Annotated in this window: 96 protein-coding genes, 1 tRNA gene and 2 pseudogenes; 41 read left to right on the forward strand and 58 right to left on the reverse strand. The window is 65.4% G+C overall.

Features of this window, described 5'->3' with window-relative positions; all coding sequences use genetic code 11:
• A pseudogene (locus DFP89_RS12945) lies at positions 1 to 91 on the forward strand (IS5/IS1182 family transposase); the annotation flags it as partial.
• Between the two features lie 281 nt (positions 92 to 372).
• Here DFP89_RS12945 and DFP89_RS12950 read toward each other — a convergent pair.
• From DFP89_RS12950 to DFP89_RS12980, 7 genes are all read right to left on the reverse strand, one after another.
• On the reverse strand, positions 373 to 1,518 hold the full coding sequence (locus DFP89_RS12950; RefSeq protein WP_114349818.1) for an iron-containing alcohol dehydrogenase: 1,146 nt from the start codon (positions 1,516 to 1,518) through the stop codon (positions 373 to 375).
• A complete protein-coding gene (locus tag DFP89_RS12955) occupies positions 1,515 to 2,903 on the reverse strand; it encodes an aldehyde dehydrogenase family protein (RefSeq protein ID WP_114349819.1) in 1,389 nt (462 codons plus the stop codon). The genes DFP89_RS12950 and DFP89_RS12955 overlap by 4 nt, the downstream gene beginning before the upstream one ends.
• A gap of 38 nt (positions 2,904 to 2,941) precedes the next feature.
• The gene (locus tag DFP89_RS12960) at positions 2,942 to 4,303 is read right to left on the reverse strand and encodes a glutamine synthetase family protein (protein ID WP_114349820.1); all 1,362 of its coding nucleotides are present in this window, start codon (positions 4,301 to 4,303) and stop codon (positions 2,942 to 2,944) included.
• Between the two features lie 64 nt (positions 4,304 to 4,367).
• Positions 4,368 to 5,405, reverse strand: coding sequence for a TRAP transporter substrate-binding protein (locus tag DFP89_RS12965; protein ID WP_114349821.1), 1,038 nt, complete (start codon positions 5,403 to 5,405; stop codon positions 4,368 to 4,370).
• Positions 5,406 to 5,427: 22 nt separating this feature from the next.
• Positions 5,428 to 6,753 carry a TRAP transporter large permease gene (locus tag DFP89_RS12970; RefSeq protein WP_114349822.1) on the reverse strand — a complete coding sequence of 442 codons (1,326 nt, stop codon included), beginning with the start codon at positions 6,751 to 6,753 and terminating at the stop codon, positions 5,428 to 5,430.
• Positions 6,750 to 7,286, reverse strand: coding sequence for a TRAP transporter small permease subunit (locus DFP89_RS12975; RefSeq protein ID WP_114349903.1), 537 nt, complete (start codon positions 7,284 to 7,286; stop codon positions 6,750 to 6,752). The genes DFP89_RS12970 and DFP89_RS12975 overlap by 4 nt, the downstream gene beginning before the upstream one ends.
• Positions 7,286 to 8,029 (reverse strand): N-formylglutamate amidohydrolase, encoded by a 744-nt coding sequence (locus DFP89_RS12980; protein ID WP_114349823.1) that lies wholly within the window; start codon positions 8,027 to 8,029, stop codon positions 7,286 to 7,288. Before DFP89_RS12980 ends, DFP89_RS12975 begins: the two co-directional genes overlap by 1 nt.
• Before the next feature lie 161 nt (positions 8,030 to 8,190).
• Between DFP89_RS12980 and DFP89_RS12985 the strand changes: the two genes are divergently transcribed.
• The gene (locus DFP89_RS12985) at positions 8,191 to 9,072 is read left to right on the forward strand and encodes a MurR/RpiR family transcriptional regulator (protein WP_181870337.1); all 882 of its coding nucleotides are present in this window, start codon (positions 8,191 to 8,193) and stop codon (positions 9,070 to 9,072) included.
• A 12-nt stretch (positions 9,073 to 9,084) separates the two neighbouring features.
• Here DFP89_RS12985 and DFP89_RS12990 read toward each other — a convergent pair whose 3' ends face one another.
• The 5 genes from DFP89_RS12990 to DFP89_RS13010 form a co-directional block, all read right to left on the reverse strand.
• On the reverse strand, positions 9,085 to 9,720 hold the full coding sequence (locus tag DFP89_RS12990) for an ABC-type transport auxiliary lipoprotein family protein (protein ID WP_114349904.1): 636 nt from the start codon (positions 9,718 to 9,720) through the stop codon (positions 9,085 to 9,087).
• Between the two features lie 22 nt (positions 9,721 to 9,742).
• Positions 9,743 to 11,020: an MlaD family protein gene (locus DFP89_RS12995; protein WP_114349825.1), complete on the reverse strand. Its 1,278-nt coding sequence runs from the start codon at positions 11,018 to 11,020 to the stop codon at positions 9,743 to 9,745.
• Between the two features lie 3 nt (positions 11,021 to 11,023).
• Positions 11,024 to 11,803: an ABC transporter ATP-binding protein gene (locus DFP89_RS13000; RefSeq protein ID WP_114349826.1), complete on the reverse strand. Its 780-nt coding sequence runs from the start codon at positions 11,801 to 11,803 to the stop codon at positions 11,024 to 11,026.
• Positions 11,800 to 12,894, reverse strand: a complete 1,095-nt coding sequence (locus DFP89_RS13005) for an MlaE family ABC transporter permease (protein WP_114349827.1) — start codon at positions 12,892 to 12,894, stop codon at positions 11,800 to 11,802. The genes DFP89_RS13000 and DFP89_RS13005 overlap by 4 nt, the downstream gene beginning before the upstream one ends.
• Before the next feature lie 74 nt (positions 12,895 to 12,968).
• Positions 12,969 to 13,883: a LysR family transcriptional regulator gene (locus tag DFP89_RS13010; RefSeq protein ID WP_114349828.1), complete on the reverse strand. Its 915-nt coding sequence runs from the start codon at positions 13,881 to 13,883 to the stop codon at positions 12,969 to 12,971.
• 89 nt (positions 13,884 to 13,972) lie between these two features.
• On the opposite strand from DFP89_RS13010, the gene metF reads away from it, so the two are divergent.
• Positions 13,973 to 14,848, forward strand: coding sequence for a methylenetetrahydrofolate reductase [NAD(P)H] (gene metF, locus DFP89_RS13015; protein ID WP_114349829.1), 876 nt, complete (start codon positions 13,973 to 13,975; stop codon positions 14,846 to 14,848).
• A 195-nt stretch (positions 14,849 to 15,043) separates the two neighbouring features.
• On the opposite strand, the gene DFP89_RS13020 is transcribed toward metF, so the two are convergent.
• On the reverse strand, positions 15,044 to 16,267 hold the full coding sequence (locus tag DFP89_RS13020; protein WP_245948727.1) for a DUF2235 domain-containing protein: 1,224 nt from the start codon (positions 16,265 to 16,267) through the stop codon (positions 15,044 to 15,046).
• Between the two features lie 76 nt (positions 16,268 to 16,343).
• Positions 16,344 to 17,501 (reverse strand): type III PLP-dependent enzyme, encoded by a 1,158-nt coding sequence (locus DFP89_RS13025; RefSeq protein ID WP_114349905.1) that lies wholly within the window; start codon positions 17,499 to 17,501, stop codon positions 16,344 to 16,346.
• A 145-nt stretch (positions 17,502 to 17,646) separates the two neighbouring features.
• On the opposite strand from DFP89_RS13025, the gene DFP89_RS13030 reads away from it, so the two are divergent.
• Positions 17,647 to 18,078 carry an Lrp/AsnC family transcriptional regulator gene (locus DFP89_RS13030; protein WP_114349831.1) on the forward strand — a complete coding sequence of 144 codons (432 nt, stop codon included), beginning with the start codon at positions 17,647 to 17,649 and terminating at the stop codon, positions 18,076 to 18,078.
• On the opposite strand, the gene rsmD is transcribed toward DFP89_RS13030, so the two are convergent.
• Together rsmD and DFP89_RS13040 are read right to left on the reverse strand one after the other, a co-directional pair.
• On the reverse strand, positions 18,075 to 18,641 hold the full coding sequence (gene rsmD / locus DFP89_RS13035) for a 16S rRNA (guanine(966)-N(2))-methyltransferase RsmD (RefSeq protein ID WP_114349832.1): 567 nt from the start codon (positions 18,639 to 18,641) through the stop codon (positions 18,075 to 18,077). The genes DFP89_RS13030 and rsmD overlap by 4 nt on opposite strands.
• Positions 18,641 to 19,840 (reverse strand): NAD(P)/FAD-dependent oxidoreductase, encoded by a 1,200-nt coding sequence (locus tag DFP89_RS13040; protein ID WP_114349833.1) that lies wholly within the window; start codon positions 19,838 to 19,840, stop codon positions 18,641 to 18,643. Before DFP89_RS13040 ends, rsmD begins: the two co-directional genes overlap by 1 nt.
• 78 nt (positions 19,841 to 19,918) lie before the next feature.
• On the opposite strand from DFP89_RS13040, the gene DFP89_RS13045 reads away from it, so the two are divergent.
• A complete protein-coding gene (locus DFP89_RS13045; protein ID WP_114349834.1) occupies positions 19,919 to 20,401 on the forward strand; it encodes a peroxiredoxin in 483 nt (160 codons plus the stop codon).
• Here DFP89_RS13045 and DFP89_RS13050 read toward each other — a convergent pair.
• Positions 20,335 to 21,048, reverse strand: a complete 714-nt coding sequence (locus DFP89_RS13050; protein WP_114349835.1) for a winged helix-turn-helix transcriptional regulator — start codon at positions 21,046 to 21,048, stop codon at positions 20,335 to 20,337. The two genes, DFP89_RS13045 and DFP89_RS13050, sit on opposite strands and share 67 nt — an antisense overlap.
• Before the next feature lie 89 nt (positions 21,049 to 21,137).
• Here DFP89_RS13050 and DFP89_RS13055 point away from each other — a divergent pair, with 89 nt between their 5' ends.
• From DFP89_RS13055 to DFP89_RS13075, 5 genes are all read left to right on the forward strand, one after another.
• Entirely contained in the window at positions 21,138 to 21,509 is a 372-nt protein-coding gene (locus DFP89_RS13055; protein WP_114349836.1) for a DUF1428 domain-containing protein, read from the forward strand.
• A gap of 17 nt (positions 21,510 to 21,526) precedes the next feature.
• Positions 21,527 to 21,949 (forward strand): VOC family protein, encoded by a 423-nt coding sequence (locus DFP89_RS13060; RefSeq protein WP_114349837.1) that lies wholly within the window; start codon positions 21,527 to 21,529, stop codon positions 21,947 to 21,949.
• A gap of 13 nt (positions 21,950 to 21,962) precedes the next feature.
• Positions 21,963 to 22,751 carry a VOC family protein gene (locus DFP89_RS13065; protein WP_114349838.1) on the forward strand — a complete coding sequence of 263 codons (789 nt, stop codon included), beginning with the start codon at positions 21,963 to 21,965 and terminating at the stop codon, positions 22,749 to 22,751.
• A gap of 45 nt (positions 22,752 to 22,796) precedes the next feature.
• Positions 22,797 to 23,429: a glutathione S-transferase family protein gene (locus tag DFP89_RS13070; RefSeq protein ID WP_114349839.1), complete on the forward strand. Its 633-nt coding sequence runs from the start codon at positions 22,797 to 22,799 to the stop codon at positions 23,427 to 23,429.
• Positions 23,430 to 23,516: 87 nt separating this feature from the next.
• Positions 23,517 to 26,609, forward strand: a complete 3,093-nt coding sequence (locus DFP89_RS13075) for a valine--tRNA ligase (RefSeq protein ID WP_114349840.1) — start codon at positions 23,517 to 23,519, stop codon at positions 26,607 to 26,609.
• Positions 26,610 to 26,662: 53 nt separating this feature from the next.
• Here the strand turns inward: DFP89_RS13075 and DFP89_RS13080 are convergent, their stop codons facing one another.
• Positions 26,663 to 27,355, reverse strand: a complete 693-nt coding sequence (locus DFP89_RS13080; RefSeq protein WP_114349841.1) for a CbiX/SirB N-terminal domain-containing protein — start codon at positions 27,353 to 27,355, stop codon at positions 26,663 to 26,665.
• Entirely contained in the window at positions 27,348 to 27,908 is a 561-nt protein-coding gene (locus tag DFP89_RS13085; RefSeq protein ID WP_114349842.1) for a DUF4202 domain-containing protein, read from the reverse strand. Before DFP89_RS13085 ends, DFP89_RS13080 begins: the two co-directional genes overlap by 8 nt.
• Positions 27,909 to 28,003: 95 nt before the next feature.
• On the opposite strand from DFP89_RS13085, the gene DFP89_RS13090 reads away from it, so the two are divergent.
• A complete protein-coding gene (locus tag DFP89_RS13090; RefSeq protein WP_114349843.1) occupies positions 28,004 to 28,513 on the forward strand; it encodes an NnrU family protein in 510 nt (169 codons plus the stop codon).
• Here the strand turns inward: DFP89_RS13090 and DFP89_RS13095 are convergent.
• On the reverse strand, positions 28,497 to 29,516 hold the full coding sequence (locus DFP89_RS13095) for an NAD(P)/FAD-dependent oxidoreductase (RefSeq protein WP_114349844.1): 1,020 nt from the start codon (positions 29,514 to 29,516) through the stop codon (positions 28,497 to 28,499). The two genes, DFP89_RS13090 and DFP89_RS13095, sit on opposite strands and share 17 nt — an antisense overlap.
• 48 nt (positions 29,517 to 29,564) lie before the next feature.
• Between DFP89_RS13095 and mnmC2 the strand changes: the two genes are divergently transcribed.
• Entirely contained in the window at positions 29,565 to 30,221 is a 657-nt protein-coding gene (mnmC2, locus tag DFP89_RS13100) for a tRNA (5-methylaminomethyl-2-thiouridine)(34)-methyltransferase MnmC2 (RefSeq protein ID WP_114349845.1), read from the forward strand.
• On the opposite strand, the gene DFP89_RS13105 is transcribed toward mnmC2, so the two are convergent.
• A complete protein-coding gene (locus tag DFP89_RS13105) occupies positions 30,218 to 30,937 on the reverse strand; it encodes a rhomboid family intramembrane serine protease (protein ID WP_114349846.1) in 720 nt (239 codons plus the stop codon). The two genes, mnmC2 and DFP89_RS13105, sit on opposite strands and share 4 nt — an antisense overlap.
• A gap of 121 nt (positions 30,938 to 31,058) precedes the next feature.
• Here DFP89_RS13105 and DFP89_RS13110 point away from each other — a divergent pair, with 121 nt between their 5' ends.
• A complete protein-coding gene (locus DFP89_RS13110; RefSeq protein ID WP_114349847.1) occupies positions 31,059 to 32,327 on the forward strand; it encodes a 4-aminobutyrate--2-oxoglutarate transaminase in 1,269 nt (422 codons plus the stop codon).
• A gap of 97 nt (positions 32,328 to 32,424) precedes the next feature.
• On the opposite strand, the gene DFP89_RS13115 is transcribed toward DFP89_RS13110, so the two are convergent.
• The 4 genes from DFP89_RS13115 to pgsA form a co-directional block, all read right to left on the reverse strand.
• Complete coding sequence (locus DFP89_RS13115; protein WP_114349848.1) at positions 32,425 to 33,381, reverse strand: acetyl-CoA carboxylase carboxyltransferase subunit alpha; 957 nt, start codon at positions 33,379 to 33,381, stop codon at positions 32,425 to 32,427.
• A 72-nt stretch (positions 33,382 to 33,453) separates the two neighbouring features.
• Positions 33,454 to 33,888 (reverse strand): molybdenum cofactor biosynthesis protein MoaE, encoded by a 435-nt coding sequence (locus tag DFP89_RS13120; protein WP_114349849.1) that lies wholly within the window; start codon positions 33,886 to 33,888, stop codon positions 33,454 to 33,456.
• 1 nt (position 33,889) lies between these two features.
• Entirely contained in the window at positions 33,890 to 34,141 is a 252-nt protein-coding gene (gene moaD / locus DFP89_RS13125; RefSeq protein ID WP_114349850.1) for a molybdopterin converting factor subunit 1, read from the reverse strand.
• A complete protein-coding gene (pgsA, locus tag DFP89_RS13130) occupies positions 34,131 to 34,760 on the reverse strand; it encodes a CDP-diacylglycerol--glycerol-3-phosphate 3-phosphatidyltransferase (RefSeq protein WP_114349851.1) in 630 nt (209 codons plus the stop codon). Before pgsA ends, moaD begins: the two co-directional genes overlap by 11 nt.
• A 282-nt stretch (positions 34,761 to 35,042) precedes the next feature.
• On the opposite strand from pgsA, the gene DFP89_RS13135 reads away from it, so the two are divergent.
• Complete coding sequence (locus DFP89_RS13135; protein WP_245948735.1) at positions 35,043 to 35,672, forward strand: metal-binding protein ZinT; 630 nt, start codon at positions 35,043 to 35,045, stop codon at positions 35,670 to 35,672.
• Between the two features lie 123 nt (positions 35,673 to 35,795).
• Here DFP89_RS13135 and uvrC read toward each other — a convergent pair whose 3' ends face one another.
• The 12 genes from uvrC to DFP89_RS13195 form a co-directional block, all read right to left on the reverse strand.
• Positions 35,796 to 37,691: an excinuclease ABC subunit UvrC gene (gene uvrC / locus DFP89_RS13140; protein ID WP_114349852.1), complete on the reverse strand. Its 1,896-nt coding sequence runs from the start codon at positions 37,689 to 37,691 to the stop codon at positions 35,796 to 35,798.
• Positions 37,692 to 37,993: 302 nt separating this feature from the next.
• Positions 37,994 to 38,764 (reverse strand): SDR family oxidoreductase, encoded by a 771-nt coding sequence (locus tag DFP89_RS13145; protein WP_114349853.1) that lies wholly within the window; start codon positions 38,762 to 38,764, stop codon positions 37,994 to 37,996.
• Positions 38,761 to 39,717 (reverse strand): calcium/sodium antiporter, encoded by a 957-nt coding sequence (locus DFP89_RS13150; protein ID WP_114349854.1) that lies wholly within the window; start codon positions 39,715 to 39,717, stop codon positions 38,761 to 38,763. Before DFP89_RS13150 ends, DFP89_RS13145 begins: the two co-directional genes overlap by 4 nt.
• A 103-nt stretch (positions 39,718 to 39,820) precedes the next feature.
• On the reverse strand, positions 39,821 to 40,621 hold the full coding sequence (locus DFP89_RS13155) for a S49 family peptidase (protein ID WP_114349907.1): 801 nt from the start codon (positions 40,619 to 40,621) through the stop codon (positions 39,821 to 39,823).
• Positions 40,622 to 40,661: 40 nt separating this feature from the next.
• Positions 40,662 to 41,537, reverse strand: coding sequence for a ribokinase (locus DFP89_RS13160; RefSeq protein ID WP_114349855.1), 876 nt, complete (start codon positions 41,535 to 41,537; stop codon positions 40,662 to 40,664).
• A gap of 119 nt (positions 41,538 to 41,656) precedes the next feature.
• A complete protein-coding gene (locus DFP89_RS21035; RefSeq protein ID WP_114349856.1) occupies positions 41,657 to 42,961 on the reverse strand; it encodes a cytochrome c1 in 1,305 nt (434 codons plus the stop codon).
• 12 nt (positions 42,962 to 42,973) lie between these two features.
• Entirely contained in the window at positions 42,974 to 44,296 is a 1,323-nt protein-coding gene (gene petB, locus DFP89_RS13170; RefSeq protein WP_114349857.1) for a cytochrome b, read from the reverse strand.
• 10 nt (positions 44,297 to 44,306) lie between these two features.
• Entirely contained in the window at positions 44,307 to 44,876 is a 570-nt protein-coding gene (gene petA, locus DFP89_RS13175) for a ubiquinol-cytochrome c reductase iron-sulfur subunit (RefSeq protein ID WP_181870338.1), read from the reverse strand.
• Between the two features lie 194 nt (positions 44,877 to 45,070).
• Positions 45,071 to 45,859, reverse strand: coding sequence for a RadC family protein (gene radC / locus DFP89_RS13180; RefSeq protein ID WP_114349859.1), 789 nt, complete (start codon positions 45,857 to 45,859; stop codon positions 45,071 to 45,073).
• Between the two features lie 61 nt (positions 45,860 to 45,920).
• The gene (gene dnaJ / locus DFP89_RS13185; RefSeq protein WP_114349860.1) at positions 45,921 to 47,090 is read right to left on the reverse strand and encodes a molecular chaperone DnaJ; all 1,170 of its coding nucleotides are present in this window, start codon (positions 47,088 to 47,090) and stop codon (positions 45,921 to 45,923) included.
• A gap of 81 nt (positions 47,091 to 47,171) precedes the next feature.
• Complete coding sequence (gene dnaK, locus DFP89_RS13190) at positions 47,172 to 49,088, reverse strand: molecular chaperone DnaK (protein ID WP_114349861.1); 1,917 nt, start codon at positions 49,086 to 49,088, stop codon at positions 47,172 to 47,174.
• A 210-nt stretch (positions 49,089 to 49,298) separates the two neighbouring features.
• Positions 49,299 to 50,120, reverse strand: coding sequence for an ABC transporter permease (locus DFP89_RS13195; RefSeq protein ID WP_114349862.1), 822 nt, complete (start codon positions 50,118 to 50,120; stop codon positions 49,299 to 49,301).
• A 131-nt stretch (positions 50,121 to 50,251) separates the two neighbouring features.
• Between DFP89_RS13195 and cysQ the strand changes: the two genes are divergently transcribed.
• The 9 genes from cysQ to DFP89_RS13240 all read left to right on the forward strand — a co-directional run bounded on the left by cysQ (position 50,252) and on the right by DFP89_RS13240 (position 60,493).
• Positions 50,252 to 51,049: a 3'(2'),5'-bisphosphate nucleotidase CysQ gene (gene cysQ, locus DFP89_RS13200; protein WP_114349863.1), complete on the forward strand. Its 798-nt coding sequence runs from the start codon at positions 50,252 to 50,254 to the stop codon at positions 51,047 to 51,049.
• A gap of 4 nt (positions 51,050 to 51,053) precedes the next feature.
• The gene (locus tag DFP89_RS13205; protein ID WP_114349864.1) at positions 51,054 to 51,854 is read left to right on the forward strand and encodes a 3-deoxy-manno-octulosonate cytidylyltransferase; all 801 of its coding nucleotides are present in this window, start codon (positions 51,054 to 51,056) and stop codon (positions 51,852 to 51,854) included.
• Positions 51,854 to 53,098, forward strand: a complete 1,245-nt coding sequence (locus DFP89_RS13210) for a glycosyltransferase family 2 protein (RefSeq protein WP_114349865.1) — start codon at positions 51,854 to 51,856, stop codon at positions 53,096 to 53,098. The genes DFP89_RS13205 and DFP89_RS13210 overlap by 1 nt, the downstream gene beginning before the upstream one ends.
• 124 nt (positions 53,099 to 53,222) lie before the next feature.
• Positions 53,223 to 54,113 carry a UTP--glucose-1-phosphate uridylyltransferase gene (locus DFP89_RS13215; RefSeq protein WP_181870335.1) on the forward strand — a complete coding sequence of 297 codons (891 nt, stop codon included), beginning with the start codon at positions 53,223 to 53,225 and terminating at the stop codon, positions 54,111 to 54,113.
• A gap of 3 nt (positions 54,114 to 54,116) precedes the next feature.
• The gene (gene galE, locus DFP89_RS13220) at positions 54,117 to 55,115 is read left to right on the forward strand and encodes a UDP-glucose 4-epimerase GalE (RefSeq protein WP_114349867.1); all 999 of its coding nucleotides are present in this window, start codon (positions 54,117 to 54,119) and stop codon (positions 55,113 to 55,115) included.
• Positions 55,105 to 56,376, forward strand: a complete 1,272-nt coding sequence (locus tag DFP89_RS13225) for a glycosyltransferase family 4 protein (RefSeq protein ID WP_114349868.1) — start codon at positions 55,105 to 55,107, stop codon at positions 56,374 to 56,376. Before galE ends, DFP89_RS13225 begins: the two co-directional genes overlap by 11 nt.
• 4 nt (positions 56,377 to 56,380) lie before the next feature.
• A complete protein-coding gene (locus DFP89_RS13230; protein WP_181870336.1) occupies positions 56,381 to 57,406 on the forward strand; it encodes a glycosyltransferase family 2 protein in 1,026 nt (341 codons plus the stop codon).
• Positions 57,403 to 59,097: a beta-1,6-N-acetylglucosaminyltransferase gene (locus DFP89_RS13235; protein ID WP_245948730.1), complete on the forward strand. Its 1,695-nt coding sequence runs from the start codon at positions 57,403 to 57,405 to the stop codon at positions 59,095 to 59,097. Before DFP89_RS13230 ends, DFP89_RS13235 begins: the two co-directional genes overlap by 4 nt.
• A 1-nt stretch (position 59,098) precedes the next feature.
• Positions 59,099 to 60,493 carry a hypothetical protein gene (locus DFP89_RS13240; protein ID WP_114349869.1) on the forward strand — a complete coding sequence of 465 codons (1,395 nt, stop codon included), beginning with the start codon at positions 59,099 to 59,101 and terminating at the stop codon, positions 60,491 to 60,493.
• A gap of 16 nt (positions 60,494 to 60,509) precedes the next feature.
• On the opposite strand, the gene DFP89_RS13245 is transcribed toward DFP89_RS13240, so the two are convergent.
• From DFP89_RS13245 to DFP89_RS13300, 12 genes are all read right to left on the reverse strand, one after another.
• Entirely contained in the window at positions 60,510 to 61,463 is a 954-nt protein-coding gene (locus DFP89_RS13245; RefSeq protein ID WP_114349870.1) for a DMT family transporter, read from the reverse strand.
• Positions 61,460 to 62,503, reverse strand: coding sequence for a tRNA epoxyqueuosine(34) reductase QueG (gene queG / locus DFP89_RS13250; protein ID WP_114349871.1), 1,044 nt, complete (start codon positions 62,501 to 62,503; stop codon positions 61,460 to 61,462). Before queG ends, DFP89_RS13245 begins: the two co-directional genes overlap by 4 nt.
• Entirely contained in the window at positions 62,484 to 63,173 is a 690-nt protein-coding gene (fzlA, locus tag DFP89_RS13255) for an FtsZ-binding protein FzlA (RefSeq protein WP_114349872.1), read from the reverse strand. Before fzlA ends, queG begins: the two co-directional genes overlap by 20 nt.
• Before the next feature lie 98 nt (positions 63,174 to 63,271).
• Entirely contained in the window at positions 63,272 to 64,015 is a 744-nt protein-coding gene (mtgA, locus tag DFP89_RS13260) for a monofunctional biosynthetic peptidoglycan transglycosylase (protein WP_114349873.1), read from the reverse strand.
• A gap of 48 nt (positions 64,016 to 64,063) precedes the next feature.
• Complete coding sequence (locus DFP89_RS13265; RefSeq protein WP_114349910.1) at positions 64,064 to 64,621, reverse strand: DUF1269 domain-containing protein; 558 nt, start codon at positions 64,619 to 64,621, stop codon at positions 64,064 to 64,066.
• A 72-nt stretch (positions 64,622 to 64,693) separates the two neighbouring features.
• On the reverse strand, positions 64,694 to 66,094 hold the full coding sequence (locus tag DFP89_RS13270; protein ID WP_114349874.1) for an ATP-binding cassette domain-containing protein: 1,401 nt from the start codon (positions 66,092 to 66,094) through the stop codon (positions 64,694 to 64,696).
• On the reverse strand, positions 66,091 to 66,837 hold the full coding sequence (locus tag DFP89_RS13275; protein WP_114349875.1) for an energy-coupling factor transporter transmembrane component T family protein: 747 nt from the start codon (positions 66,835 to 66,837) through the stop codon (positions 66,091 to 66,093). The genes DFP89_RS13270 and DFP89_RS13275 overlap by 4 nt, the downstream gene beginning before the upstream one ends.
• Positions 66,837 to 67,418, reverse strand: coding sequence for an ECF transporter S component (locus DFP89_RS13280; RefSeq protein ID WP_114349876.1), 582 nt, complete (start codon positions 67,416 to 67,418; stop codon positions 66,837 to 66,839). The genes DFP89_RS13275 and DFP89_RS13280 overlap by 1 nt, the downstream gene beginning before the upstream one ends.
• A 19-nt stretch (positions 67,419 to 67,437) precedes the next feature.
• Positions 67,438 to 67,866, reverse strand: coding sequence for a PPC domain-containing DNA-binding protein (locus DFP89_RS13285; protein ID WP_114349877.1), 429 nt, complete (start codon positions 67,864 to 67,866; stop codon positions 67,438 to 67,440).
• A complete protein-coding gene (betC, locus tag DFP89_RS13290; protein ID WP_114349878.1) occupies positions 67,867 to 69,363 on the reverse strand; it encodes a choline-sulfatase in 1,497 nt (498 codons plus the stop codon).
• Positions 69,364 to 69,374: 11 nt separating this feature from the next.
• Positions 69,375 to 70,316 carry a choline ABC transporter substrate-binding protein gene (gene choX / locus DFP89_RS13295; protein WP_114349879.1) on the reverse strand — a complete coding sequence of 314 codons (942 nt, stop codon included), beginning with the start codon at positions 70,314 to 70,316 and terminating at the stop codon, positions 69,375 to 69,377.
• A 150-nt stretch (positions 70,317 to 70,466) separates the two neighbouring features.
• Positions 70,467 to 70,542: transfer RNA gene (locus DFP89_RS13300), tRNA-Ile, on the reverse strand.
• Positions 70,543 to 70,679: 137 nt separating this feature from the next.
• On the opposite strand from DFP89_RS13300, the gene DFP89_RS13305 reads away from it, so the two are divergent.
• Positions 70,680 to 71,156 carry an SRPBCC family protein gene (locus tag DFP89_RS13305; RefSeq protein WP_114349880.1) on the forward strand — a complete coding sequence of 159 codons (477 nt, stop codon included), beginning with the start codon at positions 70,680 to 70,682 and terminating at the stop codon, positions 71,154 to 71,156.
• A gap of 24 nt (positions 71,157 to 71,180) precedes the next feature.
• Here DFP89_RS13305 and DFP89_RS13310 read toward each other — a convergent pair whose 3' ends face one another.
• Positions 71,181 to 71,780: a response regulator transcription factor gene (locus tag DFP89_RS13310; RefSeq protein ID WP_342770947.1), complete on the reverse strand. Its 600-nt coding sequence runs from the start codon at positions 71,778 to 71,780 to the stop codon at positions 71,181 to 71,183.
• 115 nt (positions 71,781 to 71,895) lie between these two features.
• Complete coding sequence (locus tag DFP89_RS13315) at positions 71,896 to 74,220, reverse strand: cache domain-containing protein (RefSeq protein ID WP_114349911.1); 2,325 nt, start codon at positions 74,218 to 74,220, stop codon at positions 71,896 to 71,898.
• A gap of 300 nt (positions 74,221 to 74,520) precedes the next feature.
• Here DFP89_RS13315 and DFP89_RS13320 point away from each other — a divergent pair, with 300 nt between their 5' ends.
• The 5 genes from DFP89_RS13320 (at position 74,521) to DFP89_RS13340 (ending at position 78,471) form a co-directional block, all read left to right on the forward strand.
• Positions 74,521 to 74,823, forward strand: coding sequence for a hypothetical protein (locus tag DFP89_RS13320; RefSeq protein WP_114349882.1), 303 nt, complete (start codon positions 74,521 to 74,523; stop codon positions 74,821 to 74,823).
• A 241-nt stretch (positions 74,824 to 75,064) separates the two neighbouring features.
• Positions 75,065 to 76,009 (forward strand): sulfate ABC transporter substrate-binding protein, encoded by a 945-nt coding sequence (locus DFP89_RS13325; protein ID WP_181870339.1) that lies wholly within the window; start codon positions 75,065 to 75,067, stop codon positions 76,007 to 76,009.
• Between the two features lie 5 nt (positions 76,010 to 76,014).
• On the forward strand, positions 76,015 to 76,854 hold the full coding sequence (cysT, locus tag DFP89_RS13330; RefSeq protein ID WP_114349912.1) for a sulfate ABC transporter permease subunit CysT: 840 nt from the start codon (positions 76,015 to 76,017) through the stop codon (positions 76,852 to 76,854).
• 1 nt (position 76,855) lies between these two features.
• Positions 76,856 to 77,740 carry a sulfate ABC transporter permease subunit CysW gene (cysW, locus tag DFP89_RS13335; RefSeq protein ID WP_114349884.1) on the forward strand — a complete coding sequence of 295 codons (885 nt, stop codon included), beginning with the start codon at positions 76,856 to 76,858 and terminating at the stop codon, positions 77,738 to 77,740.
• 11 nt (positions 77,741 to 77,751) lie between these two features.
• Positions 77,752 to 78,471 (forward strand): sulfate/molybdate ABC transporter ATP-binding protein, encoded by a 720-nt coding sequence (locus tag DFP89_RS13340; RefSeq protein ID WP_114349885.1) that lies wholly within the window; start codon positions 77,752 to 77,754, stop codon positions 78,469 to 78,471.
• A 36-nt stretch (positions 78,472 to 78,507) separates the two neighbouring features.
• Here the strand turns inward: DFP89_RS13340 and DFP89_RS13345 are convergent, their stop codons facing one another.
• The 4 genes from DFP89_RS13345 to DFP89_RS13360 form a co-directional block, all read right to left on the reverse strand.
• Entirely contained in the window at positions 78,508 to 79,350 is an 843-nt protein-coding gene (locus DFP89_RS13345) for an inositol monophosphatase family protein (protein ID WP_245948732.1), read from the reverse strand.
• A complete protein-coding gene (locus DFP89_RS13350; protein WP_114349886.1) occupies positions 79,347 to 80,402 on the reverse strand; it encodes an ABC transporter ATP-binding protein in 1,056 nt (351 codons plus the stop codon). Before DFP89_RS13350 ends, DFP89_RS13345 begins: the two co-directional genes overlap by 4 nt.
• A complete protein-coding gene (locus tag DFP89_RS13355) occupies positions 80,399 to 82,600 on the reverse strand; it encodes an ABC transporter permease (RefSeq protein WP_114349887.1) in 2,202 nt (733 codons plus the stop codon). Before DFP89_RS13355 ends, DFP89_RS13350 begins: the two co-directional genes overlap by 4 nt.
• 70 nt (positions 82,601 to 82,670) lie before the next feature.
• A complete protein-coding gene (locus DFP89_RS13360; RefSeq protein ID WP_114349888.1) occupies positions 82,671 to 83,699 on the reverse strand; it encodes an ABC transporter substrate-binding protein in 1,029 nt (342 codons plus the stop codon).
• A gap of 172 nt (positions 83,700 to 83,871) precedes the next feature.
• Here DFP89_RS13360 and DFP89_RS13365 point away from each other — a divergent pair, with 172 nt between their 5' ends.
• From DFP89_RS13365 to DFP89_RS13390, 6 genes are all read left to right on the forward strand, one after another.
• Complete coding sequence (locus DFP89_RS13365) at positions 83,872 to 84,918, forward strand: LacI family DNA-binding transcriptional regulator (protein ID WP_114349889.1); 1,047 nt, start codon at positions 83,872 to 83,874, stop codon at positions 84,916 to 84,918.
• Positions 84,919 to 85,119: 201 nt separating this feature from the next.
• On the forward strand, positions 85,120 to 87,018 hold the full coding sequence (gene yidC, locus DFP89_RS13370) for a membrane protein insertase YidC (RefSeq protein ID WP_114349890.1): 1,899 nt from the start codon (positions 85,120 to 85,122) through the stop codon (positions 87,016 to 87,018).
• Positions 87,015 to 87,779 (forward strand): MOSC domain-containing protein, encoded by a 765-nt coding sequence (locus DFP89_RS13375; protein WP_114349891.1) that lies wholly within the window; start codon positions 87,015 to 87,017, stop codon positions 87,777 to 87,779. Before yidC ends, DFP89_RS13375 begins: the two co-directional genes overlap by 4 nt.
• On the forward strand, positions 87,776 to 88,426 hold the full coding sequence (yihA, locus tag DFP89_RS13380; protein ID WP_114349892.1) for a ribosome biogenesis GTP-binding protein YihA/YsxC: 651 nt from the start codon (positions 87,776 to 87,778) through the stop codon (positions 88,424 to 88,426). Before DFP89_RS13375 ends, yihA begins: the two co-directional genes overlap by 4 nt.
• A gap of 63 nt (positions 88,427 to 88,489) precedes the next feature.
• The gene (gene argB / locus DFP89_RS13385) at positions 88,490 to 89,389 is read left to right on the forward strand and encodes an acetylglutamate kinase (RefSeq protein ID WP_114349893.1); all 900 of its coding nucleotides are present in this window, start codon (positions 88,490 to 88,492) and stop codon (positions 89,387 to 89,389) included.
• A 90-nt stretch (positions 89,390 to 89,479) separates the two neighbouring features.
• On the forward strand, positions 89,480 to 89,998 hold the full coding sequence (locus tag DFP89_RS13390; RefSeq protein WP_114349894.1) for a SixA phosphatase family protein: 519 nt from the start codon (positions 89,480 to 89,482) through the stop codon (positions 89,996 to 89,998).
• 26 nt (positions 89,999 to 90,024) lie between these two features.
• Here DFP89_RS13390 and DFP89_RS13395 read toward each other — a convergent pair whose 3' ends face one another.
• The gene (locus tag DFP89_RS13395; RefSeq protein ID WP_114349895.1) at positions 90,025 to 90,984 is read right to left on the reverse strand and encodes a 1-phosphofructokinase family hexose kinase; all 960 of its coding nucleotides are present in this window, start codon (positions 90,982 to 90,984) and stop codon (positions 90,025 to 90,027) included.
• The gene (locus DFP89_RS13400; RefSeq protein ID WP_114349896.1) at positions 90,984 to 91,391 is read right to left on the reverse strand and encodes a metallopeptidase family protein; all 408 of its coding nucleotides are present in this window, start codon (positions 91,389 to 91,391) and stop codon (positions 90,984 to 90,986) included. The genes DFP89_RS13395 and DFP89_RS13400 overlap by 1 nt, the downstream gene beginning before the upstream one ends.
• A 77-nt stretch (positions 91,392 to 91,468) precedes the next feature.
• On the opposite strand from DFP89_RS13400, the gene gltX reads away from it, so the two are divergent.
• The 5 genes from gltX to DFP89_RS21170 all read left to right on the forward strand — a co-directional run bounded on the left by gltX (position 91,469) and on the right by DFP89_RS21170 (position 97,564).
• The gene (gene gltX / locus DFP89_RS13405) at positions 91,469 to 92,794 is read left to right on the forward strand and encodes a glutamate--tRNA ligase (protein WP_114349897.1); all 1,326 of its coding nucleotides are present in this window, start codon (positions 91,469 to 91,471) and stop codon (positions 92,792 to 92,794) included.
• Between the two features lie 237 nt (positions 92,795 to 93,031).
• Positions 93,032 to 93,760 carry a CDGSH iron-sulfur domain-containing protein gene (locus tag DFP89_RS13410; protein ID WP_114349898.1) on the forward strand — a complete coding sequence of 243 codons (729 nt, stop codon included), beginning with the start codon at positions 93,032 to 93,034 and terminating at the stop codon, positions 93,758 to 93,760.
• Between the two features lie 87 nt (positions 93,761 to 93,847).
• Complete coding sequence (locus DFP89_RS13415; RefSeq protein WP_114349899.1) at positions 93,848 to 94,786, forward strand: helix-turn-helix transcriptional regulator; 939 nt, start codon at positions 93,848 to 93,850, stop codon at positions 94,784 to 94,786.
• 145 nt (positions 94,787 to 94,931) lie between these two features.
• Entirely contained in the window at positions 94,932 to 96,512 is a 1,581-nt protein-coding gene (locus DFP89_RS13420) for a calcium-binding protein (RefSeq protein ID WP_114349900.1), read from the forward strand.
• A gap of 656 nt (positions 96,513 to 97,168) precedes the next feature.
• The gene (locus tag DFP89_RS21170) at positions 97,169 to 97,564 is read left to right on the forward strand and encodes an IS5 family transposase (protein ID WP_114349901.1); all 396 of its coding nucleotides are present in this window, start codon (positions 97,169 to 97,171) and stop codon (positions 97,562 to 97,564) included.
• Between the two features lie 13 nt (positions 97,565 to 97,577).
• On the opposite strand, the pseudogene DFP89_RS13430 reads toward DFP89_RS21170, so the two are convergent.
• Positions 97,578 to 98,335: pseudogene (locus tag DFP89_RS13430) on the reverse strand (IS5 family transposase).
• Between the two features lie 120 nt (positions 98,336 to 98,455).
• On the opposite strand from DFP89_RS13430, the gene DFP89_RS21175 reads away from it, so the two are divergent.
• Entirely contained in the window at positions 98,456 to 98,758 is a 303-nt protein-coding gene (locus DFP89_RS21175) for a hypothetical protein (protein ID WP_425452666.1), read from the forward strand.
• Positions 98,759 to 98,847 lie beyond the last annotated feature (89 nt).

The raw sequence follows: 98,847 nt of genomic DNA on the forward strand, positions 1-98,847 counted from the left end.
CGCCACCCGCTACGACAAGACCGCCGAAAGCTTCCTTGGCTTCATCGATATCACGTCGATCCGCCTCTGGCTCCGCCATTTGTCAACATGACCTAGGGTAAAGGACGAATGCGCAAAGCATGGCGTTGGGCTTGTTTTGATCGAAGATATATATAATTCCCCTAGAGCGCTGCATGTTATTAAAGCAAAAAAACATGAGATAGATCATGAGCGCTGTAGTGCGTTTCTTGGTGCTGTCATTTCAAGAGACGGTCTGCAAAAAATTTCAATGTGGAAATAATCAGACTCGTAAGAGCGGAATAAACCATAGCTATACAAGATGGTGAACAGCAATGGAGGATGAGGCGAGGTATAGCCCGCCTCATTCAGTCCTTACATCGCGGCCTCGAACAGCGCGCGCGTATTCTCGCGCGTCATCTCGACCGGGTTGCCGCCGCAGGACGGATCCTCCAGCGCCATTTCGGTCATCTCGTCCAGCCGCGCGGCCTCGACCCCCATGGCGGTCAGGTTGGCGGGAATGCCCAGCTCGGCGCGCAGGTCCATGACCCGGGCACGGAAGCCGTCGAAGCCGCCCTTGATGCCCAGATAATCGGCGGCGCGGGTCAAACGCTCTTCGATCGCGGGACGGTTGAAATCCAGCACCATCGGCATGACCACGGCATTGGTGGTGCCGTGATGGGTGCCATAGATCGCGCCGACCGGGTGGCTCAGCGAATGGATCGCGCCCAGACCCTTCTGGAAGGCGACGGCGCCCATGGCGGCGGCGGCCATCATCTGCGCCCGCGCCTCAAGATCGGTGGGCACCGCATAGGCGCGGGGCAGGTATTCATTGACCAGCCGCAGCCCCTCCAGCGCGATGCCCTGGCTCATCGGGTGGAAGAAGGGGCTGCAATATGCCTCGAGGCAATGGGCGAATGCGTCCATGCCGGTGCCGGCGGTGATGAATTTCGGCATCCCCACGGTCAGTTCCGGGTCGCAGATGGTGACGGCGGGCATCAGCCTGGGGTGGAAGATGATCTTTTTCTTATGCGTCGCCGAATTGGTCAGAACCCCCGCGCGCCCGACCTCGGAGCCGGTGCCGGCGGTGGTCGGCACGGCGATGATCGGGGCGATCTTGCTTGCGTCGGCGCGGGTCCACCAGTCGCCGATATCCTCAAGATCCCAGACGGACACGGTCTGCCCGACCATCAGCGCGATCATCTTGCCCAGATCCAGCGCAGAACCGCCGCCAAAGCAGACCACCCCGTCATGACCGCCGGCCTTATAGACGGCGATGCCGGCCGCCATGTTGTGCTCGTTCGGGTTCGGGTCGACCTCGGAAAACACTGCGCGGCCAAGACCCGCAGCTTCCAGAATGTCCAGCGCCTGCGCGGTGATCGGCAGGCCGGCCAAGGCCTTGTCGGTGACCAGCAGCGGGCGGCTGATGCCCACGGCCTTGCAATGCTCGGCCAGTTCGGTGATGCGTCCGGCCCCGAATTTGATCGCGGTCGGATAGGACCAGTTTGCGCGCAGGCTCATTTCGTCACCTTCTTGAGATGGTAGGATTTGGGCCGGGTCACGGCCAGATAACCCAGATTGGACAGCGCGGCGCCGCGCCCGGTATCCTTGCAGCCGGTCCAGCACAGCGCCGGGTCCAGATAATCGCAGCGGTTCATGAAGACGGTGCCGGTTTCCAGACGCGCGCCCAGCTCGGCCGCCGCATCCGCATCCGCCGTCCAGACCGACACCGTCAGCCCGTAATCGCAATCGTTCATCAGCGCCACGGCCTCATCGTCATCCTTGACCGGCATGATGCCGACCACGGGGCCAAAGCTTTCCTCGCGCATCACCCGCATGTCATGGGTCACGTCGACAAGGACCTGCGGGGCCAGATAGGCGCCGCCGTCATCGGCGGGGAAGGCGGCGGGGTCGATCAGCGCGCGCGCGCCCTCGGCCACGGCATCGGCGATCTGGCCGCGCACGACTTCGGCAAAGCGGCGATTGGCCATCGGACCCATGGTGGTGTCGGCGTGATAGGGATTACCCAGTTTCTGCGCCATCACCCAGGCCACGGATTTTTCGACGAATGCGTCATAGAGGCTTTCATGGACATAGATCCGCTCGATCCCGCAGCAGCACTGGCCGCTGTTGAACATCGCCCCGTCCATCAGCCCGTCCACGGCGGCATCCAGATCGGCATCGGCGCGGACATAGCCGGGGTCCTTGCCGCCCAGTTCCAGCCCCGTGGCGGTGAATGTGCCCGCCGCCGCGCGCTCGATCGCCTGCCCGCCCTTGACCGAGCCGGTGAAGTTCACAAAACCGAAGCTGCGCTCGGCGATCAGCTCCTCGGTCGTCTGGTGGTCAAGGACGACATTCTGGAACACATCCGCCGGCACGCCGCCCTGATGCAGGGCCTCGGCCAGCCGCTCGCCGGCCAGAAGGGTCTGGCTGGCATGTTTCAGCACCACCGCATTGCCGGCGATCAGCGCGGGCACGATGGTGTTGACGGCGGTCAGGAACGGATAGTTCCACGGCGCGACGACAAAGACCACGCCCACCGGCTCGCGCCGGATCTCGCGCTGGAAACGGTCGCTGTCCTCGACCACGGTCGGGGCCAGCGCCTCGGCGGCGATGGCGGCCATATAGGCGGTGCGGTCGTTCACGCCGCCGAATTCGCCGCCATAGCGCACCGGGCGGCCCATCTGGCCGGCCAGTTCCTGCACGATCTCGTCCTTCATCGCGTTCAGCGCGGTGATGCCCGCCTGAACCCGGGCGATGCGTTCATTCAGGGGCAGGGCGGCCCATGCCGGCTGGGCGGCGCGGGCGCGGGCGACCGAGGCGCGGGCCTCGGCGCCGGTCAGGGGGGTCCGCTCGGCATAGACTTCGCCATCCGCCGGCGAGATCAGTCTGATCGTCTTGGTCATGTCGTCCTCATCTGGCCGGGTTCTCCGGCGAAATCCGTTCAGGCGCGTTCAAATCCGCGGGCAAGTTCCCAGTCGGTGACGACGCGGTTCTGCTCCTCAAGCTCCCATTCGGCTGCGCGCAGGTAATGGTCAATGACCTGATCGCCCATCGCGGCGCGCAACATGCTGGATGCGTCCAGCGCCTTTGCCGCCTCGCCCAGCGTCGCCGGGATCTGGCGCACGCTGGCCGCCGCATAGGCGTCGCCCGAAAACTCCGCTTCAAGCGCCAGTTTCTGTTCGATCCCGTCAAGGCCCGCGGCCAGCAGCGCGGCGCAGGCCAGATAGGGGTTCAGGTCGGCGCCGCCGATGCGGCATTCGACGCGGATGCCGCGCGTGTCCTCGCCGCAGACGCGGAAGCCTGCGGTGCGGTTGTCGACCGACCAGATCGCCTTGGTCGGCGCGAAAAGCCCGGTCACGAAACGTTTGTAGCTGTTGACGTAAGGCGCAAGGAAATAGGTCAGCGCCTGCGCATGGGCCAGTTGCCCGGCCAGATAATGCTGCATCACCTCGGACATGCCGCGCCCGCTGCCCGTGTCGTGAAAGGCGTTGCGCCCGTCCTTGAACAGCGACTGGTGGACATGGCTGGACGAGCCCGCCTTGCCATGGCGGTACTTGGCCATGAAGGTCGCGGACTGGCCATGCGCCTGCGCGATGTCCTTGGTCGCGGCCTTGATCAGCACATGCATGTCGGCCGTGTCCAGCGCGTCCGAATATTTGGCGTTGATTTCATGCTGCCCGGCCTCGGCCTCACCCTTGGAGCTTTCGACCGGGATGCCGGCGGCGTAAAGCCCGTTGCGCAGGGCCCGCATCACCGGCTCATCCGCCGAGGTGCCGGTCAGGGCGTAATCGACATTATAGCGCGCGGTCGGCACCAGCCCTTGATAGCCGTTGTCGAAAAGTTCCTTGTAGCCGGGCGAGAACAGGAAGAATTCCAGTTCCGTCGCCATCATCGGGGTATAGCCCATGGCCTCGGCCCGGGCGATCTGGCGGCGCAGCACAGAGCGCGGCGCATGGGGGACCAGCTCATGCGTGTGGTGGTCGCAAAGATCGACCATGCAGAAGGCCGTGCCCGGCGCCCATGGCATGCGGCGCAGCGTCGACAGGTCCGGCTTCATCACATAATCGCCGTAACCCGCCGCCCAGCTTGTCGACCGATAGCCCTGCACGGTGTTCATCTCGATATCCGTGGCCAGCAGATAGTTGCAGCAATGCGTTTCCTCGTGGTTCTCAAGGAAATGCGCGGCATGGAAACGCTTTCCCATCAGGCGGCCCTGCATGTCGACAAGGGCGACCATGACGGTGTCGATTTCGCCCGCCTGGACGGCGGCCTTCAGGGCGTCGAAAGTCAGATTGGCAGGCATGGGGTCACTCCGGGGAAAGGGGCGCGCCGGGAATGGCACGCCCCGCAATCAGCACATATGAGGATCAGGAATAGCGATAGGGCGGGCCGGCCTTTTCCATCGCGTCGTTATATTCCTTGATCTTGGCGACGACCTTGGCCTTGACCTCGGATTCGGCGGCGATCTCGTCCCAGAACTCCTTGGCGGCGGCCTCGACCGTGCCCCATTCCTCGGCCGGGATGGTGGTCAGTTTCATCTTGTCGCCGGTCACGCGCAGCTTGGCCTCGCCCGACCAGTACCAGTGCTGGCGATAGTAATGGGACTGGTCAAAGACGGTCTTCATCAGCTCGCGCAGATGTTCGGGCACTTCCTCCCAGCGTTTCTGGTTGGCAAAGAAATGCCCGATCCACGCGCCCGAGATGCTGTTCGTCAGGAAATGCCCGGTCGCGCCGGCCCAGCCGACGGTATAATCCTCGGTGATGCCGGACCATGCGACGCCGTCCAGCTCGCCGGTCTGCAGGGCGACCTCGATATCCTCCCATGGCAGGGTGACCGGGACGACGCCGAATTTCGTCAGGAAGCGCCCGGCGGTCGGGAAGGTGAAGACGCGCTTGCCCTGCAGGTCGGCAAGGCTGTTGATCGGCTGCTTGGTGGCAAAGTTGCACGGGTCCCACGACCCGGCAGAGATGTGCTGGATGCCCTGCGCGGCGTATTGTTCCTTCCAGATCTCATCCAGGCCGTAATGGTTGAACAGCGCCGGCACATCCAGAGAATAGCGCAGCGCAAAGGGGAAATAGCCGCCGAACACGGTCACTTCGGTCGGGCTGGCCATGCTGTCATCGTCGGATTGCACCGCGTCGATGGTGCCGTTCTGCATGGCGCGGAACAGCTCGGCCGTGGGCACAAGCTGGTCGGCATAGAACAGCTCGATCTCCATCTGGCCATTGGCGATCTTGTTGAAGGCCTCGATGGCGGGCTTGCAGACATGCTCGCCCAGTGCCGCGCCGGCATAGGTCTGCATGCGCCATTTCAAGGGTGCGCCCTGCGCGATGGCCGGGCTGGCCAGCGCCCCCGCACCGGCGGCAAGGGCGCCGTGGGTGATGAACTTGCGTCTGGTGGTCATTTTTTCATTCTCCCTGTTGGTGTTATTGTCCGTAGATCGAATGGGGCAGCCACATGGCGATGCCCGGGAATGCGATCACAAGCCCCAAGGTCAGCACCATGATCAGCACGAAGGGCAGGACCGAACGGTAGATGACGCCCAGCGTGAAATCCCGTGGCGCCATGGCGCGCATCAGGAACAGGTTGTAGCCAAAGGGCGGCGTCAGATAGGCGATCTGGCAGGTGATCGTGTAAAGGATGCCGTACCAGACCAGATCAAAGCCCAGGGACCGCGCCATGGTCACATAGATCGGCGCGACGATGACCAGCATCGCGGTGTCGTCCAGAAACATCCCCATGATCAGGAACGAGGCCTGCATCAGCAGCAGCACTTGCAGGGGCGTCAGGTGCATTTCCTGCAGGAACAGGTTCTCGATCGCGCGGCCCGCGCCCAGCCCGTCAAAGACCGCGCCAAAGCTCAGCGCCGCCATGATGATCAGCATGAACATGCAGGTGATGGCCAGCGTCTGGCGGGTCGCGACCTCAAAGACCTGACGGGTGAAACGGCCCTTGATGATGGCGGCGGCGACGGCGGCCAGCGCCCCCACGACGCTGCTTTCCGTCAGCGAGGTCCAGCCCTTGATAAAGGGGATCATCATCGCCGCAAAGATGACCAGCGGCAGCACGCCCGCGCGCAGCAGGCGGAAACGTTCGGCCCAGGTGATCTGGGCGCGTTCCTCGGCGGGCATGGGGGGCGCAAGGGCGGGGTTCATCCAGGTGCGGATCAGGATATAGACGATGAACAGCGCCGCCATCAGCAGGCCCGGCCCGATCCCCGCCAGCCACAACTGGCTGACCGGCTGGCGCGCGATCAGCGAATACAGCACCAGAACGACCGAGGGCGGGATCAGGATGCCAAGGCTTGAGCCGGCCTGAATGACGCCCGAAATCATCGGCTTGTCATAGCGGTGCTTGACCAGTTCGGGCAGCGCGATGGTGGCGCCGATGGCCATGCCCGCGACGGAAAGCCCGTTCATCGCCGAAATCAGCACCATCAGCAGGATCGTCCCGATGGCCAGCCCTCCGGGCAATGGCCCGAACCAGACATGGAACATGCGGTAAAGGTCCTCGGCCAGCCGGGATTCCGACATGACATAGCCCATGAAGACGAACATCGGCAGCGTCAGCAGCGCGTTCCACTTCATCACCTTCATCACGGCGGAAAAGCCCATGTCGGTGCCGCCCGGCCCCCAAAGCGCCAGTGCCGCGACCACGGCGACAAAGCCGATGGCGCCAAAGACCCGCTGCCCGGTGACCATCATCAACAGCATGGTCGAGAACATCAGGACCGCGATCCATTCGTAGCTCATCTGTCAACGTCTCCGGTGAAGGGGCGGTCGATCTCGATGCCGCGAATGATGGCGATGTCCCGGATCAGATGGGCAATGGCCTGCAGGATCATCAGCGCAAAGCTGACGGTGATGATGACCTTGATCGGCCATAGGGGCGGTCGCCAGGCGCTGGGGGCGCGTTCCCCGATCTGGAAGCTGTAGGCGGTGCTGTCCACCGCCCCCCACAGCATCACGCCCAGATAGAACAGCAGGCAGAAGATGGTGAAGATGTCCCATGCCGCCTGCCGCTTGATCGGCAGGCGCGCGTAAAGCAGGTCCATGCGCACATTGGCGCCCAGCTGCATCGAATAGGGCGCGCCCAGCAGGTAATAGGCGACCAGCGTGAACTGCGCCATTTCCAGCGTCCACAGCGCCGGGATCTTGGCGATCTTGGTGACCGAGGACCACAGCAGGATCGCCATGATCGCGAACAGCAGATACATCGCAAAGCGGCCCAGACGGTAATTCACCGCCTCGACGCCTTTCACATAGGAAATCGCCCAGTTCGGCATCATCCGACCTCATCCATGGCTGCCTTGATCGCGGGGGCAAGGCGGGCAGCCATGGCGGCCTGTGCCTTGGGCGTGGCGATCAGATCGTTGCGAATCTCCAGCATGGCATGGGGCAGGCCCAAGGGCGTCGCATGCCGTGCCAGCATATGCGCGACGCCGTCGGCGGCGCTGTAGGGTTCATTGAGCCGCGTCAGAAGCCCGGTCTTCTGCGCGCAGATGGCGCGGGCCAGCCGGTCGTCGGCATCGTGGATCAGCCCGAATTCGACCGCGCGCGGCTGGCCGAAATAGATGGGCGTAAAGCTGTGAACGGTGATCAGCACCGGGCTCAGCCCCTGCGCCAGGCGGCAGGCCAGCAGATCCGCCAGCGCGGCATGAAAGGGCAGGTAATGCGTCCGCGTGCGGGCCAGCCGCTCGGCCGCGTCCAGATCGACATTGCCGGGAATGTCGTGGATCTCGCTGCGCGCGGGCATGGCGCCGGGCGCATGGGGCGGGCGGTTCAGGTCATAGATCAGCCGCGAGGCCCGCGCATGGATCAGCGCCCCGTCCAGCGCCTGCGCCAGCCCCCGCGCCACACCCAGCGCGCCGGGATCCCAGGCGATATGGGCGCGGCGCTGGTCCTCGCTCAGCCCCAGCCCGTCATCCCATGGCGCCGGAAACGCGTTCGAGGCATGTTCGCAGACCAGAACCACGGCGCCGGCGGCGTCGCTGTTCTCGATCCCGAAGAATGGCGCGTCATCAGTCATTCCGGCCTCCTGCAAGAACAGGCTGGATCAAGCGGACCATGTCTGTCAATTATTTTTCAGTATAGGTTTTTCTGTTACGATCTTTACGGGGCCGACTCCGGCGCATCCCGATTTTCTGGCCAAAGGATCAGCACATGTCCGATGCCCCCACGCCCTCGGGCATGATCGAGGACCGGCTTGCCCAGCGGTTCGAGGCGCTGACCCCGGCCGAGCGCCTGCTGGCCGGGCACCTGACGCGGCACTATCCGGTGGCGGGGCTTGGCTCGATGCCGCAGCTTGCGCGCGAGGCCGGGGTCAGCACGCCCACGGTGTTGCGGCTGGTGCAAAAGCTGGGCTTTCGCGGCTATCCCGAGTTCCAGACCCAGTTGCGCGCCGAGGTCGAGGCGCGGCTGGAATCGCCCTTGTCCAAGCATGCGCGCTGGACCCATGGCGTGCCGCAGACCCATATCCTGAACCGCTTTGCCGATGCGGTGCTGACCAATCTGTCGGTGACGCTGGGTCGGATCGACCATGCCGAATTCGATGCCTGCGCGGCGATGCTGGCCGATCCGGCGCGGCGCATTTTCGTCACCGGCGGACGAATCACCCATGCGCTGGCCGATTATCTGGTCACCCAGCTTGGCATCGTGCGGGCGGGGGTGTCGCTGATGCAGGGGGTCTCGAACGCCTGGCCGCCGGCGCTGCTGGATCTGCGGCCGGGCGATGTGCTGATCGTCTTTGACATCCGCCGCTATGAAAGCACGATCCTGCAACTGACCGAACTGGCGGTCGAGCGCGGCGCCGAAATCGTGCTGATCACCGATCCATGGGTCAGCCCCATCGCGGCCCATGCCCGGTTCCGCTTTTCCGCGCAGATCGAGGTGCCCTCGGCCTGGGACAGTTCGGTGGCGCTGCTGGTGCTGGTGGAGACGCTGCTGGCGGCGGTGCAGGAACGCGACTGGCCCGAGACCGAGGCCCGCATGAAGCGTCTTGAGGAACTATACGACCGCGCCAGCCTGTTTCGGCGCGGCAAACCGGGCGACGGCCGCCGCCCGGCGGATTAACGCGTCCCGCCCTTAGTGGCAGCGGGCGGCATTCGCGCCCACGGCCTTCAGCCCCCAGGCGGTCATCTGCCGCACCAGTTCCTGCCCGGCGGCGTCAAAGGCCGGGATCAGGTCGGCGGTCTTGGTCGAAGGCGCCTCGGCCGTGGTGGCGAAATGCCCGCGCGAGACCACGGTCGCGTCCTCTTCACGCACCATCTGCGCATCCAAGGTCATCTTGATGACGGCGCCCTTGCCGACGACCTCGGCGTTGAAGTCGTTGACCTCGCTGAGGATGGCGTAATCGCCTGCGGTGCCCAGCGGCACCCGACCGACATGGGTGAAAACGTCATAGACGCCAAAGCCGCGCACCAGCAGCGTTTGCAGCGTCGTCGGCACGGTATCGCCCCAGCGCGCATCGGGCAGGTATTGGGTCTGCAACTCATTGGGGCGGACCATGATCCGGTCCGTGTCCAGCGTGCCGCGGGTCTTGGGCGGCTCGATCACCAACTCGGCCACGCGGCCCCGGCCGCATTTCAAGGGCGCGTCCGAGGGCGGGCGCAGTTCAAAGACATCGCGGTCGGGTTCGCCCTCAAGCGCCCTGAGGGCGCCGCAACCGGGCAGGGCCGCGGTCAGGCTCAGGGCAAGAAGGGCGGCGATGGGAAAACGCATCTTGGTCTCCTTGGGCATGGGGTCAGCGGCGGAATTCAGGGGCTTTCGGCCCCGAGAGGATGCGCGACGGGTTGCGCCGCAGCGAAGTCACCAGCGCGTCGATATTCTCGGCCACGCTGCGCAGGTCGCCCGCCAGCCGCGAATATTGCGGCAGCCCGTCGCGGGTAAAGGCGACGACATGGCTGCGGGCGCCGTCCAGCATGCCTTGCAGGCTGCCAAAGGCGCTGTCGGCGGATTCGGCGGCGCCCCGGATGTTGTCGATGATGCCGGGGATGTCGGTCACGACGGTGTCGATGGCGTCATTGGCCTTGCCCAGCGTCACCCGCAGATCAGAGGCGACGGGGCCGATCTCTTCGTTGATGATGCGGTCGGCGCCGTCAAAGGTGCGCGCGGCCGAACCCATCGTCTCCTTGGTGATCTCGATCAGCGGATCAGCATTGTCCAGCGTGGTGCGCAGGCGCGCGGCCAGCGGCGGCAGTTCCTCGCGCAGCGTGGCGGCGGAGTCATTGAGGTTGCCGGTCAGGGTTTTCAGGTCGCCGGCGATATAGCCGCGCGCCTCGTCCATTGTCGCGGTGGCCGAGGCCAGTGTGGTATCGGCATTGGTCGCGGTCTCGGTGAATTTGTTCAGCGTGGTTTCCGCGGTCTCCGACAGCGTGCCCAGCTTGTCGCCGAAGGCCTTGAAATCGCCCGCCGCATCGGCGATCGCCGTGGTCGCGCCGCTGACATCGTCCAGCGCCTTGTCCAGATTGGCGCTGGAATGCTCGACATTGGCGAGGATGTTGCGCACGCGGGTCTGGTTGTCGTCGCCCAGCAGGACCGTCAGCTGCTCGGCCACGGTATTCAGCCGCGAGATCATCTGCGGCCCCTCGTTGCTGAGCGTCTCAAGCACCGAGGCATTGCCCACGATCACCGGCGGGCGGCCATCCTCGCGCTTGAGCAGGGGGACGTTCGGCGTCCCCGAGGTGATGGCGACATTGGCCACGCCGGTCACGCCCTGAATTTCCAGCGCGGCGGTCGAGTTCTCGCGCACAGGGGTGTCCTCGTTCACCTCGACGCGGACGCGCACGACGCCGTTGTCGTCATCGGTCAGCACCATGTCGACGACCTTGCCCACGCTCAGGCCGGCAAAGGTCACCTCGGACGAGACGCCAAGCCCCGACACCTCGTTGAAATAGATGTCGTAATAGGCGAACTGGCGGTCCATCTCGAGCTTGGCGAACCACATCAGGAACGCCAGCAGGCCCAGAAAGCCAAGGATGGTAAAGGCGCCGATCAGGGCGAAATTGGCCTTGGTTTCCATATGCTACTCCTTGCCTTCGCGATCCGAGGCGGTCGCGGCACGGGCGCGGGGCCCGTGGAAATATTCATGCACCCAAGGATGATCGACCTCGAGCATCTCGGCCATGGTGCCGGTGGTCAAGACGCGCTTTTCGGCCAAGACCGCGATCCGGTCGCAACATGTGTGCAGCGTGTCCAGATCGTGGGTGACCATGAAAACCGACAGGTTCAGGGAATCGCGCAGCTCAAGGATCAGCCGGTCAAAGGCATCGGCTCCGATCGGGTCCAGCCCGGCGGTCGGCTCGTCCAGAAAGACAATCTCGGGGTCCAGCGCCAGCGCCCGCGCCAGACCGGCGCGCTTTTTCATCCCCCCCGAAAGGTCCGAAGGGTATTTGTCATTGGCAATCCACGGCAGCCCCGCCATCGAGACCTTCAGCTCGGCCAGTGCCGAACGCGTCTCGGGCGGCAGGTCGGGGACGGCGCGCAGCGGCACCTCGACATTTTCGCGCACATTGAGCGAGGAAAACAGCGCCCCGTTCTGAAACAGCACGCCCCAGCGTCGTTCCAGCGCCTCGCGCGCAGGGCCGGCCAGCTTGCTGACATCCTGTCCCAGAACCCGCACGGTGCCGGCGACGGGCCGGTTCAGCCCGACGATGGTGCGCAAGAGCACCGATTTCCCGGTGCCCGAGCCGCCGACCACGCCCAGAATCTCGCCCCGGCGCAGGTCCAGGTCCAGATTTTCATGCACCACATGGCGGCCGAACTGGTTCTTGATGCCGCGTACCTCGATGACGTTTTCGGTCATATCCCGATCTCCGAGAAAAAGATCGAGAAGAGCGCGTCCGCGACGATGACCGCGAAAATGGCGTTCACGACCGCGGTTGAGGTCTGCGCGCCCAGCGATTCCGCATCATTGCCGACCTTCATCCCGGCATGGCAGCCGATGATGCCGATGATCAGCGCGAAGACCGGCGCCTTGCTCAGCCCGACGATGACGTGGTTGACGTTGGTGTCGGCCAGCAGGCGGTATTTGAACATCGAGGGCGAGATGCCCAGCTCGATCCAGGACATCAGCGCGCCGCCCGCCAGACCGGCGATATCCGAGATCAGCCCCAGGATCGGCAGCGTGATCACCAGCGCCAGCACGCGCGGCAGGATCAGCACCATGTCCGGGTCCAGACCCAGCGTGCGCATGGCGTCGATTTCCTCGTTCATCTTCATCGAGCCGATCGAGGCGGTCAGCGCCGAGGCCGTGCGCCCGGCGACGATGATCGCGGTCAACAGGATCCCCAGCTCGCGCAGGACGGCGATGGCGATCAGATCGACGACAAAGATCTCGGCCCCGAAGCGCTGGAGTTGCGAGGCGCCCTGAAATGCCAGCACCACCCCGATCAGAAAGGACATCAGCGCCACGATGGGCACGGCGCGCAGCCCGGTTTCCTGACAGTGATAGACCAGCGAGGTAAAGCGGAAATCGCGCGGATGCCGGATCGAGCGCAGGATCGCCGACAGGAAGCGGCCCAGATATTCGGCCAGCTCGCGCAGGAAGCTCAGGCTGGAAAAGACCTTTCGCCCGGTATTTTCGCAGATCGCGCGCCAGCCGGTCGGCTCGGGCGGGATGGTTTCGGGCTGGGGGCGGGCGGCGCGGACCGTGTCCAGAAACCCGGCCTGCGCCGTGCTCAGCCCCTGCAGGGTGACCCCGTCCCGCTCGCGCCCGGTCAGATAGGCGGCGGCGGCGGTGTCCAGCCGGCCGACGCCCGACAGGTCGATGGTCTTGGCGCTGGCGGCCTCGGCGGGCAGCTTGTCCAATGTCCAGATGATGAAGTCGCCGCTGAGCCGCAGCGCGCCGTCGGTGACGGTCGCGGTCAGTTCAGGCGGGGCGGGCGGACTGGCCATGAATATCCTGACAATGATTACAGGTGTTTTGTCTGGAGAATGCTCAGACTTGTCAAATACGTTATGTGACCGCCCTAGCCGGGCGGGCCGCGCATCAGCCGCACCGGCTCGGTCCGGGCCAGACGCAGGACATGGGACATATAGGGCTGGTGCAGGTCCTCGGTGCGTAGGGCGGCGTAGAGGCGGCGCAGCACCCCGTTCCGGCCCAGGGGCAACAGCGCCAGTTCGGAATTGGCCGCCTGTGCGCGCAAGACCCAGTCGGGCATCACCGCCACCCCGCGCCCCGAGGCGATCAGCATCAGCGCGATGGCGGTCTGTTCGACCTGCCGGACATGCGCGGGCTCGACCCCGGCCTGGTCCAGAAACTGCGAGAACACGTCCAGCCGCGCCCGCTCCATCGGATAGGTGATCAGCGTCTCGCCGGCCAGATCGGTGGGCTCGGCATAGCCCTTGGCGGCCAAGGGGTGATTTGCTGCGACCACCATGGTCGGGGCATAGTCGAACAGCGGCTGAAAGGTGACGCCGGCGATTTCCTCGGGGTCCGAGGAGATCACCATATCGACCTGACCGCGTTGCAGCGCCGGCAGCGCCTTCAGCGCGAGGCTGGAGCGGATGTCCAGATCGACCTCGGGCCAGGCGCGGCGGAACTGGTCCAGCACCGGCAAAAGCCAGTCATAGCAGTGATGGCATTCCATCGCGACATGCAGCCGCCCGGCGCGGCCCAGCTCGACGGCGCGGAACTCGGCCTCGGCGGCATCGATCAGCGGCAGCACCTGCGTGGCGGTGCGCAACAGCCGCATTCCCGCCGCCGACAGTCGCAAGGGCTTGGTCTTGCGCAGGAAAAGCTCGACCCCGGCCTGTTCCTCAAGCGCCTTGATCTGATGGGACAGCGCCGATTGGGTCAGGTTCAACACCTCGGCGGCGCGCGCCAGCCCGCCCTGATCATGGATGGCGCGCAGGCTGCGCAGATGGCGAAGTTCGAGGTGCATCTTGAGGGATCCTCATGACGATCTTGAAGATTATGAATTTGTCTCACGTCGCGGGACATGTCACAAGCGGCTCGCGAAAGGACTTAGTCATGACCATTGCCGTTACCACCCCCGCCGTCAGCTTTGAATTTTTTCCGCCGCGTAACCTGGACCAGTCCTTCCGCCTGTGGGAGACGGCCCGCGCGCTGGCGCCGCTGGGCCCGGATTTCGTCTCGGTCACCTATGGCGCGGGCGGCACCACGCGCCAGCTGACCCATGAGGCGGTCACCGCGCTGGCCAGCCATTACGGGCTGAACGTCGCCGCACATCTGACCTGCGTCGATGCCACGCGCGAGGAAACCCTGCAGATCGTCGCCGATTACGCCGCCGCCGGCGTCAATGAGATCGTCGCCCTGCGCGGGGACGCGCCGCAGGGGCAGGAGCGTTTCACCGCCCATCCCGACGGCTTCGCCAATTCGGTCGAGCTGATCGAGGCCATTGCCGCGCGCGGTGACATGACCATCCGCTGCGGCGCCTATCCCGAGCCGCATCCCGATAGCGCCGATACCGCCGCCGATGTGGCCTGGCTGAAACGCAAGGTCGATGCCGGTGCCTCGAGCGCGATCACGCAGTTCTTTTTCGACCCCGAGACCTATTTCCGGTTCCGCGATTCCTGCGTGGCGGCGGGGATCAATGCGCCGATCCTGCCGGGCATCCTGCCGATCCAAAGCTGGGCCGGCACCCGCCGTTTCGCCGAGCGCTGCGGCACCGCGGTTCCGCAATGGGCCGAGGACGCCTTTGCCGCCGCCGGCAAGGAGGGCGAGGCGCAGCTGGCGCTGGATGTCTGCGTCAAGCTGTGCGAGCGGCTGGTCGCCGAGGGCGTGGACCGGCTGCATTTCTATACGCTGAACAAGCCCGAGCTGGTTCTGAAGGTCTGCGCCGCGCTGGGGATCGCCCCCAAGGGCGACATTTCGCAGGTCGCCTGAGCGATTGCTGGCTGCGGCAGATCTTGACAAAGACCGGTTCTGACGGCGGCCCCTTGGGTCGCCGTTGTTGCGTTTACGGCGCGCCGGTTCGGGGCAGTGATATCTCACTGCTCACTGCTCACTGCTCACTGCTCACTGCTCACTGCTCACTGCTCACTGCTCACTGCTCACTGCTCACCGCTCACCGCTCACAGGCTATTGTCGTCGTCTGGCCCGGCGCTGGTCCGGGTGTTCACTGGCGAGGCGGGATGCGTCCTGTGACCGGTCATCCTCGGGTGACGGGGCCATGATGATATCGGGGTCCAGCGGATCGGCCTCCGGCGCCGGGGGGGTGTCGGGTCTGTCTGCGGCAAGTGGCGCAGCCGATGCGGCGGGGGCGGACTCGGCCGGGGTCTTTGCAGGCTTGCCCTTGCGCGGAATGCGCGCTCGGCGGTGCGGACGCTCGGGGGCGGCATCGGCCAATGCGCCGGCCAGAAGCGCGGGACCGGTATAGGGGCGCGGGACCGAGGGGTGCAGCACCTCGGACGGATCGGCCCCGGCAAGGCGGGGCGCGCGGGCCAGGAATGCCTTGCCCCAGTTCCGCCATGAGCCGACCGAGGGCGCGGTGGCATCGCGCGGGAAATGCGCGGCCCAGCCCGCCGGCAGCGGCAGGCCAAAGCTTTCGGCCCGCGACATCATCCAGACCAGCGGGATATTGGCCAGCGGCCGGGCATATTCCAGCCCGGTCAACTGGCCGCCCACATCGGGGTGGCAACCGCGAAACCACATCTGTTCGACCCGCCCGCCCGAGGTGTCGCTGTCCCACAGAAGTGGCCGAAAGGCCGCGCGGGTCTCGTCCAGCGCCAGCGCCTGTACGCCATGCTCGACCTCGGCCCCCAGATGGCTGTCGTGAAAGCGAAAGCGCGGCTCGGTCAGCATCCACAATAGCGGCAGCCGCAGCCCCAGCGCCGTCACCGTGTCAAAAACCCCGATCATGCGGATCGGCACGCTGGCATGGCACAAGGCCGGGTCCAGCCGCTGCTTGCGGCCATGCTTTCGGCCGCCCATGCGATAGAGTTCCCACGCTTTCTGGATATTGGCGCGGCTGGCATGGGCGGGTTTCAGCAGCCCGACATGGCCGATCATCCCCGCCAGCGAGCGCACGCCAAATGCGCCGCGCGAATAGCCGAAAAAGAACAGCGGATTGCCCGGCCGCCATTCGCGCGCCAGCCACGCATAGGCGGCGCAGATCGCGCGTTCCAGCCCCACACCCATGGCAAGCTGGGGCAGCTCGCGCCACGCATCCCATTGCTGGCCGGGTTCATAGTAAAGCCGGACCGGCGCGGGCAATGCCCCATATTCCCCCGAAAGCAGCGCCCGGATGCGCGCAATCGAAGACCTTCGCCCCTCGGTCAGCGATGCGAAGGTTCCATCCAGCAAAACGGCCTGGCAAATAGGCGGCGGTAGCGATTCCATGCCTCACGCTAGCATGGAATAGCGAACGGTCGATTAATGCCTAGTCAAGTGCGTTCACGGTCAGGTGTGCCATCTGGCCAAAGCCGTTGAAGCGGGTATTCGTCACCGTCGAATAGGCCCCGGCGCCGTGGAAGATGACGTAATCGCCTTCCTGGATATTGGCGGGCAGGGCCAGTTCGCCCGGCAGGCGGTCCACGGAATCGCAGGTCGGGCCAAAGATGACGCGGGGCATGGCCTCGTCCTCGCGCGGGGTGCCTTCGGGGGTCAGCACCTCCAGTCGGTCGAGATTGCCGATCATCGGCAATTCGAACAGCCCGCCATAGACGCCGTCATTCAGGAAGATCCCGGCGCCATCGCGCACGGCCTTGACCCGGGTGATCAGCGCGAAAGCGTCGCCACAGATGCCCCGGCCCGGCTCGCAGACCAGTTCCGGCGCGTCGTCGCCAAAGGTCGCGGCGGTGGTGCGGCCGATCAGTTCAAAGATCGCGGTCAGGTCCGGTTCGACCCCGGCCACGCGATGCGAGGGGAAGCCGCCGCCCACGTTCAGCCGCCGGGCGCGCACGCCGGCCATGTCGCAGATATCCCTGGCTGCGGCGATATAGGCCTCCCATGCATGGGGGTCGACGCATTGCGTGCCGGGGTGGAAGGTCAGCGACGGGATATAGCCGCGATCCGCGACTGCGCGCAGCAGTTCCGCCGCCAGTTCCGGCGAGGCGCCGAATTTCGAGCCGAAATCATAGGCCGCGCCCAGAACCGGCAGCTTGAAGCGGGGCGAGATCTCGCAGCCTTCGGCGGGGACGCGGGCGAAGAGCTTTTCCAGTTCCGAATGGCTGTCCACCGACCATGCCTTGATGCCGGCCTCGACCGCATGGGCGATCTCGGCGCGCGAGCGCACGGGGTTGTGGTAATGGCGCGCGGCATCGGGGGCGAGACGGCTGATCAGGTCGATCTCATAGGGTGAGGCCACGTCGAAGCCCCTGACGCCGGCGGCGGCCAGCGTGCGGATCACCGCCTCGTCGGGGTTCGACTTGACGGCATAGGTCACAAGACCGGGGAAACCTTGCAAAAACCGCTGCGCGGTGGCGCGCAGGACAGAGGGGGCGAAAACCATCACCGGATTCTCCGGCGCAAGGCTGCGGATGATTTCGGCGGGGTTGGCCCAGACGGTCTTGGGGCCGCGGCCCTCGGTCAGTCCCATCGGCATTATGTCCTTTCAGTTCGGGGGTCGGAGAATGAAAACGAGTCTGCGCCCTATGAGTTCCGATTGAAGCAATGAAAAGGGTGGAAATGGCCGTGGCGCTGGTTAATATGACGAATATCTCGTCGATATGACAGGTGAACGGGTGGACGAACTTGACCGGGGCATTCTGGCCCATCTGGCGCAGGATGCGCGCATGTCGGTGGCGGTTCTGGCGCGGCGGCTGAAGGTTGCGCGATCCACCGTGCAGGCCCGGCTGGAGCGGCTCGAAACCTCGGGCGCCATTGCCGGATATACCTTGCGGCTGGGCGATTCGGCGCGTGAGCATCGCATCCGCGCCACCTGCCTTTTGACCATCGAGCCACGCGCCCAGGCGGCCATCCTGACCCGGCTGCGCAGCCTGCCCGAGGTCGAGCGCATCCATACGACCAGTGGCCGTGTCGATCTTTTGCTGCAATTGGCCGCCACTTCGACCAGTCAGCTTGACGATGTGCTGGATCAGATTGGCGGTCTGACCGGCGTCAAGTCCAGCGAAAGCCTGATCCACCTGTCGACCAAGCTGGACCGCGCCACCTAGGCGTTGTCGGCGCGCAACAGCGTGACCAGCGTGTCGCCATATTTGCGCTGGTCGATCCGGGTCGTGCCGGCGACGGGGGCGGGGGGCGTCGATTCCTCCCAGACCACGATGCCGCCGGGGGCAAGCCAGCCGCCCGAGATGACATCGGCCATGGCCTTTTCGCCCAAGCCCTTGCCATAGGGCGGGTCCAGAAACACCAGCCCGTAGCCCGCGCCGCGATTTTCGCCCAGCCGGGTGGCGTCGCGGCGCCAGACATCGGTGACGCCCATGGCGCGGGCTTTCTCGATATTGGTGCGCAAAAGCGCCCGCGCCGCCACGCCGTCATCGACAAAGGCCACGCGGGCGGCGCCGCGCGACAGCGCCTCAAGCCCCAGCGCGCCGGTGCCGGCAAACAGGTCCAGAACCCTTGCGCCGGGGACCGGATTGCCATGGGTGCCGTTGATCAGCAGGTTGAAGATCGCCTCGCGCACGCGGTCGGTGGTCGGGCGCAGATGCGCCGCGGGATCGCCCGCGCCGACATCCGCCAGCTTCAGCCCGCGCAGATTGCCGCCAACGATACGCATCACATCAGCGCCTTGAGGTCGGCGGCCCCGGCGACGGCCTCGGGCGATGGGGATTTGCCGCCCTCGATCAGGCGCTTGCCGATCATATAGGCGCGGGCGTCGTTCAGCGCGTCGACCGCGATCAGCCGCCCCTTGCGGAAATACCAGACCGAGCCGGAATGCGCCCCCGTCCCCGGTCGCATGACGACCTGATCATAGCCGGCATTCAGCCCGGCGATCTGCAGCTTGGCGTCGAACTGATCCGACCAGAACCACGGCTTTGGGATGTAGTCGGCCCCGGTGCCAAGGATATTGGCGGCGACGGCCTCGGCCATGTCGATGGCATTGCCGACACTTTCCAGCCGCATCCGCCCGCCCGGAACAGTGAAACTGGCGCAATCCCCCGCCGCCCAGATCGCCGGGTCCGAGGTCCGGCCCTGCGCATCGGTGGCGATGCCGTTCTCGATCGCCAGCCCTGCCGCCTCGGCCAGCGCGGTCTCGGGGCTGATGCCGATGCCGCAGGCGACCAGATCGGCGGGCAGGTGGCGGCCATCGGTCAGTTCGACCCCGTCGGCGGCATCGGTGCCGGTGATGCGGGCGATGCCGGCGCCTTCGATGATTTCAACGCCGTGATCGCGGTGCAGATCGCGGATCATGTCGGCGGTCTCGGGCGCGGCGACGCGGCCAAGGATGCGGGGCGCGGCCTCGACCAGCGTGACCTCAAGGCCCAGCTTGCGGGCGACGGCGGCGGCTTCAAGCCCGATATAGCCGCCGCCGATCACCACCAGACGGCGACCGGGCAGCAGCATGGGTTTCGCGGTCTGGATATCGGCGATGTTGCGCACCACGTTGACGCCGTGCAGGTGCCCGCCCATGGCGGCGGGCAGGCGGCGGGGCGCCGCGCCCAGGGTCAGCGCCAGCGCGTCATAGGCATGGCTGCCCTTGTCGGTGGTGACTGTCCGGCGCGCGCGGTCGATCCCGGTCACACGCTCGCCCAGCCGCAGGTCGATGCCGTTCTCCGCCCACCATTCCGGGGCACGCAGCGTCAGCCGCTCTTCGTCCATCTCGCCCAGCAGATAGGCCTTGGACAAAGGCGGGCGCTGATAGGGGGCAAGGGGTTCCTCGCCGATCACGGTGATCCCGCCCTTGTGCCCCAGCGCGCGCAGTTTTGCCGCCAGCGAGGCCGCCGCCTGTCCCGCGCCCAGGATCACGATGTTCATTTTCTGCCCTCGCTGGTCTGCCTGCGCGCCGCAGCCTATAGTCCCCCCCGGAACGATGCAATTCACGGAGGAACGCGCATGTCCATTTCGAAAGGCGACAAGCTGCCGGCGGGCCAGTTGCTGAAACCCGGCGCGAGCGGCCCCGCGCCGCTGGATGCGGCCGATCTGGCGCAGGGTCGCGTGGCGATCTTTGCCGTGCCGGGCGCCTATACGCCGACCTGCTCGAACGCGCATATGCCCAGCTTCGTGAAGAATGCCGACAAGTTCCGCGAACGGGGCGTCTCGCGCGTGGTCTGCATCACCGTGAACGACCCCTTCGTGGCCGGCGCATGGGCCAGCGATACCGGCGCCACGGCGGCGGGGATCGAGGTTCTGGCCGATGCCGATGGCAGCTATACCAAGGCGCTTGGCATGAACATCGTCGGCGAGGGCTGGGTCAATGGCCGCTCGAAACGCTATGCGATGCTGGTCACGGACGGCGTGGTCACCGAGCTTCAGGTCGAGGAATCGCCGGGCGCCTGCTCGATTTCCTCGGGCGATTCGCTGCTGGATCTGATCTGAGGCTTCAGGCTGAAGAGATCGGTGAATTCCTGCGCGGCGGCCACGTCGCCGTGCAGGGCGATCTTGCCCAATGAGGCCAGCGCCCGCGGGCCCGGGCCATAGATCGCGGCGGCCAGCGCATTGCCGCTGCCTTCCAGCAGGAAATCCCCGCGCGGGGCGCGCGCGGCCCTGACCTGCGGCGCGCCAAGGCGCGACAGCGTGACCTCGAACCCCTCATGCCCCGACAGGAAGGCGGCGCGCAGCGGCGATCCGGCCGCGCGGCCCGCATCCACCGTCGCCGAGATCGAGATCATCAGCGCCGCAATACTGATGAATTTCATCGGGTCGTGCCCCGGCATCATCAGCGCCCAGCGGCACAGTTCCGTCAGCACCGGATGCAGGGCGCGGCCCTGATCGGTCAGCGCATAGATCCCCAGCACCGCGTCATGGCTGACCACGCCCACCTGCACCAGTTGCGCCAGCCTTTGCGTCAGCACGCTGGCGGTGATGCCCGGCAGGCCGGCGCGCAGCATCTGGAAGCGCTTGGGCTCAAACATCAGCTCGCGCACCACCAGAAGCGCCCAGCGGTCGCCGATGAGGTTCAGGGCATGGGCGCCCAGACAGCCCTCGTCATAGCGAGGGCGCGAGATGTTGCCGCTATCAGTCATGTTTCAGGATTATCAGTTGCTTTTTAATACTGCAAGTGTCACGCTGAGTCGCGTGGTGCTTTTCGCGTCTTACCAGCGGAGGAAAAGACATGACCTATTATTCCGGCTTTCTCTTGGCGGTTCCGGCCGTGAACAAGCAGGCTTATGCCGACCACGCCACCAAGGCCTGGCCGATGTTTGAAAAACGCGGTGCTCTGCGTATGGTTGAAACGTGGGGTGCCGATGTGCCCCATGGTAAGGTGACCGACTTCTACATGGCGACCAAGGCCAAGGAGGATGAGACCATCGTTTTCTCATGGATCGAATGGCCCGATCGCGCCACCGCCGACGCCGCCTTCGCGACGATGATGGAGGACCCCGACATGCAGAGCATGGGCGAGATGCCCTTTGATGGCATCCGCATGATGTGGGGCGGATTCGAACCGGTCGTGGATGTCAAAGCCCGAACAACAAGAACCTGAATAACAGGAGTGCCTTGATGCCTTTCATCCCCTATCTTTCGTTTCAGGGCCAATGCGCCGAAGCCTTTGCCTTCTATGGCACGGTTTTTGGCGCCACGCCCCTGACCAGCCCCTATACCGAGGCGCCGCCCGATTCCGACCTGCCCGAGCTGCCGCCCGAGCAGAGGAACTGGTTGATGCATGCCCAGCTGGACACGTCGGACGGGATGCTGATGGGGGCCGACATGCCGCCGCAACTTGGCGGCGTGGCGCAGGCCGGGGTCTCGCTGGCGGTGTCGCGGGCGGATGAGGCCACGGCACGGGCGCTGTTCGAGACGCTGGCCCAGGGCGGCGAGGTGATCCTGCCCTATGGCCCGACCTTTTATGCCAAGGGCTTTGGCATGTGCACCGACCGTTTCGGCACCAGCTGGATGGTCAGCCACGGTCTGAAGGACAGCTAGAAAGGACAGAACGATGTATCAGGGCAAGCCCTGCTGGTTCGAACTTGCCACCAATCCCGGCACCCTTCCTGCCGCCGAGGCCTTTTACAGCAAGGTCTTTGGCTGGGACTTCGCCGATGCCGGGATGGAGGGCATGAACTATCATCTGGCGGAATATGGCGACGACATGATCGCCGGCACGATGGAGATGCCGGCGGATGTCGTCGGCATGCCCCCCGCATGGATGATCTATCTGGACGTGGACGATGCCGACGCGGCGGCGGCCCGGATCAGGTCGCTGGGCGGCCGGATCTTTCGTGAACCAGCCGACATTCCAGGCACCGGGCGCTTTGCCATCGCGAGCGATCCGCAGGGCGCGGCCTTTGGCCTGCTGGCGCCGCTGCCGATGGACCCTGAACCTCCGGTCGAATCGGGGGCGTGGAACCAGCGCAAGGAAAGCCACGGCAACTGGATCGAGCTGATGAGCACCGACCCGGATGCCGGCTTTGACTTCTATGCCGCGCTGTTTGGCTGGACGAAATCCATGGCCGTCGAGATGGGCGAGATGGGGACCTATCAGGTCTTTGCCTGGCGGGGCGCCGATATCGGCGGCATGATGGGGCTGGGCAATGCGCCGCAGTCTTGCTGGCTGCCCTATTTCGGCGTGAACGGGGTCAAGGACGCGATCACCCGCATCTCTGATGCCGGTGGCGCGGTGCTGCATGGTCCCGTCGAGGTGCCCGGCCCGGCCTATATCGCCATGGCCCGCGACCCGCAGGGCGCGCATTTCGCCATTGTCGGCCCGCTGGAGCAAGCCGAATGATCCGGCGGCCCTGACGCCGCCCGCATTTCGCAATCGGAGACTGTCATGAGCCTTGTGATCACCACCTATGACTGGGTGCCGGATTTCGCCATTGGCTATGTCCGCGACCTGCGCCCCCGCTGGGCCTGCGAAGAGGCGGGTCTGCATTATGCGATCGACACCACCAGCGTGCGCGAAAAGACCCCCGCCCATTTCGCGCGCCAGCCCTTTGGGCAGGTGCCGATCCTGCGCGACGGCGATCTGTCGGTCTTTGAAAGCGGCGCCATTCTTCTGTATCTGGGCGAACGCTCTGATGCGCTTTTGCCGCGCGAACCTGGCCCCCGCGCGGAAACCCAGCAATGGCTGATCGCCAGCCTGAACACGCTGGAGCCGGTGGTGATGGCGCTGGCGCTGGCGCGGATATTCGACAAGGACGCGCAGGCTGCGGAACGCGCGCTGCCGCGCCTTCAGGAACGGCTGCGCCAGCTTGAGGGGGTGATGGCCGGGCGCGACTTCATCGCCGCTGGCCGCTTTACCATTGCCGATATCATGCTGACAGAGGTGCTGCGGATTGCAGCCAGCCTTGGGGTGCTGGCTGACTATCCGGCGCTGACAGCTTATGTGGCGCGGATGATGGCGCGTCCGGCCTTTCAGCGCGCCCATGCCGCGCAGATCGCGCATTTCGCCAAGGCGGCGTAAGGGGGCATTGGGCGGGGGGACGTTTCCCGCCTCTTGGCCTTTTGCCCGGATTTCGCTATCCCCCTTGCAATTCAAGGGGTGACCGGAATGGCCATGGAAAAGAACTTCGACGCGCAGACCGCCGAGGCGCGGATTGCGGGTGAATGGGCGGCGACCAATGCTTTCGCGGCGGGCGCCAATGCAAAGCCGGGGGCTGACAGCTTTTCGGTGGTGATCCCGCCCCCGAACGTCACCGGCAGCCTGCATATCGGCCACGCGCTGAACAATACGCTGCAGGACATTCTGGTGCGCTGGCACCGGATGCGCGGCTTTGATACGCTGTGGCAGCCCGGTCAGGACCATGCCGGCATCGCGACGCAGATGGTCGTGGAACGCAAGCTTGCCGCCGAGGGCAAGCCGCCACGCCGGGAATGGGACCGCAAGGACTTCACCGATGAGATCTGGCGCTGGAAACAGGAATCCGGCGGCACCATCATCAACCAGTTGAAGCGTCTGGGGGCGTCCTGCGACTGGTCGCGCAACGCCTTCACCATGTCCGGCGCCCCCGGTGCCCCCGCGGGCGAGGAAGGCAATTTCCACGATGCGGTGATCCGGGTCTTTGTCGATCTTTATGACAAGGGCATCATCTATCGCGGCAAGCGGCTGGTGAACTGGGACCCGCATTTTGAAACCGCGATTTCCGATCTTGAGGTCGAGAACCGCGAGGTTCCCGGCCATATGTGGCATTTCAAATACCCGCTGGCCGGCGGCGCGACCTATGAATATGTGGAACGCGACGAGGACGGCAACGTCACCCTGCGCGAAACCCGCGACTATATCAGTATCGCCACCACCCGGCCCGAAACCATGCTGGGCGACGGTGCGGTCGCGGTTCATCCCGATGATGCCCGCTATGCGCCCATCGTCGGCAAGCTGGTCGAAATTCCGGTCGGCCCGAAAGAGCATCGCCGCCTGATCCCGATCATCACCGACGAATATCCCGACCCGGATTTCGGCTCGGGTGCGGTCAAGATCACCGGCGCGCATGACTTCAACGACTATGCCGTTGCGATGCGCGCCGGCATCCCGCTTTACGCGCTGATGGACAGCAAGGGCGCGATGCGCGAGGACGGGCTGTCCTATGAGGAAAGCGCCGAAATCGCCTCTCGCGCCGCGCGCGGCGAGGATGTGGGCGATGTCTCGAACGTCAACCTTGTCCCTGAGGATCTGCGCGGGCTGGACCGTTACGACGCCCGCAAGCTGGTGATCGACCAGATCGGCGCCGAGGGGCTGGCCGTCACCTATCTGCACAAGGAAATCGACCGCGAAACCGGCGCCGAGCATCTGGAGCGCCGCGCGCTGGTCGATGCAAAACCGATCATGCAGCCCTTTGGCGACCGCTCGGGCGTGGTGATCGAGCCGATGCTGACCGATCAATGGTTCGTCGATACCCAGCGCATCGTCGGCCCGGCGCTGGACGCGGTGCGCGACGGCCGCACCCAGATCCTGCCCGAGCAGCATAAAAAGGTCTATTTCAACTGGCTGGAAAATATCGAGCCCTGGACCATCTCGCGCCAGCTTTGGTGGGGGCACCAGATTCCGGTCTGGTACGGGCTTGATCTTGCGCTGGAGGGTCAGGTCGAGGACGACCATGACGGCGCCTTGGATGAGGTGGAAATCTTTGCGCTGCTCGAGGAAGGTCTGGTCCATCGCGACGAGATCCATCATGCCGCGCCCGCATTCGACGGTGTGCTCGAAAAGTTCCGCGACAGCATCGCCGGCCTGCCGCAGCCCCTGGAAATTGCCCGCGTGATCGAGGTTGCCGACCGTGCCACGGCCATTGACGCATTCGCGCAGGGCCTCGCCGAATACAACCTGACGCAGGACCCGACCAAGCTGGTCTATCCGGTCTGGCGCGATCCCGACGTGCTGGATACCTGGTTCAGCTCGGGCCTCTGGCCTATCGGAACGCTGGGCTGGCCCGAGAATACGCCGGAAATGCAGCGGCATTTCCCGACCGATGTGCTGGTCACGGGCTTTGACATCATCTTCTTCTGGGTGGCCCGGATGATGATGATGCAGCTTGAGGTCGTCGGCGATATTCCCTTCCACACCGTCTATGTCCATGGCCTCGTGCGCGACGAAAAGGGCGCGAAGATGTCGAAGTCGAAAGGCAACGTCATCGACCCGCTGACCCTGATCGACGATTTCGGTGCCGATGCGCTGCGCTTCACCCTGACCAGCATGGCCGCCATGGGCCGCGATCCCAAGCTGGGGCCAAAGCATGTCGAGGCGAACCGCAATTTTGTCACCAAGATCTGGAACGCCACCCGCTTCGCCGAAATGAACGGGGTGCGGGGCGGTGTCCTGCGGCCCGCGCCGAAGCACGTCGTCAACCGCTGGATCATTGGCGAGGTCGCCCGCATCCGTCAGGCCACGGATGATGCGCTGGCCAGCTATCGTTTCAACGATGCCGCGACCGGGCTTTACGCCTTTGTCTGGGGCAAGGTCTGCGACTGGTATGTCGAGCTGTCAAAACCGCTGTTTGATGGCGAATATCGGGACGAGACCCGGGCCACGATGGGCTGGGTGCTGGATCAGTGCTACATCATGCTGCATCCGATCATGCCCTTCGTCACCGAAGAGCTTTGGGCACTGACCGGGGACCGGGCCGGGATGCTGGTCCATGGCGACTGGCCCGAATACGGGCCTGAGCTGATCGATGCGGATGCCGACCGGCAGATGAACTGGGTGATCGCGCTGATCGAAGCCATCCGCTCGGCCCGGGCGCAGATCGGCGTTCCTGCCGGTGCGCGTCCGGACCTGATCGTGACCGAGGCGGATGCCGTCGCACGCGCCGCGCTGGCGGGGAATGCCCCGCTGATCGAGCGGCTGGCGCGGGTGAACGCGCCCGTGGACGGGGCGATGGGGCCGGGCATGATCGCGGTCGCAGCGCTTGGCGCGAGCTTTGCCTTGCCGGTTGGTGATGTGATCGACGTGCAGGCGGAAACCGCGCGGCTGGAAAAGGCGGCGGCCAAGACCGAGAAAGATGCCGGCGGGCTGCGCGGGCGTCTGGGCAATCCGAAATTCGTCGAGCATGCCGAGCCGGAAGTCATCGAGGAAACCCGCGAGAAGCTGGCGGCGCTGGAGGATGATCTGGCGCGGATCAGGGCAGCTTTGGCGCAGCTGGCCGCGATGTAGGCGCGGGCCGCGCCGGTGGCGCGGCCGCATGGATATTTGAGTGAAGAAGAAAGTCAGGGCCGCTCGTTCAGGGCGGCCCTGATGCTTTCGGCGATCAGGGCGGGGACCGCATCGGCCAGGCCGACCGGGGGCAGGGTGATGCCCTGAAAGCCGGCATTGGTCAGGGCATTCGGCAGGTCCTCGGTCACGTGATCGGCGTTGGTGGCGAAAAGTGGCAGGCAGATCGTTCTTGCGGGCAGGTCCCGGGCGGCATCGGTGATGAAGGGGGCTTCCTCGATGAAGCCGCAATGGGTTGTGGCGACATGCGGGGCAAGGCGGTCCGCCATGGTGCGGGCGGCGGTCGAGGGCGCGCGCGAGCGGCCCGAGCCATGGGCGGCGATCAGCAGATCCGTGTCCGCAAGTGGCCAGCCCTGTCCGGCGGCGGCATCGGTGATCAGGCGCAGGCACAGGGCCGGCAGGCCGGGATGGCTGCCGAAAGGTTCCAGCACGCGGGCGCCCTCGGCCCCGGCCAGCGCGAGGCGGCGGGGCAGCTCGCTGCGGGTGAACCAGCCCGAGGCCATGAACATCGGATAGATCAGCGTATCGGCCGTCGCGATGTTCAGCGCGCCGGGCATGGCAAGCGTCGCGCCCTGAACCTGCGCTTGCGGCAGGTGGGGGGCAATGCGGGCGGCAAGCGCCTCGACCGCCTGTTGCTGGGGTTCGGGGTCGCCCGGCTGGCCATGGGCGACGATCAGGACCCTAGTCACGGAAGGCGCTGGCGAAGGGCTCGGGGATGGCGAATTCGCCAAGCGCCCGGGCGCGGGCCATGGGCGACATCTTGCGGGCGGTCTTTTCGACGATGCGCAGCATCTCATCGGGGTCGCGGGTCTGCGAGAAGGGGCCCATATACCAGCGGATGAAGGTGAAGCAGGCCACGTCCTCAAGCGCCTGCACATCGCCGTCGCGCTTGATGCCCTGTTTCATCAGCATCTTTTCGGCATGCTGGATGTCCGTGTCGCCATAGCCAGCCGCGCGCATGATTTCGGCTACGCGGGCGGCGTGGCGGCGGCCCTGTTCGGTGCGCCATGCCAGATAGCCGGGGCGGTCCATCGGGAAATCGTGGCGCGGCAGTTTCCAGCGTTCGATATGCTGGCCGCGGCAGGCGATGCGCAGCGGCTCGGACGCGTCGGGGTAAAGCGCAAGCTGTTCCTCGGTCATGCGCTGGCCGTAAAGCAGCTCGACCGGCTGGCCGTCGCTTTGGTTCGGGTCGGCGGAATTGGCCTGATCGATGGCTGCGAAAGCTGTCTGAAGGCGGGTCATGGTCGGTCCTTTTGGTTTCGAAGACATCATGCCGCAGGGGCGCGCGGCGTCAACGCGGATTGCCGCCCCGGATGCCGCGGATTAGGGTCGCGGCCATGGAATGGGCTGAATTTTCAATCGCGCTGGCGGCGTTTCTGGGCTCGCATGTGATCCCGGTCCGGTTCCGCGCGCCGCTGATCGCGCGGCTGGGCAAGCGCGGCTATGTCGCGGCTTACAGCGCGCTGTCGCTGGGGTTGCTTTATTGGCTGATCGCTGCCTCGGGGCGGGCGCCCTATGTCGAGCTGTGGCCGCATGAGGGCTGGATGCGCTGGCTGGTTAATCTGGCCATGCCGCTGGCGGTGCTGGCCCCGGCGGTGGCGGGCATGGCCGGGCTGATGGCGGGATTCGCGCTTTGGGCGGGGGCGCATCTGGTCGCGAATGGCGATCTGGCGCATGGCATCCTGTTCGGGCTTTTGCTGGCCTATGCGCTGTTCGGGCTGGTGATCTCTCTGCGCCGGAGCGTGCGGCTGAATCTGGGCTGGCCGCGCATTCTGGGGGCGGTTCTGGTCTGGGCGGCGCTGTTTCACCTGCATCCGCTGGTGATCGGGGTCAGTCCGCTGCCATGACAGGCGGGCGAAAGCCCTCGGGGATGCGGTCCTGGCCCTCAAGGATCAGGTCGGCCAGCATGGCCGCGATGGCGGGCGCCATGGCCAGCCCGATCTTGAAGCCGCCATTGGCGACGTAATGCCCCGGCCGTCCCGGCCATGGCCCGACGATGGGCGCGCGGGAGCGTGCGCGCGGCCGGATCCCGGCCCAGCGGTCGATCACCGGCGCATCGGCAAGGGCCGGGCATAGCGCGCGGGCCTTGGCGATCAATGCCTCAAGCTGGTCGTCGGTGCCGGTCTCCATCACGTCGCGTTCCGAGGTCGAGCCGATGGCGACTGTTCCGTCGCCATGGGGCACGATATGCAGTCCGTCGGCAAAGACCTGCGGCTGGTCGGGGGCGGCGAATTCCATGAGCGCCGACTGGCCCTTGACCCCGCCGCCGCCAAAGGGCGCAAGGCCCGCGACGCCCGTGGCCCAGATCGCGGGGACGTCGGGGGCCGGGGTGCCCTCGACGATCTCGCCGCCCGAGGCGCGGATCGCGGCGGCCAGCGCGGCCCCGGCCCGGCGCGGGCTGATCCGCGCCGTCAGCCGGTCGATCAGCCACAGCCCCGAGGGCGAGGCGGGCACCAGATCGCCGGGCGGGCTGTCGGTCATCTCCATCCCCGCCCAATCGGGCCAGTTCCTGCGGGCGTCAGCAATCCGCCCGGCCATGCGGGATTCCGTCCCCGGCGGCACGGGCTGGATGCGGCCGGTGCGGGCATAGCCGGGATCGGCGCCGCCTGCCTGCGCCACCTCGGCCCACCAGCTTTCGGCACTGATCAGCGCCTCAAGCTGCACCTGTTTCTTGGCATTCCAGTTTTCGGGCGCATGCGGGGCCAGCGCGCCGACATGGCCGCCGGATGATCCCGCGCCGATCCGCACCGCCTCGTAAAGCCGGACGGGCTGGCCGCGCCGCAGCAGTTCCCATGCGCAAGCCAGCCCAAAGACGCCGCCCCCGGCGATTGTCAGTTTTTCCCTTGCCAAGCCGGTGCCCCTTGCCGCAACTGCCCCCGAAAGCAGGAGTTAGCGCGGATGGATCAGCAGGACCAGAGCGGCGCCGATCTGGACTGGCGCGAGGGGGCGATTCCGGTCTCGCGCCGCTTTGACGACCCCTATTTCAGCCTGAATGGCGGGCTGGATGAGACGCGGCATGTGTTTCTGGCCGGAAATGATCTGCCCGCGCGGCTGTATCCCGGCTTTCACGTCGCCGAGCTGGGTTTCGGTACTGGGCTGAACCTGCTGGCGCTGGCGCAGGTGGCGACCGTGCCGATCCGCTTTACCAGCTTCGAGGCCTATCCGATGTCCCTTGACGAGTTGGCCCGCGCCCATGCCGCCTTTCCCGAACTGGCGGATCTGGCGGCAGGCTTGCGCGCGGGCTGGCCGGCGCGCCGCTTCACCCTTGGCCATGTCAGTGCCGAGGTGATCGAGGCCGATGCCCGCGCGGCCCTGCCGGCATGGCCGGGGCGGGCGGATGCGTGGTTTCTGGACGGGTTCTCGCCTGCCAAGAACCCGGAACTCTGGGGCGAGGGGCTGATGGCCGAGGTCGCTGCCCATACCGCGCCGGGCGGCACGTTCGCGACCTATACGGCGGCGGGCCATGTGCGGCGCGCGCTGGCTGCGGCGGGCTTTGCCGTCACCCGCGCCCCCGGTTTCGCCGGCAAGCGGCACATGAGCCGGGGCCAGCTTTAGCGCCTGACCTGCGGGATGCGGCTGCGGGTATAATCGACGGGCGGATGCGGGGGCCGGCCATGGGTCTGGTCCCAGAACGCCGTCCCGCCCCGGCGCAGGAACAGGGGCACCGCCAGCACGATCCCGGCGATGAAGCCCGCGATATGGGCCATATAGGCCACGCCCCGATCCGCCCCAAGCAGGCTGGAGACGATCTGGATGCCGAACCAGACCGCCAGCAATACCCAGGCCGGAATGGTGAACCGCTTGATGATAATGATGATGATCGCGATCACATCGACGCGGGCGCGCGGGAACAGCAACAGATACCCCCCCATCACCCCGGCAATCGCCCCCGAGGCCCCGACCATGGGGATCGTGCTCATCGGGTCGGTGGCGATCTGCCCTGCCGCCGCCGCCAGCCCGCAGGCCAGATAAAAGACCAGAAAGCCCAGATGGCCCATCTGGTCCTCAAGATTGTCGCCAAAGACCCACAGGAACAGCATGTTGCCGGCGATATGCATCAGCCCCGCATGCAGGAACATATGCGTGACCAGCCCCCACAGCCATTCGCCATGCATGATGGCAACGGGATAGAGCGCCAGCCGGTCCCAAAGCCCGGTCGCACCCCCGGCCCAGGGTGCGGTGATCAGAAACATCGCGATGTTCAGGATGATCAGCGCATAAGTCACATAGGGCGTGCGCTCGGACGGGTTGTGGTCTCGGATCGGGAACATCGGCTTACCTTGAACGGGTCGCCACAAGGTGCCGCAAGCGTCCTGATAGCGCAAGCGGCCCTGTTCGCCGCACCGGCGCCCGTATAGCATCCGCGCCGAATCGTCCATCAGGGGGGCTGACATGACCAATATGACCGACCGCAAGAATGCCGCCATCTCGCGCGGCGTCGGCATGACCACGCAGATCTATGCCGATCGCGCCGAAAACGCCGAGATCTGGGACAAGGAAGGCAACCGCTATATCGACTTTGCCGCTGGCATCGCCGTGGTCAATACCGGCCACCGCCATCCGCGCGTCATTCAGGCGGTCAAGGACCAGCTGGACCGCTTTACCCATACCTGCCATCAGGTCGTGCCCTATGAAAACTATGTCGCGCTGGCCGAGCGCCTGAACGCGGCGCTGCCCGGCGACTTTCCGAAAAAGACTGCCTTCTACACGACCGGCGCCGAGGCGGTGGAAAACGCCATCAAGATCGCGCGCCACTATACCGGCCGCCCGGGCGTCGTCGCATTCGCCGGCGGCTTTCACGGCCGCACCTTCATGGGCATGTCGCTGACCGGCAAGGTCCAGCCCTACAAGGCGGGCTTCGGTCCGATGATGAACGATGTCTGGCACCTGCCTTTCCCCAACGATCTGCACGGCGTCAGCGCCGAGGACGCGCTGGCGGCACTGGACCGGCTCTTCAAGGCCGATATCGACCCGGCCCGCGTCGCCGCGATCATCGTCGAGCCGGTTCAGGGCGAGGGCGGCTTCTACGAGGTGCCGGCGGGCTTCATGCAGCGCCTGCGCGCGGTATGCGACCAGCACAAGATCCTGCTCATCGCCGATGAGGTGCAGACCGGCTTTGCCCGCACCGGCAAGCTGTTCGCGATGGAACATCACGGCGTCGCGGCCGACCTGACCACCATGGCCAAGGGGCTGGGCGGAGGCCTTCCGATCAGCGCCGTCACCGGCCGGGCCGAGGTCATGGACAGCCCCAATCCCGGCGGCCTTGGCGGCACCTATGCCGGCAACCCGCTGGCGGTGGCCGCCGCCCATGCCGTTCTTGACGTGATCGAGGACGAACAGCTTTGCGACCGCGCCACCCGCCTTGGCCAGCGGCTGAAACAGCGCCTTGCCGGTATCGCATCAGAGGTGCCCGAGATCACCGACATCCGTGGCCCCGGCTTCATGAACGCGGTCGAGTTCAACGTCGCCGGCAGCGACAAGCCCAACCCCGAGATGACCAACCGCATCCGCGAAGAGGCGCTCAAGCGCAACCTGATCCTGCTGACCTGCGGCGTCTATGGCAACGTCATCCGCTTCCTCGCGCCGCTGACCATCCAGGACGAGGTCTTCGACGAGGCGCTGGACAAGCTCGAGGATTCGATCCGCGCCGCCCGCGCCTGATCCACAAAGACCAAGGCCCGACCATATGGCCGGGCCTTCGCTTTCTTCTTCATTCAAATATCCATGCGACCGTGCAACCGGCGCAGGACTGGCCGGTTCAGGCCAGCGCCTTCGACCCCATGGCCAGAAACTTCTGCCGCCGGTCCTTGACGATCTCGGCGGGTTTCTTGCCCTCCAGCTCGCGCAGCATGGTCTGGATGGTGTCGCCCACGGCCTTGATCGTCTCGGCCGGTGCCCGCTGCGCGCCGCCCAGCGGCTCGGCGATGATCTGATCGATGATCCCCAGCTTTTTCAGGTCCTGCGCGGTCAGCTTCAGCGCCACGGCGGCCTCGCGCATCTTCTCGGCATCCTTCCACAGGATCGAGGCGCAGCCCTCGGGCGAGATCACCGAATAGATTGAATGTTCCAGCATGGCGATGCGGTTTGCCGTGGCGAACGCGACCGCCCCGCCCGAGCCACCCTCGCCGATGATGACCGAAACCAGCGGCACGCCGATTTCCAGGCATTTCTGGGTCGAGCGGGCGATGGCCTCGGACTGCCCGCGTTCCTCGGCGCCCTTGCCGGGATAGGCGCCGGGCGTGTCGACCAGCGTGATCACCGGCAGGCGGAAGCGGTCGGCCATGTCCATCAGCCGGATCGCCTTGCGATAGCCCTCGGGGCGGGCCATGCCGAAATTGTGGTGGATGCGCGACTTGGTGTCATTGCCCTTTTCATGGCCGATGATCACGCAGGGCTTGTCGCGAAAGCGCGCAAGACCGCCCATGACGGCGTGATCCTCGCCAAAGGCGCGGTCCCCGGCCAGGGGCATGTATTCGGTGAACAGCTCGTCGATATAGTCGCGGCAATGCGGCCGTTCGGGGTGGCGGGCGACCTGCGTCTTGCGCCAGGGATCCAGCTGCTTGTAGAGGTCGCGCAGCATGTCATCGGCTTTTTTGTCAAGCGCGGCGGCCTCTTTCTCCAGATCGACGCCTTCGCCCTTGCGGGCCATCACGCGCAGCTCCTCGGCCTTGCCCTCGATATCGGCAAGCGGCTTTTCGAACTCCAGGTAGGTCATGCAGGGCTCCGCTCTGTCATCGGTCTGGTCCGGGTCTATATGATGCCCGCAGGCCGGGAATGCAACGCCGCGTTACCAGCGCGTCAGCGCATCCTCGTCCCCGGATCTGGCCTCGACCCAGTTTCCGGGGCCATCGGGGCCGATTTCCCGCTTCCAGAAGGGGGCGCGGGATTTCAGCCAGTCCATGAGATATTCCGCCGCCTGAAAGGCCGCGACGCGATGCCGCGCCGCCGTGGCGACCATCATGATCTGCTCGCCGACCTCAAGCCGGCCGTAACGATGGATGATGCGCCAGTCCGAAAGCCCGAAGCGCGCGGCGGCGGCCTCGCCATAGGCGGTCAGCGCACGCTCGGTCATGCCGGGGTAATGTTCGATTTCCAGCGCGACCAGCCGGCCGTCCTCGTCCCGCACAAGGCCGGAAAACGTCACCACCGCGCCGGCGCCGGCACCAAAGCCGGCCAGTTCGGCGCCGATGTCGAAGGGCGCGCGCTGGACGCGGGCGGACATCTCAGCCCCCGGTCATCGGCGGGAAGAAGGCAACCTCGCGCGCGCCGGCCAAGGGCGCGTCCAGATCGCTCAGTTCCTGATCGATGGCGACGCGGACGGCGGACAGGTCGGAAAGTGCGAGCGCATGCCATTCGTCCATCGCGGCCAGCTGGGCGACCAGTTCGCGCACGGTTGCGGCCTGGGTCTCGATCCGTTCACGGGGCTGGCCGATGCGTTCGCGCAGCCAGGCGAAATACAAGACGTCAACGGCCATGGTGATCGCTCAGGTAGGGGCGGGCCTTGTCGAAATAGTCCCAGCCGGTGATCGCGGTCAGCAGCGCCGCGATCCAGATCAGCGCCAGCCCCAATTGCGTCGCCAGATCCGACCAGCTGTCGGACCAGGGCAGGCTGGTTTCACCGACCAGAGGCGGATGGCCGACCTCGTAATAATTCAGGCCGGTGCCCAGAAACAGCACGGCGATGGCGACCATCTGGGCGGTAGTTTTCCACTTGGCCAGCTTGGTCACCTTCAAGAGCTTGGCGTCGCTGCCCAGATATTCGCGCAAGCCCGCGACAAAAACCTCGCGGAACAGGATGATGGTCGAGGGCAGGATCAGCCAGGGGTTCATCCCCGAATAGCCGGTGATGACCACGACGGCGATGATGACCATGGCCTTGTCGGCGATCGGGTCCATGGCGGCGCCGAATCGGCTTTCCTGTCCCCAGAGCCGCGCGAGATAGCCGTCGAACCAGTCGGTGATGGCGGCGACCAGAAACAGCACCAGCGCCGCGAAATCCGCGAATGGCCGGCTAAGGAACAGAAACATCAGCGGCACAAGCGGCGCAGCTGCAAGGCGCAGCACAGTCAGGATGTTGGGCAAGGTCCAGCGCATGGCCGCAACTTATGCATTTGCGCGCCCGGGGGGAAGGGGGCGCATTCAGCCGCCGCGCCCTGTCCGAATGTGCTTGTCACGGGCGGGGGGCTGCGTTAAGTGGCGATTTGCTATGTGATAACATAACATATTTGAGTTGTTAACCGCCGGTACCGGCAAGCAGAAAGGACAAGGGACATGGAAAAGCGGATGGGACAGGGGCCTGGACTGGGGCTCGGACTGCGGTTCGGACCGGGGCTGATGGCACTGGCGCTGGGAACGGCGCTGCAGATCACGCCGGCCATGGCGCAGGCGGAGAGCGCCGCCACGGCCAAGGACAGCGCGCATGGCCACGATCACGCCCATGATCACGCCCATGACGCCAAGCCAGCTGAGGAAAAGACCGTCTATAAAGGCTATTTCGAGGACAGCCAGATCCAGGACCGCACGCTGGCCGATTGGCAGGGCGACTGGCAATCCGTCTATCCCTATCTGACCGATGGCACGCTGGACCCGGTCATGGCCCACAAGGCCGAAAAGGGCGACAAGACCGCGCAGGAATACCGCGACTATTACGATATCGGCTATCGCACCGATGTGAACCGCATCGTCATCAAGGGCGAGCAGGTCAGCTTCCACCGGGGCGAGGCCGTGGTTTCGGGCGAATATGCCAATGACGGCCACGAGACGCTGACCTACAAGAAGGGCAATCGCGGCGTGCGCTATATCTTCAAGAAAGTCTCGGGCGATGCCGGCGCGCCGCAATTCATCCAGTTCAGCGACCATGCCATTGCACCCGTCAAAGCAGGGCATTACCATCTTTATTGGGGTGAGGACCGCGCCGCCCTGCTTAACGAGATTACCAACTGGCCGACATATTACCCGGCTGGGCTGGATGGGTCGCAGATCGTCGCTGAAATGCTGGCGCATTGATTGCTGCGTGTTGACTGCGGTGTCGTGATCCGGCCTGCTGAGTGGCTTGTGGTGGGGCCGCCATAGACCGGATGAAGGACGAGGGGTGGCGAAAGCCACCCCTCAGCCGTTCTGGCGCTGCCCTCAGGCTTTCTGGAAATGGTCGACGATCTTTTGCGCCAGCTGCTCGCTGATGCCGTCCACGGCCATCAGATCGGCCAGCCCGGCGCGGCTGACCGCCTTGGCGCTGCCGAAATGCGCCAGAAGCGCGCGTTTGCGCGCCGCGCCGACGCCCGCGATCTCGTCCAGAGGGTTCGCCATCACCGATTTGGCGCGCTTGGCGCGGTGGGTGCCGATGGCCCAGCGATGCGCCTCGTCGCGCAGGCGCTGGACGAAATACAGCACCGGGTCGTTCATGCGCAGGGCAAAGGGGCGCCGGCCGGGGCGGTGGAATTCCTCTTTGCCGTGGTCGCGGTCCTGACCCTTGGCGACGCCGATCATCGGGATGTCCTCGACCCCCATCTCGACCATGATCTCATGCACCGCGCTGACCTGTCCGGCGCCGCCGTCGATCAGCAGCAGGTCGGGCCAGATATCGGTCTGGCGGTCCGGGTCGTCCTTCAGCAGGCGCGAAAAGCGGCGGGTCAGCACCTCTTTCATCATGCCGAAATCGTCGCCCGGGGTGATCTCGGTGCCCTTGATGTTGAACTTGCGATACTGGCTTTTGATCCAGCCCTCGGGGCCGGCGACGACCATGCCGCCGACCGCATTCGTGCCCTGAATGTGGCTGTTGTCATAGATCTCGATGCGCTGCGGCGCCTCGGGCAGGTCGAACGCCTCGGCCAGAGCTTCCAGCAGCCGGGCCTGTGCGGCGCTTTCCGACATGCGCCGGGCCAGGCTCTCGCGGGCATTGCGCAGGGCGTTTTCCACGAGTTCCGCCTTTTCGCCGCGCTGGGGCACGCCCAGCGTGACCTTGCGCCCGGCTTTCTCGGAGAGCGCCTCGGTCATCAGGTCGGGATCCTCGATCCCGTGCGACAGCAGGATCATGCGCGGCGGCACCTTGCCGTCATAGAACTGCACCAGAAAGGCCTGCATCACCTCATCGGCGGATTCGACGCCGTTCAGTTTCGGATAAAAGTCGCGGTTTCCCCAGCTTTGATTGCCGCGAATGAAAAAGACCTGCACACAGGCTTGCCCGCCCTCGAGATGCAGGGCGACCACGTCCGCCTCGGGGACGCCGCGCGGGTTGATGGCCTGCACCGATTGCACGGCGGTCAGCGCCTTGATGCGGTCCCGCAGCGCGGCGGCGCGCTCATATTCCATCGCCTCGCTGGCCGCTGACATTTCACGCGCAAGCTGCACCTGAATGGCGGTGGACTTGCCGCGCAGGAACAGTTCGGCATCCGCAACCAGCGCCTTGTAATCCTCAAGCCCGATGCGGCCGACGCAGGGGGCAGAGCAACGCTTGATCTGGTAAAGCAGGCAGGGCCGGCTGCGGCCGCTGAAGGTGGCATCCGTGCAGGACCGCAGCAGGAACACCCGCTGAAGGTGGTTCAGCGTCCGGTTCACCGCCCCGGCGCTGGCAAAGGGGCCGTAATAGTCGCCCTTTTCCGATTTCGCGCCGCGATGCTTCTTGATCTGGGCAAAGGGGTGAGATTTCGCGACCAGAATGTTCGGAAAGCTTTTATCGTCGCGCAAAAGCACGTTGTAGCGCGGCTTCAGCTGCTTGATGAGGTTCTGCTCCAAGAGCAGCGCCTCGGTCTCGGTGCGCGTGGTCAGAAACATCATCGAGCATGTCTCGCGGATCATCCGCGCGATCCGCGCCGAATGACCGCTGCCCCGCGCATAGTTCGAGACCCGCGCCTTGAGGTTGCGCGCCTTGCCGACGTAAAGCACCGCACCCTGAGCATCCAGCATCCGATAGACTCCCGGCGAGCCGTCGAGCGTCTTCAGATAGTCCTGAATCAGCGCCTGCCCGGTCTTGGCGGCCGGCGTTCCGGTGGGCGTTTCTGCGGGCTTTTCGGTGGGGGAATCGGTCATCTTGTTAACCAGGTGATTCTTTGCTGCGTCTGCAAAATTGAACCGTGGGGTTCAAGAAGAATCCTGTCCACGGAATCTGTGGATAAGTCTGTGGGTGTCCTTGGGGGAAGAGGGTATTCGCCAAGGCATTGTTGGGGATTCAAGGGTTTGCCTAAAAAATAGACAGTTTTGCAAGGTGTTGATATCAAACATATGTTTTTGTCCTTGGTGCAATGCTCTGAAATCCTTGCCAGAATCGTGAAGGTTTCGTGAATGCCATCCGAAAGGTGGACAACTTGTCGCGTCTGGCGCGAAATCCGGGTCTATTCTACCCCCAGAACGTCGGGGGTACGCCATCCCAGATGCTGGCCGCCATCCACGCAGATCAGCTGTCCGGTCACGGAATCGGCGTTCAGAAAGTATCCCAGAGCCGCCTGAATGTCTGCGGGACCTGCGCCCCGCTCAAGGATCGTGGCGGCGCGCTGGCGGGCGAAATGGTCGTCCGACTGGCGGCTGCCCTGCAGGGTCGGGCCGGGGCCGATGGCATTGACGCGGATATCTGGGGCCAGCGCCTGCGCCGAGGTCTGGGTCAGCCACCACAGCCCCGCCTTGGCCAGCGAATAGGTCATGAATTCGGGCGTGGGTTTCAGCACCCGCTGGTCGATCATGTTGACGACCAGCGCCTGCGCGCGTGGCTCGGCCCCGCTGCGGTCGGCCTTGGGCGCCTGCCGGGCAAAGGCCTGCGTCAGCACGAAGGGCGCCCGCAGGTTCGAGCCCATATGCCGGTCCCAGCTTTCCCGCGTGGCGCTGTCCAGATTGTCGTATTCAAAGATCGAGGCATTGTTGACCAGGACCGTCAGCGGCCCCAGCGCCTCATGGACGCGGCTCACCAGCGTTTCGGTCTGGTCAAGGTCCAGCAGGTCGGCCGCGAAAATCTCGGCCCGGACGCCATGGGCGCGGGCCTCGGTGGCGGTTGCCTCGGCCTCGGCGGCCGAGCTGTTGTAATGGATCGCCACGTCATGGCCGCGCCGCGCCAGATACAGCGCCATGGCCCGGCCCAGCCTGCGCGCCCCGGCTGTCACCAGCGCCGTCACAGCATCGACCCCACGTAAAGCCCATAGGCGGCCAGAAAGCCCGCCCCGGCCAGCCGGCCCAGCGGCCAGCGCAGGAACAGGAAGGGCGCCGGCAGCAGCGCGGTCGCCAGCATGATCCACAGATCGCGGTTCATCATCTGCTCGGGCACCGGCAGGGTGCCGATCAGCGCGGTGACGCCCAGAATCGACAGGATGTTGAAGATGTTCGAGCCGATGACATTCCCCAGCGCCAGATCGGCCCGCCCGCGCAGGGCGGCGATGACCGAGGTCGCCAGTTCCGGCAACGAGGTCCCGACCGCGACCAGCGTCAGGCCGATCACCGCCTCGCTGATCCCCAGCAGGCGGGCGATGTCGGTGGCGCCAGTGACCAGCACCTGACCGCCCACCGGCAGCGCCACCAGACCGATGCCCAGCCAGAGCAGGATCCTGCGCCAAGGGGCGAGCTCGGCCCCGCCGCCCAGTTCGGCCCCGATGCTGTCGCCGCTGGCGGGCGTCAGTGCGGCATCACGGCGCGCCGTGGTGATCTGGCGCCAGACCACCAGCACCAGAGCGCCCAGCATGATCAGGCCCTGCGGCCAGTGGATCGGCCCCAGATGCGCGAACAGGATGACCAGCAGCGTCGCTGCAACCATCAGCGCCCAGCTTTCGCGCAGGTCGGCCTGATCGGTGCGGATGCCCGCGATCAGCGCCGGCAGGCCCAGCACGATCAGCACATTGGCGATATTCGAGCCGATGACATTTCCCAGCGCGATATCGGGCGAGCCGTTCAGCACCGCCGCGACCGAGACGATCATCTCGGGCGCCGAGGTGCCAAAGGCTACGACCGTCAGCCCGACGATCAGCGGCGGCAGGCCCAGCCGCAGCGACAGGGCGGTGGCGCCCCGCACCAGATATTCGCCGCCGATGACCAGGGCGATCAGACCGGCCAGCACAAGGGCGATATCGACGATCATTTATGCGGCAATCCAAGGATGCGGGCGATGACGCGGCGCACGCCCGGCCCGGCGGCCAGGGCCAGCGCGACAATGACAAGCAGGAAGATGAGAACGAGCTTGATCATCCGCGTCCGGCCCCGAAACGTGCAAAGGCCGCGCGTTCCTCGACGCTGTCGATCACCGCATCGGCGGAAATCCCAAAGCGGCGCAGCAGCGGCACGCGCTGGCCATAGGTCAGGAAACGCACGTCCTTGCCGTAAAGCTCGCGCATCTTGGGGACCAGATGGGCGATGCCATCGGCCAGACCCAGCTCGACCGCATCGCGGCCGGTCCAGATCTCGCCGGTGAAGAGGTCGCGATCGCTGGGCAGACGGTTGCCGCGCCGGGCGATGACCTGATCCTTGAAGGCCTGATGGATCGGGACCAGAAGGCGTTCCAGCCGCGCGACATCCTCGGGGGTTTCGGGGCGGAACGGGTCCAGCATGGATTTTGAGCGCCCGGCGGTATGCACGCGCCGTTCGATCCCGTGGCGCTGGATCAGCTCGGTAAAGCCGAAGCCGGCCGCGATCACCCCGATCGAGCCCAGGACCGAACTGTCATCGGCCCAGATGTAATCGGCGGCGCTGGCCAGCCAATAGCCGCCCGAGGCCGCCACATCCTCGACAAAGGCATGGACGGGGACGTCATGTTCTTGCGACAGGCGGCGGATGCGGGCGCCGATCAGGCTGGATTGCACCGGCGAGCCGCCGGGCGAATTGATCGCCAGCGCCACGGCCAGAGGTTTCTTGCGCTTGAAGGCGCGTTCCAGCAGCGGGGCCAGAGCGGCATCCGACAGCCCGGCGCCGCGCCCGGTCGCGCCGATGGTGCCTTGCAGGCGCAGGACGGCCACGCTGGCCGTGCGGGTCAGGAATGGGATTTTCATGCCCAAGCAGATAGGCGCGCCGGGGCCATCCGGCAAGCGGTCATCCGCGTTCTTTCAGGAAAGCCATGACTTCGGCCCGGTCGGGCATGGCGTCGCCCGCCCCCTTGCGGGTGACCTGAATGGCGGCGGCGGCCGAGGCGTGGCGCAAAGCGGTCTGTGGGTCCTCATTGCGCGACAGCCCGGCGGCGAACCAGCCGGCAAAGCAGTCGCCGGCGCCGGTCGTATCGACCGCCTGCACCTTGAAGGCCGGCTGGTGCCAGACCTGACCCGAGCGCAGATCGCGATATTCCGCCCCCTCGGCTCCGCGCGTGATCAGCATGCCCTCGACCGGCAGATCCTCGCCAAAGGCGGCGAAGGTGTCGCGGGCCTCGACCTCGTTGACGGCAAGGATGGTCACATGCGGCAGCACGGCGCGCAGCGGCTCAATCTCGAAGGGGGCGGCAGAATAGATCACCCGGGCACCTGCGGCATGGGCGCGGGCGGCCGCCTCGGCCTGCAGGTTGGTTTCGTTCTGCAGCATCAGGATGTCGCCGGGGCCGATGCCGGCAAGGTCGCGCTCCAGCAGGGTCGGGGGCAGGGCATGGTTCGCGCCGCCATGCAGGATGATCGAATTCTCGCCGCCCCCATCGACCAGAATGATGGCATGGCCCGTCGCAACCCCTTCAAGCCGCGCGATCGCGCCGGTCCCGGCCCCCGCCGCTGCAAGCTTGTCCAGAACCCAGCCATCGCCCGCGCCCATCGCGCCCAGATGCTGGACTTGGGCACCGGCGCGGGCGGCGGCCACCGACTGGTTCGCGCCCTTGCCGCCCAGCCCCAGCGCATAGCCCTGCGAGCTGATCGTCTCGCCGGCGCGCGGCAGGGCGGTCAGACGATAGACATGGTCGATATTGATCGAGCCGAGATTATAGATCGTCATGCGCCGCCCCCCATTGCTGGCGCAATGTGACCGGGAATCCGGGGCTTTGTCCATATGCCGGGGCAGAAACGAAAAACGCGCCCGCTGAGGGGCGCGTTTCGATTTTCAGGCCGCCCGGATCACTCGGGCTTGCGCGGATGCTTGACCGACCACCACAGCTTCTTGTTGGTCAGGTAAAGCAGCGCCGCCAGCACGATCAGGAAGATCACCGAGGCGAAGCCGACCTGCTTGCGGTCCATCATCTTCGGCTCGGCCGTCCACATCAGGAAGGCGGCGACGTCCTTGGCCATCTGGTCGACCGTGGCCGGGGTGCCGTCCTCATAGGTGACCTGATCGTCGGTCAGCGGCTGCGGCATCTGGATCCAGTTACCGGCAAAGGCCGCGTTGTGATAGAAGGTGCTGCCCGCCTCCTCCTTGGTCTCGCCGTCATAGCCGGTCAGGATGGCGTGGATATATTCCGGGCCACCCGTGCCGTTGAACAGCTGCGACACACCCGTGCCATAAGGCCCGTGGAAGGCGGCGCGCGCCTTGGCCATCAGCGACAGGTCCGGACCCATGCCCTCGCCCGAGACGGTCGGGAAATGGTCGGTGGGAACGCGCGGACGGTCCTCGCCGCTTTCGGCATCGGTGATGTCGAATTGCGCGGCATAGGCGCGGACCTGATCCTCGGGCAGCTCGGGGCCACCGGCATCGCCCAGCGTGCGCAGCGGGACATAGCGCAGGCCGTGGCAGCCGGCGCAGACCTCGGTATAGACCTGCAGGCCGCGCTGAAGCTGGAACTGGTCATAGGTGCCGAACGGGCCTTCGAAGCTGAAGGCGACGTCCTCGATATGCGCGGCCTCGTGGCTGGCAGCGGCTTCACCTTCGGCGGCGTGTCCTTCCGCCGCGGGCTCGGCAGCGGCATGCGCCGCGTCTTCGCCTTCCGCCGCCGGTTCTGCAGCAGCCTCGGCCGGAGCCTCGGCAGCCGGTTCCGCCGCGGCTTCTGCGGCGGGTGCTTCTTCGGCAGCAGGGGCCTCGGCAGGTGCGGCCTCAGCCGCCGGCGCTTCGGCCGGAGCCTCGGCCTCAGCCGCAGGAGCGGCCTCGGCCGGCGCTTCCGCCGCCGGCTCGGCTGCGGGTTCTGCTGCGGGTTCTGCGGCCGGTTCTGCGGCAGGCTGTTCCGCCGCAGGTTCAGCAGGTGCTTCCGCTGCCGGGGCAGCCTCAGTCGCGGCCTCGGCAGCGGCTGCGGGTGCAGCCTCGGCCGGAGCCTCGGTCACCGCCTCGGCGACCGGTGCCGCCTCGGCCGCCGGAGCGGGCGAAGCGTTGTTTTGATAGCTCGAACCGGCAGGCGCGGTGGTCGCGGTGCTGGCGTCCTGCGCGATCGCGCCCCCTGCCAAAGCAACCGTCAGGGCCGCAATAGCCGTGAGCGATGCGTTTCTCATGGTCATTGTTGCCTCTCCTTACTCGGCAGGATGGGTTTCGGGCCCGTAATGGGCATTGAAGTCTTCCTCGATCGTCTGTGGCATGGGCGCCGGCTTTTCGATGATGCCCAACAGCGGCATGATGATCAGGAAATAGGCGAACCAATAGGCCGCCCCGGCCAGCGCGATATAGGGGTAGATCCCCTCGGTCGGCATGGCGCCCACCCAGGTCAGCACGACGAAGTCGACCGCAAGGATCCAGAACCACCACTTGAACAGCGGACGATACTGGCCCGAACGGATGCGCGAGGTGTCCAGCCACGGCACCAGCGCCATGACGATGATCGCGCCGAACATGGCGACCACGCCGAAGAACTTGGCGTCAACGATGCCGAAGGTCAGCCATTCGACCAGCATCACCACCCAGACATCGGCGGTGAAGGCACGCAGGATCGCGTAGAAGGGCAGGAAATACCACTCCGGCACGATATGCGCGGGCGTCGCAAGCGGGTTCGCCTCGATATAGTTGTCGGGGTGGCCCAGATAGTTCGGCATGAAGCCGACGACGGCAAAGAACACCACCAGGATCACGGCCAGCGCGAACAGGTCCTTGATCACGAAATAGGGCCAGAAGGGCAGGGTGTCCTTTTCGGCCTCTTCCTTCGACGTGCGGCGCACCTCGATGCCGGTGGGGTTGTTGTTGCCGGTGGTGTGGAAGGCCCAGATATGGACGATCACCAGCGCCGCGATGACGAAGGGCAGCAGGTAATGCAGCGAGAAGAAGCGGTTCAGCGTCGGGTTGTCGACGGCCGGGCCGCCCAGCAACCAGGTCTGGATCGATTCGCCGATGCCCGGGATCGCGCCGAACAGGCCCGTGATCACGGTGGCGCCCCAGAAGGACATCTGGCCCCAGGGCAGAACATAGCCCATGAAGGCCGTGCCCATCATGCACAGATAGATCAGCATGCCGACGATCCAGGTCACTTCGCGCGGGGCCTTGTAGCTGCCGTAGTAGAGACCGCGGAAGATGTGGATATAGACGGCAAAGAAGAACAGCGAGGCGCCGTTCGCATGCAGGTAACGCAGCATGTAGCCGCCATTCACGTTGCGCATGATATGTTCGACCGAGGCAAAGGCCAGGTCGACATGCGGCGTGTAATGCATGACCAGCACGATGCCGGTGACGATCTGCAGCGCAAGGCAGAATGCAAGGACGATGCCCCAGATCCACCACCAGTTCAGGTTCTTGGGGGTGGGGATCATCAGGGTGTCATAGACCAGGCTGACGACGGGCAGGCGGCGGTGCAGCCAGCGCTCGATCGCCGTCTTGGGCTCGTAATGGTCGTGGGGAATTCCGGCCATCTGTGCCTCCTCAGCCCAGCTTGATGGTGGTTTCGTTGACGAATTCGGCAACGGGGACATGCAGGTTCTGCGGCGCCGGCCCTTTGCGGATGCGGCCCGAAGTGTCGTAATGCGAGCCGTGGCAGGGGCAGAACCAGCCACCGAAATCGCCGGCGCCGTCGCCGATCGGCACGCAGCCCAGATGGGTGCAGACGCCGATCATCACCAGCCATTCGCCGGCCTCGTCCAGCGTCCGGTTCTGGTCGCTGGCGTCCTCGCCGGGCTTGTTGGCGTTTTCGGCGCCCTTGTCGATCAGGTCGTGCAGCGGCACTTCACGGCCCTTGGTGATCTCGTCCTCGGTGCGGCGGCGGATGAACACGGGCTTGCCCAGCCATTTCACCGTCAGCTGGGTGCCGGTCTCGACGCCGCTGACATCGACCTGGATCGAGGCGAGCGCCTGCACATCGGCCGAGGGGTTCATCTGGTTGACAAGGGTCCAGGCCGCAGCTCCGGCCGCGACCGTGCCGGCACCGGCCGTCGCGAAATAGAGGAAATCTCTCCGGGTGCCGTGGTCGCCTGCGTGTTCGTCTGCGTGGGACACGGGTTTGCTCTCCATTCTTGCCCCTTCGCGGGGCGATACGACCGAACGGGCCGTGACAAAGCACAGCCCTCGCCTAGGCGGTTCTAGCGATCAAATTCCTGTCAGTCCAGAAGGCCAGACCAGGGGATGTGCCGCAAATCGACGCAGGTGTGGGATTTTGGCTGTCCGCATGCGGTCGAAAACCTGCGGTTGCGTCACAGCAAGCCTTCGCTGCGGAAGCTCAGCTCGCGGGATTTGCCGATGATCAGGTGGTCATGGACCGTGATTCCCATGACCTCGCCCGCAGCGACGATGCGCGCGGTCATCGAGATATCGGCCTGCGAGGGGGTCGGATCGCCCGAGGGGTGATTGTGGACCAGGATCAGGGCGCTGGCGGTCAGTTCCAGCGCGCGGCGCATGATCTCGCGCGGATAGACCGGGACGTGATCGACGGTGCCGCGGGCCTGTTCCTCATCGGCGATCAGCACGTTCTTGCGGTCCAGATAGAGGACGCGGAACTGCTCGATCTCGCGATGGGCCATGGCGGTGTGGCAATAGTCCAGCAGCGCGTCCCAGCTGGTCAGGACCGGGCGATGCATGACGCGCGAGCGCGCCAGCCGCTGTGCCGCTGCCTCGACGATCTTGAATTCCTGCACCACGGCAGGGCCGACGCCCGACACCTCGGCCAGCCGGGCGGGGGGCGCCGAGACCACGCGGTTGAAATCGCCGAAATGGTCCAGCAGCCGCCGGGCAAGGGGTTTGACGTCCTGACGTGGAATGGCACGAAACAGCACCAGTTCCAGCAACTCGTAATCGGGCAGGGCGTCCGCCCCGCCCTGCATGAAACGGTCGCGCAGCCGCGCGCGGTGATCGGCCAGATAGCTGGGCGGTTTTTCACCGCGCCCGGACCGGACGGTTCCCGCCGTCAGGGGGGTATCATCCTCTGCCGGGGCAGGGAAGAACAGCGGCAAGGGCGCTTCGTGAAAGGCGTGATTCGATCCCATGCCCGCAATCTGGCACGGGATCGGTGAAGGAAGGCTTAACGCTGCAGGGTCTGCGCGGGCGTCAGCCCTTCATCTCGTCCCAGAAGTCCTTGATCTTCTGGAAGAAGCCCTGTGTTTGCGGGCTGTTGTCGGCCTTGATGGTCTCGAATTCGCGCAACAGGTCCTTTTGCCGCGCGGTCAGGTTGACCGGGGTTTCGACCGAGAGTTCGATCAGCATGTCGCCGGATTCGCCGTTCAGACCGGGGCCGTGGCGCAGGGGGGGCATGCCCTTGCCGCGCAGGCGCAACTGCTTGCCCGATTGCGTCCCGGCCGGAACCTTGACGCGCGAGCGGCCGCCGTCGATCGTCGGCACCTCGATTTCGCCGCCCAAGGCGGCGGTCGACATGCTGACCGGCACCTGACAGGCCAGCATCCTGCCGTCGCGGATGAAGATCGGGTGGTCCTTGACCTCGATGAAGATGTAAAGATCGCCCGCCGGGCCGCCGCGCATGCCGGCCTCGCCCTCACCGGCAAGGCGGATGCGGGTGCCGGTCTCGACCCCTGCCGGGATGCTGACCGAGAGCGCGCGTTCCTTTTCGATACGGCCGGCGCCACGGCATTCCTTGCAGGGATTCTTGACGATCTGGCCCTGGCCGTTACAGGTCGGGCAAGTGCGCTCGACGGTGAAAAAGCCCTGTGTTGCCCGTACCTTGCCCATGCCCGAACAGGTCGGGCAGGTGGCCGGTTCCACCGCGCCCTCGGCGCCGGTGCCATTGCATGCCCCACAAGCGACCGAGCCGGGCACGTTGATGGTCTTTTGCACGCCGTGATAGGCGTCCTCCAGCGAGACGCGCAAGTTGTAGCGCAGGTCCTGACCGCGGCTGGCGCGCGAGCGTCCGCCACCGGCGCCGCCCTGACGGCGGCCCATCATGTCGCCGAACATATCCTCGAACACATCGGCAAAGGCCGAGCCGAAATCACCTTGGCCGCCACGTCCAAAGCCGCCGAAGCCGCCGCCACCGCCATTTTCAAAGGCGGCATGGCCAAAGCGGTCATAGGCGGCCTTTTTCTGGTCGTCCTTGAGGCATTCGTAAGCCTCGTTCACTTCCTTGAATTCGGCCTCCGAGACTTTGCAATCCTTGTTGCGGTCGGGGTGCAACTGCTTGGCCTTGCTGCGATAGGCCTTCTTGATCTCGTCGGCCGATGCGCTGCGTACAACGCCCAGCACATCGTAATAATCACGTTTCGCCATGTCGGTCGCGTCCGGGATCCTTAAAGGAATGGCCGGCCCGTGCGGGTTTGCAGCGGGCCGGCCGATACGTTTGCACCGCGCTTACTTGCGCTTGTCTTCGCCGAGATCCTCGAAATCGGCATCGACGATCTCGTCATCGACGTCGCGGGGACCGGCTTCGGGGTCGGCATCGGCCGATCCGCCCTCGGACTGGCTGGCCTTGTAGATGGCCTCACCCAGCTTCATCGAGGCATCCATCAGGTTCTGGATGCCGCCCTTGATCTTGCCGGCATCCTCGGACTTGAGCGAATCCTCAAGCGCGCCGATGGCCAGTTCGATCGCCTCGACGGTCGAGCCATCCACCTTGTCGCCATGCTCTTCCAGCGACTTCTTGGTGGTGTGGATCAGGCTTTCGGCCTGGTTCTTGGCCTCGACCAGTTCCTTGCGCTTCTTGTCCGCGTCGGCATTGGCCTCGGCGTCCTTGACCATCTGGTTGATCTCGTCATCCGACAGCCCGCCCGAGGCCTGGATGGTGATCTTTTGCTCCTTGCCGGTGCCCTTGTCCTTGGCGCTGACCGACACGATGCCGTTGGCGTCGATGTCGAAGGTCACCTCGATCTGCGGCATGCCGCGCGGCGCCGGCGGGATGTTTTCCAGATTGAACTGGCCCAGCAGCTTGTTGTCTGCGGCCATTTCGCGCTCACCCTGGAAGACCCGGATGGTCACGGCGTTCTGGTTGTCCTCGGCGGTCGAGAAGATCTGCGATTTCTTGGTCGGGATCGTGGTGTTGCGGTCGATCAGGCGGGTGAACACGCCACCCAGCGTCTCGATGCCCAGGGACAGCGGGGTCACGTCCAGCAGCACGACGTCTTTCACGTCGCCCTGCAGCACGCCGGCCTGAATGGCGGCGCCAAGGGCCACGACTTCGTCCGGGTTCACGCCCTTATGCGGTTCCTTGCCAAAGAAGGCGGTCACTTCCTCGATCACCTTGGGCATGCGGGTCATGCCGCCGACCAGAACGATCTCGTCGATGTCGCCTTTCGACATGCCGGCATCTTTCAGCGCGTCCTGAACCGGCTTCATCGTGCGTTTGATCAGGTCGCCGACCAGGCTTTCCAGCTTGGCGCGGGTCAGTTTCATGACCATGTGCAGCGGCGTGCCCGAGTTCCTGTCCATCGAGATGAACGGCTGGTTGATCTCGGTCTGGCTGGCCGAGGACAGTTCGATCTTGGCCTTTTCCGCCGCCTCTTTCAGACGCTGCAGGGCCATCTTGTCCTTGGTCAGGTCGACGCCGTGCTCTTTCTTGAACTCGTCGGCGAGGTAGTTGACGATGCGCATGTCGAAATCTTCGCCGCCCAGGAACGTGTCCCCGTTGGTCGATTTCACCTCGAACAACCCGTCGTCGATTTCCAGAATGGTGATGTCGAAGGTGCCGCCGCCAAGGTCATAGACCGCGATGGTTTTCGAATCCTTCTTGTCCAGACCGTAAGCCAGCGCGGCGGCGGTCGGCTCGTTGATGATGCGCAGCACCTCAAGCCCGGCGATCTTGCCGGCGTCCTTGGTCGCCTGACGCTGGGCGTCGTTGAAATAGGCGGGGACGGTGATGACGGCCTGGGTGACCGGCTCGCCCAGATAGCTTTCGGCGGTTTCCTTCATCTTCTGCAGGATGAAGGCGGAAATCTGGCTGGGGGAATACTTGTCGTCCCGGACCTCGACCCAGGCGTCGCCATTGCCGCCATCGACGATCTCATAGGGGACCAGTTTCTTGTCCTTTTCCACCTCGGGGTCGGTGGTGCGGCGGCCGATCAGGCGCTTGACGGCGAAAACGGTGTTCGAGGGGTTGGTGACGGCCTGACGCTTGGCCGGCTGGCCGACCAGACGCTCGCTGTCGGTGAAGCCGACGATCGAGGGCGTGGTGCGCGCGCCTTCCGCGTTCTCGATGACCTTGGGCTGGCTGCCATCCATGATGGCGACGCAGCTGTTCGTGGTCCCGAGGTCGATGCCGATGACTTTAGACATGCAATAACCTTTCTTGCGGCGATATAAATAGGCTTCGGGTCCCATGAGGCCCCCGGAACCTGGATCCCTTGATTGCCCCGAGCGGACTCTTCGGCGAGTCCCCCGGTATTCTTGGGCCTATATAGGAAGGGGTCCGGCGGCCTGCAAGCAGCGCCTGCGGCAGAAATTGCGCCTTTCTGGCGGCCGCGGCGCGACATTCCGGCCCGCCGGTCAGCGCCCGGCCGACCAGCTGACCGACACGGCCTTGCGGGTCACGAATTCGCCCATCAGCCCGATCATCAGCAACGCCAGCGTGGTATAGACGGGGTATTCCAGGTTCGAGTTGCGCGGCGCGTAATTGATGAAGGCATAGCCGCGCGTCTGGTCGATGATGTGAAACAGCGGGTTCCAGGAAAAGGCGTGCAGCAGCGCCGGGGACATGGTGTTGGCCACGAACATCTTGCCGGAAAACACCATGTTGACGCGCTGGAAGAACATGGTCAGCACCTGCGCCCCCTGCGGCCACCATGGCCGCAGCGACAGGAAGATCAGCCCGATGCAGCAGCCGCAGAACCACGACAGCAGCAACATCGCATAGCAGGCCAGCGGATCCTCGATATGGATCGGCTCGACGAAGTAATTATAGGCCGTCATCACCACGAAGGCCGCGAAGGTCTGCTTGTATAGCGAAGCCAGCGCCGCGGCCGAGATCACCACCGCCGTGTTCATCGGCCCGTGCTTCATGATCTGGCTGTTGGGCCCGCCAGAGCCCGAGACCGCGCCGATGGCCTGCGAAAAGGCCATGAACATGAAGATGCCGGTCATGATATAGACGATGAAATCGCCCCGGATCGGCGAATAGCGCACGCCGATGATGAAATATATCAGGTAGAACCCCAGGATCATGGCGACGGCCTGGACCACCGTCATCATCAGACCGACAATGGCGTTGCGCTGGCCCTTGCGCAGATTGTTCACGGTCACATGATAGATCAGCGCCAGCGTCGTGAACGCGGCCTCGACCATGTTGCGACTGCGGCGTTGCGTAAACATCGCTGATCGGTCTTTCACTGGGGCAGGGCGGGGCGCTTGCCCTGCGCGATCCGCCGCATCATAACAAACGGGAAAACCATATATATAATCAGCGCCGCATGCCGGTAAACCCGGGACCGAAAGGAAAACCTATGCAATTCGATCAAATGATTGCCGAGATGCGCCGCCTTGCCCTGCTTGCCGGTGACAGGATCATGCAGATCTATGGTGCCGAGGATTTTGAGGTCCGGTCAAAATCCGACGCATCCCCGGTGACCGAGGCCGATGAGGCCGCCGACGCGCTGATCTCTGCCGGTCTGCGCGCGGCCTTTCCCGATATTCCGCTGGTGACCGAGGAGCAGGCCGAGACCCATGGGCAAAGCCTGTCGACCTTCCTGATCGTCGATCCGCTGGACGGGACCAAGGAATTCGTCCAGCGGCGCGGTGATTTCACCGTCAATATCGCCTATGTCGAAAACGGCACGCCGCGCTTTGGCGTGGTCTATGCCCCGGCCAAGGGGCGGCTGTTCTATACCGCCGCGCATGGCGGCTCGGTCGAGGAAAAGGGCCCCTTTGGCGCGCAGCCGGGCGAGGTCACGCCCATCGGCGTCAATTCGATGCCCGACAATCGCGGGCTGATGGTGGTGGCCTCAAAATCGCATCGCGACGCCGCGACCGACGCCTATATCGACCATTACGCGGTGCGCGACATGACTTCGGCGGGCAGTTCGCTGAAATTCTGCCTTGTCGCGACGGGCGAGGCCGATCTTTATCCGCGCCTTGGCCGGACCATGGAATGGGACACGGCGGCGGGCGATGCGGTGCTGCGCGGCGCGGGTGGCGAGGTGGTGCGTTTCGACGACCACACCCCCTTGGCCTATGGCAAGCCCGGTTTCGACAATCCCTTCTTCATCGCCTATGCGCCCGGCGTGCTGCTGGTGCGGGAGTAAACCCATGTCTGTCGTCATCGTCATTCCCGCCCGCCATGCCTCGACCCGCTATCCCGGCAAGCCGCTGGTGGAATTGCGCGGCGCCTCGGGGCAGGGGCTCAGCCTGATCCGCCGCAGCTGGGAGGCGGCGCGGGCCGCGCAGGGCATCGACCGGGTGATCGTCGCCACCGATGACGACCGCATCCGCGAGCATGCCGAGGGCTTCGGGGCCGAGGTGGCGATGACCTCGACCAGCGCCCGAAACGGCACCGAACGCTGCGCCGAGGCCGTGGCCAATCTGGGCCTGACCCATGATATCGTGGTCAACCTGCAGGGCGACGCGCCGCTGACGCCCGCCTGGTTCGTCGAGGATCTGGTCGCGGGCCTGCGTGCCGATCCGGGCGCCGATGTGGCGACGCCGGTCCTGCGCTGCACCGGCGCCATGCGCTCCGAGCTGATCGCCGACCGCGTCGCGGGCCGCGTCGGCGGCACCACCGCCGTCTTCGGTCACGACCGGCGCGGGCTTTATTTCTCGAAAGAGGTGATCCCCTTTGCCGCCGGCGATTTCGGCCCCAGCGACCCGACCCCAGTCTATCACCATGTCGGCGTCTATGCCTATCGCCCCGCCGCGCTGGCCGAATACCCAAGCTGGGGCGAGGGGCGTCTTGAACAGCTTGAGGGGCTCGAGCAATTGCGTTTCCTTGAACGTGGCCGCCGCATCCTGTGCGTCGAGGTCGAGGCGCGGGGCCGTGAATTCTGGGAGCTGAACAACCCCTCGGATGTGGGCAAGCTGGAATCGATGATGCAGCGCATGGGCATCGCCTGATGCAGCCAGCGCCGGGGCGCGCGCCGCGATGCAGTGTCATCGTCGTCTCGCGTCACCGGCCGCAGCATCTGGCCCGCTGCCTGGCCGCCCTGGCCCGCCAGACCCATCCCGAATATGAAATCGTGCTGGTCGCCGACCCGGCCTCCGTGGGTATCTGCGCGGACCTGCCGCTGAAGCGCCGGGCCTTTGACATCCCGAACATCTCGCTGGCCCGGAACGAGGGCATCGCGCTGGCCGCCGCCCCGGTCGTGGCCTTCATCGACGATGACGCCATCGCCCTGCCCGGCTGGGCCGAGGCGCTGACCCGGCCTTTTGCCGATCCGCGCGTGCTGGCCGGGACCGGCTTTACCCGTGGCCCCGACGGGCTGAGCTGGCAGGCGCGGGCCGAGCGGATGACGGCCTCGGGTCAGGCCATCCCCTTTGATCTGGATGAGCCTGCCCTGCTCGCGCCCGAGGACGGCTGCCCGATCAGCACCATCGGCACCAATTGCGCCTTTCGCCGCGAGACGCTGCTGGAGATCGGCGGCTTTGATGGGGCATTTCCCTATCATCTGGACGAAAGCGATGTGAACATGCGCCTCTGCGCGCGGTTTCCGCAGGGGCTGACGGCGGTGGTGCCACAGGCGCAGGTGATCCATGGTATTGCGCCGGGTTCGGGCCGCGCCGGGGCGGGCGTGCCGCAGGATCTGACGCAGATCGGCCGCTCGTCCGCGATCTTTGCCGCGCGCCATGGTGGTGACGCGAGGTGGGTGCAGATTAGTCAGCGGCGGCGCTTGCTGCGTCATATGGTCGCGGGGCGGCTTGATCCTTTCGCGGTGGCGCCGCTGATGGCGACGCTGCGGGCAGGATTGGCCGAGGGGCGGGCGCTGTGCCCGCCGCCTCCAGTCGGAAAACCGGCCGTTGCGTCTGATTTCGCGTCTGATTTCCGTCCCATTTCGGGCCATGCGCCCCGCCATGTGTTTCTGGCGGGATGGCATTGGCGGGCGGGGTCCTTGCGCGAATCCGCCGCCCGCGCGGTCGCGGCGGGCGATCTGGCCACGATCCTGCTGATGACCCCCAGCGTCCTGCCGCATCGCATGGTGATGGGCGAGGGCGGCTGGTGGGAACAGCGCGGCGGGCTTTGGGGCCCCTCGCGGCCGGGAGATTCACCAGTCTTTCTGATGGGTTGGCACAATCGCTGCGCGCGCGAGCGGGGAAATTCGCTGGACCTGGGCGTGAAATCGGCGGAAACTGGCAACGGATAAAGAAAAAATTCGCCTGGTCTGAATTTAGACGGAACGGTTTGGCTCTTACCGCGCTTGTTGCGCAGTCGCGAACAAACGGGGATAACCCCCAAAAAGGTTGGCGCAGACGTCAGGAGACCTATTGATGAGTCGTAAAGTAACCAAGGCCATCTTCCCCGTGGCTGGCCTGGGCACCCGCTTTCTTCCCGCAACGAAGAGCATTCCCAAGGAAATCATGACCTTGGTGGACCGCCCGTTGATCCAATACGCGATCGACGAGGCCCGTGCTGCCGGGATCGAAGAGTTCATCTTCGTTACCTCGCGCGGCAAGGGTGCGCTTGAGGACTATTTCGACCATGCCCACGAACTGGAATCGAATCTGAAAAAGGCCAACAAGACCGACCTGCTGGACGTGCTGCGCGGCACCAACATGGATTCGGGCGCCATCGCCTATATCCGCCAGCACAAGGCACTGGGGCTGGGTCACGCGGTCTGGTGCGCCCGCCGTCTTGTCGGCGACGAGCCCTTTGCCGTCATCCTGACCGATGACGTCATCATGGGCGAGCCGCCCTGCCTTCAGCAGATGATCGAGGCCTATCAGGACACCGGCGGCAGCATGGTCGCGACCATGGAAGTGCCGCTGGACAAGACCAAGGCTTACGGCGTCCTTGACGTGGCCGAGGACATGGGCGCCATCGTCCGCGCCAAGGGCATGGTCGAAAAGCCCAAGGAAAACCCGCCCTCGAACCTGGCGGTGATCGGGCGCTATATCCTTGCCCCGACGGTGCTCAACAACCTCAACAAGCTCAAGCAGGGCTCGGGCGGGGAAATCCAGCTGACCGACGCCATTGCCGACGAGATCGCCGAAGGGCGCGGCGTCTATGGCCTGCGCTTCCGCGGCCAGCGCTTCGACTGCGGCTCGAAAGCCGGTTTCCTGCAGGCGACCGTGGCCTTTGGCCTTGCACGCGAAGATCTCAAGCACGAGTTCGCCGAATACCTTTCGGATATCAACTCGATCCTGAAGGCGGCGGAATAAGGCATGACGGCGACGGTATTGGTGACGGGCGGTGCGGGCTATATCGGCTCGCATGCCTGCAAGGCGTTGCGTGATGCGGGTTTCGTCCCGGTCACTTATGACAACCTCTGCACCGGCTGGCGCGAGGCGGTGAAATTCGGCCCCTTCGAACAGGGCGAATTGCTGGACCGCGCCCGGCTGGACGAGGTTTTCGCCCGCCACCGGCCGATTGCCGTCATGCATTTCGCCGCACTGAGCCAGGTCGGCGAAGCCATGGCCCAGCCGGGCAAATACTGGCGCGGCAATGTCAGCGCCTCGCTGAGCCTCATCGAGGCGACGCTGGCTGCGGGCGTGCGCAATTTCGTCTTTTCCTCGACCTGCGCCACTTACGGCGATCATGACGGGGTGGTGCTGGACGAAAACACCCCGCAACTGCCGCTGAACGCTTATGGCGCCAGCAAGCGCGCGATCGAGGACATGCTGAAGGACTTCGGCGCCTCGGACGGGCTCTCCAGCGTGATTTTCCGCTATTTCAACGTCGCCGGCGCCGATCCCGAGGGCGAGGTGGGCGAGTTCCACCAGCCCGAGACGCATCTGGTGCCGCTGATTCTGGACGCCATCGACGGCAAGCGCCCGGCGCTGACCATCCATGGCACCGATTATCCGACCCCGGATGGCACCTGCATCCGCGACTATGTCCATGTCATGGACCTGGTCGACGCCCATGTGTTGGGCCTGCGGCACCTGCTGGCCGGCAAGGTCGCCAAGGGCGGCCATGATGTCTTTTGCCTTGGCACCGGCAACGGCTTTTCGGTGCGCGAGGTGATCGACCATTCGAAATATGTCACCAACCGGCCCGTGCCGCTGACCGAAGGTCCGCGCCGGGGCGGTGATGCGGTCAAGCTTGTCTCGGGCAGCGAAAAGGCGATTGCGGTGCTGGGCTGGAACCCGGCCCGCTCGACCCTGCCGCAGATGATCGGCGACGCCTGGCGCTGGCATCAGAACGGTGGCTATGGCGCCTGAGCCGGCGATCCTGCTGGATGTTTCGCGGCTGATTTCCCGGCTTGGACAGGGGCCGGCGACCGGCATCGACCGGGTCGAGGCGGAATGGCTGGCCCATCTGCAGACCCGTCCGCATCTCTTGCTGTGCCGGGTGCCGCGCGGGCAGTTGCTGCTGCCCCCTGCCGCCGGTGCGGCGATCCTGCGCTGGGGCGCGGGCGACACCGCCGACCTGCCGCCGCCGGGGTTTCTGGACCGGCTGCGCGGCCGGCGGCACATCCGTGCCCGGGCCGAGGCGGCGCTGCGGCGCATGGCGCTGGCCCGCGCCGGGCGCGATGGGCAGGGCCTCGCGCGCCGGGTCATCCGGCGCATGGGGCCGACCAGCTATCTCAATACCGGCCACAGCAACCTTGAGGCGCGGCTGTGGCAAAACCTGCGGGGCTTGCGCCGCGTTGTGCTGATCCATGACACGATCCCGCTGGATCACCCCGAATTCACCCGCACCGGCCAGTCCGAGAAATTCCGCGCCCGCTTTGCCGCCGCGCTTGGCCATGCCGATCTGGTGCTGACCGTCTCGCAGGCGACGCGGGCAGATGTGCTGCGCTGGCGCGACCGGCTGGGCCTGCCCGACCGCGCGCCTGTCGAGGCCGTGCCCCTTGGCACAAGGCTGGCCGAGCCGGCCCTGCTGCCCAGCGATGCCGGTCCCATCCCGCTGGACCGGCCCTTTTTCGTCACGCTGGGCACGATCGAGCCGCGCAAGAACCACGCGCTGCTGCTGGACGCCTGGCAAGAACTGGCGCGGCGGATGCCCCCCGAACGCCTGCCACGGCTTTATATCATCGGCCGGCGCGGCTGGGAAAACCATCAGGTCTTTGCCCGGCTGGATGCGCTGCCCCGCGACGGCATGGTGCGCGAATTCGCGGGTCTGGATGATGGCGCTGTCGCCTATCTGCTGACCCATTGCCACGGCCTTCTGATGCCGAGCCGGGCCGAGGGCTTTGGCCTGCCTCTGACCGAGGCCGCCGCGCGCGGCATCCCGGTCCTGTCGGCGCCGCTGCCCGCCGCGCGCGAGATCCTGGGAAGCTATGCGCGCTGGCTGTCGCCGGACGATGCGCGCGGCTGGGCCGGCGCAGTGGCGCTTCTGGCGGCCGAGGCGCCGCTGCGCCTGCCGCCGCCGCAGTTGCGCGATTGGGACATGTATTTCGCGCAGGCCCATGACCTCCTGCACGAGCGATTGCGCAACCGGGCCATGGCCGCTATGCCCGGTCTGTCACAGGTGAAGTAGGTCCGTGCTGCGGCTATTCCGTTTCTATCGACGTCAATTCAGGCTGCGGGCCCGGCGGCAATGGCTGCTGGCGCGCGCGATCCGGCGTCGGCGCGCCCTGGCGGCGGTTGCGGACCGCACCGCCGCCATCCGGCCGGACGATATCCTGCTGTTCATGGTCATGCGCAATGAGGCCGTCCGCCTGCCGTATTTCCTGGACTATTACCGCAATATGGGGATCCGGCATTTCCTGGTCGTCGATAACGGCTCCGAGGATGGCGGGCGCGACTATCTGCGGACGCAGCCGGACGTGTCGCTGTGGCTGACCCGTGCGAGCTACAAGGAATCGCGCTTTGGCATGGACTGGCTGAACTGGCTTTTGCGCAAGCATGGCAGCGGGCATTGGTGCCTGACCGTCGATCCCGACGAATTTCTGATCTATCCGCATTGCGACACCCGGCCGCTGCTGGCGCTGACCGACTGGTTGGACGCCTCGGCGGCCAGGTCCTTTTCGGCCATGCTGCTGGACATGTATCCCAAGGGGTCGCTGCACGAGCAGCCCTATCGCTCTGGCCAGAACCCGTTCGAGATCGCGCGCTGGTTCGATCCGGCCAATTACTCGATCCGCAAGAACGGCGCCTATGGCAATCTGTGGATCCAGGGTGGCGTGCGCGGGCGGGTGTTCTTTCACGACGATCCCGAAAACGGCCCGGCCCTGAACAAGATCCCGCTGGTGCGCTGGGAACGCTGGTACGCCTATGCCAGTTCGACCCATATGCTGCTGCCGCGCTCGCTGAACCTCGTCTATGACGAGGATGGCGGCGAGAAGGCCTCGGGCTGCCTGTTGCACGCCAAGTTCCTCTCGACCTTCGTCGAGAAATCGGCCGAGGAGCTGACGCGCCGGCAGCACTATGCCGACAGCCACGAATACAAGGCCTATCACGACGCCTTGCAGGGCGGCCCGGAATTCTGGTGCGAGCATTCCTGCGAATTGCACGACTGGCACCAGCTTGAGGAGCTGGGCCTGATCTCGACGGGGAACTGGGCATGAACGCCGCTGTGCCGATCGAGGATATCAGGCTGGGCGTGGTCATGCTGTGCCACAATGAGCTGGCCATCGCCGCGCGCATGGCACGCATCTGGGTCGAGGGCGGCGCGGCGGTCGCGGTCCATGTCGACGCCAAGACGCGCGGCCCCGATGTCACCGAGATGCGCGATGGGCTGGCCGACCTGCCGCAGGTGGTGTTCAGCCGCCGCCATGTCTGCGAATGGGGCACCTTCAGCCTTGTGCGCGCGACCCAGGACGCGGCCGAGCTGCTGCTTGAGAAATTCCCGGACGTGACGCATGTCATCCTGGTGTCCGGCGCCTGCCTGACCTTGCGGCCGGTCAGCGACCTTTGCGCCTATCTTGCGCGGTATTCGCAGCGCGACTTCATCGAAAGCGTCACCGTCGAGGATGTGGGCTGGACCGTCGGCGGCCTGAACGAAGAGCGGTTCACGCTTCGCTTTCCCTTCTCGTTCCGTCGCCAGCGCAAGCTATTCGACCGCTATGTGGCGCTGCAACGCCGGGTCAAGTTCAAGCGCCGTATCCCCGCGGGGCTGGTGCCGCATCTGGGCTCGCAATGGTGGTGCCTGACGCGCCGGACGCTGGACGCCATCCTGAACGATCCGCGCCGGGCCGAGTTCGACCGCTATTTCCGGCGCGTCTGGATCCCCGACGAAAGCTATTTCCAGACGCTGGCGCGGCGCCATTCCCTGCAGATCGAAAGCCGGTCGCTGACGCTGTCCAAGTTCGACGATCAGGGCAAGCCCTATATCTTCTATGACGATCACCTGCTGTTGCTGCGCGAATCGGGCTGCTTTCTTGCCCGCAAGATCTGGCCGCGCGCCGGGCGGCTTTACGACCGCTTGCCGCCGCCGGCGCATGACGCGCCCTCGGCGGCTGAGCCGACGCCCGAACGGTTGGATCGCATCATCGCCCAGGCCGTCGCGCGCCGCCGGCTGGGGCGGCCGGGTCTTTACATGCAAAGCCGCTTTCCCCTCAAGGATCGCGAGAACGGCAAGACCTCGGCGCCCTATGCGGTGATGCTGGGCTTTGCCGACATCTTTCCCGATTTCGAGCCCTGGCTGGCCGAGCGCATCGATGCCGATGTGCATGGCCATCTGTTTGCCAGGCATGGCGTCGAATTCGCCGGCCGGGCGTTGACCGGCCCGGGGGCGCTGTCAAACAGCGCCGCCTTGCGCGATCTTGACCCGCGCAGCTTTCTGGCCAACCTCATCCGGATTTCCTGGCGCATGCAGGTCTGGCAGCACAGCCCGCGCGACGCGCAGCAGTTGAACTGGTTCATGGCCACCGACCGCAACGCGCGCATCTATGTGGTGACCGGCGCCTGGGCGGTGCCCCTGCTGCATTCGGGCATGCCCTTTGACGACATCCGCCGCGTGGCGGCGGATCTGCAGCGCATCGAACTGGCGCAGATCAACATCCTGCGCTCGGTCTGGCTCAAGGCGCGGACGCAGATCTGGGATCTTGGCGATTTCTGTGCCCGTCCGTCCGGCGTTCTGGGCGCGGTGCTGCGCGATCTGGGCGGCGATCCCGACGCCGCCGCCGACATGCCGCAGATGCGCGACCTGGCTGGCATGGGGCGGTTTCTGCAGCGGCTGCGCAATGCCGGCTTGCGGCCGCAATTGATGGGCGAATTCCCGGTGGTCGATCCGACCCGCAGCCATGAGGGATCATGACATGACCCAGGCCTTTACCAGCTTCGTCATCTTCGCCGAGATGCGCACCGGCTCGAACCTGCTTGAGGCGACGCTGAACGCCATCAAGCGCGTCACCTGTTTCGGCGAGGCGTTCAACCCCTACATGATGGGTTGGCCCGACAAGGACGAGCTCAGGGGCATCACCATGGCCGAGCGCGACGCCGATCCGCACCGGCTGCTGGCGACGATCTTCGACAAGCCCAACCACCTGCCGGGATTTCGCTATTTCCACGATCACGACCCGCGCGTCCTTGACGCCATCATCGAGAACCGCGCCTGCGCCAAGATCATCCTGACCCGCAATCCGGTGGACAGTTTCGTCTCGACCGCGCTGGCGCGCGCCACCAACCAGTGGAAGCTGAACGAGACCGAGACCGTCATCCCGGCCGCCATTCCCTTCGACCCCGCCGAGTTCCGGCAGGTCACCGGCGCCATCGAGGAATTTCAGCTGAACCTGATGCACCGGTTGCAGGTCAGCGGGCAAAGCGCCTTCTGGCTGGGCTATGAGGATCTGCGCGACGAAGGCGTCATGACCGGCCTTCTGCACTGGCTAGGCCGCACCGATCTGGAACGGGTCGAGCCGGCCAGCGATCAGGTGCCGCAAAACCCGCGCGAACTGGCCGAGAAGGTCACGAATTTCGACGAGATGCAGGCCGAGCTGGCGCAGCTTGATCCGTTCATGCTGCGCCGCATCCCGAATTTCGAGCCGCGCAAAGGGCCTGCCGTGCCCTCGTTCATCGGCGCCGAGGCGGGCAAGGGGCTGATCTTCATGCCGATCAAGGGCGGCCCGTCCCAGCAGATCGCCGACTGGCTGGCGAAAATGGGCGAGATCAAGGGCGATTTCAACCAAAGCAGCCTGCGGCAATGGAAGCGCGACCATGCCGGCCATCGCAGCTTTACCGTGCTGCGCCACCCGATCCTGCGGGCATGGACGGCTTTCGAATCGCTGCTGGCGGGCAAGAAGGCTGAGCTGCGCCAGCTGATGCGCGACATCTACCGCGTGGCCCTGCCGCCGGACGAGGCGCTTGCCGCGCTGGACGACGGCCGCAAGGCCGAACTCTTCGAGGCATTTCTGGATTTCCTGCGCCGCAATCTGAACGGCCAGACCTCGCTGCCGACCTTTCCCGGCTGGGCCAGCCAGTCCGAGATTCTGGCCGGCTTCTCGCGCTTCGGCGTCCCTGATCTGGTCCTGCGCGAGGCCGATCTGGTCCGCGATCTGGCCTGGCTTGCGGCCTGCACCAGGATCAAGGACCCGGTCACCGCGCCCGATCCGTCGGCATTCCCGGAATTCCTGAACGAACAGCCCCTGCGCGCGGCGGCGAAAAAGGCCTATCTGCGCGACTATGTCGCCTTCGGGTTCTCCGGCCAGCCCTGAGCATCGGCCGTGAACGTCAACCCTGCGGGGTCATGGCCTTGCGCTGGCGGGTGCGCTCCAGCCCCAGCTGGTGTTCGCGCCAGATGATCAGGATGCCGGCGGTGATGACCAGCGCGGCACCGGCCAGCATCACCAGCGTCGGCGCCTCGCCAAAGAAGAACCAGCCGATCAGCAGCGCCAGCAGCATCGAGACATATTCGAACGGCGCCACCAGCGAGGCATCGGCATAGCGATAGGCGGTGGTCATCAGGATCTGCGCGACCCCGCCCATCAGCCCGATCCCGACCAGCAGCGCGGCGGTGCGGGCATCGGGCATCACCCAGCCAAAGGGCAGCGTCAGCAGCCCCAGCAGCGTCGAGGTGACCGAGAACCAGAAGACGATGGCCGAGATGCTTTCCTCGCGCACCAGCTTGCGCACGAAGATCTGCGCCAGCGCCGTGCAGGCGGCGGCGCCCAGCGTGACCACGGCGCCAAGGGTTTCCCTGTAGCCGATCCCGGTGCCGGTGCTCAGATGCGGCGACAGCACGATGATGACGCCGACCATGCCCAGAACCACCATGGACAGCCGGAACAGCCGCACATCCTCGCCCAGAAACATGGCGGCAAAGATCACCACCATCAGCGGCGCGGCATAGCCGATCGCGGTGACCTCGGGGAATGGCAGCAGCGCCAGGGCCCAGAACCCCAGCCCCATCGAGGCGGTGCCGATGATGCCACGATAGAAATGCCCCATCGGCCGGTGCGTGCGCAGCCCGCTGCCCAGCTCGCCCCGCGCCGCCAGCCAGATCAGGATCACCGGGATCGCGAAAAGCGAGCGGAAAAACACCTGCTGGCCCGGCGGCACGCCAAGCCCCCCGTCCGAGGTCGCCTTGACCGCCGCGCCCATGAAGGTGAAGACGACGACGCTGAGGCATTTCAGCATGATGCCGCGCAGGGGGCTTTGCGGCGCGGTCTGGACGGGCCGGGTCATGGCAGCCGTCCGCAGGCCCAGCGGGCCGCATCGGCGACGGCGGGGTCGGGATCATGCAGCAACGCCTCGGCCGCCGGGCGCAGGTCGGGGCGGCCGGAATTGCCGATGGCGTAAAGGACGTTTCTGACCATGCGGTCGCGGCCGACGCGCTTGATCGGGCTGCCGGAAAAGCGCTCGCGGAAGGCGGCATCGTCCAGCGCCGCGAATTCGGCCAGCGCCGGGCCGCCATGGGGGCCGTGATAGCGCAGCTCGGTCGCGGCTTGTGCGAACTTGTTCCACGGGCAGGCGGCAAGGCAGTCGTCGCAGCCATAGATGCGGTTGCCCAGCAAGGGCCGCAATTCGGGGTCCACCGGGCCTTTGTGTTCGATGGTCAGATACGAGATGCAGCGCCGCGCATCCAGTTGATAGGGCGCGGGGAATGCGCCGGTCGGGCAGGCGTCCAGACAGGACCGGCACGAGCCGCAATGTTCACGCTCGGGTGCGTCTTTGGGCAGGTCCAGCGTGGTGAAGATGGCGCCCAGAAAGAACCAGCTTCCCAGTTCGCGCGACAAAAGATTGGTGTGCTTGCCCTGCCAGCCCAGCCCGGCGGCCTGCGCCAGGGGCTTTTCCATGACCGGGGCGGTATCGACAAAGACCTTGATCTCGCAGCCGGTCAGGCCGACCAGCCAGCCGCCCAGCCGTTTCAGGCGCTTCTTGACGATGTCGTGGTAATCCTTGCCCTGCGCATAGACGCTGACCGCGCCGCGATCGGGGTGGGTCAGGATTTCGACCGGGTCATGTTCGGGGGTGTAAAGCTCGGCCAGCATGATGACCGAGCGCGCTTCGGGCCAGAGCGCGTCGGGCGCGGCGCGCCATGCCGTGCGTTCGGCCATCCAGCCCATCTGGCCGTGGCGGTCGGCCTTGAGAAAGGCCGCCAGCCGTTCGGGCAGTTGCGGATTGGCGTCGGGTGCGCAGATGCCAAGCGCCGAAAACCCCTCGGCGCGGGCCTGTTCCTCAAGCCGGGCGCGGATATCAGTGGGGTCAGAAATCCAGGAGCGCATAATGCGGCGCCGGATGTACCCCCGGCAGGTGGTCGGCCAGCAGGCTGCGGAAGGCCGGGCGCGACTTGATCTTGGCATACCATTCCTGGACCTCGATCGAATGAGTCCAGTCCACGTCCGAGATATAGTCAAGGCAGGAAAGATGCGCGGCGGCGGTGAAATCGGCCAGCGTCATCGTATCGCCCGCCAGCCAGCGGCGATGTTCCAGCAGGCTGCGCATATAGTCCATATGCCGACGGATGGCGCTAAGGCCGGCCTTGACCGTGCGCGAATCCGGATAACCCTGCCGCATGACCTTTTTCCAGACCCGTTCATTCATCACGGGTTTGGTCACCTCGGCGTTGAACTTGTCATCGAACCAGGCGCAAAGCCGGCGCACCTCATAGCGGTCGATGGACTGCGCGGGCATCAGGGGCGGCTGCGGGTGGGTCTCGTCCAGATATTCGCAGATCGCCTGGCTTTCCGCCAGAAGCCGGCCGTCCATGCGAAGGACCGGCAGCTTGCCGGCCGGGTTGCGGCGGGTCAGTTCGGAATCCGGCTCCCAATAGCGGTCCTCGACCAGTTCGACCTCGATGCGTTTTTCGGCCAGCACCAGCCGGACCTTGCGGCAAAAGGGCGACAGCGAGACGTGGTAAAGACGGATGGTGGAATTGGGCGAGGATGTATTCATCAGCTGAAAACCGGTTCATGCGCGGGCTTGCAGGTTGATACGCGCTGAGGGGCCGCGTTTCAACCGGCTTGGGGCCGCGACCGGCGTCGAAATGCGCGTCAGCGGGGCAGGCGCAGGCAGGCGTCGCGCCCATCCGCCGCGATGGTCGCCGCGCCGTCCGCAATCGCGCGGCTGCGGCGTGAGCCGGTCTTGGGCTGGCGGTCCTTGGGCGCGGGCAGGATCGCGGCCAAGGCCGCCGCCTGCCGTGCCGTCAGCTTGTCGGGTGTAGTGCCGAAATGATGCTTCGCCGCCGCCGCGACGCCAAAGACGCCGGGGCCGAATTCGGCAAGGTTCAGATAGACCTCGACGATGCGGCGCTTGGACCAGAGCGCCTCGATCATCGGCGTGTACAGCGTTTCCAGCAGCTTGCGCGGCCAGCTTCGGCCTTGCCACAGAAACACGTTCTTGGCCGTCTGCTGGGTCAGGGTCGAGGCCCCGCGTGCCGAACCCGAGGCGATGACCTTGCGGATCTCGGCCATGTCAAAGCCCCAATGGGCGCAGAAATTGGCGTCCTCGGCCGCAACGACCGAGCGGACCATGACCGGGGCGATCTGGTCGATCGGGGTCCAGTCGCGGGGCGTGCCGGGATAGGTGCGGGTCTCGGTCAGGATGGTCCAGCTGGTCGGTGGGTTGATAAAGGAAAACAGAAACACCAGCACGAACATCAGGGCCAGCAGCCGGGCGCCGATCCAGCGCGCCCAGCCCCAGATCCGACCCCAGATCCGGCGCGCGAGCGCACTGAAAACGCCCCGGCGGGCGGGGCGTTCGGGCATCTCGGTCAGATCGTCCTGATGGCGGGGCATGGCAAGCGTCCTGTCATGGCCATGCCCCTTGCGTCAAGCCAAAGCCGGTCAGGCGGTCGGTTCGGTAGCCGCCGGTGCAGCATCCGCCGCCGGCACGCCAAGCGCGCTGCCCAGCTTGCCGCCATCAAAGGCCTCGCGCAGGCGGGCCTCTTCTGCCTCGGGCAGCGAGGTCTGCAGCACGCGCCCCTTCATGTGATAGCTTTCCAGCTTGGCCAGTACCTTGTCGGCGGTCATCTTGCGCACACGGATGAACACGCCCGAGCCGCCCGGCGGGATCGAGTTCCCCAGCTTGCGGATGAAATCGTCATTGATGCCGACATCGCTGAGCTTGCCCGCGATCGCGCCCGAGGCCGCGCCGACCGCCGCGCCCAGAAGCGGGTTCAGGAACAAAAGCCCGACCAGCGTGCCCCAGAAACCGCCGCCCACGGCGCCCGCCGCGGTCAGGTTCATGGCCTGATGCAGTTTGACCTCGCCCTTGGCGTCGCGGGTGACGACCACGGCGTCTTCAAGCTCGATCAGGTATTCCTGCTGCATCTTGACCAGTTCGGTGCGCAGCTCGAAGCCGTCGGCCTCGTTGTCGAATGCGATGACGAGAAGGTCGGACATGACAATCATCCTTTCATGAAGCGCCGGCGGAAAATGCGGCCGGCCGGAATCACCTGTCAGCTTTGCGCGCGCCTAGGCCGGGGGCAAGACCCCGGTGGCGGGGGCAAGCTGCATTCCGCCATCCCCCAACATCAGCCGGTGGCTGGCGACGCGGGTGGCAAAGTCCTGATCGTGGGTCACGATCAGCACCGCCGCACCGCGCGCGGCCAGAAAGCCGATCAGCGCCTCAAGCCGGGCCAGATGCGCGGCGTCCAGCCCGCGCTGGCTTTCATCCAGCATCAGCACATCCGGGCCATGGGCGACGGCGCCGGCCAGCGCCACCATGCGCCGGGCACCGGCATGCAGGTCCAGGGGATGGGCCTTGGCCAGATCCGCCATCCCCATCCAGGCCAGAACCTGCCCGGCGCGAAACCGCGCCTTGGCCGCCGCGATGCCCTGATAGCGCAGCGCAAGCGCCACCTCATCGACCACCCGCGCCTGCACGAAATGGCGGTCCGATGCCTGAAAGGTCACGCCGATATGGGCGGCCAGCGCCTTGGGATTGGCCCGCACCGGGTCATAGCCGGCAATGTCGATACGGCCCGCTGTCGGGCGCTCCAGCCCTGAGAGCAGCCGCAGGAGGCTGCTTTTGCCGGCGCCGTTCGGGCCCAGCACGGCGGTGACGCTGCCCTTGGGGATGTCCAGCGTCACGTCGCGAAACAGCGGAGGCGCGTCCTTGTAGCCAAAGCTCAGGCCGTTCAGCCGGATTGCCGGTCCGTCAAGATCATGATCGGGAACGGGCGGCACCGGGATTTCGGGCGGGGCCGGGTCGGGCTGCGGCGGCTGCAAGCCGCCGTCGCGGATCTCCAGCTGATCCCGCACCAGCCCCCGCATCCAGGGCTGGGCGGCCACGTCCAGAAACACCACCGCCATCTGCCAGGGCAGGTTGTTCAGATGGCCCGCCAGCGTTTCGCGGGTTTGCAGGTCCAGATCGATCATCGGCTCGTCCAGCACCAGCAATTGCGGGTGCATGGCCAGCGCGCCGGCCAGAACCAGCCGCTGCGTCTCGCCGCCCGAAAGGTGGCGGCAATTGCGCCGTGCCAGATGCGTCAGCCCCAGAAGCTCCATCGCCTCATCGGTGCGGCGCGCGATCTCGGAGCGGGGCAGGCACAGATTTTCGGGGCCAAAGGCGATTTCCTCGCGCACGGTAAAGGCCCGGCCCGACAGTTGCAGCCAGGGCTGCTGGCCGACGAATTGCACCATGCCGGCGCGCTCGGCGCGGCGGTGTTCGTACCAGGCGCGGTCATTCCACAGGATCTGACCTTGCATGGGCGCAATCAGCCCGGCCAGTGCCCGGCCCAGCGTCGTCTTGCCGGCGCCATTGCCGCCCAGAATCGCCAGCCGGTCGCCGGGGCGCAGATCCAGCGCCGCGCCGCGCAGGATCGGGGGCTGCCCCGGATGGGACAGCGTCAGGTCGCGGACCAGCAGGCTCATAGCGCCAGCACCAGAAGCTGCGCGCCCGAGGCCAGCAACAGGCCCATGCGCAACCGCACCTCGGCGGGGGTTTCGGTCAGCGGGTCCAGCAGGCTGCGATGGGGCAGGGCGCGAAAGCCGCGCGCCTCCAGCGCCTCGGCCCGCGTGCCCGCCTCTGAGATCATGCCGCGCACCAGGGGCATCAGCATCGCCCCCAAAAGCCGCACCCGCGCCCGCAGGCCCGAACGCGCCGCCAGCCCGCGCACCTGCAGGGAATCGCGGATGGCGGCGGCCTCGTCGGCGATGCCATCGACAAGGTTCAGGGGCGCGGTCAGCAGATAGGCGGCGGCGGGGGGCAGGCCCTTTTGGTCCAGGGCGCGGGCCAGATCATTGACGCGCGTGGTCATCACCATCAACAAGGACACCGTCAGCAACAGCGCGATGCGGGCGAAATAGGTCAGGGCGCGCGCCAGCCCTTGCGGGTAATAATCCAGCGGCCCCAGCGGGCGGGCGGGGCCGTTTTCCAGCATGAAGCCATGGACGACAAACAGCGCCAGCCCCACCGGCACCAGCAGCATGGCCAGCCGGCGCGCCATGGCCCAGCCGATCCGGCACAGCGCGCCCGCGGCCAAAGCCAAGCCGGCCGCCGCCAGCAGTACGGGCGCCGGCCAGATCGGCAGCATGGTTGCCGCCAGCAGCACAAGCGCAAGCTTGGTCAGAGGCCCCGTGCGATGCAGGGCCGAGACACCGGATCGGTACAGCATCAGTCCCGGCTATGTGCGAGGAAAGGCCAGTCGCTTGCCGTGCGCTGCGGCAGGCCCCGGATGATGCCCCAGACCAGCAGCGCGGTCACGATCTTGTCGGCGAGATTCGCGGTGATGACCGTCACGATGACCGAGCCGACCAGATCCTGCCCCACCTTGGTCAGATAGGCGATCAGGAAATCCGCGCCGCTGCCGGTCACGCCGCCAAACAGGTAGATGCGGATCGGCACGGCGATAAAGGCCAGCGTCACCGCGATGATCGCGCCCGAGGCCGCTGCGCCGATGGGCGTGCGGAACAGACCTGCGCGTGCCAGCAGCCCGGCGACAATGCCGATCACCGCCGCGACCGGTGCGAAGAATGCCACCGTCGGTCCCTGGATCAGCCCCCAAAGCAGGTTCGTCACCAGACCGGTCAGCCCGCCGATCCAAGGCCCGCACAGGACCGCGACCAGCATCGTGCCCAGCGAATCCAGAAACACCGGCAGTTTCAGCAGGCTTACCAGCTGTCCCAGCGCCATGTTCAACGCAATGCCGATGGCCATCAGGACCAGAACGCGGGTGGAAAAGATCGGTTGGCTCATGGCCGGATTCCCTGCGATGTCACGGCGGCTTCGCCGCCAGATTGTTTACGACCAATTCGTCATAACCGGAATAGGGGCAAGGCGCGCGGGCAAAGGCAAGATCCTCAAGGATCAGGACCACGATTTCCGCCGTGGTATAGACCGCCGATCCGGGCAGAAGATGGCCGCCAAAGGCCCGCCCCTCGCCATCCGCGATGCCCAGGTGCAGATGCTCGCCCGCCGGATCGATGGTCCCCGCCAGCGAGGTGATCTCGTAATGGCCCAGATATTCGCTGGGCTCATTGCGGTTCGCATGCCGGATCACGGCGCGGGTCAGGCTGCCGACGCAGGTGACCAGCGCCATGGCCTGCGCGCCGGTCTGGCGTTGCAGGGCGCGCAGGGCCGCGACCGGGTCCTCGCCCGGTTTCAGGCGCAGCGCGGCATAGCGGCCCGAGGACAGCGGGACCATTCACTCACCCCTTGGGAAGCGCTTGGAGTCCTCGAGCACGTTCAGGTCCATGTGGTTGCGCATATAGCGTTCCGAGGCCTTCATCAGCGGCTGGTGATCCCATGGGAAATAGGCGCCGTTCCGAAGCGCCTCATAGACGATCCAGCGCCGGGCCTGACTTTCGCGCACCTCGGCGTCATAGGCGGGCAGGTTCCAGCGTTCGGTGGCCATGGCGCGCATGCGCTCCAGCACCTCATCGGCGCCGGGGTGACCGACCAGATTTGTCCGCTCATCGGGGTCCAGCGCAAGGTTGAACAGCATCTCGGGATCGGCGTCGCAGGCGATGTATTTCCAGTCGCCATCGCGCAGGCAGACCAGCGGCGCAATGCTGCCCTCGGCCGCGTATTCCATGGCGACGGGGCCGCGCCTGTCCGCGCCCTGCGCCAGCGAGCGGCCATCGGTCCATGGCGCGATCTCCTCCAGCGAGATCCCGGCCAGATCGCACAGCGTCGGCAGCACGTCGATGGTGGAAACAGGCGTATCCACCCGTCCCGGCGCCATGCCGGGGGCTGCGATCATCAACGGCACGCGGGCCGAGCCCTCATGGAAGTTCATCTTGAACCACAAGCCGCGTTCGCCCAGCATTTCGCCATGGTCAGACAGAAAGACCACGATGGCCTCTTGCCGGGTGCGATCCAGCACATCCATCAGTTCGCCCAGCTTGTCGTCGATATAGCTGATATTGGCGAAGTAACCCTGACGGGCGCGGCGGACATGCTCGGGCGTGACCTCAAGCCCGCGCCAGTCGCAGGCATCCATCAGGCGCTGCGAATGCGGGTCCATCTGCGCGTAGGGGATCGGTTCGGGCGGGGTCAGTTCCGGCGCGCCGTCATACAGATCCCAGTATTTGCGCCGCGCGACAAAGGGGTCGTGGGGATGGGTAAAGCTGACCGTCAGGCACCATGGCCGATCGTCCCCGCCGCGCGCCAGATCGTAAAGCTTGCGGCAGGCGTGATAGGCAACCTCGTCGTCATATTCATACTGGTTGGTGATCTCGGCCACGCCCGCGCCGGTGACCGAGCCGAGGTTGTGATACCACCAGTCGATGCGCTCGCCCGGCTTGCGGTAATCCGGAGTCCAGCCGAAATCGGCAGGATAGATGTCGGTGGTCAGCCGTTCCTCGAACCCGTGCAGCTGGTCGGGGCCGACGAAATGCATCTTGCCCGACAGGCAGGTCTGATAGCCGGCGCGGCGCAGGTGATGGGCATAGGTCGGGATGTCAGAGGCAAATTCTGCGGCATTGTCATAGACTCGCGTCCGTCGCGGCAATTGCCCGGACATGAAGCTGGCGCGGGCCGGCGCGCAAAGCGGGCTGCCGGTATAGGCATTGGCATAGCGGACCGAGCGCGCGGCCAGGGCCCGCAGATGCGGGACATGCAGGAAATCGGCCGGGCCGTCGGGGAACAGGACCCCCGACAGCTGGTCGGCCATGACGATCAGGATATTCGGGCGTTCCAATCCGGTCCCCGTCAGTTCACAGAGGCCATGACCGCGTCCAGTCCGGGCTGGCCGTCCAGCGTCGTCACGCCATCAAGCCAGGCCTTGGCGGCATCCGGGTTGGCGGCGATCCAGCCCTTGGCGGCTTCTTCGGCGGACATGGCGTCGTCCAGGATATTGCCCATCAGCACGTTTTCCATATCGATACTGAAGGTCAGCTGCCGGAACAGCTTGGCCACGTTCGGGCATTCGGCCACCCAGTCCTTGCGGGCGACGGTATGGACGGTCGCGCCGCCGAAATTGGGGCCGAATTCCGCATCCCCGCCCGAGAGGTAGGTCAGCTTGTGCTTGACGTTCATCGGATGCGGCGCCCAGGCCAGAAACACCGAAGGCGTCCCCGCCCCGTCATTGCGCGCCACCTGCGCCAGCATCGCCTGTTCGCCGGATTCGACCAGTTCCCAATCGCCAAGACCGAACTTGTCGGCCTCGATCATCGCGGCGATGGACTGGTTGGCGGGCGCGCCCGGCTCGATGCCATAGATCTTGCCTTCAAACGCGTCCTTATGCGCGTCCAGATCGGCGAAATCCTTGACATTCAGGCTGGTGCCGGCGTCGGTCACGGCCAAGGTGAACTTGGCCCCGTCAAGGTTCTTGACCAGTTCCTCGGTCTTGCCCGAGGCATCGATATCGTCGCGGAATTTTTGCTGTGCGGGCATCCAGTTGCCCAGAAACACGTCGGTTTCGCCGTTTTTCAGTGCCTCATAGCCGATGGGCACCGACAGCGTGGTGATATCGGGCGCATAGCCGAGCCCGTTCAGCACGGCGGCGGCAACGCCATTCGTGGCGGTGATGTCGGTCCAGCCGGGATCGGACAGGCGCACCTTGGCGCAGCTTTGCGGATCGGCGGCATGGGCGCCGGTCGCGGCCAGCGCGGCGGCAAGGGCAAGCGAGGGCAGCAGGCTGCGACGGGTCATGGATATTCCTTTCAGTTGCTTGCGCCCGGTCCGGAACTGGCCGGTGCTTGTTTGCGCAATCAGCCCATAGCCGCGCCATCGGATCAAGAGCCGAGTTCGCTTCACCTGAAAAACCGGTTGCTGACGGATGGTGCCGGGGAGGGGGAGGGGTGGTAGGCCCGGAGGGACTTGAACCCCCAACCAAGGCGTTATGAGCGCCCTGCTCTGACCATTGAGCTACAGGCCCCCGAACGCGCGCAACATGCGGGGCTTTGGGCCGCGCGTCAAGGGTGTGCGGCCCCGCCGGATCCGACCCCGCAAGGAACGCAATGGTGTGCCCGCGCATTTCTGTTCCGACCGCAACAGGACAGGAGCATCCGGAAAATGACCAGCAAAACCCTTGATCCGAAATTCGTTCTGACGCTGGACCGCGTGCTTGCGGCGCCGGTCGCGAAGCTGTGGCGCTGCTGGACCGAGCCCGATCTCATCAGGCAATGGTTCTGCCCCAAGCCATGGCTAGTCTCCGAGGCGCGGATCGACCTGCGTCCGGGCGGCGAGTTCTATACCCTGATGAACGGCCCCGACGGCGAGCGCATTCCCAGTCTGGGCGTCTTTCTCGAGGTGCAGCCCGAGCGGCTGCTGGTGACGACCGACGCATTCCGGCCCGGCTGGCGGCCCAATGATCAGGCCTTCATGGTCGCCGAGGTCCGCTTCGCCCCCGAGGGTGAGGCCAGCACCCGCTATATCGCCCGCGCCATGCACTGGACCGAGGACGCCATGCGCCAGCACGAAGAGATGGGTTTTCACGAAGGCTGGAACGCGGCGGCGGATCAGCTTGAGGCGCTGGCGAAAACGCTGTGACCGCCAAGGCGACCGCGCGGGCGGTTAGTCGGCGAAATCGTTGGGGCGGACAAGGGCGATCATCTCGGTCAGGGATTTCACCCCCAGCTTTTCCAGAATGCGGGCGCGATGGTGATCGACGGTGCGCGGGCTGATGCCGAAATGCGCCGCCACCTCCTTGCTGGATGCGCCCGAGGGACGTTCGACGATCAGCCGGACGATCTCGAGTTCGCGCGCCGTCAGGCTTTCCAGCCTGACCTGGCGCTGCCGTTCGCTCGTCTTGGCCGAGATGCTGCGGCGGGCGATCTCGAAGGCGGCGTCGATCCGTTCGATCAGCGCGGATTGCGGAAAGGGCTTTTCAAGAAAGTCCAGGGCGCCGCCCTTCATCGCCTGCACCGATTCCGGCACGCCGCCATGCCCGGTAATGAAGATGATCGGCAGGAGCATGTTATTGGCGTTCAGGTGCTTTTGCAGCTCCAGCCCGTTCATGTCGGGCATGCCGTAATCCAGCACCAGACAGCCCGCCTTGCTGGAGTCGTGCGAATCCAGGAATGACCGGGCCGATGCATGGGTCTCGACCTTGTAGCCGCGCTTTTGCAATGCCCGCGACAGCGAGGTGCGGATTCCTTCATCATCATCGATCACGAAGACCGTTAGCGCAAGTTGGGGCATATTATCGGGCGTTCAATCTGATTCGCGTCACTTGAGGCAGTCATTCAATCGGTTTTTGGTCGGGACTCAACGCTGACGTTAACACTCATTATGTCTGCACTGTCTGGCGTATTGGAATCGTGAAATAAAATTTTGCGCCGGGCTGATCGCTGTCGGTGTGCCAGAGCGTGCCGCCATTGGCCTCGACCATCGAGCGGCAGATCGACAGGCCCAGCCCCATGCCGTCCGGCTTGGTCGTCTCGAACTGGGTGAACAGGTTCAGGCCGGGGGCGATTCCGGGGCCGGTATCCTCGACGCCGACCAGGACCATGCCATCGGCTTCCCGGGCGTTGACCGTGACCTGCCGCACGCCGTCGGGGCGGGTTGCCATCGCCTCGATCGCGTTGCGCAGCAGGTTGACCAGGACCTGGGCGATCTGGACGCGGTTGGCCACGACCAGCGGCAGATGCGGCGGCAGGTCGGTTTCGACGCTGACCTGCGCCTCGGTTGCGTCGGCATGCACCAGATGCAGCGTCTGCGCCAGAAGATCGGCGAAGTTGAAGTTCGTCCGGGCACCCTCGTCCTTGCGGATGAAGCTGCGCAAGGCACGGATGATTTCGCCCGCGCGCAGCGATTGGTGCTCGATCTCGGTCAGGATGTCGCGCAGCTCGGCATCGCTGTCCGGCATCTGGTCCAGCACCAGCAATGCGGTATCGGCGTTCTGCGCAATCGCCGTCAGCGGCTGGTTCAGTTCATGGGCCAGCCCTGAGGCCATCTGCCCCATGGTATTGCCGCGCGCCAGATGCGTCAGATCGCGGTTGAGCCGGTCGATTTCTTGCTCGCGATTGCGGCTTTGGGTGATGTCCTCCATCGTCAGCACGGCATGCAGCGCCTTGCCCTGACGGTCGCGGATGGTGATGCCGTTCAGTGTTACCCAGATCGTGCCGCCATCCTTGCGGATGCAGCGGATATCACGGTTGACGACGAAATCGTTGCTGCTCGGGCCGCCCTGGGTGGCGAAGCCGACCATATCGTCGGGATGGAGCAAATCTGGAAGATGCATGCCGACCAGCTCATCACGCCCGTATCCCACGATGTCGCTGAAGCGCTGGTTGACGCGCACGAACCCGCCATCTTCCGGGGCGATCTGTGCCATCCCGCGCGAGGACATGTTGAACGTCTGGCCGTATTCGCGTTCGGTTTCGCGGCGGGCGACGATCTGCTGGACCAGCGCGGCATTGGCGCGCTCCAATTCCTTGTAAGTCTTGGGCAGGGGCGCGTCGGGGTCGATCTCGCCCTGCGAAATCAGCGCGGTCCGCACCGCGAATGCGCGCACCGGCTTGTGGATGTAATCGGCCAGCGCCAGCCCGACCAGCGCGGTGACCGCCGCGACCAGCGCCGCAAGCCAGATGTTCATGGCGCGGTTCTTCTTGATGACCGCGGTGAAGTCGTCCTCGGGGGCGTAGACAGCGATGGTCCAGGGCAGCTTGTCGCTGATCACCGGCATCATGGTCGACACATAACGCGCCCCGCCATAGTCGAATTGCGACGGCGTTTCCTTGGCCACCGGGATCGAGCCGCTGTCGGCCAGAGGCCCGAACGCGGCCCGGGCGATCGGGTCGTCGATCTCGCGGATATCGGCGAAGCGCAGGGCGCCGTCCTCGCTTTCGGTCTTGATGAGGGCCTGATTGGGATGCGCGATCACATCGCCGTTGCGATGGATGATCAGCGCCTTGCCATTGGTGCCGATGTTCAGTCGCGACAGGAACTCCGAGATCATGCTGATCTCGATATCGACGCCGACGACGCCGCGGATGCTTTTGTCGGGCTTGAAGACCGGCGCGGCCAGCGTGATGCCGGGCTGCTGGGACGAGAAGAAGATATAGGGATCGGTCCAGATCGTCGTGCGTTCGGCGCGGGCCTTGACATACCATGGACGTTGACGCGGGTCGTAGGCATCGGCGGGGTCATCGCGCCGTTCGACGACCGAGAAATCGTCGCTGCGCCAGATCAGGCGGGTCCGGCGCTGGCCATTCGGATGGTCGATGATCTTCGACCGGAATTCGCCCGGCCCGTCGGGGCTGCGCATCACATAGACGAAGTCGCCGTTCTCGCTGCCGTAATAGACCCCGGCGAATTGCGGCGCAATCTGCAGCTGCTGAAACAGCAGCTGCTCCAGCCGCTGCGGGTCGTCGCTGGCCACGACACGGTTCTGCGCCAGCCGGGCGGCCAGTTCCGCCGCGCCCTGCGCCGGGCTGAGAAACCCCTTGGAGTGCTCCATCGTGTTGATGCCGACATCGCGCAGCAGGTCGCGGGCATGATTGATCAACGCCTGCTGCGAGGTGACATAGGACGAGAATACCACCGCCAGAACCGCCAGAAACTGAAGGCCGGCGAGTCCGATCGCCAGCAGGGCGCCAAGCGATTTGGTCATGACCGGCCGCCCCTTGCGGCCAGCCGGCGGCATGGATCGGGACAGGAGCGGGTGGTTGCGAGGGGCGTCATGTCCTGCTGTCTCGTCGGGCTGTGCGGCAGGTTGTACCGCGATCCGGCCCTGCGTGAGGATGTTCTAGCAAATCATCCGTAAAAAGACAGTGAATGCGTGTCGACATGACCCAAGGTAAAAAACCGTGGATATTCCTGAGTGGGCGCGGTTTGTAGAACAAAATAGGTAGAATTGCCTAGGTAATGACACGAATTTACTAGATATGCACAAATATGGGAAACGATCGCAATGCTTCTGCAACTCGGCTTCGTCCTGAATGAGCAGAACGGGTTGTGTAAGAGTGATAACGACCATTGTGGTCAGACGTTAATTTCGGGCCGGCGCGGTTGGTATTTCGCAAGCGCCGCCGGCCTGCTTTTCCTCCTTTGTCAGTTCACGGTTTCCCTCTCGATGAAAACGGACGAATCGCGCGGCTTGTGCCGCGCGATTTCCGTTTGTGCCGGTCGCATGACAGGGCAGAAGCCCCTCGGATCGATGCAGGCGGCTGAAGTCGCCTCGCGTGCGGGAAACTATCAATATATTGATATATAAAGATAAATAATCCAGAAAATGGCTCTGTGGATTGAGCATTTAACACGATGCGATGGGTCGTATTTTTTTCTTGAAAAACACGATTTATCCTGTCGTAATATGCGGAATAGAGCGGCCTCACCGGCCCAGACCAGAGGGAACGACCCGAATGACCAGCAGGACATTTTCGCAAGCTGCCTTTGCTTTCCATCTGCCGCCGCCGGCGCGGCTTGGCCTGTCGATCCTGGCGCTGCTGGGGCTCATGGCCGCGCCGATCCCGCTGCGGGCCGAGACGCTGCTGAATGTCAGCTATGACCCGACGCGCGAGCTGTATCGCGACGTGAACGCGGTATTCGCCCAGAAATGGCAGGCAGACGGGCACGAGGCCCCCCAGATCGAGACCAGCCATGGCGGGTCCGGCGCGCAGGCGCGGGCGGTGATCGACGGGCTGGGGGCGCAGGTGGTGACGCTGGCCTTGGCATCCGACATCGACAAGATCGCGGCGGCCGGCAAGCTGCCCGCCGACTGGCAGTCGAAGCTGCCGCACAATTCCAGCCCCTATACCTCGACCATCGTTTTTCTGGTGCGCAAGGGCAATCCCAAGGGCATTCAGGACTGGGGTGATCTGGTCAAGGAGGGCGTCGAGGTCATCACCCCGAACCCCAAGACCAGCGGCGGCGCGCGCTGGAACTATCTGGCGGCCTGGGCCTGGGCGGAAAAGGCCGGGCAGGACCCCAAGGCTTTCGTGGGCGAGCTGTTCCAGCATGTGCCGGTGCTGGACACCGGTGCGCGCGGCGCCACCACGACGTTCGCGCAGCGTGGCATCGGCGACGTGCTGCTGGCATGGGAAAACGAGGCCTATCTGGCGCTCAAGGAACTTGGCCCCGACCAGTTCGAGATCGTCGTCCCCTCGGTCAGCATTCTGGCCGAGCCGCCGGTGGCGCTGGTGGACAGCAATATCGCCAATGACGCGCAGCGCGAACTGGCCGATGCCTATCTGGCCTTCCTCTACAGCCCCGAAGGGCAGGCGCTGGCCTATAAGCACTTCTATCGCGCATGGGACAGCAGCGCCGCCAATCCCGAGGATGTCGCCCGTTTCCCCAAGCTTGAACTGGTCGATATCAGCCATTTCGGCGGCTGGGCCAAGGCGCAGCCCGAGCATTTCGGCGATGGCGGCATCTTTGACCAGATCTATACCGCGAAGTGATCGCCATGGCTGGAACCCCCTTCATCCAGAAAACCCCGATGCCCGGCCTGCGCCTGTCGGCCGGCATCACCCTGACGATGCTGTCCATCGTCGTGTTGCTGCCCATCGCCGCCCTGCTTTTGCAGGGCGCGAGCTTTGGCCCCGCCAATATCTGGGAGGTGGTGAACCGCGAACGGGTCTGGGCGGCACTGTTTCTGTCCTTTCGCCTGGCTTTCTTTGCGGCGCTGTTCAACCTGGTCTTTGGCCTGCTGCTGGCCTGGGTGCTGACGCGCTATGACTTTCCGGGGCGGCGCATCGTGGACGCGGCGGTGGACCTGCCTTTCGCGCTGCCGACGGCGGTTGCGGGCATCGCGCTGACCGCGCTTTACGCGCCGAACGGCACCTTTGGGCAACTGGCCGCGCAGTTCGGCTGGAAGATTGCCTATACGCAATGGGGCATCCTGCTGGCGCTGATCTTTGTCGGCCTGCCTTTCGTCACCCGCACCGTCCAGCCCGTCATTGCCGAGATCGACCGCGAGGTCGAAGAGGCCTCGGCCACGCTTGGCGCCTCGCGGCTGCATACGCTGATCCATGTGATCCTGCCGATGCTGGCGCCAGCGGCGCTGACCGGTTTCGCGCTGGCGCTGGCGCGGGCGGTGGGGGAATACGGCTCGGTCATCTTCATCGCCGGGAATATCCCGATGAAGACCGAGATCGCGCCCCTGCTGATCGTCATCCAGCTGGAAGAATTCCACTATCAGGCGGCGGGTGCCATCGGCATCGCCATGCTGCTGATTTCATTCGCGATGCTTCTGGTTATCAACCTGATCCAGATCCTGTCGCGCCGGAGGATGGGCCATGTCTGACATGATCACGGACACGATCGCGCAAACCGGCGCGCGGCCGCGGAAATTCCGCGCCGCCACCGCCGAAAGCACGCCGGTGCGGCTGGCGCTGACCCTGCTGGCGCTGGCCGGTGTCGGGGTGCTGGTGGTGGCGCCCTTGGCCACGGTCTTTGCCGAGGCGCTGGCCCAGGGCTGGGCGGCGGCGATCACCAGCCTTGGCAATCACGACGCGCAATCGGCGATCCGGCTGACGCTGTGGGTCACCGCCATCGCGCTGCCGCTGAACGCCGCCTTTGGCATCGCCGCCGCCTGGCTGATCACCAAGTTCGACTTTCGCGGCAAGGCGCTGCTGATCACGCTGATCGACCTGCCGTTCTCGGTCAGTCCGGTGGTGGCGGGGCTGTGCATCGTTCTGCTGTTCGGCGCGAACTCGCTGGTCGGCGGCTGGCTGGTCGCGCATGGCTTTCCCATCGTCTTCGCCATTCCGGGCATCGTTCTGGCCACGGTCTTTGTCACCTTCCCCTTTGTCGCGCGCGAACTGATCCCGGTGATGATCGAGCAGGGCCGCGCCGAGGAAGAGGCGGCGTTGACGCTGGGCGCCTCGGGCTGGCGGGTGTTCTGGACCGTGACCCTGCCCAATATCCGCTGGGCGCTGCTTTACGGCGCGCTGTTGTGCACGGCGCGGGCCATGGGCGAATTCGGCGCGGTCGCGGTGGTTTCGGGCAAGATCCGCGGCCAGACCGCCACCATGCCGATCACCATCGAGATGCTTTACAACGAATACCTGTCGGTCGCCGCCTTCAGCATGGCCGCCGCGCTGACCGCGCTGGCCTTGGTGACCCTGATCCTGAAAACCACGCTTGAGCTGCGCCATGCCGGCCAGCTTGCCGCCAACCGCCGCCATTGAGGAGCGTCGCGATGCATATCCAGATTGACGAGATCGCCAAAAGCTTCGGCAGCTCGGCCGCGCTGCATGGCGTGTCGCTGTCCATTCCCTCGGGGGCGCTGATCGCGCTGCTGGGGCCGTCCGGCTCGGGCAAGACGACGCTGCTGCGCATTCTGGGCGGGCTGGAGTTTCCGGCCTCGGGGCGGGTGCTGTTCGACGGGCAGGACGCGACCGGCATGAGTGTGCAGGAACGCCGCGCTGGCTTCGTGTTCCAAAGCTATGCGCTGTTTCGGCACATGACGGTGTTTGACAACATCGCCTATGGGCTGCGGGCGCGGCCGCGCGGCAAGCGTCCCGAAAAGGCGGAAATCGCCCGGCGGGTGACCAAGCTTCTGGAGCTGATCCAGCTTCCCGATATCGGCGGGCGCTATCCCAGCCAGCTTTCGGGCGGCCAGCGTCAGCGCGTGGCCCTGGCGAGGGCGCTGGCGATCGAGCCGCGGATGCTTTTGCTGGACGAGCCCTTTGGCGCGCTGGATGCCAAGGTGCGCAAGGAGTTGCGTCAGGGCCTGCGCGAGATCCATGACGAGACCGGGCTGACCACGATCTTCGTGACCCATGATCAGGACGAGGCGATGGAACTGGCCGATCTGGTGGTGGTCATGTCGATGGGCAAGATCGAACAGATCGGCCGGCCCCAGGATATCCGTGCCCGCCCGGCAACCGAATTCGTGCGTGAATTCGTCTGCGCCTAGGGGCGGGGTGGGGTCACGGAATGGACTGGCGGGCGTTCAGCCCGCCAGAACCCAGTCAGGCGCGTCAAAGCGCGTCAGGGCCACCAGCCGGTCGAAATCGCCCGGCGTGGCTGCCAGAACCGGGAAGGGCTTGCTTTGCAACGCGCCCTTGCCCAGTGCGGCGACCCGCCCGCCCGCGGCCTCGATCAGCGCATAGGCGGCAAGGCAGTCCCAGACCGACATGCGCGGCTCGCAATAGCCGACCAGCCGCCCGGCGGCGACATAGGCCAGCATCAAGGCGCCCGAGCCATAGCGGACATGGGCAACCCCGTCTGCGGCCAGATCGCCGTAAAGCTGGCCGACGCGGGCAGCGGGCGCGCGGTCATTGGTGCCGATGCCCAGAAGGCCGGTGGACAGATCGAAGCGATCCGTCACCCGCACCGGCTGGCCGTTCAGCGTCGTGCCCAGCCCGCGCCCGCCCAGGAACATCTCGTCCAGAACCGGCACATAGATCGCCCCCAGAAGCGGGCCGTCCCGGTCCATCAGCCCGATCGAGATGCACCAGCCCGGCAAGCCGTTCAGATAGGGCGCGGTGCCGTCGATCGGGTCGATGACCCAGGTCAGCGCGCTGCTGCCCGGCTCAAGCCCGTGTTCCTCGCCCAGAAAGGCATCCTCGGGATAGGCGGCCTTCATCTCGTCGCGGATCAGTTCCTCGACCTCGCGGTCGGCCTGCGAGACCATGTCGGTCAGCACGCGCTTGGTTTCGATGGCCAGCTGGTCGCGGTTGCGGAAATAGTGCAGCGCCAGTGCCCCGGCGCGGCGCGCGACCACCTCCATGATCGCCAGCCGACCGGCCAGATCGGTTTCGGCCTCCGTCATGCCCTTGACCCCCACGCTCATGCGATCAGCGCCACGCCGGTGCCGCTGAATTGCAGCCGCACCGAACTGCCCGGCGCCCGCGCGGTCGAGCTGGCGGCATCGACCACGAAAAGCGACCCGGCGGCGGTGTCGATTTCATATTCGATGTGATCGCCCAGATAGGCGGCGCTGGTCACGCGCCCCTCAAGCCCCGGACCGTCTGTACGGACGTGGAAGGCATTGGGACGCACGGCCAGCCGCGCCGCGCCCGGCCGGCCCTTGCGCGCCGGCAGGGTCAGCTCGGCCCCGCCGACGCCGATCCGCGCCTGACCCTCGGCCACGCTGAGGATCTGGCAGTCGATGACATTCGCCTCGCCGATGAAATCGGCGATGAACTCCGAGGCGGGGGCCTCGTAAAGCTCGCGCGGGGCGCCGTCCTGGGCGATATGGCCGTCCTTCATCACCACGATCCGGTCCGAAACGGCCAGCGCCTCGTCCTGATCATGGGTCACATAGACGGCGGTGAAGCCCAGCCGCTGCTGCAATTCGCGGATCTCGGTGCGGACCCGGCGGCGCAGGCGCGCATCAAGGTTCGACAGAGGTTCGTCCAGCAGCAGGACCTGCGGTTCCAGCACCAGCGCCCGGGCCACGGCCACGCGCTGCTGCTGGCCGCCCGACAACTCGGACGGCAGGCGGTCGCCGCGACCGGCCAGACCCACCAGATCCAGACCGCGCGCGGCATGGTCGCGCGCCTCGGCCGCCTTCATGCCCCCCGATTCAAGGCCGTAGGCGATGTTGTCCAGAACCGACATATGCGGAAACAGCGCATAGCTTTGAAACACCATGGTCACGTCGCGCCGGTTGGCGGGCAGGCGGGTCACGTCCTGACCGCCGATCAGGATCGCGCCTTCGGTCGGGGTTTCAAGCCCGGCCAGCATGCGCAGCGTCGTGGTCTTGCCGCAGCCCGAGGGCCCCAGCAGGGTCACAAGCTGGCCCGGCTCGATCTTCAGGTTCAGGTTCGGGACTGCGGTAAAGCCGCCGTAATCCTTGCGGACCGCGCGGAATTCGACCGCGCCTCTTTGCGGATTGCTCACGCTGTTGCCTCCTTTGCGGCGGGGGGATTGGAGCGGCGGCGCAGGCGGCGTTCGCCGACCAGCATCTGGAAACCGCCGATGACGATGATCATCACCACGATCAGGACCGAGGAATAGGCAATCGCCACGCCATATTGGCCGTTCTCGACCAGACCGACGATATAGGCGGTCGCCATGTTGTATTTCGCCGAGACCAGGAAGATCACCGCCGAGATGGACGTGATCGCCCGCACGAAGCTGTAGACCAGCGCCGCCGTGATGGCCGGCCGCAGCAGGGGCAGGATCACCCGGCGCAGCGTGCGGCCGGAATTGGCGCCCAGCGTCAGCGAGGCCTCGTCCAGACTGCCGTCCAGCTGCGCCATGGCCGCGATCGAGCCACGCACACCCACCGGCATGTTGCGGAAGACAAAGCACATGATCAGGATCAGTGCCGTGCCGGTCATCTGGATCGGCGGCAGGTTGAAGGCCATGATGTAGCTGATGCCGATAACCGTGCCGGGGATGGCAAAGCTCATCATCAGCACGAACTCGAACACGGCCTTGCCCGGGAATTTCTGCCGCGCGATCAGCCAGCCGGTCAAAAGACCGACCGCCGCCGTCAGAGGTGCCGCGATCAGGGCGATCAGCATCGTGGTCCAGAAGCTGTTCCACGCCACGCCTGTCCAGCGCAACCCATCCTCGCCCCAGGTGATGCCAAAGGCATGGGCGTAATGTTCCAGCGTCAGGCTGTTATCCAGCCCCCACAGCTTCACGAAGCCGCCGAACAGGATCATCGTATAGACGACCAGCGTGAAGATGCTCCAGACGGTGACAATCGTGATCACTGGCCAGGCCAGACGGCGCGGCAGGCCGGCATGCATGCCGCCGTCACCCTTGCCGCCCACGGTGGCGAAGTTCTTGCCCGAGAGCCACATCCGCTGCGCCAGGAACGCCGAAAGCGTGAAGCACAGCAAGATGGCCGCCAGCACCGCCGCACGCGACGGATCGTTCTGCGCACCCACGACCGAGAAGAAGATCTCGGTCGAGAGCACGCCCCCCGAGCCACCCAGAACCAGCGGGTTGCCGAAATCGGCCATGCTTTCGATGAAGCCGATCAGGAAGGCATTGGCCAGACCCGGCGCCATCAGCGGCAGCGAGACCATGCGGAAGGTGCGCCAGCGTCCGGCGCGCAGGGTCTGGCTGGCTTCCTCCATCGAGGGGCTGATGCCCTCGACCACGCCGATCAGCACAAGGAAGGAAATCGGCGTGAAGCTGAGGACCTGCGCCAGCCAGATGCCCGGCAGGCCATAGATCCAGCGTCCGAATTCAAGCCCGGTCGCGCCCTCGATCACCTGCGTCAGCGTGCCGGTGCGGCCCAGCAGCATGATCAGGGACAGGCCGACGACAAAGGGCGGCGTGATGATCGGCAGGATCGTCAGCAGCCGCAGGCTTTTCTTGAACGGAAACGCGGTGCGCGTGGCGACCAGCGCAAAGGCCAGCCCAAGGCCCGTCGTCGCGGTGGCGGTGCACAGCGCCAGGAACAGCGTGCGCCAGGCGACACCGCAGCTGGGTCCGCCGATCAGGCAGGACAGGCTCCAGATCTTGGGGTCGACGATGTTGCGCGCCACGCCCTCGGTCGTGAAGGCGCCGTCGATATCCTGAAACGCGCCGGTAAAGATCGACAGGATCGGATAAAAGACGAAGGTGGCGACCAGAAGGATCAGCATCGAGATCGAGGTCAGGATGAAGGCGTCGCCCTTGAGCGCGCCGCGCTCGGCCGCCCCGAATGAGATCAGGCAGGTAAAGGCCACCGCCAGGATCACCGCGCCGGCGCCAAAGGCGGGCTGCCCCGCCACCTCGCCGAACATGCTTTCCAGCAGACCCCAGTTCCAGCCGCGTGTGCCGATGGCCAGGCCCTCGGCGATCAGCCAGACCAGCCCGGCGGCACCCAGCCACACCAGCCAGCGCCCGCGATCCGCCCCCGAGGGACGGGCATGGCGCAGCCACAGCGCGCCCAGGATCAGTGCCAGCACCGGCCAAAGCTGCCAGCGCCCGATTGCGACCTGAACCGTCGCCGGCCACAGGTCTGATTTCGTGAAAAGGTCACCGATCCAGCCGAAACTGAAAAAGCCACCGCGAATCTTGTACCAAGGCAGGATCAGCAACGCCGCTATCGCGCCGCCCAGGATCCAGTCCAGGCGCCTGTTGTCAGCATTCATGAGGATGTTCCGTCCGGTTCGGGAATGGGCCGGGGCGGCATCATGCCGCCCCGGAGAACCGCGTTACTCGTTACTCGGCGGCGCGGCCGCCGACTTCGGCATCCCAGCGGGCCAGCAGGGCCTTGCGGGTTTCAGCCGAACCGTATTTGGCGAAATCATAGTCGATCAGCTTGAGCTTGCTGAAATCGGGCGTGTGCTCCGATGCCACCGCCGCCTTGTTCGACTGGACCTGATACGAGCCCGCTTCGGGCATCAGGTTCTGCGCATCGGTGGTCAGCGCCCAATCGTAGAAGACCTTCGCCTCGTCGGGATTCTGCGCGCCTTCGATGATCGACATCGAGCCGACCTCATAGCCGGTACCCTCGCAGGGGGCGACGACCTTGATCGGGAAGCCCTCGACGGTCTGGCCGATGGCGTCATGCATGAAGACGATGCCCAGGCCCGCCTCGCCGCGCGCCGCCGCCTTGACCGGCGCCGAGCCGGACTTGGTGTATTGCGCAACGTTGCTGCCCAGTTTCTTCAGGTAATCCATCGCCTCGTCCTCGCCCATCAGCTGGACCAGCGTGGCCAGCGCCGTATAGGCGGTGCCCGAGGAGTTCGGATCGGCGATCTGGATTTCGCCCTTCAGCGCGGGGTCCAGCAGGTCCGACCAGCAGGTCGGCTCTTTCAGGCCCTTCTTGGTGAAGATGTCGGTGTTGTAGCCCCAGCCAAGCGCGCCGCTATAGACGCCGACCGTGCGATAGCCCGAGGTTTCGGCCTGCTCGACCGCCCAGTCGTGCAATTCGGCCAGATGCTCGGACTTGTATTCCGCCGTCAGGCCCTCGGCCGCGGCTTGCAGCTGCGGATCGCCCGTGCCGCCCCACCACAGGTCGGTCTGCGGGTTGCGCCCCTCGGCGCGGACCTTGGCATAGGCCTCGCCCGAGGACAGGCGCACCATGTTGACGCTGATGTCGGAATGGCTGGCCTCGAAGGCGCCGACGAGCTTTTCGCAGATCGCCACTTCGGCCGAGCAGATCATGTTCAGCTCGGCTGCGTTTGCTGCAACGGCCGGCACGGCCAATGCGGCCCCTGCCGCGATGGCGGCGGTTCTGAATTTCATAGGTTCCCCTCCCTTGATCTGTGCGTGAGATTGATTGCACAGCTGTGCATGACAATTCAACACGAATCGGGTCCATGTCAACAAAGAATTTTCAAGATAATGCTTTCTATGTCGATTCATCTGGGATAATCTGATTGCAATGCTGTGCATCAAACCTGTCTGAGGTGGAGATATGTCCAGGACTGCAGTCAGCGCGAAGGATGTCGCCGAGCTTGCGGGCGTGTCGCGGGCGGCGGTTTCGCGATGTTTCACGCCCGGGGCCAGCATCTCGCCCGAGACGCGGGCGCGGATCGTCAAGGCGGCCGAGCAGCTGGGCTATCAGGTCAACCGCCTGGCCAGCGGCCTGATCCGCAACGAGACCGGGCTGGTGGCGCTGATCGTCTCGGATATGGCGACGCCCTATCGCTCGCATCTGCTGGCGGCGCTGACCGAGGCCGTGCAGCAGGCCGGCAAGGTGGCGCTTTTGATCAAGACTGACCGCAGTGATGGCAGCGCCGAACAGGCTTTGCGGCAGGCGATCAGCTATCGCACCGATGCGGCCATCTTCCTGTCGGGGATGCCGGCGCGTTCGCTGGCCGAGACCTGCATGCGCAACGGCATGCGTCTGGTGCTGATCAACCGCGACGAGGACCGGCCGGGCGCGTTGCAGGTGCGTCTGCATGATGCCGAGGCCGGGCGGCGCGCGGTCGCGGTCCTGCGGGCCGCGGGGTGCCGGCGGCTGGCGCTGGCCAGCTCCGGGGTCGGAACGCACAGCATTTCCGAACGGGAGCGCGGCTTTCGCGAGGCGGCGACGGCCGCCGGGATCGACTGGATCGAAGAGCGCTTCGGCTCGACCAGCTACCAGACCGGGCAGGATCTGGGCATGGCGCTGCTGTCGCGGCGCGACCGCCCGGACGGCGTGTTCTGTGCCACCGATCTGCTGGCCTGCGGGGTCATGGATGTGGCGCGCTGGCGTCTGGGCATCCGCGTCCCCGACGAGCTGTCGCTGATCGGCTATGACAATATCGCGCAGGCGGGTTGGGACAGCTATGGGCTGACCACCTTTTCCCAGCCTGTCGACGAGATGGCGGCGAAAAGTGTCGAATGGCTGTCGGCGATGGCGGCGAATGACGATGGCGATGACGGGGCCGGGACCGCAAGGGCCGAGATTCTCTTCATGCCGCGGCTGGTCTTGCGCGGATCGGTCGCGCAGGGCTTCGTGCCGGGGGTCGGGCGCTAGGGCCGGGCGCCGGGGCGGGCGGGAATGCGCCGTGGTTTCCCCGGTGCGGCTGCTCATCTGGCTTGCGCCTCTGGTCTGACGGCATGCCGTGATTTGGCCGATTGCGGCCTTTCGGGGCAAATTCCCTTGACCTTTGGCGGTCGCTTCTGTTGAAGCGGCCCGAACCCACAGGCCGGGTCACGACGAAGGGGCAGCGCCGGAATGGAAGACAACAACCGCAACCTCATTCTGGCGATGGTGCTTTCTGCCATCGTCATGCTTGTCTGGTCGATCTTCTTCGCCCCCGAACCGCCACCGCCCGCACCCGAGGCCCAGCAGGCGGCGCAGACGACCGAGGCCGGCGCGCCGGCAACGCCCGGCACCGCCGGGCAGGCGACGACCGCCCCGGCGCTGGACGCTGCGGCGGCTGCCAATGCCGATCCTTCGGCCAATGCGGCGCGGGTCAAGATCGAATCGCCCTCGCTCGCAGGGTCGATCTCGCTGGCGGGCGGCCGGATCGACGATCTGGAGCTGACCGGCTATCACGACACGCTGGACCCGAAATCGCCCTATGTCCGGCTGCTGTCACCGACCGCGCAAAGCGAACTGCGGGCCGTCGGCAGCGCCGTCGCGCCGGGCGGAGACCTGCAACAGGTCGTGCAAAAACCCTATTACGCGGTCTATGGCTGGATGCCCGCCGCTGGTACCGATCCGGCGCTGGTGCCCGGCCCGGCCACGATCTGGCAGGTCGAATCCGGCACCACGCTGGCCCCCGGCCAGCCGGTCACGCTGCGCTGGGACAATGGCGCCGGCCAGATTTTCCGCCGCATCTATGAGCTGGACGACAAGTTCCTGTTCACCGTGACCCAGACGCTGGAAAACACCGGCGCCGCGCCCTTCTCGGCCGCGCCCTATGGCATCCTTGCGCGTCACGGCAAGCCCGATACCCAGAACTTCTTCGTCCTGCACGAGGGCGTTGTCGGCATGACCGACGGCACCCTGCTGGAGGAAAAGTACAAGGATCTGCCCGACCTGTCCCCGCTGGCGGGCGAAGGCCCGGCCGAGCTGATCAATGTGCAGGAAAACGGCTGGATCGGCTTTACCGACAAATACTGGATGACGACGCTGGCGCCCGCGCCCGGCCAGTCCTTCACCGCCGTGGTGAAATACGCCCCCGGCGCCGATATCTACCAGACCGAGACCCGGATGCCGGCGCAGACCGTTGCCCCCGGCGCGACCGCGACCTCGTCGAGCTATCTTTTCGCCGGCGCCAAGGTCTGGGAAACCATCAACGGCTATCAGGAAGCGCCCGGCATCGACCGTTTCGTCGATTCGATCGACTGGGGCTGGTTCTATTTCCTGACCAAGCCGATCTTCCGCCTGCTGCACTGGCTGCATGGCATGATCGGCAATATGGGCTGGTCGATCATCGCGCTGACCTTCGTTCTCAAGCTGCTGGTCTTCCCGCTGGCGCGCAAATCCTATGTCTCGATGGCGCGCATGAAGGAACTCCAGCCCGAGATGGAGGCGATCAAGGAGCGCACCGGCGACGACCGGATGAAATACCAGAAAGAGGTGATGGAGCTTTACAAGCGCGAAAAGGTGAACCCCGCCGCGGGCTGTTTGCCGGTGCTGTTGCAGATCCCGATCTTCTTCTCGCTCTACAAGGTGATCTTCGTCACCATCGAGCTGCGCCACGCCCCCTGGGTCGGCTGGATCCGCGACCTTTCGGCGCCGGACCCGTCCAGCCTGTGGAACCTCTTTGGCATCCTGCCCTGGGCCGGGCCGGGGCAGGGGACTTTCCTGCACAGCTTCTCGCTGCCGATTCTGGCGATCATCCTGGGCATCTCGATGTGGATGCAGCAAAAGCTGAACCCGGCCCCCGCCGATCCGGCGCAGAAGATGATCTTTGCCTGGATGCCGTGGATCTTCATGCTGATGCTGGGCGGTTTTGCCTCGGGGCTGGTGCTCTACTGGATCACCAACAACGTCATCACCATCGCGCAGCAATACGCGATCATGTCGATGCACGGGCACCGGCCGGACCTGTTCGGCAATATCAAGTCGAGCCTGCCGGCGCGTGCCAAGTCGGATGAAAAGAAGGGCAAGAGCGGAAAATGACCGCTTGCGTCGCCCGGATCAGGCGCCACCCGATCAAGGCGATCGGGGGCGAGGACCTTGGTCGCGTCCGTCTGGACGCGGCGCGGCGTCTGCCGGGTGACCGCCAATGGGCCTTGCTGACCGAGGGCGGTGAACGCCATGCCGGCGACGGCCCGCGCCCCGAGCGCTGGCTGCCGAAATCCTGCTTTCTGCGCGGCGCGGCCTCGGCTGCGCTGCAGGCCGTTCAGGGTGGCTGGGGCGAGGGGGTCGTGGACGGCCCGATCCGCCTGACCCATCCCGACCTGCCCGACCTGAGTTTTGATCCGGCCCATGAGGGCGCGCGGCTGATCGACTGGGTCCGCCCGCTCTGGCCCGCCGACAAGCCGGCGCCGACGCGGCTGGTGCAGGGGCCGACCGGCTGGACCGATGTGGCGCAGCCCTGGATTTCGATCCTGTCGCTTTCCAGTCTGCGCGATCTTGAGGCCCGCTTGGGCCAGCCCCTGGGCATTGAGCGCTGGCGCGGCAATATCTGGCTGGATGGCTGGGACGCTTATGGCGAGCGCGATCTGGTTGGTCAGGTCCTGACTATCGGCGGAGTCGAGCTGCGCGTCACCCAGACCATTGGCCGCTGCCCGGCGACCAGTGCCGATACCACGACCGGGCGGATCGATATCGACATGCCCGAGGCGCTCAAGGCCCAGCTCGGGCATAGTGAATTCGGCATCTATGCCGAGGTGGTCACCGGCGGCGAGATCGCCCCGGGCGATGAGGTGCATGCATGAAGGTCGCTTTTCCCGTCGCCCCCGAGCCTGAACCCGAGGTGGCCGAGGCCGCGCGCCAGCTTTTCGCCGGGCCGGTCGATTTCGTGAAGGGCGTCGTGGCCATGGACGGCCTGCCCCCCGCCGACCGCCCCGAGGTCTGCTTTGCCGGGCGCAGCAATGTCGGCAAATCCAGCCTGATCAATGCGATCACCGGGCGAAAGTCGCTGGCGCGGGCCTCGAACACGCCGGGCCGCACGCAGGAAATCAACTATTTCACCCTGGGCGAGCAGGCCTATCTGGTCGATCTGCCGGGTTACGGCTTTGCCAAGGCGCCGGTCGCGGTGGTGGCCAAGTGGCAGGCTCTGCTGAAGAATTATCTGTCGGGGCGTCCGACCCTGCGCCGAGCCTTTGCGCTGATCGATTCGCGCCACGGCGTCAAGGATGTGGACCATGAGATCATGCGCCTGCTGGACCGCGCGGCGGTGCCGTTTCAGGTCGTCCTGACCAAGGGCGACAAGATCGGTTCGCAAGCGATGGAGGCGACCGTCGCGCAGGTGCAGGAGGCGCTGCAAAAGCATCCCGCTGCCTATCCCGAGTTGGTCATCACCAGTTCGGACAAGGGGCAGGGCATTGCGACCCTGCGCGCCATCATTGCCGGTCTGGACTGATCCCCTCCTGCGCCCTAGGGTCGGTTCCGACGAAACCGGGATCTCCTGATGAGAAAGCAAGACATGAACCGTGACTGGACCGCGACCGCCCGCACGCTCTCGGAGGCGCTGCCCTATATGCAGCGTTATTCGGGCGCGGTCGTGGTGGTGAAATTCGGCGGCAATGCCATGGGTGACGACGCGGCCATGGCCGAGTTCGCCCGCGACATCGTGCTGATGAAACAGGTCGGCATCCATCCGGTCGTGGTCCATGGCGGCGGCCCGATGATCAACGACCTGCTGGGCAAGCTGGGCATCGAAAGCCGTTTCGTGCGCGGCAAGCGCGTCACCACCCGCGAGACCGTCGAGGTGGTCGAGATGGTGCTGTCGGGCCTTGTGAACAAGCGCATCGTGCAGGCGATCAACGATGCCGGCGGGCGCGCGGTCGGGATCTCGGGCAAGGATGACGACCTGATGGTCTGCGAGGCCGACGACCCGGAGCTGGGCTTTGTCGGCCGCCCGGTCGAGATGAACGTCCAGATCATCCGCGATCTTTACAATGCCGGATTGATCCCGGTCATCGCCCCCGTCGCCACCGGGATGGAGGATAACGAGACCTTCAACGTCAATGGCGACACCGCCGCGGGCGCCATTGCCGGGGCGCTCAGGGCCGACCGGCTGCTTTTGCTGACCGATGTGTCGGGGGTCAAGGATGCCTCGGGCGAGGTGCTGACGGCGCTGAAGCCGCAGCAGGTGCGCGACATGATCGTTGCCGGAACCATCGCCGGCGGCATGATTCCCAAGACCGAAACCGCGCTCAAGGCGCTTGAGGAAGGCGTGCGCGCTGTCACCATCCTGGACGGTCGGGTTCCCAATGCCGTGCTGTTGGAACTGTTCACCGAGCATGGCGCCGGCAGCCAGATCCGCGCGACCAAGCCCAGCATCAAACCGCGGGGCTTGCGGCAGGGCGACAGCGAGCTTTGACAACCCGCAAGAGAGTGCTTGCCGGGGCAATGAAAGCTGTGGCAGGTTCGGCGGGCGGTGCAAAATTAACATGGTCAAAAAGGCAATTCGATGACCCCTCTGGGACACTGCCGGCTAATCCTGACACGACATGCGAAATCGTCCTGGGACGACCCGACTCAGGCGGATCATGACCGTCCGCTGAACGAGCGTGGCCGCCGTTCGGCCCGCGAGTTGGGCGACTGGCTGGCCAGCCGGGGCTATGAGCCTGAAGAGGTCCTGTGCTCGACCGCGCTGCGCACCCGCGAGACCTGGGAACGCGCCGCCGCCGCGCCGCTTGAGGTGCGCCCGCTGGTGCGTTTTGAGCCGGGGCTTTATCACGCCTCGCCCGAAAAGATGCTGCAGATGCTGCGCACGGCCTCGGCACCGACGGTGATGCTGCTGGGGCATAACCCGGGCATTGCCGAATTTGCCGCCATGCTGCCGGCGCGGGTGCCGCTGGACCCGGATTTCCGCCGCTATCCCACCGCCGCGACGCTGGTCGTGGATTTCCAGATCGACAACTGGTCCGAGCTGCACCCGGGCGAGGGCAGCGTGCTGGATTTCGTCCGCATCGATGGCCGGGGGTAAGGGCCGGGATTGCCGGCCCAAGGGCTCTAGACCCGCATTTCCGTGATCATGCGGGCGGCGAACAGCCGCTCGACATCCTCGGCGCGGCACAGTTCGGTCGCGGGCGTCTGCACGGTGGCCGAGGCCGCTGCCGCCGCCAGCCCCAGCGCATCGGCGACCGGCCAGCCCCGGGCATAGCCCAGCGTGAAGCCAGCCAGAAAGCTGTCGCCTGCGCCGACCTTGCTGACGATGGGCACGCGCGCGGCCTCGGCATGCCAGATGCCCTCATCTGTCGCGATGATATTGCCGTCGCGGCCCCGCGCCACGATCACCCCCCGCGCTGCGCCCGAGGCGACCAGGCTGGCGGCAAAACCGGCGGTGTCGGCGCGATAGGGCAGCGAACGCCCCGCCAGTCCCTCGGCCTCTTCGTCGTCCATGCGCAGGATCTCGACCCGGCGGTCGCGGGCGGTGGCGACGGTGGCCAGCGCCTCGCCAGAGGTATCGACGATCAGCCTTGCGCCATGGCCCTGCAGGCTTTCGGCCAGCATGGCGGCGAAGCTTGCCGGCACGCCGGGCGGGTTCGATCCCGACAGCACCACCAGCCCGCCCTTGGTGGCCGAGCGTGTCGCCAGTTCCAGCGCGCGGGCCACATCCGCATCCGACCATTCCGGCCCCGGCATGACGAAACGGAACTGCTGGCGCGCGGCGCGGTCGTCGGCGGTCAGGGATTGCCGCGTCTCGCCGGGTGCGGGCAGGGTCAGAAGCCTGATCCCCGCCGCCTCAAGCATCCCGGCCATGCGCTGGCCGGTGCTGCCGCCAAGCGCGACCAGCGCGGTGCTGTCGCCGCCCATGTTGCGGATGGCGCGGCTGACATTGATGCCGCCGCCGCCGGGATCGAAAGTGGGCGCCTCGCAGCGCAGCTTGACGTCCGGCACCACCCGCGCCGCCGAGGTCGAGATATCCAGCGCTGGGTTCAGCGTGATGGTCAGGATCGGGGCCTGATCCATCATTCCCACCATTTGTCGATGGTGGCGATGTCCTCGTCCGACCAGCCGAAATGATGGGCGAATTCGTGGATGACCACATGCGCGACCAGCGCCCCCAGCGTCACGTCGCCGCGCGCGGCCCATTCGTCCAGGATGGCGCGGCGAAACAGCCAGACCGTATCGGGGAAATGCTGCGGATCGCTGGACGATTTTTCCGTCATCGGCACGCCGTCATAAAGCCCGGTCAGCTCAAGCGGGTCGTCGATATCCAGCTCGTCCAGGAACTCGTCGCTGGCGAGTTCCTCGATGCGCAGCACCACCTGCGCGGCGGGGCCGGCGAATTCCGGGGGCAGGCCGGCGATGGCCTTGCGGGCCAGTTCCTCGATCACGCCGGTATCGGGGGCCGGGGCTTCTTTCCAGTCAACCATTTGCTTACCTCGTCTTTGGTCCCGATATGGACAAAAACCGGCGTTTGTGAAAGAGCGAAGCCGACAGGAGAACCTCCATGACCATCACCCGCTTCGCCCCTTCGCCCACCGGCCATATCCATGTCGGGAACCTGCGCACCGCGCTGATGAACTACCTGATCGCCCGCAAGTCGGGCGGCACTTTCATCCTGCGCCTTGACGACACGGATCGCGAGCGCTCCAAGCAGGAATATGCCGATGGCATCCAGCGCGATCTGGACTGGCTGGGCCTGCATTGGGACCGGATCGAGCGCCAGTCGGACCGTCTGGACCGCTATGCCGAGGCCGCCGAGGGGCTGCGCCAGTCCGGCCGCCTTTACGAGGTCTTCGAGACCCCGACCGAGCTGGACCTGAAGCGCAAGAAGCAGCTCAACATGGGCAAGCCGCCGGTCTATGACCGCGCTGGACTGAATCTCTCGGCCGAGGATGTCGCGAAACTGCGTGCCGAGGGCCGTGAGGGCTATTGGCGTTTCCTGCTGGATCAGGAGCGGATCGAATGGCCGGACGGGATTCTGGGCGATATCTCGATCGACGCGGCTTCGGTTTCCGACCCGGTGCTGATCCGCGCCGACGGGCAGGTGCTTTACACATTCGCAAGCTCGGTCGATGACGCGGATATGGGCGTTACCCATATCGTGCGCGGCGCCGACCATGTGACCAATACCGCGACCCAGATCCAGATCATCCGCGCGCTGGGGGCCAACCCGCCTGCATTCGCGCATCACAGCCTGCTGACCGGCGCGCATGGCGAGGAACTGTCCAAGCGTCTTGGCGTCCTGGCGATCAAGGACCTGCGCGAAGCCGGCGTCGCGCCCGAGGCGCTGCTGTCGCTGATGGCGCGGCTGGGTTCCTCGCAGCCGGTCGAACTGCGCATGGATCTGGACACGCTGGCCGATGGGTTCGAACTGTCGCAGTTCGGCGCCTCGCCGACGAAATTCGACGCCGAGGACCTGTGGCCGCTGACCCGCGAGGCCAATCAGGCCCGCCCCTTCGAGGTGGTGCGGGACCGCATCGCGGCGCTTGGCGTGCCGGCGGGACTGGCGGAACGCTTCTGGCGCGTGGCCTCGCAGAACATCACCAAGCTGGACGATCTGGGCGGCTGGTGGGAGATATTCTCACAGGGTGCCGAGCCGCAGATCGACCCCGAGGATGCCGAATTCATCACTGAAGCGATGAAGCTGCTGCCGCCGCCGCCCTATACCGATACCAGCTGGGCCGAGTTCACCACCGCGGTAAAGGATGCCACCGGCCGCAAGGGCAAGGGCCTGTTCATGCCGCTGCGCAAGGCCCTGACGGGTCAGGCGCATGGGCCGGACATGTCGGACGTGATGCCGCTTTTGCAGGTCGTGCGCGCGCGCGGCTAAGCCCGCGCCCCAGGTCCCAAGGTTTGCAACGGCCCCCGCAGCATCGCGGGGGCCGTTCGCGTTTCGGCGGATGACTCCGCGTCCCGGCCCGGCGGCATTGCCGTGCGGGCAGGCCCATGCTTTGGTCGGGTCAGGCCGGGATGGATGATGGCTGGCAATTGCCAAACAGGCCGTATGGGCAGACACTCGAATGGCGATATCGCGGGAATTCGGCGGATCACCTCGAGGGAGTTACCCATGGCACAGGATACCGACGTCATCGTCCAGCCCGGATCGGTCCAGAGCGACCCATCAGTTCATATCGAGGTCAGCAAGAACGGCCCCTACATCGTCAGGGGCGCGCCTGCGCTGCATGTTCAGGTCATCGTGGCCAACGAGGCCGGAAATTCCTGGGCCTATCAGCAGGGACAGGAATTTGCCGTCAAGGACGGAACCGCGCTGTGCCGCTGTGGCCATTCGAAGAAGAAGCCCTATTGCGATGGCTCGCATCTGCGTGCCGGCGTCGATCTGACCGAAACCGCGACCTTCCAGCCGATGCTTGAGGGCGCCGAGGAAATCGACGGCCCCAATTACAGCCTGACCGACAACGAGGCCTATTGCGCCTTTGCGCGCTTTTGCGACAACGGCAACCGGATCTGGAACGAGGTCCAGATGCCGGGGGAACAGCATGAAAAGCTGGCGGCCTACATGGCCCATCAATGCCCGTCCGGCCGCCTGCTGATCTGGGACCGCGCGACGCGGATGCCGGTCGAGGCACCGCTGCCGGTCTCATTGTCGCTTCTGGAGGATCCGGCCGAGTCGGTCAGCGGCCCGCTGGTCCTGCGTGGCGGCATCCGGGTGCAAAGCGCCAGCGGCGCAAGCTACGAGATTCGCAATCGCCAGACGCTGTGCCGCTGCGGTGCCTCGTCAAACAAGCCCTTTTGCGATGGCAGCCACGCCTCGATCGGGTTCCGCGACGGGTTGTAAGGGGCGCGGCTGACCATCGCGATGGACCGAAGGCCGGGCATGGATTAACTTTCAACCTGGGATATCCAGTTCGGGCAGGGCAGCACCATGTCGGTCATCCGGTTTTCCACGCGCGATATCGACGAAAGCCTGCGCAAGGAAATGGTCGATGCGCTGTATAACGATCATGTTCGCACCTCGGTCGATTTTCAGGCGGGCGGCCCGGCCGAGGTCGATATCCGGCTGCGAACCGTGGCGGGTGTTCATCTGGCCTCTGCCAACACCACGCCCGTGACGCTTGTCACGCCCGCCGACGAGGACGGCCTGCTCTATCTCAGCTTTGCCGGCGGCAATGGCGTGCATGATGCCCGCCGCGAGGACCTGATCTTTCGGTCTGGCGATGTCAACGTGATGCGGCGGGACCGCGGGACCGTCACCACCCTTGCCGAGCGCTGCTCATGCCTGAGCATCGCAATGCCGCATTCGGCGATCCTTGACCGCATTGCCTCGCCCGACAGCCTTTTCCAGACCAGAACCCTTCGCGATCCCGCAAGCCATCTGCTGTTCAGCTATGCCGTGTCGCTTCTGCACAGCGAGGCGGTGATCTCCGACGCCGAGCAGGCGGTTTATGCCGGGCATCTGATGGATCTGGCGGTCCTGATGCTGGGGGCGAAAGGTGACAGCGACGAGCAGGCGCGCCGCAATGGCGGGCGCGCGGGTCGGCGGCGCGCGCTTAAGGCAGATATCGCCGCGCATCTCTCTGACCCCTGCCTGACGCTTGGCTGGCTGGCGAAAAGACATGGCGTCAGCGTGTCGTATATACGTGCATTGTTCTATGAAGAGGGGACCAGTTTCACCGATCATGTGACCGCTGCCCGGCTTGACCATGTCCATGGCCTGCTGCGCGATCCCCGCTACAGGCATCATACCATCGCCACCATCGCCCTGATGGCCGGGTTTGGTGATATTTCATGGTTCAATCAGGTTTTCCGGCGGCGCTTTCTGGCGACGCCCTCGGAGATCCGCGACAGTTTCGCCGCCGAGTGATACCGGTCGTGCGCCCGGCGGCTCGCGCAGGTTCGGCGCGCTGCGGGCACCCGCGACTATCCCAAAACCCTGATAAATTCCCCAAGCCAGAGTGATTGGCGTGGTGTAGGCTTGTTTCCCATAAGTCCGTGTATTTGAGGGTATCATGGCGCGCGATGCGAACGGAAACAACGATGGCACCAATGGCTCTGACGTTCTTTGGGGCAGGGCGCTGGTGCTGTCCAATGGTTCATACGACAATTATTCTGATATTGATTCCCTAAATGTGTATAACGCCTTGCGGGGTTTTGGCGGCAACGACTTAATTTATTGCGACCTCTATTATGATGGCAGTGACGCGACCGAAGGCGATGTGGCCTATGGTGGCGATGGCGATGACTATATCTACGGCGACTGCGGAACCGACGAACCGGGATGGCAGACAAGCACGAACGGCGCCTCGGACGTGCTGTACGGGGATGCCGGGAATGATCACCTTTATGGCCAGTATGGCGGCGACGGCCTTTTTGGCGGCACCGGTCACGACATTCTGGTTGGTGGGCTCGGCGCGGACAACCTGCATGGTGGCGATGGCCACGACATTCTTTGGGCGGGTGTAGAGGGCGATACGACGCTTGACACCCTTGGCAACACGCTGTTCGGCGATGCGGGGCAGGATACGCTACATGGCAGCAGCGGCATTGATGTGATGGATGGCGGTGACGACTCTGATCGTCTGTTCTGCTGGGGTGGTGACGACAATGTCGATGGCGGCAACGGTTCGGACATAATCTATGGCGGCGACGGCAATGATTATCTTGACGGTGGCGGCTATTATGCGACGGCGGAAGGCGACCTGGGCGATATAGTCGATGGCGGCAACGGCAACGATTCGCTCTTTGGCTATTCGGGCAACGACCGGCTTGTGGGCGGGGCCGGCAACGATACGCTGAGCGGTGGCATCGGCAATGATATCTACAATGGCGGCGAAGGCGCTGACGTCTTTCGCTGTTCGAGCGGCGGCAACGACTACTATGTTTTCGGTGCCGGTGACCGGTTCGAATGGGAATATACAGATGACGGTATCGACCAGATCCAATCCGCGATCTCGTATTCGCTTGGCCAGTATCATGAAAACCTGACGCTGTCCGGTACGGCGGTCACGGGGAATGGTAATGGCCTTGCCAATATGATCGCCGGCAACGTCGGCAATAACATCCTGCGCGGGCTGGGGGGTGATGATGTACTCTATGGCGGCGGCGGTGAAGACCAGCTGAACGGTGGCACCGGCAGTGATCGGCTTCAGGGCGGCTCGAACAACGACATCCTCGTCGGAGACCTTGGTGCCGACCGCCTCAATGGTGAAATCGGAAACGACCGGCTTGACGGAGGCGCGGGCTTCGATGTCCTGACGGGCGGGCTTGGTCGGGATACCTTCGTCTTTCGAAATGCGCCGGTCTCAGCCAATCGCGACATTGTCAGTGATTTCAACCGGGTGGATGACAGCATCGCCCTGGAAAACGGCGTATTCACGGCGCTTGGTGCGGCTGGCGCCCTTGGCGCCGCGCTGTTCAAGACCGTCGGCACGGGCAACGCCACCGTCGATGCCAGCGACAGGGTGATCTATGATGCCAGAACTGGTGCGCTGTATTATGATTCCGATGGCTCCGGCGCTACGGCACGGCAGCAGATCGCCCTGCTGGATCCTGGTCTTGGCCTGACAGTCGCGGACTTTTTCGTCATCTGAGAGGTGGCAGCCGAGCGCAAAGAGCAATGCGGTTCTCGGCGCTGCTTCCTCGCAACCAGAATGCGGGCAACGATCATTCCAGGTCGTTGTTCCGCCAAGTGATCCTGCGGGCCATATCCCGCGTGGCGTCCGCTGCGCACCATCCACACGGCTCTGAGCAGAGCACCTGCCGGTCTCAGCGGCGGTTGATCTGCTCCGCCGCCGGCGACCGGTTGTGACTGAGCAGCAGATCCGCGCTGGCCCTATCGAGGCCCTGTCCCCGAGCCGATCCCGACGGCGTAGGTTGGCCGATGCCGCGTGATCTTCTGCTTGGCCACCTCGACGTAACCATACTGATGATCCCGTTCGGCGATGGCACGCCCGAATATCATGATCGGTGACAGGCATGCAAAGTGCCGCCCATGCCATGGTCGCAACCTGCGTCCGCAACAGCACCGCGTTTCTGCATCCTGTGACATTCGATGCGCCCCTAGGCCGGATCGACATTCAGGATGTCCCACGGTGACTTTGGTTGGTTCATAGGGCACCGTGTTTGGATCACCGAGTTCAGGATAGCGCCGAAGCGCTACGAGCTGAGCGACGCCCAATAGGTACGGATCGCGCTGAATTTGCTCGGACAGATCGGTGATCCCAACTGATCCGGAAGCAACAACCGCCTGCTCGTAAGCTGTTGTCTTTGGGTCCTGCGCTCGGGCGCGCATTGGTGTGACCTGCCGGAGCGCTATGGGAAGCGGCAATTCATCCATCGCTGGGTCGGCCGCTGGTGCCATGTCCGGGCCTGGCAGCGGGTGTTCGAGGCGCCATCCGAGGACTGCGACAACCGGTATCTGATGATCGGCAGCATCGTTGTCCGGATGCACCAGCAGGCGACGGCCGGAAAAGGGCGGCGGAATCAGGCGCTGAGGCGTTCCCGAGGTGGACTGACCACCGAGATCCACATGCTGGCTGATGCGCTCGGGCGACCGCTGCGGTTTCTGGTTGCACCCGGCCAAGCGGGTGACATCACTGCCGTGCCTGCCCTACTCGGGTGCCAGCAGGGCAGGCCGTGCTAGGGGGTGTCTTCATTTAGGAGAGCCAAGCCATTGCGCAGGCGATGGAGACGAAGGCTCCGAAGGCGGCGAGGGTTTTCTCGACGCGCAGGGCGACCCGACGGAAGCGTTTGATGCGGTTGAAGAAACACTCGACAAGATGGCGCTTCTAATAGAGCTCCCAGTCGATCGGGCGGCGCCTTGCGCGGCTCCTGTTGCGCTTGATATGCGCCTCTGCCTGCAACGTCTCGGCAATGAAACCGCGCAGCGCTTCGGTGTCATAGCCGGAAACGGCGATGACATGGCCGACACCCACGAGCCCCGCGATCAGCCCTTCGGCCTGTGGGCTGTCGGCCCATTGCCCGGGGGTGAGTTCGAAGCGGATCGGCAGGCCGAGCGCATCGACAGCGGCATGGATCTTCGTCGTCAACCCGCTGCGGGACCGACCGATTGCACGAGCTTCAAGCCCCCCTTTTGCGAGGTTGCGTCCGCATGCACCTTGCAGATCGTCGCGTCCACCAAAACGTATTCGAAGTCGAGATCTGTCGCCAAGGATTTGAAAAGATTGTACAACACGCCCATCAGGGTCCAGCGCCGGAACCGACAATGCACCGTCCGCCAGTTGCCGAGTTCAGCCGGCAGGTCTCGCCAGGGCGAGGCCGTGCGCGCCAACCACAGCACCGCATCCACAAACAGCCGGTTGTCGGCCCCGCTGCAGCCGCGATCCCCCTTTTTGCCGGGAAGAAGCGGCTCAATCCGCGTCCACTGCGCGTCCGTCAGGCTTCGTCCGCTCAAGATCGCCGCCGTTTTCGATCTTGAATCAGAACTCACACGAATTGGGAATCCGCTAAATGAAGACGCCCTCTAGCGGACAAAGCCTATGACAGCAACGCGCTGCGCGATCGGATCGTGGCGATGGCCGCAACAGTCGTCATCCCGTCAAACCGATCGCGAAAGGCCGTTATCCCCGACGATCCGCTGCTCTATCGCCACAGAAGCCACATCGAACGCTGCTTTGGTCGTCTCAAGCACTTCCGGCGCTTCGCCACTCGCCATGACCGGCGAAAAATCCAATTCACGGGCTTCATCCATCTCGCCGCCCACATGATCTGGCTGACAGGAGTGTCGATCCAGCCTAGCGGGATAGGGATCGCGCTGCCCGGGGGCGTTCACATCGCCGTTCACGAGCAAACCGTCTCAACCGCCGCAGCCTGTTGATTGCCACTGAGATTTGACCCGGCAACAGCGGAAATTGTCATTGAGAATTGACCCATGTGCAACCTTGCCCCGGCTTGAACCAGCTGGGG

The sequence above is a fragment of the Paracoccus lutimaris genome, from assembly GCF_003337565.1.
In the GTDB taxonomy this organism is placed as follows: domain Bacteria; phylum Pseudomonadota; class Alphaproteobacteria; order Rhodobacterales; family Rhodobacteraceae; genus Paracoccus; species Paracoccus lutimaris.

Excerpts from the sequence above, each read along its gene's own strand:
- DFP89_RS12950 (WP_114349818.1), bottom strand. The coding sequence starts at position 1,518 with ATGAGCCTGCGCGCAAACTGGTCCTATCCGACCGCGATCAAATTCGGG.
- DFP89_RS12955 (WP_114349819.1), bottom strand. The coding sequence starts at position 2,903 with ATGACCAAGACGATCAGACTGATCTCGCCGGCGGATGGCGAAGTCTAT.
- DFP89_RS12960 (WP_114349820.1), bottom strand. The coding sequence starts at position 4,303 with ATGCCTGCCAATCTGACTTTCGACGCCCTGAAGGCCGCCGTCCAGGCG.
- DFP89_RS12965 (WP_114349821.1), bottom strand. The coding sequence starts at position 5,405 with ATGACCACCAGACGCAAGTTCATCACCCACGGCGCCCTTGCCGCCGGT.
- DFP89_RS12970 (WP_114349822.1), bottom strand. The coding sequence starts at position 6,753 with ATGAGCTACGAATGGATCGCGGTCCTGATGTTCTCGACCATGCTGTTG.
- DFP89_RS12975 (WP_114349903.1), bottom strand. The coding sequence starts at position 7,286 with ATGCCGAACTGGGCGATTTCCTATGTGAAAGGCGTCGAGGCGGTGAAT.
- DFP89_RS12980 (WP_114349823.1), bottom strand. The coding sequence starts at position 8,029 with ATGACTGATGACGCGCCATTCTTCGGGATCGAGAACAGCGACGCCGCC.
- DFP89_RS12985 (WP_181870337.1), top strand. The coding sequence starts at position 8,191 with ATGATCGAGGACCGGCTTGCCCAGCGGTTCGAGGCGCTGACCCCGGCC.
- DFP89_RS12990 (WP_114349904.1), bottom strand. The coding sequence starts at position 9,720 with ATGCGTTTTCCCATCGCCGCCCTTCTTGCCCTGAGCCTGACCGCGGCC.
- DFP89_RS12995 (WP_114349825.1), bottom strand. The coding sequence starts at position 11,020 with ATGGAAACCAAGGCCAATTTCGCCCTGATCGGCGCCTTTACCATCCTT.
- DFP89_RS13000 (WP_114349826.1), bottom strand. The coding sequence starts at position 11,803 with ATGACCGAAAACGTCATCGAGGTACGCGGCATCAAGAACCAGTTCGGC.
- DFP89_RS13005 (WP_114349827.1), bottom strand. The coding sequence starts at position 12,894 with ATGGCCAGTCCGCCCGCCCCGCCTGAACTGACCGCGACCGTCACCGAC.
- DFP89_RS13010 (WP_114349828.1), bottom strand. The coding sequence starts at position 13,883 with ATGCACCTCGAACTTCGCCATCTGCGCAGCCTGCGCGCCATCCATGAT.
- metF (WP_114349829.1), top strand. The coding sequence starts at position 13,973 with ATGACCATTGCCGTTACCACCCCCGCCGTCAGCTTTGAATTTTTTCCG.
- DFP89_RS13025 (WP_114349905.1), bottom strand. The coding sequence starts at position 17,501 with ATGGGACTGACCGAGGGCCGCGGCCCCAAGACCGTCTGGGCCAACCCC.
- rsmD (WP_114349832.1), bottom strand. The coding sequence starts at position 18,641 with ATGCGTATCGTTGGCGGCAATCTGCGCGGGCTGAAGCTGGCGGATGTC.
- DFP89_RS13040 (WP_114349833.1), bottom strand. The coding sequence starts at position 19,840 with ATGAACATCGTGATCCTGGGCGCGGGACAGGCGGCGGCCTCGCTGGCG.
- DFP89_RS13045 (WP_114349834.1), top strand. The coding sequence starts at position 19,919 with ATGTCCATTTCGAAAGGCGACAAGCTGCCGGCGGGCCAGTTGCTGAAA.
- DFP89_RS13050 (WP_114349835.1), bottom strand. The coding sequence starts at position 21,048 with ATGACTGATAGCGGCAACATCTCGCGCCCTCGCTATGACGAGGGCTGT.
- DFP89_RS13055 (WP_114349836.1), top strand. The coding sequence starts at position 21,138 with ATGACCTATTATTCCGGCTTTCTCTTGGCGGTTCCGGCCGTGAACAAG.
- DFP89_RS13060 (WP_114349837.1), top strand. The coding sequence starts at position 21,527 with ATGCCTTTCATCCCCTATCTTTCGTTTCAGGGCCAATGCGCCGAAGCC.
- DFP89_RS13065 (WP_114349838.1), top strand. The coding sequence starts at position 21,963 with ATGTATCAGGGCAAGCCCTGCTGGTTCGAACTTGCCACCAATCCCGGC.
- DFP89_RS13070 (WP_114349839.1), top strand. The coding sequence starts at position 22,797 with ATGAGCCTTGTGATCACCACCTATGACTGGGTGCCGGATTTCGCCATT.
- DFP89_RS13075 (WP_114349840.1), top strand. The coding sequence starts at position 23,517 with ATGGCCATGGAAAAGAACTTCGACGCGCAGACCGCCGAGGCGCGGATT.
- DFP89_RS13085 (WP_114349842.1), bottom strand. The coding sequence starts at position 27,908 with ATGACCCGCCTTCAGACAGCTTTCGCAGCCATCGATCAGGCCAATTCC.
- DFP89_RS13090 (WP_114349843.1), top strand. The coding sequence starts at position 28,004 with ATGGAATGGGCTGAATTTTCAATCGCGCTGGCGGCGTTTCTGGGCTCG.
- mnmC2 (WP_114349845.1), top strand. The coding sequence starts at position 29,565 with ATGGATCAGCAGGACCAGAGCGGCGCCGATCTGGACTGGCGCGAGGGG.
- DFP89_RS13105 (WP_114349846.1), bottom strand. The coding sequence starts at position 30,937 with ATGTTCCCGATCCGAGACCACAACCCGTCCGAGCGCACGCCCTATGTG.
- DFP89_RS13110 (WP_114349847.1), top strand. The coding sequence starts at position 31,059 with ATGACCAATATGACCGACCGCAAGAATGCCGCCATCTCGCGCGGCGTC.
- DFP89_RS13115 (WP_114349848.1), bottom strand. The coding sequence starts at position 33,381 with ATGACCTACCTGGAGTTCGAAAAGCCGCTTGCCGATATCGAGGGCAAG.
- DFP89_RS13120 (WP_114349849.1), bottom strand. The coding sequence starts at position 33,888 with ATGTCCGCCCGCGTCCAGCGCGCGCCCTTCGACATCGGCGCCGAACTG.
- moaD (WP_114349850.1), bottom strand. The coding sequence starts at position 34,141 with ATGGCCGTTGACGTCTTGTATTTCGCCTGGCTGCGCGAACGCATCGGC.
- pgsA (WP_114349851.1), bottom strand. The coding sequence starts at position 34,760 with ATGCGCTGGACCTTGCCCAACATCCTGACTGTGCTGCGCCTTGCAGCT.
- DFP89_RS13135 (WP_245948735.1), top strand. The coding sequence starts at position 35,043 with ATGGCGCAGGCGGAGAGCGCCGCCACGGCCAAGGACAGCGCGCATGGC.
- uvrC (WP_114349852.1), bottom strand. The coding sequence starts at position 37,691 with ATGACCGATTCCCCCACCGAAAAGCCCGCAGAAACGCCCACCGGAACG.
- DFP89_RS13150 (WP_114349854.1), bottom strand. The coding sequence starts at position 39,717 with ATGATCGTCGATATCGCCCTTGTGCTGGCCGGTCTGATCGCCCTGGTC.
- DFP89_RS13155 (WP_114349907.1), bottom strand. The coding sequence starts at position 40,621 with ATGAAAATCCCATTCCTGACCCGCACGGCCAGCGTGGCCGTCCTGCGC.
- DFP89_RS13160 (WP_114349855.1), bottom strand. The coding sequence starts at position 41,537 with ATGACGATCTATAATCTCGGCTCGATCAATATCGACCATGTCTATCGT.
- DFP89_RS21035 (WP_114349856.1), bottom strand. The coding sequence starts at position 42,961 with ATGACCATGAGAAACGCATCGCTCACGGCTATTGCGGCCCTGACGGTT.
- petB (WP_114349857.1), bottom strand. The coding sequence starts at position 44,296 with ATGGCCGGAATTCCCCACGACCATTACGAGCCCAAGACGGCGATCGAG.
- radC (WP_114349859.1), bottom strand. The coding sequence starts at position 45,859 with ATGGGATCGAATCACGCCTTTCACGAAGCGCCCTTGCCGCTGTTCTTC.
- dnaJ (WP_114349860.1), bottom strand. The coding sequence starts at position 47,090 with ATGGCGAAACGTGATTATTACGATGTGCTGGGCGTTGTACGCAGCGCA.
- dnaK (WP_114349861.1), bottom strand. The coding sequence starts at position 49,088 with ATGTCTAAAGTCATCGGCATCGACCTCGGGACCACGAACAGCTGCGTC.
- DFP89_RS13195 (WP_114349862.1), bottom strand. The coding sequence starts at position 50,120 with ATGTTTACGCAACGCCGCAGTCGCAACATGGTCGAGGCCGCGTTCACG.
- cysQ (WP_114349863.1), top strand. The coding sequence starts at position 50,252 with ATGCAATTCGATCAAATGATTGCCGAGATGCGCCGCCTTGCCCTGCTT.
- DFP89_RS13205 (WP_114349864.1), top strand. The coding sequence starts at position 51,054 with ATGTCTGTCGTCATCGTCATTCCCGCCCGCCATGCCTCGACCCGCTAT.
- DFP89_RS13210 (WP_114349865.1), top strand. The coding sequence starts at position 51,854 with ATGCAGCCAGCGCCGGGGCGCGCGCCGCGATGCAGTGTCATCGTCGTC.
- DFP89_RS13215 (WP_181870335.1), top strand. The coding sequence starts at position 53,223 with ATGAGTCGTAAAGTAACCAAGGCCATCTTCCCCGTGGCTGGCCTGGGC.
- galE (WP_114349867.1), top strand. The coding sequence starts at position 54,117 with ATGACGGCGACGGTATTGGTGACGGGCGGTGCGGGCTATATCGGCTCG.
- DFP89_RS13225 (WP_114349868.1), top strand. The coding sequence starts at position 55,105 with ATGGCGCCTGAGCCGGCGATCCTGCTGGATGTTTCGCGGCTGATTTCC.
- DFP89_RS13235 (WP_245948730.1), top strand. The coding sequence starts at position 57,403 with ATGAACGCCGCTGTGCCGATCGAGGATATCAGGCTGGGCGTGGTCATG.
- DFP89_RS13240 (WP_114349869.1), top strand. The coding sequence starts at position 59,099 with ATGACCCAGGCCTTTACCAGCTTCGTCATCTTCGCCGAGATGCGCACC.
- DFP89_RS13245 (WP_114349870.1), bottom strand. The coding sequence starts at position 61,463 with ATGACCCGGCCCGTCCAGACCGCGCCGCAAAGCCCCCTGCGCGGCATC.
- queG (WP_114349871.1), bottom strand. The coding sequence starts at position 62,503 with ATGCGCTCCTGGATTTCTGACCCCACTGATATCCGCGCCCGGCTTGAG.
- fzlA (WP_114349872.1), bottom strand. The coding sequence starts at position 63,173 with ATGAATACATCCTCGCCCAATTCCACCATCCGTCTTTACCACGTCTCG.
- mtgA (WP_114349873.1), bottom strand. The coding sequence starts at position 64,015 with ATGCCCCGCCATCAGGACGATCTGACCGAGATGCCCGAACGCCCCGCC.
- DFP89_RS13265 (WP_114349910.1), bottom strand. The coding sequence starts at position 64,621 with ATGTCCGACCTTCTCGTCATCGCATTCGACAACGAGGCCGACGGCTTC.
- DFP89_RS13270 (WP_114349874.1), bottom strand. The coding sequence starts at position 66,094 with ATGAGCCTGCTGGTCCGCGACCTGACGCTGTCCCATCCGGGGCAGCCC.
- DFP89_RS13275 (WP_114349875.1), bottom strand. The coding sequence starts at position 66,837 with ATGCTGTACCGATCCGGTGTCTCGGCCCTGCATCGCACGGGGCCTCTG.
- DFP89_RS13280 (WP_114349876.1), bottom strand. The coding sequence starts at position 67,418 with ATGAGCCAACCGATCTTTTCCACCCGCGTTCTGGTCCTGATGGCCATC.
- DFP89_RS13285 (WP_114349877.1), bottom strand. The coding sequence starts at position 67,866 with ATGGTCCCGCTGTCCTCGGGCCGCTATGCCGCGCTGCGCCTGAAACCG.
- choX (WP_114349879.1), bottom strand. The coding sequence starts at position 70,316 with ATGACCCGTCGCAGCCTGCTGCCCTCGCTTGCCCTTGCCGCCGCGCTG.
- DFP89_RS13305 (WP_114349880.1), top strand. The coding sequence starts at position 70,680 with ATGACCAGCAAAACCCTTGATCCGAAATTCGTTCTGACGCTGGACCGC.
- DFP89_RS13315 (WP_114349911.1), bottom strand. The coding sequence starts at position 74,220 with ATGACCAAATCGCTTGGCGCCCTGCTGGCGATCGGACTCGCCGGCCTT.
- DFP89_RS13320 (WP_114349882.1), top strand. The coding sequence starts at position 74,521 with ATGCTTCTGCAACTCGGCTTCGTCCTGAATGAGCAGAACGGGTTGTGT.
- DFP89_RS13325 (WP_181870339.1), top strand. The coding sequence starts at position 75,065 with ATGGCCGCGCCGATCCCGCTGCGGGCCGAGACGCTGCTGAATGTCAGC.
- cysT (WP_114349912.1), top strand. The coding sequence starts at position 76,015 with ATGGCTGGAACCCCCTTCATCCAGAAAACCCCGATGCCCGGCCTGCGC.
- cysW (WP_114349884.1), top strand. The coding sequence starts at position 76,856 with ATGATCACGGACACGATCGCGCAAACCGGCGCGCGGCCGCGGAAATTC.
- DFP89_RS13340 (WP_114349885.1), top strand. The coding sequence starts at position 77,752 with ATGCATATCCAGATTGACGAGATCGCCAAAAGCTTCGGCAGCTCGGCC.
- DFP89_RS13345 (WP_245948732.1), bottom strand. The coding sequence starts at position 79,350 with ATGAGCGTGGGGGTCAAGGGCATGACGGAGGCCGAAACCGATCTGGCC.
- DFP89_RS13355 (WP_114349887.1), bottom strand. The coding sequence starts at position 82,600 with ATGAATGCTGACAACAGGCGCCTGGACTGGATCCTGGGCGGCGCGATA.
- DFP89_RS13360 (WP_114349888.1), bottom strand. The coding sequence starts at position 83,699 with ATGAAATTCAGAACCGCCGCCATCGCGGCAGGGGCCGCATTGGCCGTG.
- DFP89_RS13365 (WP_114349889.1), top strand. The coding sequence starts at position 83,872 with ATGTCCAGGACTGCAGTCAGCGCGAAGGATGTCGCCGAGCTTGCGGGC.
- yidC (WP_114349890.1), top strand. The coding sequence starts at position 85,120 with ATGGAAGACAACAACCGCAACCTCATTCTGGCGATGGTGCTTTCTGCC.
- DFP89_RS13375 (WP_114349891.1), top strand. The coding sequence starts at position 87,015 with ATGACCGCTTGCGTCGCCCGGATCAGGCGCCACCCGATCAAGGCGATC.
- yihA (WP_114349892.1), top strand. The coding sequence starts at position 87,776 with ATGAAGGTCGCTTTTCCCGTCGCCCCCGAGCCTGAACCCGAGGTGGCC.
- argB (WP_114349893.1), top strand. The coding sequence starts at position 88,490 with ATGAACCGTGACTGGACCGCGACCGCCCGCACGCTCTCGGAGGCGCTG.
- DFP89_RS13390 (WP_114349894.1), top strand. The coding sequence starts at position 89,480 with ATGACCCCTCTGGGACACTGCCGGCTAATCCTGACACGACATGCGAAA.
- DFP89_RS13395 (WP_114349895.1), bottom strand. The coding sequence starts at position 90,984 with ATGGATCAGGCCCCGATCCTGACCATCACGCTGAACCCAGCGCTGGAT.
- DFP89_RS13400 (WP_114349896.1), bottom strand. The coding sequence starts at position 91,391 with ATGGTTGACTGGAAAGAAGCCCCGGCCCCCGATACCGGCGTGATCGAG.
- gltX (WP_114349897.1), top strand. The coding sequence starts at position 91,469 with ATGACCATCACCCGCTTCGCCCCTTCGCCCACCGGCCATATCCATGTC.
- DFP89_RS13410 (WP_114349898.1), top strand. The coding sequence starts at position 93,032 with ATGGCACAGGATACCGACGTCATCGTCCAGCCCGGATCGGTCCAGAGC.
- DFP89_RS13415 (WP_114349899.1), top strand. The coding sequence starts at position 93,848 with ATGTCGGTCATCCGGTTTTCCACGCGCGATATCGACGAAAGCCTGCGC.
- DFP89_RS13420 (WP_114349900.1), top strand. The coding sequence starts at position 94,932 with ATGGCGCGCGATGCGAACGGAAACAACGATGGCACCAATGGCTCTGAC.
- DFP89_RS21175 (WP_425452666.1), top strand. The coding sequence starts at position 98,456 with ATGGCCGCAACAGTCGTCATCCCGTCAAACCGATCGCGAAAGGCCGTT.